Source organism: Alphaproteobacteria bacterium RIFCSPHIGHO2_01_FULL_41_14 (assembly GCA_001767855.1).
Classification (GTDB): Bacteria; Pseudomonadota; Alphaproteobacteria; order UBA7879; family UBA5542; genus 2-01-FULL-41-14.
The window spans coordinates 57,672-173,014 of sequence record MEMF01000002.1; the positions used below are offsets into that span (position 1 = coordinate 57,672).

A 115,343-nucleotide genomic window follows, 5' to 3' on the forward strand; every position below is an offset into this window, starting at 1 on the left:
GGCAAAATTTCTTTTGTTCTGAGTGAACCTGCCCCAAACCTTTGTGCAGCCCTAAAACAGCCAAACTCCCTCCTCTTGGGCCATTTTACTAAAATTAAACTCAAAAAAAACTGTACTCAAAACTCTCTTGTTTTATCTTCCCCCCAGGCGCCAACCAAAAAGATAGGGTGTTATTATGAAGTCCCTACACCATGGGCCGAAAGCATTGACTATCCCCAACTATCTAAATGGGGCTTGATCTTGGTCTCTTCAAAAAACGTAATGTGCCCTCGTTTAACTTATAGTGATTTTGAAAATCTCACATTGAAAGGACGACGTCTCATTGATGACATCAAGTGGAGAACTCTCCAGGTTAATAAGGTTAAAAGACTTCTTAAAAAAAGTCAGAGAGTCCCTCCCACAGATTCTCCTGATTTTATCTCCCCTAAAGAAAGATTGGAGATTGATATATATCATTTACGTGGTTTTTCTATCCCTCTCATTCGACAAAAATTCCCTTTAATGTAATGTTTGAATAGGGTTGATTGTTTTAAGAGGGTTTTATACCATAAAAAGGAGGGGCTGACGTGATGGGTTATTTAAAAATTGGGTCTTTCTTATTTACTTTTCTCTACTCCTGCCATTTACTTTCTTTTCCCCCTTTCTCAGAAAATGAGTGCCCCACCCTAACCTCGTCTCAATTGTGTCAAATTTCCTCAGGAAAGAATCCGAGCTTAACACCAAATCACTCAAGCAAGAATCTGCTGAAAAACGCCTGCCATATACAATCTGAGACCGTTTTTGAAGGATCCCCGAAAGGTACTGTTTACGAGTGTGGATATGTAATGCCTCAAGAATGGGATCCTCCCCTTGCATCATCTGCTGCTCAGCTCACTATTTATACTCGCACTTTACATGCTGAAGAGCCAACCCAACAGGAAATGGGGTGCCCCAAGCTTTCTTTCAAAACTTATAATACCCTTGCAGCTGGCCATACTTTTGGGGATAGACGAGGAAATCTTTGGCGATCACAAAAACGTTCCGCTCTGCCAAAGCTTCCCAAAAACAAAGTAATCAAGCACCTCCCTCCGAACGGGCCTCTCTTCATAGAACATACCCGAAAAAAAACGTGGGTTGTCTGTCGCTATATATTCAATAATTTCCCCATCACAATTAAAAAAGAAAAAAGTTAGTCCCTCCAAGTTTGGAATAAATTTAAAAAATTTTTTATTAATATCATTTTTGGCATCTTATCATTGTGATTCCTAGAAAAATTCTTTATTATGAAAACCTAGTTGAGTCAATCAAAGGAAAACAAATGGCCGGAAGTATTAACAAAGTCATTCTCGTAGGCAACTTGGGCAAAGACCCAGAAATTCGACACTCTTCAGATGGCGCTAAAATTGCGAGCTTTTCTGTCGCGACTTCTGAGGTATGGAAAGATCGTACAACAGGCGAACGCAAAGATCGCACAGAATGGCATCGTGTAGTTGTGTTTAACGATAAACTGGCAGAAATTATTGAAAAATATACTAAAAAAGGATCAAAGGTTTACCTAGAAGGACAGCTTCAGACCCGTAAATGGACAGATACAAATGGGCAAGACCGGTATGTAACGGAAATTGTTTTGTCTAAATTCAAGGGGGAATTGACTCTCTTGGATACCAGAGGCTCTCAGGGGACTGAATCCATTTCTGTCTCCAGTAGCATAGAAAAAAATCAAGAACCAGAACATGCTCTAGCAGATCTGGACGATGATATCCCTTTTTAGCTGCTTATAACATAGACAATTATGTCAGAAAAAGAATTAGCGACTATTTCTCAGGTTAATCTCGAAGAAGAGATGAAACGATCTTATCTTGATTACGCGATGAGTGTTATCATAAGTCGAGCCTTGCCAGATGTGCGTGATGGTCTTAAACCTGTTCACAGACGTATTCTCTATTCTATGAAAGAAAGCGGGCTCGATTATAATCGGCCTTATCGTAAATCAGCTCGTGTGGTAGGGGATGTGATGGGAAAATATCACCCTCATGGAGATTTGGCCATCTATAATGCCATGGTGCGTATGGCCCAGGCTTTTTCTCTTCGTGTTCCGCTGGTAGATGGACAAGGAAACTTTGGATCCATGGACGGAGATCCTGCCGCTGCCATGAGGTATACCGAAGCTCGACTTTCCCATCCTGCTCATTATCTTATCGAAGACATCGATAAAGGCACCGTTGATTTCCAACCAAACTATGATGAAAGCACCGTCGAGCCTGTTGTGTTGCCAGCCCAGTTCCCAAACCTACTGGTAAACGGCGCCGGCGGAATTGCCGTTGGAATGGCCACCAATATCCCGCCCCATAACCTGGGAGAAGTGATTGATGGATGCTGTGCCTACGTTGATAATCCTGAGATTACGATCGAAGAACTTATCCAATATATTCCAGGTCCTGACTTTCCAACGGGCGCTCAAATCATTGGTCAAGAAGGCATTTACAAGGCGTATCAAACAGGGAATGGATCCATCCTGATGCGAGCTAAATCTCATTTTGAACAGGCCGGCAAAGATAAAGAAGCTATTATATTTACAGAAGTCCCCTATCAATCCAACAAATCACGGCTCATGGAGCGTATCGCTGAACTTGTGAACGACAAAACTATCGAAGGTATATCTGATTTGCGAGATGAATCAAACCGCGAAGGCGTCCGAATGGTGGTAGAGTTGAAGCGTGATGTGGATGCCAATGTTATCCTCAATCAACTCCATAAGTATACCCCTCTTCAGGATTCTTTCGGAGCCAACATGTTGGCTCTGGATGGAGGACGTCCTCTCTTGATGAACCTGAAGCAAATGATTGTCGCTTTCGTAAAATTCCGCGAAGAAGTGATTGTCCGTCGGGCTCGTTTTGATCTCGAAAAAGCACGGGAAAAAGGACATGTATTTGTGGGGCTTGCCTTGGCGGTTGCCAATATTGATGACATTATTGAATTAATCCGCCAAGCGAATGATCCCAACGTCGCAAAAGAAGCATTGATGTCCCGGGATTGGCCCGTGAAAACCATGGGACCTGTCATTCAATTGATAGAAGTCCCCAAAAAAGGGGAGGCCGAGAAAGCAACCTACCAGCTTTCAGAAAAACAAGCCAAATCTATTCTTGATCTACGCCTGCACCGCCTCACTGGATTAGAGCGCGATAAAATCATCGAAGAATTGTCTGAGCTTGTAAAAGAGATTGAACGCTATATTTTCATTCTCTCCAACCGGTCAGAAGTTCTCAGAATCCTTAAAGAAGAACTGTCGACTATTAAGCAAAAATTTGCAACCCCTCGTCGCTCTGAAATTATTGAAGGGGAAATCACCACAGACATTGAACATCTTATCCAGAAAGAAGATATGGTGGTAACCGTCAGTCATACGGGTTACATTAAGCGCGTTCCTCTTTCTACCTATCGTGCTCAAAAACGCGGGGGTCGAGGCCGATCTGGCATGCAAACTCGGGACGAGGATTTCGTGGAACAGCTTTTTGTTGCCAACACCCATACCCCTATTTTATTTTTCTCATCTCTTGGAAAAGCGTACGTCTTAAAAGTTTATCGCTTACCCATTGCAACAGCCACATCCAAGGGCAAAGCATTGATTAATATTCTGCCCCTTGAGAAGGATGAAAAAATTTCCACCATCATGCCCTTATCGGCCGATGAAGCCCAATGGGAAAACTTGCAAATCGTCTTTGCTACTTCGAAAGGCAACATACGGAAAAACAAGCTCAGTGACTTCTTGAACATTCGGGCCAATGGAAAAATTGCCATGAAGCTGGAAGAAGAAGGCGAATATCTTGTCTCTGTTGCTACGTGTGAGGCAAATCAAGATATCTTGCTATCCAGCTATTCCGGAAAGTGCATCCGCTTCCGCAGTACCAATGTGCGTGAGTTTGCAAGCCGAAACTCTACCGGAGTACGGGGTATTCGGTTACAGAAAAATGATTATGTGGTTTCCATGTGTATTTTAAATCATGGATCTTTCTCAACAGAAGAGCGAGATCTGTACATCCGCCAATCCAGAGCCTTGCGCCAGGAACTGGGAACGGATACGGATACTGCTGTTGAGGTCACTGCCTCCCTCTCTCACGACATTCGTCTCAGTGAAGAAAGATTCCAAGAGATGGCGGCCCAGGAAGAATTTTTACTCACCATTTCTGAAAAAGGAATGGGTAAACGCACCTCCTCTTATGAGTATCGTTTGACAGGACGGGGAGGCCAGGGTATCACCAACATGGATCTGACCGATAAGACAGGCATGATCGTGGCGTGTTTCCCTGTGACAGACACAGACCATCTGATGCTCATCACAGACAAAGGACAAATGATTCGCTCGCGCGTCTCAGAAATTCGAATCGCCGGTCGCCGTACCCAAGGGGTGAGGGTATTCCGTCTGGCAGGAGACGAAAAGGTAATCTCTACAGAGCGTATCTTTGATGAAGACGAAACGGACGCGTTGATCGACGAAGAAAATCCGGACATCATCTTTATCCCAGACGCGTAAAAATTCAACTAAAATTTGCCTTTTTTTCAAGCTGCCCTTATAAAAAGAGCGACGTTTTGTTTTTAAACCCCTGGACTCTATGACAGACAGTAAATATAAAGATACGGTTTTTCTTCCTCAAACTTCCTTTTCTATGCGGGCAAATCTGCCTGAACTAGAGAGATCTATTCTGGGAGAATGGGAAAAAACAAACATTTTTCAAAAAATTGAGAAGCAAAGCAAAGGACGAGATCTTTTTATCTTGCATGATGGACCTCCCTATGCCAATGGCCATCTTCATATGGGACATGCGCTCAACAAGATTCTTAAAGATATTGTGATGAAGTACAAACGGTTTCAAGGAAAGAGAGTTCCTTATATACCCGGCTGGGATTGTCATGGGCTTCCCATCGAATGGAAAGTGGAAGAATCCTACCGTGCCCAAAAGAAAGATAAAGATGTAGTTCCCGTTCTTGAGTTCCGTGAAGAATGTCGAACCTTTGCCCAAAAATGGGTCAACATCCAGAAAGAAGAATTTAAACGATTGGGCGTTCTGGGAGACTGGGATCATCCCTACTTGACTATGACGCACGAAGCGGAAGCAGAAATCGTAAAAGAACTTCACGCTGTCTTGATGAGTGGGTATCTTTATAAAGGCCTGAAACCTGTCCAATGGTCAGTGGTAGAAAAAACCGCCCTCGCGGAAGCAGAGATTGAATATAAAGACAAAACATCTTCTTCCCTTTATGTCCTATTTCCTCTGGTCTCCAATAAAATAACGGGCAGGGAAGACACTGTGTCTGCACTTATCTGGACAACAACCCCCTGGACATTGCCAGCAAACCGAGCCATTGCGTATCAAGAAGATGCAATCTATGCTCTTGTGCAAGCACCCAACACCCCTAAATTTCTAATGGCTCAGGAGCTTATCCCCCAACTCCAACAGGAAACAGGGCTTGAACTTTCGGTTTTAAGAACAATGAGAGGAACTGATCTTAAGGGCTTAGAAGCGTATCACCCCCTCCACAAGCAAGGGTATGATTTCAAAGTTCCTTTCTTGCCAGGTGAGCATGTCACTCTTAACCAAGGAACGGGTCTTGTGCACACGGCCCCAAGTCATGGTGTGGAAGACTTTGATCTAGGCAAACAGTATGCCCTAGAAGTTCCTGAATTAGTAGGGCCGGACGGCGTGTACTATGACCATGTTCCTCTCGTACATGGACAACATATTTTTAAGGCCAACGATATCATCATTGAAAGCCTGAAAAACGACAGCAATCTTTTATATGATACAAAAATTCTTCACAGCTACCCCCATTCATGGCGATCCAAAGCTCCCCTCATTTATCGGGCAACAGCCCAGTGGTTTATTTCCATGGACCACAACCAGTTCCGTGAAAAGGCTTTGGAGAGTATCAATCAAGTAAAATGGTATCCGTCTCAAGGGAAAAATCAGATTGAATCCATGGTAAAAAATCGTCCTGATTGGTGTCTCTCTCGTCAACGGAGCTGGGGCGTTCCCATCGCTGTTTTTGTTTCAAAAAAAACAGGGGCCCCTTTGAAAGATCCTGAAGTAAACGAACGGATCTACCAAGCCGTGCTTTCTCACGGAGCAGACATTTGGTTTGAGAGACCCGCCCAGGAATTTTTAGGGTCTAAGTATAATGCCAATGATTTCGAACAAGTCACCGATATCTTGGACGTTTGGTTTGAAAGCGGCACGTCTCATGCCTTTGTTCTTGGAAAGAGCTCTGACCTTAGATGGCCGGCAGATCTTTATTTAGAAGGCGTTGATCAACACCGTGGATGGTTCCAGTCCTCTCTTTTACATAGCGTTGCCACCAGAGGATCTGCTCCTTACAAAGCCGTATTGACACACGGATATTTATTGGATGAACAAGGATACAAATTTTCTAAATCCAAAGGAAACGCCGCCAATCTCGCTGACGTTGTGGAAAAAAATGGGGTAGATATTCTGCGTCTTTGGGTTGTAAACTCTGATTATTTTAATGATTTACGTATCGGGGATGATATCCTCAATCGACAAATGGATGTTTATCGCAAACTCAGAAACACGTTGCGCTTTTTATTAGGAAATCTCGTTGGGTTTTCAACTGAAAAAGCAGTGGATCATTCTCACCTTCCTGAGCTAGAGCAATGGGTGCTCCATCGCCTGAGCGAGCTTGATACTCAAATAACCCAAGATATTGAATGTTACGAGTTTCACGGCATCTTTACAAACCTCTATACCTTTTGTGTGAACGATCTTTCGGCCTTCTATTTTGATATTCGAAAAGATGTTCTTTATTGTGATGCCCTCACAGATCAAAGACGTTTATCGGTGCAAACCATTCTTCATTATACGTTCACACGTTTGTGCAAATGGCTTGCCCCTATTTTAACCTTCACCAGTGAAGAAGCATGGTCGACGTACTTTCCAGAAGACAGTGTTTTTCTACACACATTCGAATCCTTACCGACCGCATGGCATGCCCCTCATTTAGGAGCAAAATACAAGCTGATGAGAAACATACGACGCGTGGTTACTGGCGCTATTGAAGAAAAGAGAACCTCTGGCCAAGTAAGATCTAGTCTTCAAGCTGCCGTCACTATTTTTACAGAAGATACTGCTTTTTTTGATTTATTAAAAAGCACACCTTTGGCTGATTTTTGTATCACGTCTGTTGCAGACGTAAAAAAAGAAACCATTCCGGACCAGTCTTATACATTAGAAGATGTGGAAAATATTGGGGTTATTATTACAGAAGCCCTGGGTGAAAAATGTGTCCGCTGCTGGAAAGTCTTGCCTGAGGTCACAACAGAAGATAATCTCTCCTGTCTCTGTTATCGGTGCCGAGATGCTATAAAAGAAAGAGCTTCCTAATGTCACGTCTGCTCACCCTCTCCATTATCCTTTTCATTTGTGCCCTAGATCAACTGACAAAATATACCGTTTGTTCTCTTTCTTCTGCTTTGCCTTTCCAAATAACTTCTTTTTTCAACATCGTGTTCACTAAGAATAGGGGGATGAGTTTTGGCATGTTCAACCATACATCTGCTCTCCTATTTTATGCAATAACAGGAGTCGTGATTGTTCTCTGTGGTTATCTAGGTTATTGGATATGGAACGAAAAAAATAAAAATGTTATTTTTTCTTTAAGCTTGGTTCTAGGAGGTGCTTTAGGAAATCTATTTGATCGATTCTTTCGACAAGGTGTTGTAGATTTTCTAGATTTTCACCTTGAATCATATCATTGGCCCGCCTTTAATGTGGCAGATAGTTTTATTTTTTTGGGCGTTCTATTGTTATTGTGGAATAATATAAAAAGTAAGAGATAGAGGACATTGTGACAAAAAGAGTCGGAATTTTAACAAGCGGCGGTGACTGTGCAGGGCTAAATGCCACCATTCGAGCTGTCGTACATTGTGCAAAAATCAAGCATGGGTGGGATGTGATTGGCATCAAACGAGGAGGCCATGGTCTCTTGACCAATCCCCTTGAGTACCAAGAATTAGATGTTGAATTTCATGGAATTAATCATGTTCTCTTACGCCTAGGAGGAACCATTTTAGGCACAACCACGAAAGGAGATCCTCTTGCTTATGCAATGCCCGATGGAACGGTAATTGATCGCAGTCAAGAAATGATCAAAAATTATCATTCTCTCAATCTTGATGCACTGATTGTTACAGGTGGAGATGGTAGTTTCAAAATTATGCATGAAATTGCTGCCCGCGGTAAAATCAATCTGGTCGGCATTCCTAAAACAATTGACAATGATATTGGATTAACTGAAGCCCTCGGATTTGAGACCGCCGTGAGCGTGGCCACAGAAGCCCTCGACCGGTTACAGCCCACAGCCGCCAGCCATGATCGCGTCATGATTCTAGAAGTGATGGGACGAGACGCAGGCCATATTGCCCTGAACTCAGGAATTGCAGGAGGGGCAGATATTATCCTCATTCCCGAGATTCCCTTTGATTTTAAGGCAATTCGCAAAAAAGTAGAAGGTATTATGAAATCGGGCAGAGGGTTTGCCTTGATCGTTGTTTCTGAGGCCGCACGATCTCAAGATGGATCTCCTTTTATGATCAAGTACCAAGATGGCTCTAAACGCTATGGAGGCATTGGTACTCACTTGCTACAAGAAATAGATAGAACCATGGGCATTAATGCCCGGGTAACTGTTCTGGGCCATGTCCAACGAGGGGGGCAACCCATCGCTCAAGACCGACTTTTAGCCTCAGCTTTTGGTGTTCACGCCGTAGAATTGGTGGCTCAAGGAAAATTTAACAGAATGGTTGCTTGGCAAAATCGGCAAGTGATGGATGTGGATATTTTAGAAGCCATTAGTTCTTATCAAGGCGTAGATCTGAGCGGCACCATGATTAAAACTGCCCGAGGATTAGGGATTTGTTTGGGGGACTAATAGAAGAGTATTTGATCTCTTGTTGACACAATGTACTTCTTAAATCCAGCTGATAACGCTCTCTCACGCTAATATTTTCTGTTGTTGTCTTCAACTTAATCCCTCATAGTGAAAAGATGGTAAAGAAAGCACTTGAAAAGTTTATCCACTTGGAAGCTTGGCACGATCCAAGCAAAAAACCTTATATTTCTATTCAAGAAATTAGTAAGTCTTACCTAGGAATTCCAGCCCTGAATCAAATATCCCTGAATATTTATAAAGGAGAATTCTTCTCTCTATTAGGTCCCTCTGGATGTGGGAAAAGTACTCTCTTGCGTATTCTAGCAGGCCTTGAAACACCTGACTCAGGTGCGGTATTTATTAATGGTGTAGATGTTACACATCTCCCTGCTTATCAACGCCCTGTGAATATGATGTTCCAGTCTTATGCTCTTTTCCCCCATATGACAGTGGCAGAGAATATTGCCTTTGGTTTAAAACAAGAAAAACTATGCCGAAAAACAATAAAAACGCGCGTTGCTGAAATGTTGGAACTCGTTAAATTAGAAAAATATGCGGACCGTGGGCCTCATGAACTCTCGGGGGGACAACGCCAACGAACCGCTCTTGCCAGATGCATCATCAAAAAACCAAAACTTGTTCTTCTAGATGAGCCCCTTGCTGCTTTAGATAAAAAGCTGCGAGAACATACACAATTTGAGCTTGTTAATATTCAAGAAAAAATTGGAATCACCTTCATTATGGTAACCCATGATCAGGAAGAAGCCATGACCATGTCAACACGACTGGGGGTTATGGAAGAAGGACGCACGCGACAAGTGGGAACCCCTAATGAAATTTATGAATTTCCCAACAGCGAATATGTTGCGGACTTTATTGGATCCACAAATATTTTTAAAGGTATTATTATTGAAGAAAGCCATGAAGAAACTATCCTAAGAACAGACTCCTTTAAAACAAAAATCAGAATTAGTTACGGGGGAGGACTTGCTGTTGGGTCTCAAACGACCCTTGCGATCCGACCCGAAAAAATAAGTGTTCAAAAATCAAAACCCAAAGGAGATTTTAATTGGGCTCAGGGGATTGTCAGAAACATTGCGTATTTGGGAGATGTGTCCATTTACTATATTGAAATCCGTCCTTCCAAAAAAATTCTTTTGGTCACCATTCCAAATGTGAAGCGGCAAGAAACCTCTGGGATTACCTGGGATGAAAAAATATATGTTTCTTGGAAACCTAGTAACGTTATTATTTTAAGTACATAAGCAGATAGGCGCACAATGCACTGGAAGAAGCTCTCTAACCATTTTTCCCAGCTCCTTACCGAAAAAATGTGGGGCAGAAAAGTACTCATCGGATTTCCTTATGTGTGGCTTCTTCTTTTTTTCTTAGTCCCTCTTTTTATTATTTTCAACATCAGCCTTTCTGAGTCCGTATTGGGCGTTCCTCCCTATAAAAACATATGGGAATGGACTGATCATCTCAGTTTAAAGATTCATCTCCATTTTGAAAATTATAAAATTTTATTTGAAGATAGCTTATATCAATATGCGTTTATTCAATCTTTGAAATTTGCCTCAATTTCTACCGTTCTATGTCTATTGCTCGGATACCCTATGGCTTATACCATTGCACGCGCTGAACCAAGAACGCAAACTTTCCTTTTGTTTCTCGTGTTGCTGCCTTTTTGGACATCCTTTCTGCTCCGAGTCTATGCATGGATTGGTCTTTTATCCAGAGAAGGATTAATCAACAGCCTTCTAGTATGGCTTGGTCTTGTCGATACGCCTTTGACTCTTCTAGGCACAGGATTTTCAGTGTGTTTAGGAATGGTTTATTGTTATCTTCCTTTTATGATTTTGCCTCTCTATGCCGCCCTTAGTAAATTTGATATCTCTCTCTTAGAAGCAGCGGCTGATCTTGGATGCACTCCTTTAAAAGCTTTTCTCAAAATCACTCTCCCTCTCTCAAAAGGTGGAATTATTGCAGGATGTTTTTTGGTGTTTATCCCGTGCGTGGGAGAATTCGTCATTCCAGAACTTTTGGGAAGCTCGGAAAGTTACGTTCTTGGAAAAGTCATCTGGACCGAGTTTTTTAATAATCGAGATTGGCCTATGGCTGCCTCTGTGGCCATGCTTATGGTTTTGTTCATGGTTCTTCCCATCGTTTTAGTTCAAAAAATGAATGAACGGTACCGCGGATGAAAAAATCAAAACTAGGGTTTGTTTCTTTAATTTTAGGGTATGTTTTTCTCTATACCCCCATCGTCATCTTGATTGCCTTTTCTTTTAATTCTTCTAAACAAATCAGCATTTGGACGGGATTTTCCTTTAAATGGTATGCGCAACTTTTTTCTAACGAACAGATGTTGAAATCCACATGGATAAGCCTGCAGATCGCTTTTACCTGTGCCACCTTATCCACCATTCTCGGCACCATTTCTGCCTTAATTTTAGTGAAGTTCACACAGTTTAAAGGAAAATCTCTCTTTCAAATCCTGGTAACAGCTCCCCTGGTTATGCCAGAAATTATTATGGGTCTCGCTTTTTTACTGTTATTTTTTAATCTAGAATCTTTTATAGGTTGGCCCAGAGCGGGGACAATATCCACCATTACGCTTGCCCATACTACGATGGCGATTTCATATGTATGCGCTATCGTTCACGCCCAACTCCTCCATTTCGATCACTCTCTTGTGGACGCTGCCATGGATTTAGGTGCCCGACCTTTAAAAGCTTTTTTTAAAATTACTCTGCCTATTTTGGCACCGTCTCTTATTTCAGGATGGTTCTTGTCATTTGTCTTATCTATGGACGATCTCATTGTTTCTAGTTTTGTAGGAGGACCAGATGCAACCACGCTCCCCATGATTATTTATTCCAGTGTGAAATTTGGAATCTCTCCTCAAATTAATGCCTTGGCGACATTAATTGTTTTACTGGTTTTTCTCTCCTTAATTATTGTTTATCTTTTACACTCTCGGCAGAAAAAGGTCTTTGAACGCCCCCTTATTCGATAGTTTGTTTCTTCCAAATATTACTAAGATATCGCCATGTAAAGATAGCGAGCCCTGCTAAGGCATAGGGGACACCAAGTCCCCATAACAAAACAGGAGATCCTTTCTGCATAATAACAAAATAATAAGTTGGCAAAAAAGAAAAGAACACAATGTTAAAGGTGTTTGCCCTTAGAATAAATTTTGTATCTCCTGCAGCTGTTAAGATGCCACAAAAAACCCAATTCATACCGTCTAAGGCAAGAAACGCCCATACAAAAAAGAGAGACCAACGTATGGGTGTCATGAGACTCGCTGCCACATGGGGATCATGGACAAAAAGGGGAACGAGTTTATCTGAAAAAAGAACTAAGGGAATAAATATGATGCTGCTGGTAATGAGGTGCATCTTTAGCCCCGAACGCAATACTTTTGAAATTTTATCGCTTTGTTGAGCTCCAATTAGGTTAGAAGAAATAGCCATCACCGATTTTTGAAGACCTTCAACTAAAAACAAGAAAAGAACAAAAAAGCTGGAACTAATGGCACTAATGGTTATATAAGCAGATCCCAAAGCAGCAGCACAGTTTACAAGAATGCTCCATGAGGCAAACTCTACCGTATGACTCATGCCATTCGGAAGTCCTATTTTGATACAATCTAAAAAAAGTTTTTTATCCAATTTAAAATGGTGGGTACGATAATGCTTACGGAAAGAAGGTTTTAAAAACACGGTAAACAAAATACCAGCGTTCAGAACTTGCGCACAAATAGTGGCAAAAGCGGCACCTTTTGTCCCCATGGCCGGCACAAACCAAAACCCAAAAATAAATAACGTGGCCAACCCCCCATTCACAACGTTGGAAATAATGGCTGAAATTGTCAGCATTTTTACCTGACCTCGTCCAGCATAAAACCCGGACAGTGCCCCGATCATGGGCATAAGATAGGCCGTTCCCATCATCCATTGAAAATAAGCTGTTCCCTCTTCTTTATAATAAGGACAAATATGATCCGCACCAAAATAGGCGATTGGAATATAAAAAATGGCTAATGCCATGCTTAGCCATAACATTTGCCAAACAGGTTTGCCCATTTCTTTATAACGGCCAGCCCCATTAAATTGCCCAACAAAGACTTCTGAAATACTCGTAATGGATAGAGGAGCAAACTGAAAAACCGCCACAATGGAGTTAACAACAGAAACGGCATTCATTCCATCCAAAGAATATAAAGAGAGTAACCATCTATCTGTAAAGAACATGATGTTCCCTGACATGATGGAAATCATTAACGGCAAAGCTAAAGAAAAGACTTCTTTGACACTGCCAGATCGATATTTAGTTAAATATTCCGGATTCATGTTCTCTCTTTTAATGGGCACACTAGGCTATCGTGTTTGGGGGGGAGGAGTCAATTATAAAACCACTTAGTCATTGTGAATTATACAATATTTTGATACCGTCTCGAGAAAAGAAGAAATGATGCATTTACTCTATCCAGTCGAACCAGATCAAAATACATCCCGAATCCATTTCGCGGACGTTCAGCAGGGAACTCTTTACCTTGTCGCGACACCCATTGGAAACCTAGGAGACATTACCCTTAGGGCTCTGCATACCCTGAGGAATGTGGATGTGATTTTTTGCGAAGATACGCGCGTTTCCAATCATCTGTTAAAGGTGTATGGCATTCAGGCCTCTTTACATGCGTATCATGATCACAGCAATGCCTCCGAACGTCACCATATTTTGAAGAGATTAAAAGAAGGCCAATCTGTGGCGCTTCTCTCGGATGCTGGCACCCCTCTGATTTCAGACCCTGGGTACAAAGTGGTGGTAGACTGTTATGAAGAAAACATTCCTGTAACCCTGGTACCAGGAGCCTGCGCTCTCATTCACGGTCTGGTTATTTCAGGCCTTCCCCCTGACCAATTTTATTTTGGAGGTTTTTTACCCTTAAAAGATAAAGATCGGCGCGAAAAACTAAGGATGCTGTCCTGCCTTCCAGCCTCTCTCATTTTTTATGAGACAGGACCGAAGCTTCTGAAAACACTATTAGATTTAAATGAATTTTTTGAGGACCGACTTTTGGCGGTTACGCGTGAGCTTACCAAAAAGTTTGAAGCCGTTCATCGAGGAAAGGTAAGCGAGCTTCTCACCCACTATACTCAGAAAGGCCCCCCTAAAGGAGAACTTGTTTTAGTTCTCCAAGGCCAGACTGGGTCTCAAGAGCATCCTCCCCTAAATCGAGATCTTTGCAAAAAGATGTTAGAAAAAATGAGTGTGAAAGATACGGCTGATATTCTTTCTCACCTATTCGGACAATCCAAAAACAGTATTTATCAAGACCTGTTGAAGATCAAAAATGAAGACTGACAAGTCACAAAGGGGAACGTTATCTTACAAAAAAGGCCTATGGGCTGAAGAGTGGGGAGCCCTTGTTTTACGCCTTAAAGGCCATCGCATTTTAGAAAAACGATATAAAACCCCTGGCGGAGAAATTGACCTCATCACCGAAACTTTAGACCATATCGTTTTTGTAGAGGTCAAAGCCCGCGCCACTTTGTCAGAGGCAGCGTACGCCCTTACCCCTAAACAAAAGTCTCGGCTACACACGGCTGCGCTTTACTATCTTCAAAGAAATCCGTCTGTAAAAAAATGTCGTTTTGATGTTTTACTTGTCAAGCCAGGCTCCTTTCCGGTACATCTTAAAAACATCCTATGGAATGAATAAAACGTGCATAAAAAATATATCTATCCTTTCTGTCTTATTTTTTCTTTGTTTCTAAAAGGGTGCTCTCCTTTGTCCATGTTCTCCTCTGGGGTTGCGAGCTTGGATACAGCCTCTCAAGAAAGAGGGCTCGGAAACTACGTTACCGATCAAGAAATTAAAACGCGCATTAATGTTGTTCTTTTTGAACATGACCATCTCCTACACTACAAAGTAGATGTGAATGTGTATGAAGGTCGTGTTCTTTTAACAGGGCACGTAAAAAATAAGCGGATGCAAGAAGATGCCATTCGCCTCTCTTGGCAAGTACCTGGAGTTAAAACAGTGATGAATGAAATCACCATTGAAGACCCCCGCACCCTCCTAGAATATACACAAGACAAGTGGATCTCTACCAAATTGCATGCCCTGTTATTCTTCAATAAAGAAGTGGGGTCACGCAATTATGAAATTATTGTCTCAAGAGGGGTGGTTTATTTAACGGGGATCGCTAAGGATCAAAAAGAATTAAACGAAGTTATTTATACCGTCCGTACCACAAAGCATGTGAAAAAAGTGGTCAGTTATGTACGCCTTATGGATGCCTATGAGGTACGTCGACGTAAAATTTTTAATGAACGCAAAAACCCCTCTCCCTTAGCTGCCAAGCAAATAGAGCACAAAAAAATTATTCAATCAGAAAAACAAAATACCCTTTGGGCAACAACGGATCAAAAAAAAGAGGCTCCAAAAACAAAAGGTGACTAATGGTTTCTAAAATCTGGACGGTTTCTTTTCAGGGCATAGAAGTCATTGATATTGAAGTTCAGGTTCAAATGACCAATGGTCTTCCTGCCTTTTCCATTGTGGGACTTCCCGATAAAGCCGTGGCTGAATCTCGAGAACGAATTCGCAATGCGCTGCATGCCATGGGATTAGCTCTTCCGGCCCAAAAAATCACCGTCAATCTGGCGCCTGCTAGTGTTCAAAAAGAAGGTTCCCATTATGATCTCCCTATTGCCTTAGGCGTACTAGCAGCCATGAGAATTCTGAAAAAAGACGAACTCATGGAATACACCGCCGTGGGTGAAGTGTCGCTGGACGGAACCTTATTAGCGGTACCTGGAATTCTACCCGCTGCCTTTCAAAGCTATCTTAAAAAAAGACGATTTATTTGCCCAGCCATGTGTGGATCAGAGGCTGCTTGGATCACAAATCTAGATATCATTCCCGCCTCTTCTCTTTTGTCTCTTGTTAATTTTTTCAAGGGCAATCAAGTTATTGCCCCTCCAACCCCTAAAGTAGCGACTCCTTACCCAAAACTCATTGATTTTAAAGAAGTGAGAGGCCAACACACCGCTCGTCGCGCGCTAGAAATTGCCGCCGCAGGCGGGCACAATCTACTGATGTCAGGACCTCCCGGCGCAGGCAAATCCATGTTGGCTAATCGCTTGCCTACTATTTTGCCCGACTTAGAACCCGCTGAAGCGTTGGAACTCAGCATGATTTACAGTGTGGCCGGCCTGCTGCCTGAAGGTCGGCTATTGCAACAGCGCCCCTTCCGTGACCCTCATCACTCTGCCTCCCTCGCCTCTCTCGTCGGGGGAGGGCATAAAGCAAGACCTGGTGAAATTTCCCTGGCTCATAAGGGAGTCCTGTTCCTTGATGAACTACCAGAATTTTCTCGTAGCGCGCTTGAGTCTCTGCGTCAACCTCTCGAATCTGGAAAAGTAGTTGTGTCCCGAGTTAACGCTCACATTGCTTATCCCTCAGACATTCAACTGGTCGCTGCCATGAACCCGTGCCCTTGCGGATACTTGGGAGATATAGAGCGGGGATGCCGTCGCGCGCCTCTCTGCGGCAAAGATTATCAAAAGAAAATTTCGGGCCCTTTGTTGGATCGCATTGATCTTCATTTATCTCTGCCTGCTGTTCCTCCCCAAGAACTGGTGAAGCTCAGAGAGGGAGAGTCGAGTCACACGATCAAAGAACGAGTGGGAGAAGCCCGTCAGATTCAAAAGCATCGCAATAATGGTCTCTTAAATAGCCGCCTTTCCGGCACGCAACTGGAGGAAATGTGCCAACTGACGGCGGAAAGCAAAATATTGTTGGTGGCTGCAGCAGAAAAATTCAAACTCTCCGCCCGAAGTTATTACAGGATTTTAAAGGTTGCCCGTACCATTGCCGATTTAGCCCAGAATTCTCAGACAGAACGCCCCCATATGGCTGAGGCTTTATCGTACCGTCATCAATTTTAAGAGTCATTATTTTCCTTATTCCCCATAACTCTCTAGAAAAGCTGTTATGTTATTTATTGTGTTTTTACAGTTTGTATTCCATCATGAGATGATCTTTAATACAGGAGGTTACCATGCTAAATTTCAAGAAACTTCTATCTGTTGGTTTATTGTCAGCTTTTGCCTTAGGGACACTCTCAAGTTATGGGGCACCCGATGAGGGAGCAGCCATTCAGCCGGCCCTCGTTCGCCTGATTGTTTCCGAATCAGATATCGTCGCTGTTCAACCCTCCGCCGCTGCTGTTCAACCCTCCGCCGCTCCCACTCCCATCTCTTCTGTCACACACCCCACAGACGATGCTCCCCAAGCTGGATGTTGGGGTAAATTCCTTAGTTGTTGGAAAAAAACTAGTGAAGGAGTGAATGCCATTCTCCCCATTCTTCGGAATGACTTACTGCCTATCTTACAAATAGTGGCTCTCAACTTAGATCCAAATTCCAGCGAGGCTAAACAACTCCATCAGATTGCGAGTGGCATAGAAAAAGGGACAACTATAGCTGGCATGATATTTGATCCGAGCACTGGGCAACTTACTCTTCCCAGCGGTGTAACTATTGCCAATGCTCTCTGGTATCTCTGGAATGAAAAATCTTCCACGCTTACGGATGATTCCGTAGCACTCGGTGGTGTGATGATAAATCGGTGGATGAAGGACATTAATGGAGATACAAAAAAATACGGTATTATTACTGCTAAACTTGTCCAACTTACCCTTCTCCTCTCAAAGGCAGACGACCCTAAAACCCCTTATAATCCGGTATTTAATCCAACTACAGGGACTGTGTCTCTTAAAAGTGATCATAGCCCCCAGCTTCTTGTCAGTATTCCTCTTTTTGGGGAAGAGACTACCCCAGAGACGCATACATTTTTAAAAGGATGCTTTGCAGAATTTGTTCCAGCCTATGAGAGACGCACTAGCGAAGAAATATCCAATGGAGGGCGCAGAATCCCTGGGAGCTTCCTCCCAGCCACAGGTGTAATATTATCGGCTTACAATACATTAAGGGGAGAGAATCCTCTCTATAGAGCTATAGACCTAGCAATAACTGCTGCAGCTACAGTCACAGACGCTTAAGAGATAATTTCTCTCTCTTCTGTGAACACTGCTAACATTTCAAAAACTTGACGCCGACGTGGTTTTCACTTACCGTGTCGGTGTTTTGTTATGAACCCGGTGGGGGATAGTTTAGTGGTAGAACTCTCGACTCTGACTCGAGCAGCCAAGGTTCGAATCCTTGTCCCCCAGCCAATAGCCTTGGAGGTTGAAAATGTCTATTCTTGTTGAAAGATCCAACAAAAACCATGCTCTTGTTTATGCCACAAAAGTATTATTAGGCAGTTTCTTTATTGCCGCGAGCGCCCAGATTTCCATTCCTTTCTATCCTGTCCCCATGACTATGCAGCCTGCAGCTTTGATGATCATTGGTCTTCTTTGTTCCCCTCACATGACTGTCAGCATCGTCACAACCTATCTGATAGAAGCGGCTGTGGGCCTTCCTGTTCTCTCCAATTTCACGAGTGGGATCCCCCATCTTATCGGCACACGCGGAGGATACATCGTAGGCGGGTTTTTGCCCCTCGCTCTGATCACAAGTTTGATGAGACAAGCTTCAGGGCATCTCCTCTATCGAATTCTTGGGTGCCTTTCCGGGAACGTTTTTTTGTACACGGTAGGCATTGCTTGGCTCTCAACCTTCATCGGGTTTGAAAAAGCAATTCAATTTGGTTTGTATCCTTTTTTGTGGGAGATTCCGATTTATATTGCCTTTTCCATCCTAACGGCTAATCTTTCGGAACGATATCTGAAAGATAAGTTTTTATGAAAGAAGCTCAGGGCTATTGTTGGTTTTTTCTCGACATCAAACCCAAAGAGCGGTTCCAATAATGAAAATAAATAAATATATTATTTTATTGTTATGTGCCCTTTTTCTTGCAGTAAAAACTCAAGCAGAAAGTGTGGACGACATACCAAAAACCCAAGAAGAAATGGTGAATAATATTGGTGTCTTTGGAGGGATCGGAACGGATGATAATATCCAACAGATCATGGAAGGTAAAATACATTTTAAATCAGGCATGGTTGGGGTGTCTGCCCAAAAAGACTTAGTTAATATAACCCCCTCCACCCAATTCAATGTAGAGGGCCAACTTATCCAGCATTTCAAGGCACAAACGTGCCAAGAAATTACGATGGCTCTGCTCATCAAAGCATCCAACGTATTTAATGCTGAAAAAGTTCCTTTGAATTTTACGATAGGGGATGGTCTTTCTCTTTTGGTAGGGTCTGTTCCTAAACTAGAAAGCCATCAGGCAAAACCGCGACGTCTTTTAAACTATTTTTTCCTAGAAGCAGCCACTCCTTTGCCAAGGAAAGATACGGAAATTTTCTTCCGCTGGCATCATCGTTGTCACATGTTTGGCCTTATGGCCCCAAATGGAACAGGGTCGAATTTTTTCCTGCTTGGCGTTCGCTTTAAATTAGAGCCTTAAAGATTTTAAGGATATTTTTTTCTTGTTCAACATTTAGAACCCCTCTACTATGAAAAATTAATGAATGGAGATTTTTAATATGAAAAAACTTTTTGTGTCCCTCTTTGTAGCAACGCTTGGCCTGATCCCCTCTCTTTCAATGGCAGACCTGTACAGTGGAGATAATGTTCTTTTAATGAGTACAGATGGAACTTTTCAAGCAACAGAACTACAGTTAAGAACGGCATTAGAAGAATTGGGATGGTCGGATGAAAATATCAAACAACTACGAGCGCTAACGCCCGCAGAGCGTACCCCTTTTATCATCAACAACAATTTAAAGTCCGGAGAACCTAAAAAAAGTCTTGATACAATACTAGACTCAGACCTCTCAAATCCTAATTAAAAAAAGAAAAAGATTCATGAAAAAAGCCAGGAGAAGATCCTGGCTTTTTTGTTGAGCAGACTCAAGAGAACGGATTTAGAAGCCCATTCCCCCCATGCCGCCCATCCCACCCATGTCTGGCATGGCAGGCTTAGAACTCTGAGGTTCTGGTTTCTCAGCGACCATGGCTTCGGTGGTAATCAACAACCCTGCCACAGATGCAGCATCTTGCAACGCTGTACGCACCACTTTGGTGGGGTCAATGACGCCAAACTTGAACATGTCCCCAAATTCATTGGTTTGGGCATTGTATCCATAGTCAGGATTCTTTGATTCCAATATTTTACCCACAACAATGGAGGCTTCTTCCCCTGCATTATAAACAATCTGACGGGTTGGAGCCTGAATCGCACGGCGTACGATTTCTATACCTACCTTTTGGTCTTCATTCACAGGTTTTAATCCTGACAAAGCCGACGTTGACGCATGAAGCAATGCCACACCACCCCCTGCCACGATTCCTTCCAGAACAGCTGCTCGTGTAGCATTCAAAGCATCTTCCACACGGTCCTTGCGTTCTTTCACTTCAATCTCCGTTGCTCCACCCACACGAATCACGGCGACACCCCCTGAAAGTTTGGCAAGACGTTCTTGAAGTTTTTCACGGTCATAGTCGGACGTGGATTCATCAAGCTGTGATTTGATTTCTTTGCAACGCGCGTCGATTTCCTTCTTATTACCACCACCATTAACAAAGGTTGTATTTTCCTTTGTGATGACCACACGCTTAGCATTCCCTAGCATTTCAATGCTCACATTTTCAAGCTTGCTACCAATTTCCTCAGAGATCAATTGACCTCCTGTTAAGATCGCCAAATCTTCTAACATCGCCTTCCGACGATCACCAAATCCAGGCGCCTTAATGGCAGATACTTTCAAACCACCCCGCAACTTGTTCACCACAAGTGTGGCGAGAGCTTCTCCGTCAACCTCTTCAGCAACAATTAATAGGGCACGACCAGACTGGGCAACCCGTTCAAGAATAGGCAACATTGGCTGAAGACTAGAGATCTTTTTGTCATGAATCAGAATGAAAGGATCATCCAACTCACAGGTCATTTTTTCTGGGTTGGTTACAAAATAGGGAGACAAATAACCCCGATCAAACTGCATCCCTTCCACCACCTCAAGCTCTGTCTCCATAGACTTTGCTTCTTCAATAGTGATGACGCCTTCTTTCCCAACTCTATCCATAGCCTTGGCAATCATGCCACCAATCTCTTGTTCACCATTGGCAGAAATAGTCGCAACCTGCGCAATTTCTGCACTTGTTGTCACATTCTTCGAGCGTTTCTGGATACTTTCCACCACCGCCAAAACCGCCATGTCAACCCCGCGCTTCAAATCCATAGGATTCATGCCAGCGGTCACTGACTTAATGCCTTCCCGTGCAATGGCTTGAGCCAACACAGTCGCTGTGGTGGTACCATCCCCTGCCACATCATTTGTTTTGCTGGCGACTTCTTTAATCATCTGGGCACCCATGTTCTCGAATCTATCAGCCAATGTGATTTCTTTGGCAACAGAAACTCCATCTTTTGTAATGCGGGGCGCTCCAAACGATTTTTCCAAAATAACATTTCGTCCTTTAGGACCAAGAGTAACCTTTACAGCATCCGCCAAGGTATCAAGCCCCTTTAACAATTTATTCCGAGCTTCCGTAGAAAACTTTACTTCTTTCGCACTCATTCTATGATCTCCTTTATTAAAATTTACTTAAAAACTAACCAATGATCCCAAAAATATCCGACTCTTTCATGATTAATAGATCTTTTCCACCAATCTTTACTTCGGTTCCCGACCATTTTCCAAACAATACACGGTCACCTGCTTTAACAGACAAAGGATGTACAGATCCGCGATCATCCATAACGCCAGTACCAACTGACAATACTTTTCCTTCAATTGGCTTTTCTTTGACCGTATCGGGAATAATAATTCCTCCAGCTGTTTTTTCTTCTTGTTCAATTCGTTCAACAAGTACACGATCATGAAGGGGTTTAAACTGCATCGCACTTTCCTTTCTTAAACATTTTAAAACTTTATTTCTAATTTAGCACTCTAGTTAACTGAGTGCTATTTTCTTTAACATAGGGTCTGATGGGTGTCAAGAAGGAGACGATCAAGATAATTTTTTACGAAGCTTGAGAAGAAATTTTAGAAAGTTAATCTGTTTTTAAAGGCGATTTTTGGAAATGGACGATAACTAGAATAAGGAGCGTTATCAAACTCAATCCCATAAGTAAAAACCCTGGCGCTAAAAGAGAGTGAAATTCTTTCTGCAAGAACTGTGCCATTCTAGGAGTTGTCCCTCCTAAAATAGCACCCCCCATAGTTAAGCAAAAAGCAAGACCGGAATATCGACAGCGCGCAGGAAAAAGACTCCCAATATAAGGGGAAATACATCCACTAAGAATATTACCAAAAATATTAAGGATAGCTACAAATAAAAGGACTGAAGTTAGGGTAACAAATTCCAATGTTAGCAAGTAAAAAGAAGGCACTGCTACCACGGCAGTTGACGCTATTCCAAATGAAATTAACTCAAAAAAACCGATTTTATCGGATAGTCGACCAGCAACCATAATGACTCCCGCACATAAAATCATGGTGGACATATTTAAAACCATACTCTGAGACTTTGTATACCCGAGCACACTGATAAAAATAGAGTTTGCAAATACCGTTGTCAGGTAAAGAGGCATAAGAGAAAGCCCAAAAACAAAGAATCCTAAAAATAAAACTTTTTTATGATATTTAAGTAAAGCGACCCATAAAAATTCTTCCTCACTAGGGTTCTTATAATCTGTAAAATATATTTTTTTTAGAAATTTTCTCCTCAGTAAATAAACCGCGATAGAAGATAGGCCTCCAACAAAAAATAGGACTCTCCAGCTCCATTCGGGCATTCCCTCTAAATTTACAATCGCTGCCAAACCACTGGCCAAAACTGCCCCGAAAACACCCCAGGCAACCAAACTACCTGCATTTTTTCCCCTGTGCCTTTTCTCTAAATTTTCCATCATATAAAGATTGGCGCCCGTCAGTTCCCCTCCATAAAAGAAACCTTGAGCCAGTCGACACGCCACTAAGATAATCGGAGCTATGATCCCAATCGACGCATGTGAAGGGAGGCACCCAATAATAAGGGTGGGAATAGAGACAAGAACCATACTCAGAAGGAGGGGTTTATTTCTACCAATTCTATCCCCAATATAGCCAAAAAATAAAGCACCTAAAGGTCGCGCCAAAAATCCGGCAGAAAAAGCTCCAAAAGTTGCCATATTCTGCGCATACTCATCTATGTCAGGAAAAAAAATGGGAGCCAATTGAACGGCTAAGAATCCGTATAAAGTTACATCAAAGCATTCAACGATGTGACCTCCGATTATAGAAATACCCGTCTTAGTTTTCATGTTTATCGCGAAATATCTTTATACCAATTCTCTTGAAGTACTCTTCCATGAATTCACGAAAAAGATCCATGTGATTTTGTGCAGAAATATTATGCGTTTCTTTCATACAAAAGTAGCTCCGGATAACAGGACCTTTGATCTTAGGGAGCACATGAACAAGCTCTCCCTTATAAATATCGTTTGATTCTTGAGGGGCAGAAATAATGCCCAAACCTTCTTTCCCCGCATTATAAAGGGAAACTGTAGAATTTACCGTAATAGACGGAGTTAATCTAGGAATACCAAATTTCCCCTTAATATGCCAGTTAATATCATCGAAATGACTAAATTCATGCTCTCCATACGCTAAAACTTTATGTTTCAAAAGATCCTCTGGGATTTTAGGCAAACCATACTGCTCGATATACTTGGCACTAGCCAACAAAACATGGTGATAGGGGATATACCAAACCTTTCGAAATCCCTCTAGGTCATCTCTAACAGGTCTTAAAAGAATATCAGAGATTCTTTCTGTCTGCTTAGACAAAACATCATTTGCAATAATGTTCAATCTTAAATTTTGATGTTTTTCATAAAACTCTTTAAGACCGGGCATTAACCAACTAGAGGAAACAGCTGCTGTTGTGCTAATGACAATTTCCCCTTTCATTTCCTGAACATTTTGATTATGAGCGCTATGGACTCCTTCTAGATAAACATCTATAAGTTTCACAGCGTACGGAATGAAGGACTTGGCCTCTTCCGTTAAGGTAGTGGATTGTTTTTTTCGATTGACGAGCTTAACCCCTAACTCTTTTTCAAGCTCGTTAATATGAGCCCACATGGTAGATCTAGGAATCCCTAGGATCGTATGCCCGCCAAAATCACAGCCGGTATGTCCTAGAAATATGAGTGTTTTTAAGGCAATTATTCTCATTTCTGCTCTTCAAAATACCCCTAAATTGAAAGGTATTTCCTAACATCTCTGTCAAAGTCAACTTATTGTTATACATAGCCTTTTTTCTATTAGAAAAAATACTTTTATTTCTCTTCTAATTGAGATCTTGCTTCAGATACCCAATCAGGCTCTTGTTTTTTTTCAATAAATTCCGCAGGATCAAACAAAAGATCTTCCGTATTTCCACCACCCGCACTAGGTTGATCAACCGCCATGATTTCACCAACCTCCGGGACTAGTTGTGGAGAATTTATTTTAAAAGACATGGCTTTACTAGCTCCAACCACGCTTTTAAGTTCTACTCTTTTTTCCGCAAGTTTTTTTGTTTCTGCGTCTGTTGCCTTACGATTTGCTAAAATTAAGACAAAATCATACGTTCCATCCAAATTCGGGGTAGAAACAAGATCAATAGTATCTGTATTTTCTTTTAAATCCATCATAATAGTGGAAGAACCAGGAACAGATTCATCCACTGCATAAGATTGCACGCTACCGCTATCTATCACTTCTGTTTGCATTGAAGGCCAATTAATTTTAGGCAAATAAAGGTACAGTTTCCTGGTTTCTGGCACGATCTGAGATTCAAAAAAATCCTGTTTGTCTGAATTAATAAGAATCCAAGTTGTTCCGTCTTCTTTAGGCGTGATTATTAAGGCATTAATTTCATTTTTGGGAAGTTCTAACGTTTGTTGAATATTAACTGTGGTCGGCTGGGGAGGTTCCGGTGGCAAGGCATTTAATTCTGATTCTTGTTCTTCAGGCTCAGGCTCTGGTAAAGGAGGATCATCAGTTATAAGATCCAAGATATACGTTTTTCCTCTTAAGAAACTTCCCACAAGACGTGTGTAGGGTTCTAAAATCAAGTGACAGGCGCGACGCGATCCAAATCCCATAAGATCATATTGAATAAGAGCCCCCTGTTTTGCTTGCTTTTGTTCAGGTATCTTCCAAAAGGTGTCTTCCGGAGCCTTAACTAATAAAGAACCATCCTCTGAAGACTCTACATACAGAGAAATGGGATGACTTAAGACAAAAACAATCCGTGTTTTTTTTATTTCTGTCCCCACCTGAATGTCTTTCACCGTGAGGTTGGCGCGCGGGACACAAACACTGGCCCACAAAAGAAAAAAGAGAAAACTTTTTTTGCAAAACTGAATCATACACTTCCCTGCATCCTTTTCAGGATACAAGACTTTTTTTATTTTTGCATTATTTTTGAGCCCACTCAAAAAACTTAAGGACGTTTTTCTTTAGAATATCCGCTCTGAGCAATGGGAGAAGCCATCTTTATTCCATCTGAATGTGCCCGTGGATAAGAAGAAAAGACCTTATAAAATAAAAACAAAGTTACAATGACCAGACTTAAAATCAAGATTTTTTGAGAGTTATATAGTACAGAAAAAGGGCTGCTTAATTTATCTGACATGGAAATAAGTCTCAATTCTTCTCCACTAGGAACCTCTAGGGTTTCACTGGTATGAATATGATATGCTTTTTTAAAGGCATCAAGCGTTAAAAAAGGGTCCAAATCTAAAAACTGGGCATAAGATCTGACAAACCCAAGTGTGTACGTTTGTGACGGTAATTTGCCCAATTGTCCTGTTTCAATAGCCCGTAAAAACTCTTCTCTAATATTGAGAGACTCCACCACGTGATGGATTTTATATCCTTTTTTCATGCGAGCTTCTCTTAAGAGAACCGAAATATGCTTGCTATAGATATTATTTTTTTCTTTTTTATTCATTGTAGTGCGCTCCCTATTATTTATTGTACATAGAGAGCAATGGAATTCAAGAGATTTAGTCTTTCCAAAAAGAAGGGAGAAATAAAATTAAGATGGTGACTAATTCTAAACGGCCCAAAAGCATCCCCAACATCAAAATCCATTTAACGGAATCCCCAAGCTCAGTGTAGGTTTGGCTAGGCCCTATATGATTGCCCAGTCCAGGACCCAAGCTTGTCAACATAGATGCTGAAGCCGAAAGAGTTGTCACAATGTCTAATCCGAAGAGAGATAAACAAAAAGATAAAACAGCAAAACAAAAAATAAACAGAATGAAAAGAGCCGCAACAGAATCAAAAATAGATCCTGAAATTTGTTTTCCATTATATTTTGGCAAGAAAACACCATGAGGTCGACGAAGCTTTTGTAAATAAATAAAGGTGAATCGCCATAATACTTGAAAGCGGAACACCTTAATACCCCCTGCCGTCGATCCCGTGCAGCCTCCAATAAAGGGGGCAAAGAAAAAAACCATCAAAGCAACTCCCCCCCAAACATTATAGTCTCCAGAACAGAAGCCCGTTGTTGTGACCGCCGACACCACATTAAATATGGTCTGGGTAATAAGATCAAAAACATCTCCTCCTTTTTGAGTCATCAGATTCCATACAAGAACAATCCCGACAAAAAAGAGGGTAATCAATCCATAAGCCTTTATTTGATCATCTTTAAAGAAAAGCCTCCAATTTTTTGTGAACAGATGACCAAATAAAAGCTGGGTCACACCCCCCAAAAACATAAAAAGAACAAGCACATATTCCAGGGGTTTATTTTGAAAAAACCCAATGGATAGATCGTGCGTTGAAAATCCTCCCGTTGACACTGTGCTCAAGCTATGACACAGAGCATCAAACCAACTGAGCCGCAAGGCAAGTAAAGCCAAAAAACACAACAAAGTCAGGCTTAGATAAGTAATAAAGATAACTTTGGCGATCTGAGCAATCCGAGGCAAAAACTTCTCTGACCGATCTGACGATTCAGACTGGAATAACTCAAGCCCCCCCACGCGCATATCTGTTAAGAGGGTCAAAGCCATCACAATGATTCCGATACCCCCTAACCACTGCAACATAGCCCTCCAAAACAAAATGCCTTTGGGCATTGCGTCTAAATTTTTTAAAACAGTAGCACCCGTTGTCGTCAGGCCAGATACCGTTTCAAAAAACGCATCCGTATAACTCACATTAATAGAAGATAGGACAAAAGGAATGGATGAAAACCCAATCCCAACAAGCCAGGTAATTGCCGTTAGAATAAAAGAATCGCGTTTATCAAACTCAATTTCAGAAATAGACTTATTGGAGAAAACAAAAAGCACCCCAAAAAAAACCATAATGGCTTGAGAAAACAGGTAAACCTTATAATCTGGATTATTAGTAAAAAAATCAATTAAAACAGAAGGGATCATGGCAGCAGCCAGAATAAGAACAAGCCACCCAATTAGATAAAATATAGATCTAAAATGTACCATTCATTAGTGGAACTGATGGTGTTCGTAAGGGCTGTCTAAAGAAAAAGCAGGAATAGAAACTTTAAAGGGCTCTCCTTCTAAGCTTTCCATCTCATAATTTCCAAACATAATACCAGAGGGTGCGCTTAAAACAGCCCCACTTGTATAGCTAAAGGATTCCCCGGGCTTCACAACGGGCTCCATCCCAACGACACCATCTCCTTTGATTTCGTGTGTTAATCCGTTCGAATCAGTAATTTTCCAATGCCTCTTTCTAAGCTTTACAGCACGTTCGCTCTGATTTTTGATAGTGATTTTATAAGACCAAACAAATTGCTCAGAATAAGGTTCCGATTCTTCTTCTAAATAAACCGGTTCCGCAAAGACTTCAATTGGTTCTTTTTGTGTCATAGACATAAGTCTTCCCTTCGCATCTATTTATAGAGTATCTAAATTATAGTCCAAGTTCAATCGAATTTTTACATAATCTATTTAAGAAATACTCTGAGTTAAAGAGGTGACTATTTTATCTTGCAAATCCTCATAAACCTTTCCATCTTCAGAAAAATTTTGCATCATCATTACAAAAAGATATTTAGGCTTTTCGTCTTTTAGGATGTATCCTGCAAGGCTTCTAATGCTTGTTAAGCTTCCTGTTTTCGCCAACACTTTTACCCCTTTTGGTAAGTTCTTAAGTCGGAGCTTCAAAGTACCGTCCTCTCCCCCCACCGCTAGTGAGGCTAAGAAAGGTTCCTTTAAAGATTTATGACGAAACGCCTCCCAAAGAAGGTCTGCCATCTGATGAGCGGAAATCAAATTATGGTGGGAAAGCCCAGATCCATCCATAAACACGGCTCGAGATAAATCAACGGATAGGCAGTCCTGCAGAGTTTTTTTCATAAAAGTATCGAGATATTTGGGCTTCCTAAATTTATCAGGGTTTTCCAGCATAAAAGGGATTAGAACAGATTCCATAATCGTATCATCCGAGTCTTTTATTCCCTTTTTTAAAATATCATATAAGGGGTCCGAGAAATGTTGGACCAAAACATGGGGTTTTTCTTTAGGAAAGGGGCGGAAAAGAATTTTTCCCTTTAAGAAAACCCCCGCCCCTTCTAAAGCCGTATGAATACATTTTCGTATATATTCTTTAAAACGATGTTCTTTTACAGGGAGGCATATCTTAAAAGCAGGAGATCCATTCGGAATGCACCCCTTAATGGAAATCCTCTCTTCCAGATCTAAATCACATCGCTCAATATATTCTTCCTCTAAACAAGCGGTTGAGATAGATTGGTTATCAATCTTATAGGGGGGTTGATTCTTATCATAAATAAGGGTGGGCTTTCGTTTATCTGTTATCCCTGGAATCAATTTGAAACAAATCGTATTTTTGTTGACATTAAGTACGGAGATAGGAGCTCCATATAAAAAACGCGTTGCCTCAATTGACCACCCTTCCACGTGAGGAAATACGGGGACAGTCTCTTGGTTGATCATAATATCCCCTGCAATAGTGGATCCCTTTTTTTGCTTATAGGCTTTAAACAGAGCCGTTAAATCAACCAACGTAAACGTGGGGTCTCCTGCAAATCTTAAATAAACAGCATTCCCTTTTTTCAATAGGGAAGTTTCAAACTGATAAGTGGGCCCAAGCTGAGAAAGGGCAACCAAGGCTGTTGGGATTTTTTCCAAACTGGCTGGCCTCATCAAGAGATTCGGGTTCTTTTCGTAAATTATTTTTCCAGAATTCAGATCTCGAATTTCCATACCAACCATAGAATCGAGGGCTGTTTTCTGAATTAAGGAATCGATCGTCCCCGTAAGTGAAGAACCAAAAAAAGCTGAAGACATGTGACATCCAAAAATGGTTAAAAGAAAGAGTTTTTTCATGAGTTCAGTATGTGTGGAACGCTCTGGAAAATCAACCTCCGTTTATTGCGGATTCTTGAATAAATAGATAGTATACTAGCGACATGGTAAAGTTAACGAAGATTTATACACGAACAGGAGATAAGGGAACCACTTCATTAGGAGATGGAAAAAGAATTTCAAAAACCTCTTTACGTATTCAAGCTATCGGCTCCATAGATGAATTAAATGCCGCTTTAGGCGTGACCGGTCTTTTTTTGTCTGACCCCTCATTAAAAGAGATAAGACACATTCAGAATGACCTTTTTGATGTGGGGGCTGACCTATGTATTCCCGAGGAATCTCCTAAAAAATCCTTGCAGTTGAAAGACAATCAAGTGCAGTGGCTGGAAGAAAAAATTGACTCCTTTAATAAGAACTTAGCCCCTCTTTCTTCCTTTATCCTCCCCGGTGGATCTGCTGCCTCTGCCCATCTTCATCTCTCTCGAACTATTGCACGACGAGCGGAGAGAGATGTGATTGCCCTGTCTGAACAAGACAAAATTAATCCAGAGGTAGTCATGTACCTTAATCGTCTTTCAGACTACCTGTTTGTGTTAGGACGGGTTTTGAATAATAATGGAACAGAGGATGTTTTATGGATTCCTGCCAAAAGCCAGATGGAAAGAGCTTAAAATGAGTTTATTTTTATACCTATTTCTTTTAGGCACCTTGTTCGTTAGCTCTGGAAGTACAAAAAATCTGGGATATTGCCCAAAAGACCCTGCTAAAGCCTGTCAAGCCTCCCTATCTACCGCCCTAAACATACTCACCAACTGTGCCCTTGACAGACCCCGCATAAAGGAATGCGCAATGATTTTTATTGAGACGCTTTCTGAGGCGGATGACAAGGCCCCCTTTTACGAAGAATTCTATGAAAAGAATTTCGAAGTGGGCAATGTGGAGGCTTACAAAAAAGAGATAGAAAGCCTAAAACAGTATAGTCAGCGTGCATGGCTTGTTCTTCATAACTTATCAAAAGCTCTCATTCTAAATTATATAGATGTATCTAAATTAACAGCGGAACAAAAAAGAGAGATAGAAAACCTCATCCAACCCGTCTTCGAGATATCGGAAAACCGCAAGTTTGATATTAATGACGCCGTTCACAGAAAGCTTTTCATAGAAAAAGAATTAAGCCGCGCTCAAGCCATCGAATGGGGATCCCCTGACAAAAAAATAATTCTTTCCTAGCCCCTTTTTCTGCTGGCATTTTTTCTTGAGTTGTCTGAATGGAAATTGTAAGGTGAAGGGGAGAGACTCTTTTAGTATTTTATATTAAAAAGTCGTCTACCGGGGCAGGTATGGAAGAAAAATTTAGCTTTAAAATTCAAGATTTTGTTCAGTGGTATGAAGGGCAGCTTCTTTATCCTCATCACTATCAACAAATGCGGTATGAAATCCAACAATTAGCCCTATGTTATCTTTCCATCTCTACGCCGTGGTATTGGGGCATACGGTCCCTAGAAATAGACGAAGCCTTATTGCCAAGTGGTATCATCAGAATTAATTCGGTTTTAGCTGTTTTCCCAGATGGATCTGTCTTGGAAAAAGACAAGATCACCCCCCCCTTCTTAGAAATAGATATTTCCTCTCTCAAAGGAGAATTAGAGAATAAAGAAGCGACCATTTACTTAGCTGTTATCAAGCGTCAACCAGACAGCGCCAATACGACAGGTGATTTCCCTCGCTACATTTCCGCAGAATCAAATGCCATTGTAGATGAAAATACAGGAGAAAGTCCTCTTAACATAGCCAAACTTTCTTTAAGAGCGCTGCTCGTTACAGAAGAGAAGCTATCTGCTCGCCTCTCTGCTTTCCCTCTGATGAAAATTCTTGTCCAAAATGGAGCTTTTCGTAAAACTAACTTTATTCCGCCTACTCTTTCTTTTGGCACAGAGGGACCCATTGCAGAACCATTAAAAATTTTGATTACAAAACTAAGGCAACACATTTCTTATCTGTCTGTTCGTCTTCAAGGGCTTAAAACAAAAGATCTGATTTCAGTATTAGATTATTACAACACCGTTTATAACGTTTTAACCAGCCGCATTTTATCGCTAGAAGGTATTTATGAGTCAATCGACACTCATCCCTATGAGATGTATAAAGAGCTTAATATCGCTGCGGGTACTTATTGCGCTCTGAACCACAATAAACCTCCGCCTGTTTTTCCTCCTTATAATCATAGTGATCTAAACGCCACCTTCAGCCCGATAATGGATTTCATTAATGAAATCATAGAATCTATAAAAAGCGCCTCCATTTCTATTATTTTTGATCAAGACGGAAGCGTGTTCCAGCAACAAATAAAAGAACCGTATTTGGCTAATAAAATCCTTGTTATTGGTGTGCGTCTTGGAAAAAACATGAGCCGGGCCACAGGCATTAGCTGGATTAAGGGAGCTGTCATCTCTTGTGACTTTGCGATCAAAGATATAAAGGAAAAAAGAATTCTAGGGGCAGAAAGAGAGCTGGTAGAACAAATTCCCGAAATGGGTCTAGCTGCAGTTCAAGATCAAGTTTTCGTGAAGGTTACAGTAGATCCTGCCTTCATTCGAGCCGATGAATTCTTAAAAATATTTAACCCTTCTGACAGAGAAGATTCTCGTCCTGAAGATCTTTTTCTATACGTGGCAGGGTAGATGCACACAGATATCTATTTGAAATCTGCCATATTACAAGATTTTAGAACTTTCTATCGTGAGTTGCTTATCTTACAAGACATGGCTCTTGAGCATGGGATTTCTAAAAAAGAGACAAAAACACCCGATGAAACCGCGGTTGAATTGGCTCAGTCCCAAGACCAAACGCTCGGTCATCGTATCCGACAACGATTAGAAAACCTCTTTATGTCTCAATATTCTGAAGTGAGTAACCAAATCTATGTGGCGTCATATTATCGAGAAGCTCAATACATCATGGTCGCTCTGGCAGATGAGATTTTTATCAATTTAAATTGGCGCGGCAGTGAAGAGTGGAAGGATAACTTATTAGAATCTCTTATTTACAACACACAAGATTCGGGGGATAAATTTTTTGAAAATCTAGACCTTCTTCTAGGTGCTAAGAGTTCCCAATCAACAGATATGGCTGCCCTTTATTTGTTTGCTTTGGGTCTGGGCTTTAAGGGAAGATACCGGGGAACAAAAAACGAAGACGAACTTTTTGCTTATCGAAAAAAACTATACCGGTATATTACTGCTGACAATCTAGACTTATTGGAAAATAGATCCCCTCTTTTTCCTCAGGTGTATGAAAACATTATTGATGATCGGCAAAACATAATAATCCCAGATTCTCGCCCTTGGTGGATATCATTAGGAGTCATTCTGGTAGGTTTTATCGGCGTGTCTTCTCTCATTTGGTTAACGCATATGAATATTTTTTCTCCTCTTATTCGCACACTTGAAAAATGGTCAGGATTTTAGATGAGTGATATTTCTTCATTCCAGCTCATTCTCTCTATTCTCGGACTGGGAAGTCTTGTCTTTATGTTGGCCACTTATTTGTCGGGAATTGGTCTTAAGGAGCAATTCGAAAAAGTAGGCATCCGTACTCTTTCAATTTTTGGGGCCTTAAAAGATGTGTTGGGAGGAAAACGAGAGCTTAACTCTCTTTCCTTTAAACATTTTTTTCAAGATCTTTTTTATGGCATTCTAAATCTATTCGGCATTTATCCTCAGGGACCTTTTTATGAATCTATGCGACAAGTGGTTCGGGCTCTCGAGGAAAGAACGGGCTCTAAGAAAACTCTTTACGAACTTCCTTGGTTTATCATGGTTGGTACTGAAGGTGCAGGAAAATCATCTTTATTAGGAAACTTGACCTTATCAACCCCCATTTCCAGCCCAAATTTTGGCAACCCAGATGGCCATCCTCTCATCCAGTGGTGGTTCTATGAAAGGGGAATTGTTCTTGATATTAGCGGAAGAGTTCTGGACTCAAAACAACCCTCTCTGACAGAGTCTTGGGAAACTTTTTTGAAAGCACTCAGACGGTATCGCCCTCATCGTCCTCTGGATGGGATTATTTTTACTGTCCCCTCTACTCAATTTGCAGGCCCCGGGCAGCTGTCAAAACCTGAACTGGTAGAACAAGCACACCAGCTCTCTAACCAGTTGGTCAAAATTGAAAAAATATTAGGCCTGAAACTTCCTCTCTATGCTTTATTGACAAAATGCGATGAAGTTGGAGGGTTCCAAAGCTTTGTAAAATCTTTGCCTCAAAAGTCTCTGGGAGAACCATTTGGATGGTCCAACCCTTACGCCACCAATCTCTCTTTTGATCCAAAGTGGATCTCAGAAGCATTTCAAACCATGTATGCCTCAGTATACGAAATCATTATTCGAATTTTCGGGAATGAATCGACGGAAAACCCTGGTCGTAATGAAGTTGTTGCTTTCCCAGAAAGTTTTATTCAGCTCCAAGATTCAGTTCAAACCTATCTCAGCGTTTTATTTAAAACAGGAGACTATGACGATCACTTTATCTTTAGGGGCCTCTTTGTCACAGGAACTGGGGAAGAGAATGCATCGTTAAAAATACTAGCTCAACCTTTTTTATCTGATTTATTTACCAAAAAAATATTCTCTGAATTCGGGCTTGCGACCCCTATTAAAAAGTTTTTCCTCATTATGAGTAAAAAAATTAATTTACTGAGATTCTCTATCTCGGCAGCTTTTATTATCGCGATTTATGGGCTCTGTTGGACCAATCAATATTTGACAGATACCCTTTACCATATTCGGCCATTAATCAAACAAGTTCAGGAAGATCTGGAAACTAAAAACTGGGACAATAGTTTTAAAGAAAAGAAGGTGGATATTACCCAACACGAAGGGAAAGCAGTCCTCCAACTTTTAGACACTATTTATACTTATCGGTTACGCCACCTGTTGATTCCCATGTCATGGGTAAGCCCCACTGTTTACAAACTTGATCATGTCACAGCCGAACTTTATAACAAAATCATTGCAAGGAATATGGCCGCCTTTTTAGGAGCGAAAGCAGATCGCTTAACAACGGCTCCCCTCTCGATAACCCCGTCTCAAAAAGTATATCAGTCACCTCTTGAAACTTCAGAATTTTTGTTACTGGAAGGTTATGTAAAAGGTCTGGCTAACTTAGAGCGAGCAAGCCTTCTTTATGCAACTCTACAAGAAACTCAAGATCTCTTCCAATTAGCGGAAATTCTAAATTATCTTTATGGTTACTCCCTCAGCCCTGATTTCTTAAAATCCAGAGTTGCAAAAAGAATTCTTATTACACAGGCCTCTTACGAAACATTTGATATAAGCAGCTACCGCCTTTACGCCGAAAAACGACTTTATCTCCTCTATGATGTCTTCCTTAGAAAAATTCTAGACCCTGAGTATATTTATTCTTTAGCTGGTCGATTGCAAAATTCTCTTCAGCATGTGGAAGGAAGACGCCAGCCTGATCTGGAAATCCTGAAAAAAAGCATCTCCGACATTAAAGAGTTAGTAGGATTCTTAACTCAGGCTGGAGGAAGCTGGCTTTCGAACCCCCAATTCAACCCCGGCTCTCGTTATCAACAATTGATTGATCAAATCAAACATATTGGCTTGCTAGGAACGAATATTCCTCAAACTCTGTCTGAAACCTCTGGTAGAATGTATGAAAAAGCGGTTCGATATCTAAGAAGTTATGGATCTTCTATAACTGGTTATTTTTTAAGTGTTTCCCCCCAGACTCAGAAATTAGAGCCCTCTCCTGGCCTTATCAATCTTGAAAAGCAATTAGATACCTTCTTACAACAACCTTTTATGCAAAAAGCATCCGGATCTTTCTTTGTTGATAAAATTCCCCAAGGACAATTCTTACACTGGGATTCTCAGGCCGTACGCAATGCTGTTTCTCTCGTGGAGGCTTATAAATCTTTCGTAGGGACAGAGCTCACAAAATATCCTGCTAATTTGCAAGATACTCTTCGTCAAGCTGGTTTTTACCAAACTCAAAGAAATATAGAAGCCATGCTTGAGCAGGCCCAGACTTTCTATGAAGATCCTCAGCGTGATTGGTCAGAACAAGCTGAAGATGCGAGACGCGCCCAGTCTATGAACATTAATGAAGTGGGTCCTTTGTTCATCAAACTCATTAAGGATCTGGATGCGATGGGAGGAGGAGCAACTTATTTAAGGCTTAGAAATCTTTTGTTTGAACAAATGTATAAGAACCTAAAAAACCTCGACAAAACTTTAAGAGACAGCGCCTATTATCAACCCCCAGATCAAAGTTTTTCATCCTGGAAAGGAGAAACTGACGGTGTCCTTAAGGCCTTTAATATAACCGACGTCTCAGAGATGAAGGATTATTTTGCGAATCAGAGTGCCCGAATTTTAACTATGGTCATTAATAATGCCGAACCTGTTATCGAAATATTTAAAGCAGATTTGTTTGATACCAATATTGATCAAATTAAATTGATTAGTAAATGGAATGGTCTTGTGGAGCAGGCCATTTCCTACAAAAAATCTAAAGCCAGCGGCTCTATGAAGTCTCTTGAAAAATTCATGGAAGAGGACGGTAATAAAATTACTTATGCAACGTGTTTCACAGACTTGAAACCAGAGAAATTTGATCAACCCTCTAGTGATTATTTTACTGAGAAACAAAATGATCTCAAGCGGAGTATGTATAAACGTTGTCAGGAACTGGCAGCTGAGAAGGGGGCTCAACAATATAATAAACTGGAAAATACCTTTAACACTTATCTTGCAAACTCTTTCCCATTTACGAGACAGGTTCCCAACACCCCTCAACTCGAATCTGAAGCTTCTTGGCCACTCTTACAAGAACTCTTTACAGAGTTAGAAGTTTTAACACCTGGTGTGAGACAATCCTTAAAAGAGTCCAAAAAATACAGCAATGGATGGAAGAAAGTCGAAAAATTCATTTCTCAGCTTGATAGCGTCAAAAAATTCTTCGAGACTTATTTTTCTCCCCTAAAAAAAGACAGTGATCCTGGGATGACCTTTAACATTAAATTCCGAGACAATAGGGTTAAAGAATCCTTCGGAAACCAAATATCAGATTGGGCCATTATTTTTGGTGATAAATCTCTTAGTATTCGACAAAATGGTTCAGGGGTTTCCAATGGACGATGGGTGATGAGTAGCCCTGTTTCTTTCGGCTTTCAGTGGACCACTCCCTCTGTTCTCCTACCCTTAACAGAGACGAATATTCCCTCCCTCGTAAAGGTGAATGATCGATCCTTATTTGTTTATGAAGGCACTTGGAGTATCTTGCGTGCGATCATGCTGCACCTTGCAAAACCAGAAGAAGGAGGCTCCCTTACCAATGATGTCCTTTTAAAATTTGAAATCCCCCTTGGACCCCCTTCAGCCACCGCCCCAGTTTCCCTAGCTAAATTGTATCTGAGACTTATGCCTCAAACAGAGAAAGGCCAAAACGCTGTTAACTTCAAGATTCCAACTTTCCCGGTCCAAGCTCCCAAACTAATAGGAGAAATGTGAAAAGATCATGCCCCTTTATGAAACGCTAGATCCTCTTTTACAAGACATCCCCGGTCCAAATCCTCAAGGAAAAGACCTTAAATATAGCACAGAATATGATCAAATCAGAGAAGCCTCTCGAGAAGACTTAGATTTGCCCCAGGGTGTGTGGGTGCAAGATTTAAAATCTGCAAATTGGGGGGACGTTGAAAAACTATGCCTAAATATTTTACAAACACAATCGAAAGATTTGCAGGTTGTTGCTTGGCTCTTAGAAGCTTGGATGTCTCTTTATAGTATGAAAGGGCTCAAGCAAGGGTTTGATTTACTTTTACAGATGTCTCAGAAATATTGGGATACAGCATTCCCTCAACTTAATCCGCAAGATCCTGAGTTCAGAAGCGCGCCATATAATTGGATTAATGAAAGATTATCTAATCGGTTTAATAAGATTGAAGTAACAGCCCCTGATGATCCAGATCTTTTAACTTATTCCTATTCAACCTACCTTGATCTCCAAAAAGATGGGGGTATTGTTATTACGGGTTCTTCAGAAGAGCAAAACCTTTCTGAAAAGAGAACCGGATTTGCAAAAAGTCTCAAAAAAACCAAAGACGATTTTTTTGTTGGTCTTAAAGCTGATGGAGAAGAAACCCTAACTCTTATTAAAAATCTGCAGTCGTTTTTAGACAGTAAGTTCGGGGCTGACGGCCCCTCTCTTTATCACGCTCAAGATAAAATACAAGAATTTATTAACTTTTTCGAACAGACGCTAGCCGCTCGGCATCAGCCTCAAGAAAATGTTTCAGTCAAACTCGAGGCAGGAGAAGAGGAAGAAAACGCCTCTTCCTCAGAAAACACGCCCCCTGCTGCCAATACAAATGTGCATGTGGACATGGTGATGAACAGCCGTTCTGATGCCTATGCTCTTATCAATCAGGCCGCAGATTATTTAGAAAAACTTGATCCCCACAGCCCATCACCCCATCTTATTAAACGCGCGATTCGATGGAGTAATTTAGACTTAAAGAACTTGCTGCAAGAAATGATTAAAGATCCAAGTTCCCTTGAAGACCTCAAACATCTTCTCGGCATGGCCCAGGAGACAAATACCTCCGAAACAGGTGACGCTCTCTCCGGCCCACAATCAACCGATCCCTCTTCTTAATCCTTTATGGCCCCAGCAGTTTTTAAGAACTTGGATATCTTTTCCTAGTTGCACTCTCTGCATGATCATCGTATGGTTATTTCAAATGTATATGGGTTAACATGATTTTTATTTGGAAAATTTTATTCTTCTTTTCTATCTTCTGTTTTTCTTTTACAGCTATTTGTAAAAAAGAAGAAAAAGTTGTTCATGTTTATTTCTGGGCTGGCACGATTGATGAAAGCACCATAAAAAAATTCGAAAAAGAAACCGGTATCAAGATTAAATGTGACTATTATGACGGCGATGAAATTCTAGAAACGAAACTCCTAACAGGAAGCTCCCTTTATGATGTGGTGATGCCTTCTGCTGTGCCTTATTACAGCCGTCAGGTACGGCTTGGATTATATCGTCCCTTAGATCGCTCACAATTACCTAACTGGAAAAATCTAGATCCGCATATTGTGAAACTACTAGAGACGGTGGACCCAGGTAACAAATATGGAGTCCCTTATAGCTGGGGCACCACGGGGTTTCTTTATAATCCAGACACCCTTAAAAAATACTTGCCTCCTGATACGCCTCTGGATACATATCGTATTATCCTCGATGAAACAATTATGAGAAAATTATCTAAGTGCGGTGTTGGATTGATTGATCAACCTCAAGATGCATTGGAAGCTTTTCTCGCTTACCTAAAAATTAAACCTAACTATAAGGACTTATCCCAAATAGACACCGTGAAAAAAGTTGTGGAGAGAATTCGTCCTTATATAAAGTTTTTCGCTATTAGTTCGGATAAAATGATCACAAACGCAGTGAGTGGGGAAGCATGCCTTGTTCAAACATGGTCGGCAGAGGCATTTCACGCTCAAAGACTCGCTGAGAAAATCAAAAAGAAATTATTGTTTGTGATTCCTCGTGAGCACAGAGGAGCTTGGTGTGATTTACTAGCGATTCCCAAAAATGCGCCACACCCAGAAAATGCGCATAAATTCATTGACTTTATGATGCGCCCTGACATTGCTGCTGTTAATTTAGAGAACACATTCATGACCATTGCCAATGTTCCAGCCCAAAAATTAATACCGGCTTACTTAAAGAACAGTAAGATTATTTTTCCACCCAAAGAAGTTCTAGACAATTTGAAACTAAGCGAAACACTACCCCTCAATTACGAAAGAAAAACAACCCGAATGTGGGCTCATATTAAAGCAAGACAATAGATAGGATTTTTCCATGAAAATAAAGATATTTTTTAACAGTGTCTTCCTGTTGATGTTAACTTCTTGTTCCTCTTTTAAAGAAAAAATTGGCATTACTCATTATGCCCCCAATGAATTTGAAACGGTTCAAAATGAGCCTCTTGAGATTCCTCCTTCCTTGAACATAGAAAACCCCGAAGAAGGACCATACAAAAGAAAAAAATCAACAGCAGAGAAAGCACGGGGTCTTCTGATACCGGCTTCTAAGGCCCTTCCCGCTTCTTCTTCTGATCACAAAGCCGAGCAAATTCTTTTAGAAAAAATTGGATCAGACAAAAGAAACCCCAACATTCGACGCGCCATTGATCGTGATAACCATGCTGAACCTACCATGCAAGAAAAGATCCAACGCACCCTGGTGTTCTGGAAAAAACCAGAAAAAGGCACGATTATTGATCCCCGTAAAGAACAAGAAAAATTAGAGACTGAATCATCAGTTGAGGACAAATAAATGTATTTTCATCAAGAGATTAAAGGTTGTCTCAGTAAAACCATACATACTGAAGGGTTATCTGAAAATTTTTTGAAAGAGTATCTTCCGACTTTAAAAAAAACTCTTCAAAAATTAAAGAAGGCTCATGAAGAAGAAACACTCCCCCTCCTTAGATTGCCCTATTTAAGAACTGACATTGCGGCGCTTCGGGATCTTGTCTTAGAAATCCAAGATGATTTTACCGATACCGTTATTTTGGGTACAGGTGGATCGAGTTTGGGGGGGCAGGCTTTTTATGCTCTTGCCCATCGAGAAACATCGCATCGCCTCCATTTCATGGATAACATTGATCCACACACCTTTCAGTCCCTTTTCAAACAGCTTAGCTTTAAAAGCACCTTGTTTGTTGTGATTTCAAAATCTGGGAATACTGCTGAAACTCTTGTTCAGTTTATGACGTGTCTTCAAAAAGTACAAAAAGAGGTGGGCACGGATTCTGTGAGGGATCATTTCATCATCATCACGGAACCAAAACCATCTCCCCTCAGACAGCTTGCAGACTTTTACCATATTTCTCTTTTAGACCATGATCCTAAGATAGGGGGTCGTTTTTCTGCCCTGTCTATTGTTGGTCTGTTTCCTGCCATGATTGCGGGCGTTGATCCGGTCCTTATTAGGGAAGGGGCTGCCCGAGTATTTGATCGTCTTTTGTCTTTAGATGATCCTTCTAACTTTGGCCCGGCAGTAGGGGCTGCCCTCTCTCATGCTTTAGAAGTCAAAAAAGGAAAAACCATTTCTGTCCTGACTCCTTATGTGGATGATCTTCATTATTTTAGCCTATGGTATCGTCAACTGTGGGCAGAAAGTCTAGGGAAGAAAGGCCATGGAACAACACCCGTGAGTGGGCTAGGCACCGTCGACCAACACAGTCAATTACAGCTCTACTTAGACGGCCCCTCCGATAAATTCCATACAATCATTGTTTCTTCTATGGAGAATAAAGGGGAGTCCATTTCAGAAAACTTTTCTAAAATATCTGCTGATCTTAAATGTTTTTCATTCTCTACCATGGGAGATTTAATGGAAGCTGAGCAACGCGCCACCATCGATACCCTTATTAAAAATCAGCGTCCTACCCGTGTTTTAGAAATTCCCATTCTTTCTCCTGATTTTATGGGAACCTTAATGATGCACTTTATTCTAGAAACTATTTTTATGGCCGATCTGTATGGAGTCGACCCCTTTGATCAACCTGCCGTTGAAGAAGGAAAAGTGCTCGCCAAAAAATACTTGGAAAAAACCATAAAAGAACGGTTGCATCCCTAATGGCCACAACGATCCAACGCCTCTCTTCTAACCTCATTAATCAAATTGCTGCCGGTGAAGTTATTGAACGTCCAGCGTCCGTGGTGAAAGAGCTGACAGAAAATGCCATTGACGCAGGCGCCACTCAGATTGATGTGGTTCTTCGTGATGGCGGAAAAAGCTATATATCTGTCACAGACAATGGGTCTGGGATGGGTCTTGAAGATTTGCGCCTTTCCATCGAACGTCATGCCACCTCCAAACTGCTTCATCAAGACCTTTTTAATATTGCAACGCTTGGATTCCGCGGCGAAGCCCTTCCTTCCATCGGGGCCATTAGCCGGTTGACTCTCACCAGCATGACTGCGGAGACAAATCAAGGATGGTCTCTATCCGTGGAAGGAGGCACAATCCAAGAGTGCACCCCAGTGGCTGCCCATCTGGGTACTAAGATCGAAGTCCGTGATTTGTTCTTTGCGGTCCCTGCACGCCTTAAGTTTTTAAAAACAACGCCTGTTGAAACTCAGCATATAGAAGATCGTCTTCAGCGATTGGCTCTGGCTTATCCAGACCGATCCTTTTCTCTGATGGCTGACCAAAAACTTATTTTTTCATACGCGGCTCAGCAAAAATCTCAAGAAGGATTGCTAGCACGCATCAGCCAAGTGATGGGACATAAATTTGAAAATGATGCCCTTGCTGTAGACGCTCATCGTGATCACTATCTTTTATCTGGATTTATCGGCCTCCCCACTCTGAACCGCACCAATACCCAATTTCAGTTTTTATTTGTGAACGGACGCCCCGTAAAAGACAAACTCTTTTCCGTCTCTATCCGGGCCGCCTATCAAGATTTTTTAGCTCATGATCGCCACCCTCTCTTATGTCTTTACCTCACCGTCCCTTCTCGTTCTGTTGATGTGAATGTGCATCCTGCCAAAACAGAAGTACGCTTTGAAGATACCCAATTTGTCCGCAGCTTTCTTATCAGCACGTTAAAACAAGCCTTATCAGGAATGCAGCATCGATCCGCCACAAGTGTGGCCGACGACGCACTTAGTTCTTTTCGACCCAAAGAAGTTTTTCAACAACCTTTGTTAGGATCCTCATCTCCTTCTTCCTATGGCCCGTCTTTTTTTCAGCCCATGAAAAAACAGACTATGGCCTTTACATCGTATCAGCCTGTTTCCAGTAGCATTATGGAATCTGTTGCTGTCATGGATGCTCCCTCCGTTGATCCAACCCACTTTCCCTTAGGCGCTGCCTGTGCCCAGTTGCATGAAAATTATATTGTGGCCCAAACCCAAGATGGATTGGTGATTGTCGATCAGCATGCGGCCCATGAACGCATCGTGTATGAAAAATTAAAGCAGGACATGAGTCAGAATCAAGTAAAGCGCCAAATCCTACTCATCCCAGAAGTGGTAGAACTGACTAAGAAAGAATATGAGGCACTCATAAAAAACCAAGAAGATCTCGTTCAATTTGGGATTGTTCTTGAATCTTTCGGTACTAACTCTGTTCTCATCCGCGAGGTTCCCACTCTTTTGGGACAGACGGACATACGACCCCTGATCAAGGATTTATCGGAAGATCTCGCTTCAGAAGGAGAGGGCATGACAGTACAAAAAAAATTTCATGAGATTTGTTCTTCCCTTGCGTGCCACGGCAGCGTCCGTTCTGGCCGCCAATTGTCTTTGTCAGAAATGAACGACTTGCTGCGCCAGATGGAACAAACGCCCTATTCTGGCCAATGCAACCATGGCCGACCCACCCAAATTGAACTCAAGCTCAAAGATATTGAAAAACTTTTTGGTCGGCGCTAACGACTCTGTACACTCTATCTCTATTTGATAGGGGACCCTCTGAGTTAGAGCGCTCTTCTCGTGTAAAGAGGAGATGGGTTGTTGTCGGGAGCAGAAGTAAGGGAGGTGGACAACAGAGTGGCGAGTGCCATAAGAGTGATGGCAAGAGGCTTTGTGCAAATGTTTTTAAAGAAATGAATACGGCGTATCAGATTTTGACTCAAAATTCAATGAGATGTGACAAAAATATAACTCATATAATTCAGCTTCAAGCCACGGGCACCGCGTCTGCGAGAGCATCCAAACGCGTCAGAACAAAGTAAGTTCTCTGTGCCGCTTGAAAAGGTTCAGTAAATAGCCATTCGTAACTTGGATTCCCTTTTTCTATAGACATCCAAACGGAGTGATCTTCCCCTGGCTTGTATATTGTCACGTGATCTTTTATTGCTACTCCGTCTCCATCACCGAAGGACAGAAGAGGGGGATGGTCCTTCATTAAGCCCAAGAATTCCTCCGAATCTCCTTTTTCAGAAAGAGGAGAAAGATAAGGGTTTCGAAACATTTTAAAATCAAACTCGTCTTTCTCTGAGTTGAGATCTTTCTTCCTGAACTCATCAAAAGAAATAGAAATGCCTTCCAACATATGTTTTCGCATTTCTATGGTACCAACAAAGACAGACCTTGGTGGCAGAGCTTTTATCAAAATTCTTGCCATGCCAAACACAGGAGCATTCATCATAAAGCGCCTCTCAGGATTACGGCGTCGCATGACCTGAGCGCCAAAAGAATGAAGATCCATGGAAATTTGTGGAGGCCTCTTTTGAAAAGTGCTCTCTACAGAGTAGGAAATTCCCATATGGGAGGTTAATAGAGCTTCTTTAGATGATGCAATGGTAACAAACATCTTGATGCTCTGAGCAAAAGGAAATCCCTTTCCATTGGAATAATTTTTCATATAGTCCGGGATATGTTGAGGCGCTTCATCACTGGTGATGTAAGCCACCCATACCTCATTATGATTTAGAGAAATTTTGTCTGACTTACTGTCCTCTAACACCAATTCAAAATGATGGATTCCTGCCAGCGGAGGGAGTGGCGGAAGAACTTGGCCTGCTTCGTTTTTTCTTGTGGTTTTACGAGAGTCCTTTTCTGCAAATTGGTGCTGTATTCTTGCATATTGACACCATAAATCAAGATTTCTTCTTGTTACGCGCTCCATGACGAGGAACAAACCAGGATGTTTTGCCATGGGTGCCCAATAGAGTTCGTTGTCTACTTTATGAATACCAGGATAAAGATCTGCTCCAGGATCAGGAATTATGCTGGCCTGTACAAACGAACAAAAGCTAAGGAAAATAAATAATTTTTTAAGCACGTCACGATTTCCTGTTAAAGATCTTCTTTATACAAAATTTTAATCACTGTTGAAAGTAGTATTTTTTGCTCTTCAAGAAGATTTTAAAGTAGATTTTCTGGGGTGGTTTTGTATACACTGGTACCATTTGAAATCGGAAGCTTCATGATTCTTATGATTCCACATTACGCTCTTGACCATCATCATCGCCCGCTTACCTTTGGGGAAAAAATTGTTCATGGATTGGCAGTCTTTTTACGCATCTTGGCAGATCTCTTTTTCCGTGAGCGTTATGGCCATCGCGCCGTATTTATTGAAACCATTGCTGCCATTCCCGGCATGGTTGGCGGAGCGCTCTTACATTTTAGATGCCTTCGGAAAATAAAAGAGGATGAGGGGTGGATTAGACGTCTTTTAGAGGAGGCAGAAAACGAGCGTATGCACCTAATGGCCTTTATTCATATTGCCAAACCCACCTGGCTTGAACGGGTGTTGATTTATATGGTGCAGTTTCTCTTTATAGGTTCTTATTTCCTTTTGTATGTCCTATCCTCTCGGCTCGCCCACCGATTTGTAGGATATCTCGAAGAAGAAGCAATTCATAGCTATTCCCAGTATCTCAAAAAAGTTTTGATTGGTGCCATCGAGAATAGTCCCGCCCCTACTTTTGGCATCCAGTACTGGAACTTAAAAAAGAACGCTCGATTAAGCGATCTTATCATCTCTATTCGTGAAGATGAGAGAACTCACCGGGATGTGAATCATTATTTTTCTGATATTTTAAAAAAACAGTAGGGTATGCTACGGTCTGTCGAATGGAGTGAATCATGAGTTTATCCAAACTATGGGGATGCCTAACAGCGCTTTTTCTTTTTTTATCTCCTAACCCATCATTTCCTCTGGTTCAGATAAGTGTTGTTGAACCAAATTTAGAGATAACTTCTGTTCTGTCTTCCAAAAAACTTTTTTCTGTGCCTGCTCGAAAAGGAACGGTGGGAACGCTCCTGTTCTACGAAAAGAATGGAAAACTGTACATGCTTCTTGGCCGTGAGGATAAGGCAGGTACTTCCTCAAAGGCAGGTCAATATTGTGACCTTGGTGGTCGTTTAGAATTGGATGGCACTTCTGTCTTTGACAATTTGAAACGAGAATTGATGGAAGAAAGTGCAGGAGCATTTTATTTAACGCGCCAACATCTTTTATCCACCATCGTATTATACAAAGAAACGACTTCCCATCGCGATGTATATTATGTTCTCCGCCTTTTGCCTAAAACTGAATTTTTAAGTCAAAGAGACCTATACCGCAAACGAGAAGAGGCAAGAATTCAGGGAAAACCTCCATCGTACTTGGAAAAAGATAAGTTTTTATGGATAGAAGTAGAAAGTCTCCTAAAGGCTTTTCAAAAAACCCGCCGTTATTGGGTAACTGTTCGCGATATTCAAGGACAGACCCATCATATTCGGTTGAGAGAGTTTTTTGCAAACGATTGCCTATCCCACCCTGACTTTCAAAAAAGCATAGAGAAATTAAGACCGTCTTTGAAACAGGCTTATCAGTAACTTCAAAGCAGGATTTGTATCAATTTCATCTTTTTGTTGTGCCACCATCTCCCGCGCTAAAAAATAAGCCTCCTGCAGTAAATGCCCCTGGGTTTCAAGCGAGGCGATTTTAAAATCAGGCACCCCACTTTGTTTCGTTCCTAAAAGATCTCCCACTCCCCGTAATCTTAAATCTTCCTCGGCAATTAGGAATCCATCATCTGTGGCCCGCATGATTGCTAACCGTTTTTTGCCAATGGCAGAGAGTTGTTTCCCATAAAGCAAGAGACAGGTGGACGATTGATTCCCTCGTCCTACCCGACCTCTGAGCTGATGCAGTTGTGCCAATCCAAACCTCTCCGCATGCTCAATGATCATGATGGTAGCTTCCGGAATGTGGATGCCGACTTCGATCACCGTGGTGGACACCAAAACGGAACTGGGTCCATTTTTGAAATCTTGGATCGCTTTTTCTTTTTCTTCCGCAGACATACGTCCATGAATCCATGACACTTTGTCTGCCCCCAACAACCCTTTTAAAATTTCCAGACGTGCTTTGGTATGGCCCAAGTCTAACGCCTCTGATTCTTCAATTAAGGGGCAGACCCAATAAATCTTTTGTCCTTCTGAGACCGCTCTCTTCAGAGCTTCATGCACGTCTCTAAGACGCTCTAAGGACAGAACCTTCGTCTGAATGGGCAGTCTATTTTTGGGCTTTTCCTTTAAAAGAGAAATATCCAAATCACCGTAAAGCGTCAAAGCCAAAGAGCGGGGGATGGGTGTGGCTGACATAACAAGGACATTCACCCCTTCTCCTTTGTTGATAAGGCGCTGACGCTGCGCAACCCCAAATCGATGCTGCTCATCAATCACCACAAACCCCAAGCGATGAAAAACCATTTCCTCCTCAAGAAGGGTATGGGTCCCAATGGCAATCTGAATGGCGCCCGTCTCTAGGTCATGACGCAAAGATTCTTTTTCTTTTTTGGGAGCTCTTCCTAAAAATAATCCCAAAGTAACCCCTGTGCCCTTTAAAAAAGAACGAAGCGTTTCATAATGCTGCTGCGCCAAAATTTCTGTGGGTACCAATAAAGCGCACTGCCCCCCTGATTCCACCACTTGGAGCATAGCCAACAAGGCAACGATTGTTTTCCCACTTCCCACATCTCCTTGTAAAAGACGCATCATGGCAGTGGAATTTTTTAATTCCGCAGAAAGAGTTTTTAACACCTCTTCTTGATCATGGGTCAGCTGGAAAGGCAACCCTTGGTATACTTTTGAGGCTAGTTTCTTTGTTCCCTCAAACACTTGCCCTGGTTTCTTGAGGTAGGTCTTGCGAAATAAGGAAAGGCTAATCTGATAAGCCAACAACTCATCAAATGCCAACCGTTCACGATGTGGCGCACTGGGCAGCACATCGCTCTCTTCGGTGGGATGATGGCCTCTGAGCATTGCGTCTTTCCAAGCAGGCCATTGATGCTTGGTCAAAACAGAATCAGGTAACCACTCCGGTAAATCCGGCAATCGGCTGAGGGCACCCTTTAGAATTTTCCGATAACTGTTTTGAGAGATACCCGCCGTTAAGCTATAAATGGGAAACATGCCTTCCCACTCTGATCGCGCTTTTTTATCCCCCATATAGTCCGGATGAATGATCTGAAGACCTGCCGCCGTCCGATCCAATACCCCACAAATCAACCGAGATTCTCCCACAGGAAGTGCCTGCTGAAGGTAGGGTTTCTGGGCATGAAAAAAGACAAGAGATAACATCTGATTGTTTTGGTCACATAGGACACGGTACGGCTGCTGCCGTCTTTGAGGCGTCATATGGGCGACCACCCTTACTTCACAAGAGACGAGCCCTTTAGAGGGAGCATGGGTAAGGGTCTCATAAAATACTCTTGTTTCTAAATGGGTAGGAAAGGACCATAAAAGATCTAGAATCCGAGGCGTGCCAAATTTTTGCAATCGACTGGCGGTTTTTACTCCCACAAAAGGAAGACCTTCTACGGAGGCAAATAAGGGAGATAAAATTAAAGGACGCATTTCTCTATTTGTAAAAGTGTTCTCACAGAATAACAAGCCCCAGAAATAAGAAACCCGCCGTTCGGCGGGTTTCTCGTTTAGAATCCTTCGCGTTCCATGCGCTTTCTCAGAAGCTTTCGAAAACGGCGGCCTGCCTCCGCTTTCTCCCGCACCCGGCGTTCTGAAGGCTTTTCAAAACTACGGCGCATTTTCATCTCACGGAAAACACCTTCGCGTTGAAGTTTCTTCTTCAGAACACGCATAGCTTGTTCTAAATTGTTTTCATGAACAATAACTCGCAAAAAAATCACTTCCTTTCTGGTTAGTGTGCTCTATATATAGCGATCTTTGATGAAAATTTCAAATAAAACGAAAGCCTGAAGAGAAATGAATATCCTCAGGCTTCTAAAACTTTATTAGAGATTATTTAGGTTTTGCAATAATGGCTTTCCTGGCCGGAAAGAAGGCACATGGCGCGAATCTACATGAATGGAACTTCCATCCCTCGGATCAATCCCGACGCGCTCTTTTCTCTTCTTCACAGAAAAGGCCCCAAAACCACGAAGTTCTACCCGTTTTCCTTTTTCAAGGGCATGGGAAATCTCTTCGAAAATTACCGCTACGATTTTCTCGATTTCCCGCGGAGAAGAATGTGGCATTCTTTCTGTTAGTCTCACTGCAAGTTCTGATCTAGTCATGCTATACTCCCTTTTCTGCTTGTTATGATTTTCTCATAATGATCTTGTTTTTTTTGTATGTCAACAAATTGGATTTTTTTATTGAATTATTTATTAAGTTCTTACTACATCTTAGAAACAGGCATAATACCTAAAAGATTCAATATTGTATTAAGCGTTTTTGACACTTGCTCACACAAGAATAATCGCGTTTCTTTTTTGGTCTTATCTTCCTCGTGCAAAATGGGGCAAGCTTGGTAAAAACGGCTGAAAGTTTGAGCCAACTCAAAAGCATAATCACAGAGAATATGAGGAGATAAGTTTTTATACGCCCGATCAATGACCTCTTCGGCTTGCAGGGTTTTTAACAAGGTGTCTCGCTCTTGAGATAAAAGAACCTCTCCTTTAAGGCTCGGCGTTTTAATATCTGATTTTTCCAAAATAGACATAACGCGCACCAACGCATAAAGAAGATAAGGGCCTGTTTTCCCTTCAAAACTCATAAATTTTTTTAAATCAAATTGGTAGTTCTGAACAGGATTATGCTGTAAATCTGCAAATTTAAGGGCGGCAATACCTATTTTTTCTGCAATTTCTTCCCGTTCATCTTCTGAAAAATTATCCTTCTCGCTCGTTTCAGACATTTTTCTGAGGGCTTCTTCTTTAAGACTGTCTATCAAATCTTCCAACCGCATCGTCCCCCCTAAACGGGTTTTGAAAGGTTTATTGTCAGCACCATTCATCGTACCGAACCCAATAAAATCTGTTTTGACAGTATATCCTAATTTTTTGGCAGCACGGAAAACCTGTTCGAAATGAAGGCTTTGCCGACCATCCACCACATAAATAATGTGATCGGCTTTAAATGTGTGGACGCGCTCATCCAAAGTTGCCAAGTCAGTGGTTGAGTACAAAAATCCCCCGTCTGATTTCTTTAAAATGAGGGGTGGCATTTCTTTTTTATCCTCTTCTTCCACCAGGGAGATAACCAGAGCACCTTGGCTTTCTTGGACAACCCCCTTCCTTTCAAAAGATTGTATTAACTCTGGGATTCTTTGTTGATACCGACTTTCTCCAAACCATTGGTCAAAGGAAACTCCTAATCGACCAAAGTTTTTCTTCATATCTTCCATAGAAATGGTCACAAAGTGCTGCCATAGCGCTCTGTATCCAGGACGGCCCTGTTGCAATTCGTAAGTCGCCTCTCGCGCCTCAGCTGCTAAAGACTCATTAGCCGCGCAAGCAGCCGAAATCTCAGGGTAAATTTCTTGAAGACCCTCTAAGGAGACCGGAGATTTTTCAGGATAAGGCCCCTGAAACGAAGAGTCAAAGTAGGGTAAGTCAGGGTGTTTATGCTTTAAGGCAATGATAAGCATTCCCATCTGCGTACCCCAATCCCCCAAATGAATGTCAGCAATAACGGGATGGCCTTTATAGCGATAAAGACGCTTCAAACACTCCCCAATAATACCGGACCTTAAATGCCCCACATGCAGAGGCTTGGCTACATTCGGACCTCCATAATCAAAAATTACCGTTTCCAAAGGAACCTTTGGAATCTTAGAAGATCTTTTAAGAGCGTTCCTTAAAAATTGATCTGATAACTTAAAATTTAAAAACCCAGGCCCTGCCACAAATATTTTGACATCCGGCAAGGCACCTGAGAGGTGTTTTTGAAGATCGATAGCGATTTCTTGAGGATTTTGACCAATCTTTTTCCCAATAGATAAGGCCGCGTTACACTGATAATCAGATAAATCAGGTCTGTCGGAAGCTTTCACAGTTGCTGCAGCTCGTTGGTCTTGAAACCCCAAAGCTTGAAAAGCGGAATAGACTTTTTGTGTTAATTGCGTTTCTATTGAAACCATTGCTTATCAATCATCAGCGGATAGACCAGAAATTCTCTATCTCTCATCCCCTAGATTATTAATCTGATTATCGAGAATAAAACTCGATAACCAAATTAGGCTCCATTTGAACGGGGTACGGAACATCTGCAAGGGTAGGAACTCGAAGGAACTTTCCTTTCATCCCCTTGGAGTCTGATTCGATATAAGTTGGAACTTCTCGTTCTCCCGCTTTAAGGGATTCAAGAACCATCGGAATCTCACGAGACTTTTCTTTAAGCTCAACCACATCCCCCTCTTGTACATGATAGGAAGGGATATTAATACGGCGACCATTTACACGAATATGGCCATGACTCACAAACTGACGAGCCGCAAACACCGTTGGGACAAACCCCAGACGATACACAACAGCATCCAAACGACGCTCTAGCAATCCAATTAAGTTCTCGCCTGTATCTCCTCGCGCAGAAGCTGCCTTTTCGAAAAGACGGCGGAACTGTTTTTCGCCAATGTTGCCATAATAGCCTTTTAATTTTTGCTTAGCAGTTAGCTGAACTCCATAATCCGTTGGCTTCTTTTTACGACCCATTTGACCGTGTTGACCTGGCCCATAGGTGCGCACATTAACAGGGCTTTTAGGTCTTCCCCACAAGTTCAACCCCAACCGACGGTTTATCTTATATTTTGTCTCTAAACGCTTACTCATTCTAATCTGTTCCTAAAAATCTAAATTAAAGAAATCCATACATCGTTCAATGCTGCTTCTTAAACGAACGGCTATGTCTAACCCAATTCTAGAAAAATGTCAAATATTTATTAGGGTTTCTGGTTAAGTTTTCTCACCATCTATCAGTTTTGAGGGTGGCCCTGAAGTGAACCCATTCCTCAATCTTTACACTTCATTTTTTTTGTCCTATACTCGTATCAAATAAGTATTTTAATAGAGGTAAAATTATGTATAAAGCTTTGTCTGCTCTTTCTCTTATCCTTCTGCTTGCGTCTTGTAAGTGTTTCAAAGAAGGATGCGACTCTTCTAGTATGAACGATAAAACTTATAATGACTGCCGGGATCGACTCAGCCAAAATGGTGTATTAACTGACAAGGATGGTCGCATATTGGTGTCCGACCGCACATTTTTTGCGTACGATCGTTATGACTTAACTGCAAGCGACAAAAAAACGCTAAAAGGACAGGCTGCATGGATGATGTCTCACCCAGATGCTAATATCACAATGACAGGACACTGTGACGAACGCGGCACAAGGGAATACAACATTGGGCTCGGCGAACGACGTGCAGCAGCAGCGCGGGACTATCTCGTTGCTCAAGGAGTAAGCCCTAATCGTATTACTGTTATTAGCAAAGGAAAAGATGATCCTATTGTTGCTGGATCATCCGAAGAAGCATGGGCTCAAAATCGTGTTGCCATTCTAGCTTCGAATTCTTAAATAATATTCTTAAATTGCGGCCGTGGGCTTAAAAACCTGCGGCTGTATGCTTTTTTCCTTCCCCCACAATAACCCCATCCTTCCTTAGAATAACTGAATAATTAGAAAAAAGAGTTTTTTTAAACTTTGTTAACCGTTCTATTGAGATTAGGTTCACAGTCAGGAGACACGGGTAAATGGCTTTTATATCTCAAAAAAACCAGGAAAGACGGCAAGCAAGCCTCAGCGGGACAGTGCCCGGTCTTCCTTCAAATAGGGGCTTTATGCCCTCTTTAACGAAAACTGAATTTACTCTTTTTCTAGAAATAAACAAAGGTGTTGAATGATTTAGGTCTATTTGATAGTTTGTTCTATATTTGTTCTATAATTAAAGAGGGAAGTACGGAGGAAAGATTATGAAAAAAAATACAGTTCCAGAGCCGCATCCTGTTGATGTTTTTATTGGCGCACGCATTCGTGAACGGCGGCAAAAATTGGAATGGATTTTAATAGACCTGGCACGAAAACTGAAGGTATCCCATCAACAAATACAAAAATACGAATTGGGAACCACGCGTGTTTCGGCTGGTATTCTTTTCGAGTTATCTGAAATTCTAGGCGTCTCTGTTAATTATTTTTATGATGGATATGAAGAACCTTCTGATTTACAAAAAGATGCCACGATCATGGCAACGCGCACCTCTCCTCTTCGAATTGCATTGGTAGAAGATGATCCCTCAGATGAAATGCTTATTAGAGAAGCCATCTCGGATTCTCACAAATCAGCCAGCATCCATATTTTCCACAATGGGGAACAAATTCTTAATTTTTTAAAAAATAAAACGGGTGCCAATAGGTTTCCAAGGCCAGATGTGATTTTCATGGACCTTAGTTTGCCCCGGTTAAATGGGCTATCTGTGTTGCGTACAATTAAAAGGGATCGATCCTTACAAGATATTCCTATTATTATTCTCTCAAGCAGCATTAACAAAAAAGATATGCTCGAATCCTACAAAAACTTTGCCAGCGGATATATTAAAAAATCTTTTGATTTTAAAGAATTTCGGGAACAAATCAGAGATTCGATCAACTATTGGTCAACTATTTGCTTACCCCACATGTAAAAAACTTGGATAGGAAAGAATGGCAAGAAACCCGAAATTTATGTTAAATTTTTCCAAAAATGGGGTACTTCAAATTTACCGTAATTGTTTTTTGCTCGGTAAAGACTTTTTTATCCTTTGGCATCTCTTCCGTATTAACCAAAGCAAACCCTTCCTTTTCTCCTTGGTATAAACTAACAACTCTACCGATCTCTGTCCCGCTGGGATGAAAAAGCAAATCTTTTCGAGAAAGAGGTTCGGGGGATAAAAAAGAGAGCAGTTTTTTTCGAACTGTTCCCACATGTTTAGTCCGTGCCGTTAATTCTTGTCCTAAAAAGCATCCCTTATCCCAACTGATGGCCATTAACTCATCCATCCAGTTTTCCAATGGAATGCTTTTTTCTGATTCTAAGTCCAAGGGGCCTTCAGGAATTCCTAGAGCTAATCGATGCGCCTCATAAGGTTGTTGATCGTGGGTGACTTTTATTAGTTCCTCTTGAGGCCCTACAAATACCATTCCCAACTCCTCTCTGCGGGGATCTTGAAAGACGATCCCCTTTTGTGGAACAACTGGTTTTTTTTGCAAGGCAACTGCAACGATCCAATCTGTACGAGAAGAGAGCTGCACATCGCTGCGGAGTTTATAAAAAAACAATTTTTTTTGGAGGCTCTCTAACCAGCCAATTCCCGGGGTTAAAAAAACAGAATCCCCCTTTAATACGACGAAAAAATCACAGAAAAACCGTCCTGTGTTTGTTAAAAAAAGACTATAAAGAGGTCTCTCAGGCGTGAGCTTCGTCACGTCTTGCGTGATAAGTCCTTGCAAGAAAGAAAGTTTGTCTGCCCCTTTTATTTCTAAAACGGAACGATAATCTAAAATGATCCACATTGACGATGCTCGGCGATTCTGTATGATGGCGTGATGCGTATTTTATTCATTACTTCAACTTATCTCGGAGACGCTATTCTCTCAACTGGTATTTTAGAAAGCCTCCAAAAAAAATATCCTCAAGCGAAATTTTATATTGCCTGTGGATCAGCTCCAGCCCCCTTGTTCGACGCTCTCCCAAATCGTGTGGAAACATATATCATCCGAAAAAAACCTCTTTCCCTTCATTGGGTATGCCTATGGATAAGATGTGTATTTAAAACCTGGCATTTGGTCGTCGATGTGCGTGGCACAGGACTTTCCTACGCTCTTTTTGCACGTCATCGTAAAATTTGGTATCCCCGCTCCACCCAAACCCTACGAGTTCACCAACTTGCAAAATGGTTTGGGCTTTCAAAAACCCCTCTCAATAAAATTTGGATGACCGCCAAAAACAAAAAAGAGGCGGAACACTTTTTACCAAAGGGGCCTACCTATATCGCTTTTTCTCCCACAGCAAATTGGGATAAAAAGTGCTGGCCGCTTGCCTCTTTTATTGAACTGGGCAAGCTTCTTTTAAAAGACAAAAAATTTCCTAACGCAAAAATTATTGTTTTAGGCACAGCTGATCAAAAACAACGGGTAGCGCTTTTGTTTCAAACGTTTCGAGAGACAGAAATTCTTGATTTAATGGGAAAACCCTCCTTGCCAACTCTCTCTGCGTGCCTTTCTCTCTGTAAGCTATTTGTTGGCAATGATTCAGGGCTGATGCATTTGGCTGCCGCCTCAGACACACCAACGGTTGGTCTTTTTGGTCCTAGCCCTTCTTGTATTTATGGGCCCTGGGGTAAAAATACAACTTTTATTTCTTTGCCTGAATCTCAGGAGGTCATTTTCCACCGCCTTAAAAAAGGAGAAAATGTCATGAACGACATCAAAGTTGGGGAAGTTCAGAAAGCCATCTCAACCGTAATGGGATAAATCTCTTTATCCTTCCCCCCTTAAGGGACGATTTAAAAGATCTTCAATCGCCTGATCGATCTTAACGTTTTTGTACAAGATTTGGTACACCATCGTACAAAGAGGCATGGGAAGATTTAGTTCTTGAATGATAGTTTGTAAAGCTTCTGCTGTATAAAATCCTTCCACTGTTATATGATTCAAACTTTCGATGTTAACAGAATCTTGTTGGGCCAAGTCAAATCCAAATTTAGAATTTCTAGATTGAGCTCCCATGCAAGTAAGCATGACATCTCCGACTCCGGATAAACCTAGAAATGTGGATTCTCTACCGCCCTTGACCGCCCCAAATAACCTCATTTCATGAATTCCTCGTGTAACCAAAGAAGCCACTGCATTTTCTCCCAACCCTCTGGCACGTGCAATGCCACAAGCGATGGCCAACACATTTTTCACAGCCCCCCCAATCTGCACCCCAATCACATCTGTATTTAAGTAGGGTCGAAAATTTTTATGCGCTAATGCTTGGCTAATTCTATGGCCAATTGACGGGTTAGTACATCCAATCGTGGTAGCAGCAGGTTTGTTCCTCATAATCTCTGAAGCAAAATTAGGACCAGATAAAATAGCAATGGGATTAACCAAAACTTCTTCTGCGACTTGTCCCATCAAATACCCAGTCGACTGTTCAATACCCTTTGAAGCAATGACGAGGGGAGTTTTGGAGGGAAAATTTGGCAAACTTTCTAAACAGGTGCGCAATAACTGGGCAGGAACCGCACACACAACAATATCTGCGGTCTCCAAAGAAGAATGAGCAGAATCAATCCGAATGTCTGAAGGAAAGGGGTTATCTGGGAAGGCGACGATGCTGCCTGTTTTTTGTACATGTTGCACTTCAGATGGCAAACCAATCATGGTCACAGAAGATCCTGCTCGATGGGCTGTCACACCTAAAGCAGATCCCCAAGCACCCAAACCTATTACTGAAACATTTAACATTTAACTTCTCTTTCTATTTTCGGCTGAGTATACTGAAAACATCGTTTTTTATGAATAAAAAAGTACAATAAAATGACTTTTCTGCTCTGGGTTTCTTCTTCGATAGCTGTTTTGCTATTTTTAACCTCCTCTTTTTTCGCTGCCGCTGAAACAGCTTTGACTGCTTTTTCCAGACCTCGCATTCATCGTTTAGCCAAACGAGGAAATGCAAAAGCCAAGCGCGTAGAAGCCCTATCAAAACAAATGAACAGCGCTGTGGGTTCCATCCTTATTGGAAAAAATGTTATGGATATTCTCGGAACTTCTCTTATTACCGCCGTATTTATGCAGCTATTTGATGACACAGGGGTTATCGTCTGCACCATTATTTTAACGTTTGTGGTAATTGTGTTTCTAGAAGTCCTCCCGAAAATGTATGCCATCACCTATCCAGAAACTTTATCTTTAGCGATTGCGTGGTTAATTCAAAAGTGTGTGGTCATTTTGAGCCCCCTGATGTATGTAGTTCAGATTATTTCGGAAAAAACGCTTTCTCTCATGGGAATGAGTATTTCTCGTACAGAATCTTGGCCTTCCGCCGTAGAAGAGTTGCGAAGTGCCATCGATCTCCATGGCAAAGAACGTCTTAAGAATGAAACACATATGCTCCATAGTGTTTTAGATTTGGCCTCCTTAACGGTGGAAGAAATCATGGTACACCGATCTGATGTGGAAATGATTGATATGGATCAACCCCTGCAACTCATTCATGATCAAATTTTAAAGAGCCCCTATACACGTCTTCCTGTTTGGAAGCATTCTCCTGAAAACATTCAGGGAATTTTAAATGTGAAAACTTTTCTCAATGAATATTTGAAAACCCAATCCAGAAAAAAAGAAGAATTTGATCTTAAAAACACCTTTATGAAACCTTGGTTCATCCCAGAAACAACGCCTCTTTTGCAGCAAATGCATACTTTTCGTTCTAAACGAATCCATTTAGCCATCGTGATTGATGAATATGGATCTTTTTCAGGCATTGTTACCCTCGAAGATATTTTAGAAGAAATTGTAGGAGAGATTGATGACGAACATGACATCAAGAATGTGAACATTCGCTCCACAAAAGATGGGGCCTATTTGATGGAAGGGATTGTGACTCTCCGCGACATCAACAAACAATTTGATCTGGAACTTCCAGATGAAGAAACCTCTACCCTAGGAGGTCTCCTGATCCATGAAAGCCGATCTATCCCTGAAGTAGGGCAACGATTTTATTTTTATGGGTTAACATTTACAGTCATTCGTCGAGAAGAAAATCAAATCACTCTTGTTCGCGTGGAAATTCCCGAAAAAAAATGAGAGCACTCTTGAATCTTGTCTTCCCTCCCCTCTGTCCAGTATGTCGGAAGATTGTACCTGAAAAAAACACAGTCTGTTCTTCTTGCTGGCAACAATTGAATTTTATTTCTACCCCCTTTTGTGCACAATGCAGCCTTCCATTTGGAACATCAGATCTTGAAGAAGACACCTCTTTTTTAAAGTGTGGCACTTGCCTTATGTCTCCTCCCTCTTTTTCGGCCACACGCTCTGTTTATGTTTACGATGATCTCTCAAAAAAAATGATCTTATCTCTTAAGCATGGAAGCGCTCTTCATCTCGCCCCTTTCTTGGCACAAGGTCTGTGGCAGGCGGGAAAAGAGCTGGTCAATGCCGCAGACCTGATTGTCCCTGTGCCATTACACTGGCGACGACTTTATAGCCGTGGTTTTAATCAGTCCGCCCTTTTAGCCCAGCATTTACACAAAATCTCTCATAAACCAGTCAGCCTTAATGTCTTAAAAAAGATCCGTCATACACCGTCTCAGGGAGGCCTCTCTCTGGAAGAAAGAATAAGCAATGTAGCTCACTGTTTTAAAGTCTCACACCCCCTCAAGATTAAAGATAAATCCATTGTTTTAGTAGACGATGTCATGACCACAGGGGCAACCTTGAATGCCTGCGCCAACACTCTTCTCAAAGCAGGAGCAAAAGAAGTAACCGTTCTCTGTGTGGCTCGCGTAAAAACAGGGGAATAGAAAAGACATCTCTTTTCGGATTTCCATTTTTTTGGTCAATTGAGTGTGATATAAAAAAGCATCTTTCCATAAGTATAAGGTATGCCCATGAGAAAAGTCGTTATTTATACCACTGACTATTGTCCTTATTGCGTCAAAGCAAAGCGCCTTTTAGATCTTAAAAAAGTTTCTTACGAAGAAATTGATGTGACACACAATCAAGCCTTACGAGATGAAATGATGAAAAAAGCCGAAGGGAGACGAACTGTTCCTCAAATTTTTATTGATGACCAACCCATCGGGGGTTGTGATGATTTACATGCTTTAGAAGCCTCAGGAAAGCTGGACTTTCTTTTAAAATAAAATCGCGATCTCTTTGCCCTATAGGGACTTACCTGACCTCTTCTTGACAAAAGAAAGAGGACTCCTTAGACTCCCTTCAGTAAGGTAGTACCATCATGTTTTTTATTGTTTCTGTTTTTTTGTTGATCTTTTTTGGATTGATTTTGATTTTTAGTAGTATTTTTATCGTTCAACAACAGAAAATAGCTGTGGTGGAACGTCTCGGTCGTTTTAAGAGGCTGGCTATGCCAGGTCTAAATCTTCGCGTTCCTTTCGTTGATCAGGTGGTTGCCCATGTGAACCTCCGCATCCAACAATTTGATGTACACATTGAAACCAAAACCCAGGACAATGTGTTTGTGAACATCATGGTTTCAGTGCAATACCATGTCATCCCCGATAAAGTTTTTGAAGCCTATTATCGCTTAGAAAACCCTATTCATCAGATCCAGGCTTTTATTTTTGACGTCGTTCGGGCAAAAGTACCAAACATTCCTTTGGATGATTTGTTTTCCAAAAAAGATGAAATTGCCATTGATGTGAAAAAAGAGTTGCACGAGACCATGGCTGGGCTTGGATACGATATTCTCAAAACGTTAGTTACCGACATTCAACCAGACCAAAATGTTAAAAATGCCATGAATGAGATCAATACGGCTCAACGTCTGCGCGAAGCTGCCCAAGAAAAAGCTGAAGCTGAAAAAATCATGCGCGTAAAGCAAGCCGAGGGAGAAGCTGAAGCTAGTATTCTGCATGGTAAAGGCGTTGCTGGTCAGCGACAAGCTATCATCGAAGGGCTCGGTCAGTCTGTTGAAGACTTACAAAAAACATCCCCCAAATTAAAAAGTGCAGAAATTATGGAAATGGTTTTGGTTATTCAATATCTGGACATGTTGCGTGAGGTGGGAGGGTCTTCTAAGACCAATACTATTTTTATGAACCATAGCCCCAAAAGTGTTCAAGATATTGGGCATCAGTTGCGAGAAACCATTTTTGCCGCTAAAAACTTAGATTAATTAAGAGCTGTTTCTTAAATCTTCCAGCGATTATGGAACCATAACCATTGGTCGGGCTTTTCTTTAATCCATTCCTCAAAGATTTGATTAATCTTTAAGGAAGTTTTAAGGGAATCTTTTTCTACTTTTAAAGGAAAATGATACGTGATGCGGAAATGGATGGTTTTAAGGCGTTCCACTTGAACAGGGATTATGAGAGCATTGAATTTTTCTGCTAGCCGTGCCGGCCCTGTGGGTGTATAAGCCTCCTGCCCAAAGAACGAGAGCTTCTCACCTTCAGAAAGGCGCTGATCCAATAAAATTCCTAAGTTTCCTTTTGCTTGAAAAACACGCAATAAATCTTTTGACCCTTCACTTCCTTTTAAAATAATGGAGACCAAAGGATCATGGCGCACCCACTCAAAAAACTTTCGTGTGAGCCAATTATTAGGAGGGCGTGACAACAGGCTGATGCTGAGATGCTTCACCGTTAAAACCACATGAGGAACTTCCCAATTAGCCATGTGAGCTGAGAAAAAAACAACGGGGACATCTTTTTTTTGACTCTCATTAATGCCACAACGATCCACAATTTCAACAAAAGACCGTGCAATTGTTTTTAAATGAGGAAATTCTCCCATGACACGACCGAGATTTTCCCACGCTCCTTGTAGAAGAGCCTCGCGTTCCTCTGTCGATTTCCTGGGAAAAGCTTGAGCGATATTTCTTTGACCAATTTTATGAACCGGCAACCAGGGTCCAACCAAGCACGCCAAAGTCCCACCTATGGCTGAAGACAATCGAACCGGCAAGATTTTAAAAATGCCATAACTAAGGAGAACCGGCAAAAATTCAAAAGGGTCCCACAAAAATTTTCGCATCCATTTCATCATTTAGGAATCTTCTGTGTTATTAATTTTTCCATCTTTGCCCACTCTTTCCATTTTAAGGTTAGGGGCACAGGAAGTATATCTTTCTGATCTTGTTTACTAAGACGAACCCAATCTTTCTCCGTTGTCACTAAATCAACGTGGTGAGAAAGGGCCATTTTTTTGAGAGATTTTAAATCAGAGCCTCTGTACCGGTAGTGATCGGGGAAAGATTTTCTCTCTACAATTTCTATGCCGGCCTCTTCTAAAGACGTGAAAAATTTATCAGGATTTCCGATACCACAAAAAGCCATCACCTTTCGAAAAGGAAGGGAATCTTTCTTAATAATGATGTTTGCTTCAGTCACAATGCCTTCGTAAGCGACCAAATCTTTTTTTAAGGCATGCGAAGGAGAACGAACGATCACCACACCCTCTGCTCGAGATAACCCAAAATGTAAGGGCTCACGAAGAGGTCCCAAAGGAAAGACTTCTTTATTCCCAAATCCTTGAACCCCATCCACAACGACTAAACTCACATCTTTATATAGAAAAGGATTTTGATGTCCATCATCCATAATGATGATATCAATTCCTTTTCTAACCATTTCTCTTGCCCCCAAAACTCGATCTCGCGCCACCCAGGTAGGCGCCACACGTGCCAATAAAAGGGGTTCATCTCCCACTTCTTTAGCTGTATGGTGTGTATTCACCCGAAGAGGTCCCCTTGATTTTCCTTTATATCCTCGTGTTAAAAACCCGACTTTCTTTCCTTTTTTCAGAAAATAAGTTGCCAGAAAAAGAGAGACAGGGGTTTTCCCTGTTCCCCCCAAGGTTAAGTTGCCCACACAAATCACCGGAACAGGAACTTTCGTGGGTACGATGTTTTTTAATCGGTGCTGAATCACCCATCCATAGATCATACTTACCCAGGCCCATGGCCTCCAGTAAAAAGGAAGGGGGTTCTCCCAAAATTGAGGGGGCCTAATCATGTAAGTATTTTTTTATTTCGATTAAAATAGGTTGGAGAATATTTACATTTTTTAAAATCTCCGCCGCATTCCGAGCTTGTTTTCTTGTGCCTTCTCGATCCTTTAGAAGATCAAATATTGTCTTTTCCAATTGTTTAGGTGTTTTCACTTGGATCGCAGCTTTGTTTGTCAGTAACAAATCAGCCATCCCTTTATTATTTTCCATATAAGGACCAAACACAGGAAGGACTCCCAATCGGGCAGGCTCTAAAACATTGTGCCCCCCAATACCAGGCAATAAGGAACCTCCCATAAAAACAAAGTTTGAAAGACTGTAAAAAACGCCAAGTTCTCCCAATGTATCAACAACAAAGACATCAACTGAGTCTGTTATTTTTTTTCCCTCCGATCTCTTTATATAAGAATATCCATAATCATGAACGAGATCTTCAACCGATGTCCATCGATGGGGATGTCTTGGAATTAAAATAAGAAGCAAATTCTGGCTGATTGTTTCTTGTAGTTTTTTATGAACGTCTAAAACAATTTTTTCTTCCCCTTCATGCGTATTGGAGGCAATCCACAAAGGCCTCTTTCGAATCTCCTTTTGTAGCTCGTGGACTTTGTCTAAAGAAATCCTTAGCTTTTCTCCTTCGTATTTTAAATTTCCTACCATTTTTAGATGAGAAATTCCTAAGCTTTTAAATCTTTTAAAATCATCAAAACTTTGCGGAAAAATAACAGAAAAAGCTTTTAATACTTGCACAATCAAGGGCGTCAAGATCGACCATCTTCGGGCACTCCTGAGAGAAAGCCGTCCATTCAAGAGAAAGAGCGGGAAAGAGCGGGAAGCCTTGATGATCAGATTAGGCCAAAAATCAGATTCTGTCCAAAAACAAGCATCAGGTTTCCAATGGGACAGAAACCGATTTACAAACAGAGGGTGATCTAGGGGCACATACTGATGAATACATTTTTTAGAAAGTCTTTTTTCTAAGAGATCTGCGGAGGCGCGTGTCCCACTGGTGATTAAAAAGGAATAGGTAGGATGGTGTTTTTCAAAATAATTCAACACTGGAAAAAAACTGAGACACTCTCCGATACTGGCGCCATGAAACCAGTAGACTTTTCCCTTCGGACGCCTTTTTAAGGATTGCCCATATCGCTCCCCCACTCGGCAGGGATCTTCTTTTCCCTTTGAAAGCCGATAAGCCATCCATCCTTTCAAAAAAGGAAAACTTAAAAAGGCAAGAGAGAGATAAAAAAAGTAAAACATTTAACGATTCACTTGTGCATCTGCTTTTTGGTTTAAATTATCAAGGGCCATTTTTAATTTTTTTCTGACGTCGACAATTTGATCTTTTGTTTTTGGATACGCAATGGGCTCGCCCCACATAACGATCCCCCGAGAAAAAGGAGAGGGTAAAAAGAAATGATCCCATGTTTGTAATACTTTATGATGTTTCACAGAATAGGTTACCGGAATTAAATCTGCTTTAGAAAAATAAGCTGCCATTACCGCGCCTTCACTGACTTGAAATCGAGGACCCCTCGGCCCATCTGGTGTAATGCCCACTGTTTTCCCTTGTTTGCTTAATCGGACCATTTCTCTCAAAGCTCCCATTCCCCCTCTTTGGGTGGATCCAGCGATTGTTTCAATACCAAAATGTTTCACTGTTTTACTAATAATTCGGCCATCTTTGTGCGCAGAAATCAACATAAAAAAAGTGTTTTTCTTCCCTGGCCAAGCATAGGGTAAAAGAAGAAGTCGAGAATGCCAAAAACAAGTAATGAATGGTTTTTGGTTCTGAAGATAGGCCAGGGGAATGTCGAATCTAAATCGTGCCCAGCAGCTTGTCCAAAACACGAAGCGCATATAAAGGGATGCTAGAAAAGCGATCATGTCTTGGGCTAAATTTGATTTTAAACCACGCTTTATCAATTATGATCCTGCCAATTGCCACTGACATAGTCCGGCATAAACAGAGTCTTTTTTCTTAAGAAGATGGTCATGTGTTCCGGATTCCACAATCTTTCCCTTTTCTAAAACAAAAATTTTGTCTGCTTGACGCACCGTAGAAAGACGATGGGCAATAATGACGCTCGTGCGTCCTTTCATGAGGCGATCTAAGGCTTTTTGGACTTGATGTTCTGATTCTGTATCTAAGGATGACGTGGCTTCATCCAAAAGAAGAATCGGTGCATCTTTTAAAATAGCGCGAGCAATGGAAAGGCGTTGACGTTGTCCTCCTGAGAGCCTCACCCCAGATTCTCCGATAGAAGTATCATACCCTTTAGGCAGGGCCTGAATAAAGTGGTGAGCGGCGGCTTTCTTTGCGGCAATAATAACCTCCTCCATAGAGGCATTCTTGCGACCATAGAGAATATTGGCCTTAACTGTATCATCAAACAGAATGATCTCTTGACTAACAAGCGCCATGCCTTCTCGTAAGGCTTTAAATGTCATTTTATCAATGGCACGGCCATCAATTAAAATACTGCCATGGCTTGGTTCATAAAATCTGAGAAGCAGATTCATCAAGGTTGATTTTCCGGCTCCACTTTGGCCCACCAAGGCCACTTGTTCTCCCTGTTTAATGGTTAGAGATACATTTTTTAGAACCTCTTTTCCGGTATCATAAGAAAAAGAAACGTTGCTAAAAACAATGTCTCCATTTTTAATGTGTCCTTTTTCTGCTTTTTTCTCCGCACAGTCTTGAATCTTTGGTTTTTGATCTAACACTGAAAAAATACGCTGAGTTGCAGCTAATCCTTCTTGTAAGGTTGCATTCAAATTTACCAATCTTTTCATGGGTTCATAGGCAAGGAGTAGGGCAGAAATAAAAGAGAAGAAGGCCCCTGCCGTATTGTGTCCTGAAATAACCTGATAGCCACCATATGAGATCACCACCACAATGGCAATGCCTCCAAGGGTTTCCATAATGGGAGACCCCAAAGATTTAATGCGGTTTGATTTAATGGATAAACGAAACAAGTCTTCGATCGTTTTATTAGCACGACCAATCTCATAGGCTTCCATTCCATAGGCTTTGACCAGTCGAGCCCCTTGAAAAATCTCTTTCAATAGAGACAGAAAAAATCCCGTTTCCTTTTGGGTGGAGATGGAAACTTTTCTCATGCGTTTCCCGATTCTAGCGATGGGAAGAACGGCCACTGGAAACACAAAAAAAGAAAGAGCAGCCAGGAAAAAATCTTGGTAAAACATTAATGCCACCAAAAAAACAACGGTCAGAATGTCTTTCCCAAAACTGGTGATGGTATTTGAGACCGCTCCCTTCATAAGATTGACGTCGTTGGTACAGCGCGAGATCAGAACCCCAGTTGATTGAGAATGGAAATAGCTGAGATCTGCATGGACGAGATGGGCAAAAAGATCTTTTTGGATATTAGAGATAATTCTCTGTCCCACAAAATTCATTAAAAGAGATTCTGCATAGGCGGCGACACCTTTTATGATAAATAACCCCAAAACAAAAATCCCAACTACTTTTAACATGTGGATATTTTCTGATTTAAAGACATCATCAATGATGGATTCCATCATCTTCGCTAACCCAGCTGTGGACGCCGCTGAAAGCCCCATAACCAATACGGCTAGCAAGATTTTATAGCGATAAGACCGGATATATGAAACCCAGAGTCGTTTTAAAAGTCTATAACTTGTGTCTGTTTTCATGGGTCTCTCGACCTAAAGGATAAGGTTATTTTTTTCGGAAATGATCCAACGAAACCACAGTTCCAGAGGGTTTATTATCAGTGGGTATAGTGCTCTGTTTTTGATCAGGGGTTGACTCTCCAAACTGGAAATGGCGCACATTGCCAATCTTGGGGTTAAACTCAAGCTCAAAATTCACAGCCGGATCGCTGACGTGTGAAACAGCCTGAAAAGGCACTTCTACGGTCTCCACACGATCATCAAATTTTACATCCACAGAAATTTTGTCTGATTCTACCTTTAGGTTCCAGAATTCATGTTGCAACACAACGGTAATTTCTTCAGGATACGCTTGACGAATATCTTCAGGCAATCCCACTCCCGGATATTGGGTGAGAAAGCTTAAATAGAAATGGTGATCTCCCTTTAACCCTTCTTTTTCAATTTGGCGCAAAGCATCTCGCACAACAGACAACAACGCCGCATCGATCATTTGTTCGTAATTTAAGTAAGACATTCAGTCACCTTTAAAATAAAGCGGGGGCTTCTGTTGCCCGGTGCCCCCAAACCGCGCTTACCTAAATTAGGCAGCGATTGCAATGCGAGAGTTGCGGTTAGCAGCTACACGCACTTTTTTGTTTTTGTTTGCATTTATAACAAACAGCCCGATAACGGTGGTACAATGCCGAGCAAAAAACTTATCTTTAGACGCGCGTCGATCCTAGGTCACCCCCCTAAAACGAGTCTACCAGCAAGTGGTGGAGGTGCCGGGAACTGCCCCCGGGTCCGCTTCATTTATTACATAAGCCGTTTATTGCCATAGATAGCCAAAGCTATCACCTGGTAATATAAGACTTTTTTTCTAATTTTTAAAGGATTTTGTGTTTTTATATGCGTCCTAACCCCACGAGGCTTCCCTTGTGGAGCGTTCATTCCTCCTTCAGGCCTCTAACAGCTTTTCTTCAAGAGCAGCGTCTTCGATATCTATTTGATCCAAAGATAGTGTTTTATAAATTTTAACTGATTTATAAGGATCTAATTCTTTTTTTAAAAGACCTAACATTTTCGGCTCACAAACTAAAATAATTTCTCCCCCCTCTGGAAGATATTTAACCACTTTTTTAGAAATTTCATGGGCAAAGGCTTCTTTTTCTATTTCTTTAAATTGAGTGTGAGGCGGGAAAAAGTGAGAATCCGCTAGCCCCTTGTCATGGCCCCGTCGATGATGAGAAAGGGGCAAGATGTGTTCTTCTGCTCGATTGGACAAACATAAAACGGTCTCATGAATCTTAACCCCTTTGGACAAAACGAATCGTGCTCGCCGATGATTCGCCAAAACAACCAATCGTTTCTTTGTGTGTCTATGTTCGGGCATCATTCCTCCTAAATTTTTCCAGCTTACTATCGTCCATTCTACCTCAATATTCAATCTTTCCTATTAGAAACTACTGTCAAATTTTTATAGTTTTGTCTTGACAAAAACAGTGTGCTGCTCTTGCTCGTCTTGAGAGGCGGGGAAGTCTCGCGGGGCTCGGAACGGACGATTCTGATAATGAAAAGCGAGATCGGAGGAAACGACAAGAGAAGAAGCGGCTTTTTCTTCCTTTTTTTCTTTTACCAACCCAAGCCCACGTTGACGACCCCCACAAAGCTCAAGATAAACGGACGCTAACAACTCACAATCAACAAGAGCCCCGTGAAGTCTTCGATTACTAGTATCCACCTTAAACCGCCGACACAAAGCATCGAGACTCGCCGGGGACCCAGGAAAGAGACCTCGGGCAACCTTTAAAGTATCCACAACAGGGTTTGTAAGAGAGGGAACCAAAGCCTTATTGAGCTCAAAGTTAAGAAATTTTAAATCAAACTCAGCATTATGAATGACCAAGGGAGTGTCTCGAATAAAATCCAAAAACTTTTCATGAAGAGAGCTAAAAAGAGGAAAGTCCTTTAGAAATTCTTGTGTTAACCCATGAACCTTTGTTGCTTCAACAGGAACTTCGCGCTCAGGATTTATGTACGCATGAAAAAAAGCCCCTGTTGGGATACAGTTCATGATCTCAAGACACCCTATTTCCACCAATCGATGACCAGAAAAAGGATCTAATCCAGTGGTTTCTGTATCTAAAATAATCTCTCTCATGTTCTCTCTTTCAAACAAGAATTAATCACAAAGTTATCCACACATCCTTTAAAGACAAAAGTAGAACTATTTTTATTTCCTTAGGAAATCCGCCAGTTTATAAAAATATTTTTGTTTTTTGTTCCATGTGAAAAAAAAAGAGAGGACTTATGCACACCCCTCTTTTAAGGCGTTATGGTATTCAATTTTGCCAATAAATCATCCAAACTTTCCCGAGAAGACAAATGAAAAACGACATCTGTAGAATCTTCGTTCACATGAATGCCCACACGATACCCGATGCGCTCAGAAAGAAATTTCTCGATCCGCCCAATTTCATCTCTTTCTTCTAAGGAAAGAGAGCTCTCTTCTTTGATGTCCTGGCGTTGACGAGACAAAGGACTTTCTTTTCTTTTTGTTATTCCAACCGGCTCAATGTTATCTATCCCTTCTCCGCCCTTTTTCAATCTTTGAATAAACTTTTCTGTTTGACGGACGCTCATCTTTTTTTGCACCAGAATCACCGCCAACTCTTCTGCCCCCTCAACACCAACTAAAACCCGCGCATGTCCGGAAGACAACTCTCCGGTCTCTATTAGTTTTTGAACGCTTAAGGGTAACTGCAACAACCGACACACATTAGCGACATGAGAACGACTTTTCCCCACAAGACCTGAGAGCTCCTCTTGAGTAATCTCCTTCTTTTTCAGAATTCGATCATATCCATACGCCTCTTCCAAAGGGTTCAGGTTCTCTCGTTGAAGATTTTCTACCAAAGCAACAATCATAACCTCTTCATCTGACATGTCTCGAACAAGCACGGGCAACCGATCAAGACCAATCTTCTTTGCAGCTCTCCATCGACGCTCTCCTGCCACAATCTCATAAGATTGGTCTGCAGTTTTTCTGACCAAAATGGGCTGCAAAACACCATTTTGCTGTATGGACTGACCCAGAGACTCAATTTCTGCATCATCAAAAATACGGCGGGGCTGGTTTTGACTAGGGAACATTTGGCTTGTATAAACCTCTTTTAGGCCCTCTTGCCCAGTTTTTGGCAATGCCTCTGATCCCAGCAAAGAAGATAGCCCCTGACCCAGCCCTCTTTTTTTCATACAACAACCCTTTCTTTTTCTTCTTTTTTCAAAATTTCGGACGCCAAGTGAATATATGCCTGCGCGCCCGCACACCTAAAATCGTAAATCATGACTGGCTTTCCGAAGGAAGGCGCCTCTGATACGCGAACATTTCTAGGGATAACGGTTTCATAAACCTTATTTCCCAAATGTTCCCGAACATCTTGAGCCACCTGTAAGCTGAGTCGATTTCTGTTATCAAACATAGTTAAAACCACGCCCTCCAAAACAAGGAGGGGGTTAAGACTTCTTTGAACAATCTCTATGGTTCTTAATAGCTGACTTAATCCCTCTAAAGCATAATACTCACACTGCAGAGGCACCAAAACACCCTGGGACGCCACCAAAGAATTAACGGTCAGCAACCCCAAAGCGGGAGGACAATCAATATAAACAAAATCAAACTCATGAGATTGGAGCGCTTTTTTCAAGATCTGCTCTCGCTCACTCTCTGACACCAACTCTACCTCTGCTCCCGGTAAACTTTCAGAGGAAGGTAACAAGAATAAACCAGGAATAAGGGTGTGATGAAGGCACTCTTCTAAGGGCCTTCCTCGACGCAGGACATCATAAACACCTAAATTATTTGGGTTTTTTTTATATCCCACCCCAGTCCCCGCATTACCTTGAGGGTCAAGATCAATCAATAAAACTTTCTTCTTGGTCGCCGCCATAGCGGTTGCCAAATTAACAGCTGTGGTGGTTTTTCCAACCCCCCCTTTTTGATTCGCGATCGAAATTATTTTTCCCATATCTTTTTGTACCGCGCCGTCCAAAAAAAAACAACGCTCTTTCAAAAAAATATATTTTGGAGGCGCACGATTCGTCCCTCGGGATTGGTAAGACTTGGGTACATCTCAACATCGAAAGAAAAAGACTTTCTAGCCTCCTCAATTTCTACGTCGACCGTTTTCCCCTTCAAAAAAATCCATTGTGTGGCGGGAGAGCAAATTTTTTGAGTCCACCCCAGCGACGTTCCAATGGGCGCCAAGGCTCGAGACACGATTTTCTCAAAGGCCCTTCCCCTCAACTCCTCCACGCGCACATTCAAAACGGAAAATTCTGCCCCGGTTTCACGTGAAACATTTTCTAAAAAAGAACACTTTTTGCGAGAGGCCTCTACCAAACACCCTCCCTGAGCCCCCAAAAGGCTCAAGACAACCCCTGGAAAGCCTGCTCCAGACCCCACATCCAAAAACCCCAACGACCCCTGTTTCACAAAAGGCAGAAGTTGGGCACTATCCAGCACATGCCGATCCCAAAGGCGATCAATCTCTCCAGGCCCCACCAAATTATATTTTTTGTTTTCTTTTTCCAAAAAAGAAAGATAGGTCTCCAACTTTAAAAAAGTTTCACGTGAAACACTTTCTCCCGCTATAGATTTTATTTTTTCTTGGATGTCTGGCGGGCAAGGGGTCACAAAACTAACTATTCATTGACTCAAAAAAGTCTTTATTTGTCTTGGTTTCTCGCAGCTTTCCTATGAGGAACTCCATGGCCTCCACTGTTCCCATGGGGGAAAGAACCCTGCGCAACACCCACATCTTGGTAAGGGTTGCCTTATCAATCAACAAGTCTTCCTTTCGAGTTCCAGATTTCGCGATATCAATGGCAGGGAAAAGACGCTTGTCAGCCAATCTGCGATCAAGAACGATCTCAGAATTTCCTGTTCCCTTGAACTCTTCAAAGATCACCTCATCCATGCGCGAGCCTGTATCAATAAGGGCTGTCGCTAAAATGGTGAGAGATCCCCCAAACTCTATGTTTCGAGCCGCCCCAAAAAATCTCTTTGGGCGTTGCAGCGCATTTGCATCAACGCCTCCGGTCAACACCTTTCCGGAAGAAGGAATGACCGTGTTATAGGCGCGCGCAAGGCGCGTAATGTTGTCAAGAAGAATGACCACATCTCTTTTTTGCTCAACCAAACGTTTTGCCTTTTCAATAACCATTTCCGCTACCTGAATGTGTCGCTGTGCTGGCTCGTCGAAAGTAGAACTCACGACCTCCCCCTTTACACAGCGCGCCATATCCGTGACCTCTTCTGGCCGCTCGTCAATCAGAAGAACGATTAAATAGACATCCGGCTGATTCCGTGTAATGGCATGAGCGATGGACTGCAACATCATAGTTTTTCCGGATCTAGGAGGCGCCACAATCAGGGCGCGCTGCCCCTTTCCAAGGGGAGCCACCAAATCAATGACGCGCGTTGTCAGCGCCTCTGTTGGATCACTCAGATCAAGAACGAGCTTTTCCTCTGGATACAGGGGCACCAGATTGTCGAAATTGATGCGCTGCTTAAGCTTTTCTGGGGGTTCAAAGTTAATCGTATTTACTTTTACTAAAGCGAAATAACGCTCTCCTTCTTTTGGAGCGCGAATTTCCCCCTCGATTGTGTCTCCTGTGCGCACGCCAAAACGACGCACCTGACTGGGAGAAATATAAATATCATCTGGTCCTGGTAAATAGTTGGATTGGGGAGACCTTAAAAAGGCAAACCCATCGGGTAATGTTTCCACAACGCCGCCTCCATAAATAGCGGTCTTGTTGTCCGCCGTCTTTTTTAAGATAGCGTAAATTAAATCTTGTTTCTTTAGAGTGCTTGCGTTTTCCACCCCCAATTGTTCTGCCTGCTCTAAAAGCCGCTGAGGGGTTTGAGTTTTCAAATCACTTAAATTCATTCATTGTTCCTTTGTGTTAATGGGGGAGATCCTGGAAAGAGGATTTGCACTCTTGTGCGATATATTGTCATTTTATGAAAAAAACAGAATACTAATATTAAGTATATATTCTTGTTGTATATTATTGTCCCCACTCTTGTAAAGATAAAAATTCATTCACAAATTCTTCCGGAAACTTTCTTTTCTTAACCCCCTATAAAATAAGGATTAAATGTTTTTTCCACAGGGACTTAAAAACACCATCCACAACCACAAACCTTGTGTATAAAAATGGAGAGAAAAAGGATAACTTTCCTTTTCTTCTTAAATTGAAGACTTATCCTCAGGTCGGCTCAAAGACCTCAACACCCCAAACAATGTATTAATATCGTCAGAGGAAAGAGGACGTCGAAGGAAAATGTCCCTTAAGTTTTGTTTCATCTTTTCTTTCTTTTCTGTGGGGAAGAAAAAGCCTTCTGCTTCTAGGCGCGACTCTAAAAAAAAGAGAAAGGACAAAACTTTCTCCTGAGAGGCTGGAGGTGGGGTGTTGACTAAAAAAGACGCTCTCTGAGAAAACTCATAAACACACAACAATACCGCATGAGCAAGATTTAGGGAGGAGAGAGAGGGGTGGGTGAGAATCGAAAGGGCTCCGTGGCACAGAGAAACCTCCTCATTGGTGAGCCCTGTTTGTTCTGGGCCAAAAACAATCCCTATCTTTTGGGACGAAAGAGTTTTTACAAAATCCATTCCCTTTTTAAGGTCGTAAACTTCTTTCTTAATGTATCGATGACGCGCTGTGGTGCAGAAAACCCACTGAAGATCTCTCATCGCCTTTTCCAGCGAGCTAAACACGGTTGCCGTCTCTATAATGGATCGTGCCCCAACACTTGCGTTTTGGGCGAGAGGGTTTGGCCACGGATCTCTGGGAGAGACCAATCGTAAATCTGTTATTCCAAAATTGCCCATGGCTCGAGCTGTGAGCCCAATATTGTCTCCAAGCTGTGGGCGTACCAAGATGATGGAGAGAGAGGGGATCATGAGAAAGAAGAAAAAGAAGCACGCTTAAGTCGATCATTAATAGCAGCTCCAATTCCTGTATTGGGAATGGGGGCAACAGAAATGCCAGAATAGCGGGCAGGATTATCAAGAATATGTAAAAATGAAAATAAAAAATGAGCTGCTTCCTCCAAGGATCCTGAAGCGCTTAAATTAAGTGTGGTGGTTTTTTCTGTTTTTCCAAATCCTAAAAAGGCCTCTTTTTCGGCGGGATCAACCACGTTCATTCGTAGGGGGAGGGACGGCGCATAATGGTGAAGGGTTTGTCCAGGGGAAGAAATTTTTTTATGATGTTCCCTAAAAAGGGTTGGAAAAAGAGACTTGCGCTCAATCTCTTCTCTGGCAATAGCCCCTGCTCTTAAAATGGAGACGATCCCCTCCTCTACACGGACGATTGTCGACTCTATGCCTTGTTGGGTCGCACCACCTTCCAATACAAGGACGGAAGGCAAAGATTTTTGAACATGTGCTGTTGTCGTTGAAGTGAGAAGTCCGGACGGGTTGGCGCTGGGGGCCACCAAAGGTTCTCCCACGAGTCGTAAAAGGCTTAACAAAAGGGGATGGCTCGAAAAACGAAGGGCAACCGTTTCTAGGCCGGCTGTGGCAAAAGAAGAAAGCGCTGCTTTTGGGTGTCGGGGAACGATTACTGTGAGGGGGCCGGGCCAAAAAAGGGAAACAATCTTTTCTGTTGGTTCATCAAAAACCCCCACTTCTTTTGCCTGAGAGAGAGAGTCGACGTGAACGATGAGAGGATTATGGAGGGGCCGCCCTTTTGTTTCGTAAATTTTTAAAACAGCCTTGTCCGAACGAGCCAGCCCTCCCAAACCATAAACGGTTTCTGTGGGAAAGGCCACAATGTCTTCCTTCTTTAAAAGGGAGGCGGCGGTTTGAAGGTTATTTGGGGTTGGAAGCGCTATCATTAATCTTAAGTGACAAGGGGTATGGTGCCCAAGGGCGGAATCGAACCGCCGACACACGGATTTTCAGTCCGTTGCTCTACCGACTGAGCTACCTGGGCTTAAAAATAAAACTGTTTCCTTGTATAATGGAAAAAAATCTGTCTGTCTATTCTCTAATTCCTTGCCCTTCGATGCAAAAAAAGAATAATTAATCGAAGGGGATAAGAATCAGGAAAGGGAGAGATGGAATTTGCCAGGCCCTTGCCAAGTGTATTGAAGAGGTCATGAGAATTTATAAGAAAAAAACCTTTCTTAATTTACGCTCCCCTAAAAAAATCGTATAGTGTGGTATCTTTTTAGGGAGATACTAATTCCTAAAAGAGCTTTTTATTAGTCATAAGGAACAATTTTGAGACAAAGTTTAAAAACAATTATTCATGAAGAAGGGTATTTTTTTGCCTTTATTTTTTTAGGGATTTCTGTGCTTTTGTGGCATTTTCACCCCTTTTTAGGAAAGATAGGACTTCTTTTAACGGCGTGGTGTCTTTATTTTTTTAGAGATCCCAATCGAGTGGTGCCCCTAAAAAAGGGATTGATCATCAGTCCGGCGGATGGGATCGTTCAAATGATCCAAAGAGTAAAGCCGCCGAAAGAACTGGGGCTGGGAATGACGACGTTAACCCGAATCAGTGTTTTTATGAATGTGTTTAATGTGCATGTAAACCGCATTCCCATCGAAGGAACCATTAGAAAAATCCATTACCATGAGGGAAAATTTTTTAATGCAGAGCTTGATAAAGCGAGTGAGCATAACGAACGGCAACTCTTTTGTGTTGAAACAAAAGATGGACATAAGGTCGGATTTATCCAAATTGCAGGCTTGATTGCGCGGCGCATTCGGTGTGATGTTAAAGAAGGGAAAAAGGTTAAAACCGGAGAACGATTTGGGCTTATTCGTTTTGGAAGTCGAGTCGATGTCTTTTTGCCCGAAGGGGTTTTTCCTCTTGTGATTGTGGGACAAAAAACAATTGCTGGAGAAACGGTTCTTGGGGATATAAACTCGAAAGAAGCAGCGCGCACAGGGGAGATCATTTAAGGATGAAGAAGACCAAAAAAACTGTTCTTGGCCGACGATTAAGCCACCCGTTTTCCCCCTCCCTAAAAGAATTCCCTTTCCATAAATTTATTCCCAACCTGTTAACCTTAACTGCTCTTTCTGCAGGGTTAACGGCTATTCGTTTTGCTCTTATGCATAAATGGGAAACGGCGGTGGCGCTTGTTTTTATTGCTATGATATTGGATGGTATGGATGGGCGCGTAGCACGTCTTTTAAAAAGTACCAGCAAGTTTGGCGCCGAACTAGATTCTTTGTCCGACTTTTGCAATTTTGGAGTTGTTCCTGGTATCTTAGTCTATCTTTTTTCCTTACAGGATTTGGGAAAGTTCGGATGGCCAGTTGTTCTTTTTTATACCATTTGTATGGTGCTCAGGTTGGCACGATTTAATACTTTGCTAGATCAGCCGGTGGGCAACTATTTTACAGGGGTGAATGCCCCTTTTGGAGCTCTGTTGGCATTAACTCCCATCATGATTTCCTTTCAGTTTGACGTATTGATTTGCGCAAAGCTTTATGGAGTTTGGTTATTTATTGTTTCTTGCTTACTTGTAAGCCGCTTTCCTACTTTCTCTCTAAAAAAGGGAAAAATTCCTCGTCCTTGGATTTTGCCGCTCTTTATTGGGGTTGGTCTGGCTGTGGCTTTGTTTTTGTCCGCCCCTTGGTTAATGTTGTCAATCGGAAGCTTTTTATATCTACTCTCTATTCCTTTTAGTGTTTATTGTGCGAGAGAGGAGAAACAGAAGGCAAGCGGGGCTTTAATTTCTTAAAGTAAGCGCACCAAGAAGAAACAGGGCAGAGATTACACAAGGGATTTCGAGCCTTACAGATATAGCGTCCGTGCAAAATAATCCAATGATGAGCCTTTTTTCGATAGGGGTCTGGAACTACTTTTTCTAGTTTATGTTCCACAGTTTTGGGATCTTTTCCTGGGGCCAATCCTGTTCTGTTGCAGACACGAAATACATGGGTATCCACCGGAAAAGTTGCCTGATGGAAAGCGACATTTAGAACCACATTGGCTGTTTTGGGCCCCACACCAGGAAGAGACTCAAGGTCTTTTTTAATAGAGGGAACCTTGCTGTTAAAGTGTTCAATCAAGAGATGGCTTGCTCTTATAATATTTTTTGCTTTTGTCTTATAAAGACCGATTGTTTTGATGTAAGGGAGTAGCCCCTTTTCCCCAAGATGTATCATGTCTTCTGGTGTTTTAATGACCTTAAAAAGGGCTTCAGTTGCTTTATTCACCCCAGCATCTGTTGCTTGAGCAGACAAGATGACCGCGATTAATAGGGTGTAGGCGTTTGTGTAATGAAGTTCGCTTTCAGGATGGGGATTAAGGGAAGAAAGTGTTTTAAAAAAAGAAAGAATGTCTTTTTTGGTCATCAATGGAAGGCATTAAAATAATAAAGCACAAAAAGGCCCAGAAAAATACGATAAAGGCCCCAGATCAACAAAGTTCTTTTTTTTAACCACCACATAAAGAAGTAAAGTGTCGCAAAGCCTGTGACAAAACAAACAGTGCTGATAATAAAAAAATCAAACCCTATTTGGAAAAACGAGTCTTGAAAAATATCTCTGGCTAATAATACAAGGGCGCCGATCCCTGTGGGGATAGAAGTTAAGAAAGAAAACTTGGCGGCATCAACAGATTTATATCCTAAGATGCGCGACATCGTGAGGGACATGCCAAGCCGACTGGCTCCTGGAATAAAGGAAAAGGTTTGGGCACATCCGATGAGCAAAGCATCTTTATAAGAGAGGTGTTGATAGGTTCGAGAAAGAGAGCCCAGCCTATCTGCCAAAATCATCAGAGTCCCAAAAAAAATAGAGCCCCATCCAAATAAAGAGAAAGAATGAGTGAGATGATCAAGATAGGTGTGCACAAGAAAGCCAACGACAATGACGGGAAAGGTAGCCATACAAATTTTAAGCCCTTGATGAAATTTCACTGAAAATTTCCCGCAAAGGGCCTTAAGAAAAGCCAAGAAAAGATCTTTCATCTCTTCTCTAAAATATAAAAAAACAACGAGAAGGGTAGCAAAGTTTAAAATCACTTCTGTGGAACGCCCTAAAGGTTGTAAAGAAAAAAGAGAAGAAGCAATAAAGAGGTGTCCGGAAGAGCTGATGGGCAAAAATTCAGAAATTCCCTGAATGAAGGAAAGCCAAAGGATATCAATCATCTTTTCACCCTTTTAATTATTTGTTATCAAAAACTTTCTAGGTATAGTAACAAAAAAGAGACAGAAGACAAAACAATTTGTCGGAAAAGACGCGGATCCTGAGAAAATAAGAACGTAGCCAGAACAAAGGGGTAAGAAAGGAGGGTGATTTAAGGATTGAATCTCTTAGAGGATTCTTTACACTAAACCCCAGACAATAACGGGAGGGAGATTATGAATCATCACCGATGTGAAAAGTTGAGGGGGGGGGGGTAGACTTCTTCTTGGAAGTCTTTGTGGCCTGTTGTTCTTTCTAGGAACAGGGGGAATGTCTCTGGCGGCGCCAGACCACAATACGTTTCGTCCTTATGGGGGCCTAGGGCTGAATGCAGACTTTGTTAATCCCCATTTCAAAACAACCGTTTATAATACGGCTCATGCTCCTGTTGATGATATAAATGCGTATTATTTTCTGTCTTCTCCTCGCTTGTTTTTGGGGGCAGAAAACCCTACTTTTTTTGGGTCTTTTGGAGGTGTGCGGGTTCAAGGGGATCTGTTCCTTCATAATTTTTCTATTCAGGAAGATTCCATGCATGGCGGACATGCTACATTCGCGATCCTAAAAATAAATTTTGAGTCTACGGTCAGTCTCGCGGGGCAGGTGACTAAAAAGATCTCCGATCAGATGGAGGGCTATCTGGGGGTTCGCTTTTTAGGTACGTGGATGACTTCTCTATATGTGGCGAGTAACGTGCTAAGAGCCCCCGTTCTTAGTGAAGACCAGTTATTGCCGGGGATTTCTCCTCATGTAGGGCTCATTTATAGTGTATCGGACAAATTGTTTTGTTATTTAGAGGGATACATAAGTTATTATCGGACAATTGAAAGGTTAGGATCTGAGAGTGCTGCTGTCACTTCTCCTGGTGCAACTACCATAAGAATAACCCCAACTTGGGCAGGGGTGGGTGTCGGGGTAGGATGGCGGTTTTAAGACTGTTTGTGTTTTTTCAGCACATCCTCAATAGAGCCGACCATATAAAAATCAGATTCAGAAATATGGTCGTATTTGCCGTCAACAATCCCTTTAAACCCCCGAATGGTTTCTTCTAAGGGAACAAGCGCTCCTTTGATCCCTGTGAACACTTCGGCCACATGAAAAGGTTGGGAAAAAAACCGTTGAATTTTTCGAGCCCGGGCGACTGTTAATTTGTCTTCTTCAGAAAGCTCATCCATTCCTAAAATGGCAATAATGTCTTGCAGAGACTTATAGGTTTGTAAAATGGCTTGAACTTGACGGGCTAGGGCGTAGTGTTCTTCTCCCACAATGCGGGGGTCCAGAATTCTAGACGTTGAGTCTAGGGGGTCAACAGCTGGGTAGATTCCCAATTCAGCTATCTTACGGCTTAAAACAGTCGTGGCATCAAGATGGGCAAAGGAGGCCGCAGGAGCTGGATCGGTTAAATCATCAGCGGGCACGTAAACAGCCTGAACGCTTGTGATGGAGCCTTGGTCTGTAGACGTAATCCGTTCTTGCAATTCTCCCATTTCAGTTCCGAGGGTGGGCTGATATCCAACGGCGGAAGGGATGCGTCCGAGAAGAGCAGAAATCTCAGCGCCGGCCTGGGTAAAGCGGAAAATATTATCAATAAAAAGCAACACATCTTGGTGGGCGACATCTCTAAAGTATTCAGCAACCGTTAATCCTGTTAAAGCAACGCGTGCCCGAGCGCCAGGAGATTCGTTCATTTGTCCATAGACGAGGCTTGCTTTTGATCCACTCCCGTTCACATTGATAACCCCAGACGTAATCATCTCATTATAAAGATCATTTCCTTCCCGGGTTCTTTCTCCAACGCCGGCAAAAACAGAGTAACCCCCATGAGCTTTGGCCACATTGTTAATCAGTTCCATAATCAAAACTGTTTTTCCGACCCCTGCCCCTCCAAAAAGGCCAATCTTTCCTCCTCGTGGATAAGGGGATAAAAGATCTAAGACCTTAATCCCTGTGACCAAAACTTCTGTTTTGGTGGATTGTTCAGAAAAAGCAGGAGCTGGGCGGTGGATAGGAAGTCGTGTCTTAGCTTTAATCTCTCCGCGCTCGTCGATAGGATCTCCTAACACATTCATAATCCGTCCCAATGTTGCATCTCCTACGGGGACACAAATAGGTTCTCCTGTATCAATTACTTTTTGCCCTCTGAAAAGCCCTTCCGTAGGCCCCATAGAAATAGTTCTGACTTTTCCATCCCCAATATGAAGGGTCGTCTCCAGAATAATTTTCTTACCGGTGGTTTCTATTTCTAAAGCATTTAAAATATCGGGTAAGTTTTTAGAAAACTGGACGTCAACCACAGGACCTATGATTTGGGTAATAACACCCGTGTTTTTTGATGAAGCCATTTAAACGCTCTCTGCTCCTGCAATAATTTCTACAAGTTCTCTCGTGATCGTTGCTTGACGATTGCGGTTATAGGAAAGGTTTAATTTCCTCAACATTTCTTCAGAGTTTTTTGTTGCTCCGTCCATGGCGATCATTCTTGCACTTTGCTCACTTGTTTGTGTTTCCAGCATAGAAAAATAAAGCTGGGATTTCAAGTTTGCAAGTGCAGATTTTCTTAAAACAGCTCCAAAACTAGGTTCTACCTCAAACAATAGGGGAATCTTTTCAGAGGTGGCTGGCACACGCAATTTTTTATTGTTGTTGATAACGTCTTCTTTGTAAGGAATTAAAGAATGAGACTTTACCTCAGACACGAGTAAAGAATGAAATGATGCATAAATTACCGAACAAGTATCAATTTCTTTGTTTATAAGCCAAAGATTAATTTCGTCACAAAGATTAGAAACAGTGATCCACGAGTCTTTATCATGAGGACGCAGATCTTTAGATACATAGGATTTGTGGATCATTTCTAAACTGGACAGAGCCTTTGCTCCGATACAAATAATCTTAACGTTCTTTCCTTCTTTAATAAGTTGTCGGATTTCCATGTTTGCTCGACGGCCGATGTTAAGATTAAATCCCCCACAAAGGCCCCTTGTTCCAGCCATGACAATCAAAAGGTGGGTAGACCCCTTCCCCCCTCGAAGGAGAGGAAATTCTGTCACTTTCTTCCAATAAAGAACAGAGTCTACAAATTGGGCTAGACCGGATGTATAAGGGACAGCAGCATAAAGACGCTTTTCTGCTTTCTTAAAATAAGAAGAAGAAACAAGCTTCATGGCTGAAGTAATTTTTTTGGTCGATTCGATGCTATGAATACGTTTTTTTAAACTTTTTAAATTTGACACAAGCGATTAAACCTCTAGCCTTTTGTCTAGGTAATCCTCTATCTTACCAAGAAGAAGAGATAGTTTCCCTGTGTAAAAATGATCGGCGCCCTCTACTTTTTCGAAATCTACCCGAACCCCTTTTTGGTTGGATAATTTTTTTGACAAATGTTCTACCGTATCAATGGGGACGATTTCATCTGAGGCACCTTGAATCATAAGCCCTGAAACAGGACAGGGGGCTAAAAAATTAAAGTCATACATATTGGCAGGAGGAGAGACGGCGACAAATCCTTCAATTTCAGGGCGGCGCATCAAGAGTTGCATAGCGATCCAAGCCCCGAAAGAAAAGCCACACACCCAAAAGGACGATGCATTTCTATTTTCTCCCTGAAGCCAATCTAAAGCTGCGGCAGCATCGCTTAATTCGCCTTCTCCATTATCGAATGTTCCTTGAGATTTGCCTACTCCACGGAAATTAAAGCGCAACACATTAAATCCTTTTTGAGCAAAGGCTTGATATGTTGTATAAGTCACCTTGTTATTCATCGTTCCACCATGAAGGGGATGCGGATGTAGAATAAGAGCAACGGGAGCGTCCTTTTTATAGCTTTTATGATACTTCGCTTCGATGCGACCTTCAGGCCCAGAAAGAACGATTTCTGCCATTTAATCTCCTAAAGAATAACTCTTAATAACTAATTTAATATCCAAAATCTATATTTACCATTTATTTTAGAAAGAAAATCGCTTAATTTTTGATGGATTTTTAAATAAACTATGCAACGAAAATATACCAACAGTATACTTACGATACATAAATATCATAGCGATATAAATAAAGATATGTTTAAACATATTATAGTAATTTTTCTTTTCTAAAACAAGGAAGACAGACAATGAGAATAGGAACAAAAGGCCATTATGCCGTGGCAGCAATGGTAGAATTAGCAAAGAAAATGCCCCTTAATCGACCCATTCCTTTAAATATTCTTGCTGAGGATCAAAATATTTCTGTGAATTATTTGGAACTTCTTTTTGTGAAACTCAAAAAGGAGGGGATTGTGAAAAGTATAAGGGGTGCGCAGGGCGGGTATCTCTTAGTAAGGCCTGCGTCAGAGATTACCATTTGGCAAATAGTCACCGCTGTTGGAGAAGGAATGAGGGTGAATCGTTGCCAGAATTCTTTCGCTTCTTATTGTTTTGAACAAAAAATGAAGTGCACGATGCATGCGATGTGGGAAGGATTGGGACAGAGGATACAGGATTATTTAAATCATATTTCTTTACAAGATCTGGTGGAGAGGAGTTCTCTTGGAGAGAAACACTCCTTGAAGATGCTTGATGAATACCCCACATATACTATGAATAAAGTAAAACTATCCTAAAAGGCTATCTTCTAACAAATTGTAGGGGTTTATGAAAAAAAACAAAAATTATATTTATTTAGATCACAATGCGACAAGTGTCGTACGGCCCGAGGTCTGTGCCGCCATGGCCTCTTGTTATGAGAGGCCGTACAATGCATCTGCTATTCATTCGTTGGGACGGGAGGCAAAATCTTTTTTAGGGGAGATGCGCACCCTTGTGTCTCATCATATTGATTGTAAAGCGGACAGCGTTTTTTTTACCAGTGGAGGAACAGAAAGCAATAATATAGTGTTGCAATCTGCGAGATGGGAACAGATTTTGTGTTCCTCTACTGAGCATGATTCTGTTTATAAGGGACCTATCAATCAAGTCCTTCCTGTTTTGTCTTCGGGTCTTTTAGATTTAGACGCTCTTCATGAGTCTTTAAAAAATGGAGATCACAAAAAAACATTGATTTCAATCCATTGGGCGAATAACGAAACAGGCGTAATTCAACCCATTCAACAAATCGCAGAAATTGTCCATCATTATGGAGCCTGGATTCATGTGGATGGCGTACAAATTTTAGGGAAAATTCCCTTTTCTTTTCAAGTGTCAGGTATAGATTTTCTTTCCCTTTCCGCCCACAAAATGGGAGGACCTCAAGGAGTAGGGGCTCTCATCGTAAAAAAAGAAAACACCTTATCCCCCTTATTCTTTGGAGGGGGACAGGAACGTTCTTTAAGAGCGGGGACTGAGAATGTGGCTGGTATTGTGGGGTTTGGGCAAGCTGTGCGTCAGATTGATTTTTCCGTTTTTAGCCACCTTCGAAGGCAACATGAGGGATTAGAAGAAGAGCTTTTAGAGTTTTCCGAAAAGCACAAGAGACCTCTTTTTATTATTGGAAAAGGCACGGAGCGCCTTCCTAACACAACTTGTTTCTCAATGCCTGGAGTGTCTAATCAATCCCAACTAATTTACTTTGATTTAGAGGGGGTTGGTGTTAGTATCGGATCGGCCTGTTCTTCTAGCACGGTGAAGCCTTCTCGCGTATTAACAAATATGGGGCTTCCCAACGAGATAGTGGGATCGGCTGTGCGAATTAGCTCTGGTTGGAATACAACGGAGTCCGATTTTTTGCGGTTTAAGAAAGTTTGGAAAGCTTTATTTTTGAAGCATAGCGAATAGATCTAAAATTATGACAGAAAAACTGATTTATCTAGACCATCAAGCCACGACCCCTTGTGACCCTCGGGTTTTTCAAGAAATGATACCTTTTTTCTGTGAAAAATTTGGAAACCCTCATTCTCGCAATCATGCTTTAGGGTGGGAAGCAGAAGCAGCCATTGAAAAAGCACGTCTACAGGTTGCAACTCTGCTGGGAGCCAATCCCAAGGAAATTATTTTTACCTCAGGGGCAACGGAATCAAATAATCTCGCCCTTAAAGGGGCATCTGAATTTTATCAAGATCAAAAAAACCATATTATTACGTGTGTCACTGAACACAAATGTGTCTTGGATACGTGCCGACATCTGGAACAAAAAGGGATAAAGGTAACCTATCTTCCTGTACAGAAGAATGGATTGATCGATTTGAACCAGTTAAAAGAAGCAATGACGGATCAGACTTTGTTGGTGTCTATTATGGCTGTGAATAATGAGGTTGGTGTTATTCAACCCCTTAAAGAAATTGGGAAAATTTGCCGAGAAAGAGGCGTGTTCTTTCATACAGATGCTGCCCAAGCGGTGGGGAAAATCCCCCTTGATGTGGAAGCAATGAATATTGATTTGATGAGTGTATCCGGACATAAACTATATGGTCCCAAAGGGATTGGTGCTCTTTTTGTCAGACGACGTCCCAGAGTGCGGATAACAGCCCAAATTAATGGGGGGGGGCAAGAAAGAGCCATGAGATCCGGAACTCTATCCCCGGCTCTTTGTGTAGGATTGGGAACGGCTTGTGCGATTGCACAGATGGAAATGGGTGAAGATGAAGCAAGGTTAAGAAAGTTAACAGATTTGTTCTATGAAAAAATTATGAACAATTTGCCGGAAGTATATTTAAATGGAGATTTAGTTCAAAGAGCCCCTGGAATTCTTAATCTCAGCTTTGCCTATGTAGAGGGTGAAGGATTGATGATGGGCATTAAGGATTTGTGTGTATCTTCTGGGTCGGCTTGCACTTCTGCTTCGTTAGAGCCTTCCTATGTATTGCGTGCGTTAGGCGTTGGAGAAGATTTGGCTCATACTTCCTTACGTATTGGGATGGGACGATTTACCACGGAAGAAGAGATTCAAATAGCAGCAGACAAAATCATTAAGGCGGTACGTCGATTAAGAGAAATGAGCCCTCTATGGGAAATGTCTCAATCAGGGGTTGATGTGTCTTCGGTAGAATGGGCTGCACACTAAGGAGAAATATTATGGCATATGGTAAAAAAGTAATCGATCATTACGAGAACCCTCGGAATGTGGGCTCTTTTGGATCAAATGAAAAAAACGTGGGGACTGGTTTGGTAGGGGCCCCTGCTTGTGGGGATGTGATGAAATTGCAGATCAAGGTGAATGCCCACGATGTTATTGAGGATGTAAAATTTAAAACATTTGGATGTGGTACCGCCATCGCAGCTAGTTCTTTTGTAACGGAAATGCTAAAAGGAAAAACCTTGCAAGAAGCACAAAATATCCGCAACACTCAAATCGTTAATGAGCTTGAGTTGCCCCCCGTTAAAATTCATTGTTCTGTCTTAGCAGAAGATGCTATTAAAGCGGCTATTGAGGATTTAAAGAAAAAGATATCTCAAAAATGAATCAGTTTCCTTTAACAGTCACACCGGCAGCTTTAAGTCACATTAAAGTGCTCTTACGACAACGAGAAAAACCATCCGTCGGGATCCGAATTGGGATCCGTACGCGAGGGTGCTCGGGACATGCCTATACGTTGGAATTTTTGGATACAGAAAACCCACAAGATGAGAGAGTGACGTATGAAGATGTAAGAATATTCGTAGATCCAAAAGCCACTCTTTTTGTGTTGGGGACAGAGATGGACTATGTGGAGAAAAATTTTGAATCTGGTTTTGTCTTTAAAAATCCCAATGAAAAAGGCCGATGTGGGTGCGGTGAATCCTTCCACGTTTAAATCTATGTGTACGTGTCAGGCTCCTCTAGAAAATATAGCTTTTTGTTCACAATGTGGAGCATTAAATTCGATTGAACCAACATCCCCTTTTCAGGTGTTTGGATTGCAAGAGAGCTTTTTTATAGACCGTTCTTTTTTGAATAAAATTTATTTTGATCTTCAGAATAAATTACATCCTGATCGTTTCTCTTCTCATGATGAAGAACGGGCTCTTGCAGAACACTATTCGAGCTACCTTAACTGGGCCTATCAGGTATTAAAGGATCCCTTTAAACGCGCCGAAATTCTTTTAAAAGATTTTCCCTCTTCTGTCTCACAAATCGACTTGATGGAACAGATGGAAAAGCACGAGTATTTGGAGTCACTTTCTTCACGAGACACTCTTTCTGCCTTTGAGAGCAGAATTATGGAAGAAAAAAACAAAATAGAAAATGAAATGGTGGATTTTTTTAAAGAAAAAAATCACGAAAAAGCAAAGTATTGTCTGGCTCGATTCAAGTATTTTGATCGCCTCCTCAGAGAAGTTTTAGTTAAGAAAGAAGGGCTATAATCCTATGTTGCTTCAAATTCATGAGCCAGGAAAAACACCCGATCTTTCTAAAAAAAATGGCCTGGTCGTTGGCATTGATTTTGGGACCACAAATTCGGTGGTGGCCATCTCTCACCAAGGAAAAGCAGAGATTGTTCCTCTTGAAGGAGACAGGCTGGTTCCTTCCGTCATAGGTTATAAAGATGGTACTGCTTGGGTGGGACGAAAGGCCCAACAAGAGCGGGGACTGAACGTTATTCGTTCCATTAAACGATCTATGGAACCTCAATCTCTTCAACCAAAGCATGATAAAAATTCAATAGAGATTTCTGCCGATATTTTGCGATATCTTAAAACGGAAGCCGAAAAGTCCTTGAAAGAAACAATTACTGGTGCTGTCCTTACTGTGCCAGCTTATTACAGTGAGGTGGCACGAGAAGCCACCCGTGCAGCGGCTCATCTGGCCGGAATTCCCATCCTTCGGCTCATCAATGAACCGACAGCTGCAGCCTTAGCATACCATTTAGACGAGCAAGAAGAAGGTGTGTCTTTAATATATGACTTGGGAGGCGGCACTTTTGATGTTTCCGTTCTGCAGCTTCACAAGGGTATTTTCCAGGTATTAGCCGTGCGAGGAGACATGGTTTTAGGGGGAGATGATCTAGATAAATCTTTATTTAAATTTCTCGTCTTGACTGTGGGAGAAATATTAGAATCCGAAGGCTTATTATTAGCCCGTCAGATAAAAGAACACCTCACAACAGACCTCGTTTGGGAAGGGGAAATTCGGGGGAAAAAAGTTCAAATAACTCGAGATATATTAAATCAACTCGTCTCTCCTTTTATTGAAAAAACCCTTCATCTCTGTGGTCAAGCCCTTCAAGAGGCGGGCGTAATAAAGCAGGAGCTCAAATTTGTCGTTTTGGTCGGTGGGTCTACGCGCCTACCCATTGTTCGAGACCAGATAGAACAGTTTTTTGGGAAGAAGCCCCTCTCTTACGTGAATCCTGATGAGGTCGTTTCCTTAGGGGCCGCCCTTCATGCTGAATCCCTGAGAGATGGGAAAGGGAAACTTTTGTTAGATGTGACCCCATTTGCTTTAGGAATTGAAACTCTGGGAAATACAGTGGAAATTATTATTCCTCCCAACTCTCCTCTCCCCTGTTCTGTTTCTCAATTATTTACCACTGCGCAGGATGGGCAAACAAAAATAAAAATCCATATCGTTCAAGGAACCCGCAAAACGCTGGAGAATTGTTCTTCTTTAGCAACTTTTGTATTGGCAAATATCCCACCCTCTCCTGCCGGCTATCCTCAACTTAAAGTCATTTTTACGCTAGATGCGGATGGGATCTTGTCTGTCTTTGCAGAAGAACAGAGAAGTCATACACGTCACATGGTTCAAGCTAAGCCGACTTACAAATTTTAAATCCAAAACACCTTATTAGAGGATTCAGATTAAAAATCTTTTCTGGCTTTTAAGAGTGGCTTTCTTTACAGTTTTTTCATGACTCACAGAATCTTTTTTTTAGTTTGTTGTATGGTGTCTTGTGCATTAGCGGATATGCGTATAATACAAACGTTAGAGCACAGCTTAAATGAGCTTTCTTCTCTACAGGCACGTTTTTCACACAAGGATAGTTCGGGCAAGTCTTACCAGGGGACTTTTTTTCTAAAACGTCCTTGGAAGTTGAGGATGCAGTATGATGTCCCTAGCCCTTTTTTAATCGTTTCTGATGGCCAATCTCTTATTTATGAGGACCAAACAACACATGAAGCCGTTTATCTGCCCCTTGAGTCATTTCCTTTGGCGTTTTTATTCGATAAGAAGACAGATCTTGAAAAAGCTTTGGAAATAGATACCGTTCAAGAAAACGATGATACCATCAGTTTTTTGTGCAGAGAGAAGAAAAATTATTTCACGCTTGTGATCTCCTTTTCTAAGAATGAAAAAAGCATCACGGGATGGACTTCCAAGGATGCTCAAGGGAATGAGGTAAAAATAATTTTATCTTCTATTCAAAAAAACATACCTCTCCAGGATGGATTATTCCACTTTCAACAAAAACCACGGTGGAAAACCAAACCTAAAGAGCGCAAATAAATTATCTTTATGCTTCTTCTTCGCGATAGGTTCTTTCCTTAAGTTCGTGACGCTCTTGTGCCGTAATGCTGAGGGTCGCAATAGGACGAGCATCTAAGCGTCTAACACCAATGGGTTCTCCGGTCTCTTCACAGTATCCATAGGTCCCAGCATCAATGCGTCTTAAGGCAGATTCAATTTTATTGAGAAGTTTTCTTTCGCGGTCTCTGGTTCTTAATTCCAAGGACAAATCAAGCTCTACTGACGCACGGTCATTCAAGTCAGATTCCAACCCTGTGTCTTCTTTTAGATGAAACAGCGTTTCTTCCGAACCTTGAAAAATTTCATCTTTCCATTTCAGAATTTTCTGCCGAAAATATTCCTTCTGAAGAGGGCTCATAAAAACCTCATCCTCTGATGGCCTATACCCGTCAGGTAACAAAACCTTGTCCTTCATCATCTTCCTCCGCTGTTATAAGAGTGTTTTTTTCTTTAAATACTACGCTCAAAATTTATGAAGAACAAGTGTTTTTTCCTAATAAAAAAACCCCTGGAAAACCAAGGGTTTTAAAAAGGTTTCTTAGGTTTTTATTTTTGGCCTAATAATTTATGGAACACCACAGCAAGAGCAGCTCCTACCATTGGCATGACAAAGAAGAACCAAACTTGTTGAAGGGCCATTCCACCTTCAAAAATAGCAGGGCCGAAGCTACGTGCTGGATTTAAAGACCCATTGGTAAAAGGGGTTGCTAGGAAATAGGCAACAGATAGAGTCAAGCCAAGCATAAGGCTGGAACAAGCACAGCTCCCTTTTGCCTCTTTTACCATACAGAAAGTAAGGATAAAGAAGCTGGAAAGGATGACTTCAATAACACCGGCTTCCATAAGACCTGAGCCATTTGGAGAGGATATACCAAATCCATTGGAAAAGAACATATGATTAAAGTCAGTTTTTCCCATGAGAACAAAATAAAGGACCGCGATTCCCGCAGTAGCTCCTAGTAATTGTGCCGCCACATAGAAAAGGAAGTCTTTTAGTTCCATCTTTTTGCAAAGCCACGATGCGAAACTAATAGCAGGATTTAGGTGCCCCCCAGAAATGGGAGATGTTATATAGTGTGCTGCTGCGAAGGCAAGGCCAAACGCAAGACATACACCAAGACCAGCTAAAGATGTGGTAGTAATAGCAACGCCACAACCAATGAGCACAAAAAACATTGTGCCCAAAAATTCGGCGGTTAGTTTATGAGTTGTTGAATTTTTCATTTTTACCTCTCTGTTAGATTTAAGTTTGTTTGAATTTTAACAAAAATTAAAAAAGAAGGTCAAGAATTTATATTATAAAAAATATAATGAATTAGAATATCCCCATGTATTGGGAGAAAATAACATTTGTATTTCCATATTTTTTTTCCTTTAATATTTCAAAAGAATTGACGATATCCATTTTTTCTTGACTTGATGTTTCAATTATTATATAACTCCCTTTCTTAAGATAACGAGAAGAGATAAGATTTTTCAAAGTAAGAGGAACCAGATTTTTCCTATAGGGAGGATCTAAAAAGACCACATCAAAAGGGGAGTAAGGATTGGGCTTTAAGTGAGTTGCTTCTTCTTTCCACAGGGCAACATGAGAAAAAAGAGCGGCATTCTTCTTAATTATGTCAATAGCTTGGGGATGGTGATCGATAAATAAACAAAAAGCAGATCCTCTTGATAAAGCTTCAATCCCTAAGGCCCCTGTTCCTGCATAAAGATCTAGGACATGAAGTCCTTCCCATTTAATGGATAGACCATGCTCTAGCACATTAAAAATAGATTCACGCACCCGATTAGACGTAGGGCGGGTATGTTTGTCTTGAGGGGTGTCTAGATGTCGCCCCCGAAATTTACCACTAATAATTCTCATAATTATGTTTCATTTTTAATTCTTCGCGGGTAATAGCATAACTGCATATCAAAATCAGCAAGGCCCCATAAAAAGTGACACTTTCCAGATGTTCTTTGAAAAACAAAAATCCAATAAGGCTGGCAAATAGAAATTTTAAATAATCAAAACCGGCTAAAAAGTTTAGGCGCTCTTTTCGGTAGGCCTGAACATAGCTAAATTGTCCTAATAATGAAAGGATTCCCATTAACAGAAAAATCCACCAGTCCTTTCTTTGAAGGGGTGTCCATTTGGGAAGTTCATCGTTGAGAGGAAAGAAACGATCACTCACAAAATAAATGCCGAGCAAAATTGAGGTTGCTACACTAGAATAAAAAACAACGACCAAGCTTTCATCTGTTTTAGTTATATGCTTCACAAAGATGCTGGAGGCCGCCAGTAAGATGACCCCTGATAAAGTTATGAATTCTCCTAGTTCAAACCTTTCAAAGACGGGGTCAATAATGACAAAGATGCCCACATATCCTAAAATCAAAAAACTCCAACGTTGGAGAGAAATTTTTTCTCTTAAGAAAAGAGCTGCAAACAAAGGTACCATCAGGGCGTAAGAAAAATTAATGGCACTTGCCTTGCCAAGGGACAGCACTCGATATCCATAAAAGAAACAGATCATGGACGTCGTAGAAAAAGCTACACGAATCATTTGAAATAGGGGCTGTTTTGTTTTTAAAGATCTTGTTCCCTTTGTGACCACAAGATAGGGCGTGACAATAGATAAGACTAAAAAGCCACGAATAAAATTAAGTTGAAGAGGAGAATAGTCTTGTAAAAATTTGCAAAGAGCCATCACAGACACAAAGGTAAACTTTGAAGTTAAGATCCACAAAATGCTTTGTATTTTAATGTTTTTAAACATCACAGGATTCACTTGTTTTTTCCTTTAATTTGTAAAGAATTTCTAACGCTTCTCGGGGAGACAAAACGTTAGGATCAATGGTGTTAAGTAAAGAAACTATAGGGAGATTTTCTGATGTTTTATGAGGGAAAGATAATTCTTTTTGAACTGAGTCTTTTTTTGATTCTAAGGTTTTTAAGATAGCTTGGGCTCGATACACCACTGATTTTGGCATGCCTGCTAAGTCTGCCACATGAATCCCATAAGATTGATTAGCTTTCCCTGGCATAATGGTGTGCAGAAAAACAATCGTGCCTTCCCATTCTTTAACAGAAATAGTATAGCATTTGAGATGCGATAAGGACTCTTCCAAAACCGTCATTTCATGATAGTGTGTAGCAAATAAAGTGCGACATTTATTGGTGTTGTGTAGGTGCTCAGCTGTGGCTTGCGCAATGGAGACACCATCGTAAGTAGAGGTGCCTCTACCAATTTCATCTAGGATAACAAAAGATTTCTTTGTGGCTTGATTAAGAATAGACGCTGTTTCTATCATTTCCATCATGAAAGTAGATCGTCCCTTGGTAAGATCATCCCCGGCACCTACGCGACTAAATAATCGGTCTACAATACCAATGTGGGCTTTCTCAGCTGGCACATAGCATCCCATTTGAGCCAATATAACAATCAAGGCATTTTGTCGAAGATAGGTACTTTTTCCTGCCATATTGGGTCCTGTCAATAGAAGGAGGTATTGGGACGCGTCTATGTCACAATCATTTGAAATAAAGGGGAGATTTTTTTCTTTCAGAATAGATTCAATGGTTGGATGACGTCCCTTTTTTATCTTGAGAATCAGATCATTACTTAAAAGGGGACGAGTATATTGATGAAGATTGGAAAGAATGGCAAAAGAAGAGATTAAATCAAGGGTAGAGATGGCTTGAATGATCTGACACAAGGCTTCTTGCTGATGCAGAACATCTTGTACGAGTTCTTGAAAAAGATGCAACTCGAGGGTAAGCGCTTTTTCCGAGGCGCCCATTAATTTTTCTTGAATCTCAATTAATTCTGAAGTGGAAAACCGCATATTGTTAACAAGGGTTTGCCGATGAATAAAACTATCAGGGACCTTGTCTTTATGGAGGGATGTGATTTCAATATAATATCCTAGGATATTATTGTGTTTGATTTTAAGGGTTTGAATGCGTGTTTCTGCAGCATATTTTGTTTGCAAACCCGCAATCATTTTTTGACTCTCATCACGGAAAAATCTTAATTCGTCCAATTCTTGCAAATATCCAGACAAAACAAAACCCCCGTCTCTGGCCAAAAAAGGAGCAGAAGGATTTAAGGCTTTTTCAAGCCTTTCTTTTAAGGGAAAAACGGAAAGGAGAGCAGAAAAAGGGATAGAAAAGGGTATAGTCTGGTTTTTAAAGATATCAAATAATAGCTGAGCAGAGCTTAATAAGTTTTTAACAGCTAATAGATCTCGAGGACCACCTCTATTTGAAGACAGTCTTGCTAATACGCGTTCTCCGTCTGGCAGCCCATTCAGTGCGTTTTTCAAAGTTTCATGAAGGGAGTTATGGTTAAGAAACCACTCAGTCTGATCAAGACGCTTGTTAATTGATTCCATGGAAACTAAAGGAAAAGAAAGAGTGTGAAAAAGAAGACGTCTTCCCCCTGCTGTTAACGTTTTATCAATCGTTGAAAAAAAACTACCTTTTCGGTCTCCACTTAAGGTTGAGTCTAGCTCGAGGCTACGTCTGGTTGTTGCATCAATATGTAGAAAGTTCTGCGAGAGTACTTTTTTGGGGGGATTCAACCGAGGCAAAGACTCTTTTTGGGTTAAGTAAACATATTCAAGGGCACCTCCAGCTGCGGCTATTTCTGCTTCTGAAAAATCTCCAAAGGGAGTAAGGGTGGTGGTTTTGAAAAAACGACACAATCTATTGTATCCATTTTCATAATCAAATCGACTGTCATTTTGGCGTGTTATTTTATTTTTGTAAGTTTGGAAACATTCATACAAAGAAGGAAGCTGAAGCGTGCTCTCAGACACCAAAATCTCTTTGGGGTTAAATCGTGACAAAGTAGAGTCTAGGGCGGCTTGAGAAATTTCTTCCATTAAGAATTCTCCGGTAGAAATATCAACGGCAGCGACTCCCATGGATTTTTTATAGGGGTGAACAGAGACTAGGAAATTGTTTTGATCTGAGTCTAGAAAGTTTTCTTCCACTAAGGTGCCAGGAGTAATAATACGAATAACGTCTCTTTGAACAATCGCCTTATACCCTCGCTTCTTAGCTTCTTCTGGGGTCTCCAATTGCTCACAAATGGCCACTTTAAACCCTTGACGGATAAGTCGGCCAATGTAAATTTCGGCGCTGTGGAAAGGAATCCCACACATAGGCATGGCATCCTCTTCTTTACCTCGTTTGGTGAGAACAATATCTAAGGCTGAGGATGCGAGATGAGCGTCTTCATAAAAAAGCTCATAGAAATCACCCAGTCGAAAAAACAAAAGACAGTCTTTATGCTTTTCCTTTAAAGCTAAATATTGACGGACCATGGGAGTAGAGAATAGATCCATTGTCATTATTATAATCCGGTTGATCCGAACCCAGAAATGTCTCTCTCGGTTGGATAATCCTCCAGACTGGGGACGAGATTCCAAGAGGTTTGTGTGTAAGGCGCAATAATCAATTGTGCAATGCGCATCCCGGGCTGGACGGAGAAAGAATCTTGTCCTAAATTAATGAGAACGACCCTGATTTCTCCTCGATGATCTGAATCAATGGTAGCTGGTGCGTTCAGGACAATGACTCCATGTTTAACGGAAAGACCAGAACGAGATCTGATTTGGGCTTCATAGCCATTTGGTAAAGCGAAAGCAATGCCCGTTGGAATAAGGTGGCGGTGTCCGGGCTCTAAAATTATTTCCTCAGAAATAGCGGCATGAAGATCCATACCCGCGCTTTGTGATGTTTGATACGTGGGCAAGGGATTGGTTTGACCATGGGGTAAAACACAAATAGGCAAGTTTAAAGAAACTGTCATTTCCATCCTCTATGTATGGCTGTAATTCCTTTTGTTAAAGGTGTGTAAGATACAGAATTAAATCCTTTTTCTTCTATCATATTTTTTAGTTCTTCGACACCTGGAAATTTTCGAATACTCTCTACTAAATATTCATAGGCTGCCTCATTGCCTGCAAGCAACTTTCCAGCTTTGGGAATGAACATTGAAATATAGAGGTCATAAAGAGAGGCAATACTAGGATCCGGCCTGCTAAATTCAAGACACAGGAAAACACCTTTTGGTTTTAAAACTCGATAAATTTCACCAAGAGCCTGCTCTTTGTTTTCAAAGTTTCTTAACCCAAAGGCGACTGTACAGACATCAAACGTGCAATCTCCAAAAGGAAGAGATTCGGCCCTTCCTTCTTGCCAAGTCAAGTTTCCTTTTAGGTTTTTATTAATAGCTTCATCTTTAGATCGCTGAATCATCTCAGGACTTAAATCAACAAGTGTAATTTTGGGATCCAAAGAATGAGATTTTTTTAGATATCCAAAGGCAATATCCCCTGTTCCTGAAGCTAGATCCAGTAAACTTAAACCAGGAATCTGGGGGATTAGATCAATAAAGTTTTTTTTCCAATGATGATGTAGTCCAAAACTCATAACATTGTTCATTAAATCGTACTTGCCACTAATGCCATCAAAGAGAGATTTTATGGAAAAAGAAGCGCGAGAATTTGCAGAAAGAGGGGCCATTTGTTACTCTTTAGTATATGAAAAAAAAGATACCATAAATCAGGGAAATAAAAAATGATTCGATCTCCTTTGTTCTTATTATTAATAAGTTTAGCTTTGAATCTATTCGCTGCAAAAGACCAAGATATGGGCCCTGTTTCTCCCACGTTCCAAACAAGAAGAGAAAGTTGGAGCACCCCTGATACACACCCTGAGATACAATTAGGTAATGGTGTTGATCTTATTTACGCAACTTTATTTCAAAATTTGTCTTTCTTAGATGCGGTAGGGTTAGGAGGATTTAAACAAGAAATATATGCCCAGTCTCTATTCTTACGACGTCTTTATCTGGTTTTTGGATTGGGAGGTGTGGAATATAAAGCCATGGATGGAAGTTCGGGGTATTGGCCCTTTCCTTTGGCGTCTATGTTGACTCAAGGACAGCGTGTACTAGTAGTTCTCACAGGCATTTCCTATGAAGAATTTTTAAATTTTTTGACCAATGGTAATCTTGACCTCTTTTACAAGCGAAAATATTCTTCACATGGTGTAAAAATATGTGAAAAAACAGACACTTTAGAGGAAGTTAAAATTAAAAATCCTCTTCGTAGTTTTGAATCTACAGAAATTGTTTTGGGGCTAGATTTTCCGTTCGGGGGTGTGGGAACAGTTTTACCCAATGGAGGATGTGTAGGGCCCCGTGGATGGGAGATAAAAAAAGGGAAATTGAAAAAAAATAAACAAATAGGCCATTTGCATCTTTATGCCCGATCTTTCCCAAGTTCGAACAGAACTGCTATTCTTATAGGGATTGAAAGTTGTGCACCAGGTAGTCAGAATCAATTGGGGTGTGACCATAATTTACTGTCGGGCATACGAAATCAAACTATAAATCGTTCAGTTTCTGGGGGTTCAAAGTGGGCCCAGTTGAATGTTTCTGTTGCTCGTCCAGCAGAGTATGCTGGGAAAAAAGTCCATCTTTCTCTGCGAAAGTTTCGAGATATAAAGAAAAGAATTGAAGAGATTCTGGCTTTAGAAGAAAAAAGTCAAGAAGGGATTTTTAGAAAGATATTGCCAGAAGATTCTTTCTTCGCTACAGGGTTCTTGTGGACATATTCTGAGGAGAGAAAAAAATGAAACTTTTTAATTGGTTGTTGGGAGTATCTTTTTGTTTCTTGAATAGTTATGGAGAGAAAATGTCCTATGTCCCGGGAACAGAGGACATCCCTTTGATGGAGGGGACGTCTCACATAACAGAAGAACCAAACGTATTTGATGCATCGCAAGGAAGGGTATCCATCTCAAAAGTTATCAGTTCTTCACAAATTCGTGAAATAGAAAGTTTCTATGAAAATAGTTTGGTTAACTTAGGATGGAAAGGACTTTCAAAAAACAAGTATCAGAGGGGAAACCAACTTCTTGATATAAAGATCGATCCCATGGGAGAAAAAACGCTCATTACCTTTGAACTAAAGGAATCACGTTAAAAGGGAAAATTTCCCCCCTTTGGGAGAAAGTAGTGAAAAATTTAACAATCGGCTTATTTTCTTTCTACCTCAGAAAATATATGATATTTTTATAGATGAAAATTAAAATATTTCAAAGTGTACAGGGGTGATCAAACATTTTGTTATCAGTATATTTACTATAGGTCTTCTGGTTCAGACTGGAGTGGCAAAGGATGCTTATAACCCTTATCCTACAGTTCCCTATAAAACTTTTATTTTTGGGGTGAATGATAAAAATATTGTAGATGCTATATCTAAAAATTCTACTCTTATTACGAAAGAGAACACTCCTCCTGAGTCAATTGCTATTCTGAAAAAAAGAGCGGAACAAGACCTGATCAATATCCAAAAAGTTATTGCCTCATTTGGCTATTATGATGCGGATTTTGATTATTTTGTAGATGTTCGTACAAATCCTGTAACAGTATATATAAAAGTTCAACTAAATACCCAGTATAAGATTGGAGCTTTTAAGCTTAAATCTGATCCTCCCAATAACAATCTTGTTGATGTGTTAGGTCAGGACATCAAAAAAATCGGTATTTCTTTAGAAATGCCTGCCTTAAAGGAAACAATTCAACAAGCCACTATTGATACAATTAACTATTTGCAAAAACACGGCTATCCTTTTGCAAGTCTCAAAGAAGATCGAATTATCATTGATCGTTCTAAGAAACAGATGCAGGTAGCTTTATTGATAAATCCAGGCCCATTAACACGTTTTGGAAATACTATTTTAGAAGAAAACGGGGAAGTAACAGGAGAGTTTATCAAAGCTCATCTGCGATGGAAAAAGGGAGAAGTTTATAGTGAGCAAAAGGTTTTGGATACAATTCAAAGCTTAAATAATACCAGGCTCTTTAGTGAGATTAAAATAACACACGATGATCGAATTGATGAAAATGGGTTCATGAATATATATTTGAAATTGGAATCTGCAGGAAAAAATACACTATCTCCAGAAACGGATTATATTGCTGGTCTTGGTCTAGAGTTTGGCGGTTCTTGGGAACGTCGCAATCTCGCTGGTACAAACAATATTCTGAAATCAACGGTTCGGGCGGGTAAACATAGACAGAAATTAGGTCTCAATCTCACGACACCAGATGCTGGGTTATTAAACTTAAATCTAAACACAGCTTTATCTGGCTTTAAAGAGAAGTTGCGTCCTTATAATAAAAAAGGAGGTTCCTTGAGGGCGATATGGGACTATCCTGGAGAAGAACATTGGCATTTTTATGGTGGACTTGAAGGAGAGATCTATCGTTTAGAAGTTGCTGAAGTAGCAAAAGATGATCGCTTTTTAAGTATTCCAGTGGGTGTCATTGTTGATTATACAGATAATGTTTTAAGACCTAGAAAGGGGACGAAGGTGAAATTTGATTTCACTCCCTATGCTACATTATTCAGAAAATTTCAGCTGTTTTCTCATGTCAGATTAAAACCGGAAGTTTTCTTGCCTCTTTTAGAAAATCAGAGCACATTTGTGAGAGGATGGGCAAATTTAGGGTTTTCTCCAGGAGCAGGCAAAGATATTTTACCTCGAGATAAAAAGTTTTATGCTGGGGATGGTACTTCTGACCCCGTTCGAGGATATGCCTTCCAGATGGCTGGCCCTCTTACCGGTAATATTCCAAATGGGGGCCGTGCGGTCCTTAGTTTTGGAGGAGAACTTTACTATGATTTCACAGAAGATTGGTCAGTTCTTACGTTTGCGGATTTTGGCACGACTTATGATCGTCAATTTCCTGATTTCCGGACAAAACTTCTGTGGGGTGTCGGTGCCGGTATGAGGTGTCGCACGAAATATGGAACCTTCTATCTTGATGTTGCGTCCCCAGTGGAACGACGGGGAGGGATTGATAATCCTGTAGAGATTTCTGCTGGCGTTAAACAACCAACATGAAACAAAATTGATCATCTTGTTACATAATGATCTAAGAATCTTTTTTGTAATTGTTGGTCAAAAATCGTTAACTTTTCATACACTTTCCTGAAAACAGTGGGAGCGGCTTTTTTTTCTTCAAAATCTAAGTGACCACTTTCCATTCCTGTTAAGATTTCAACCGCTTCAAATACTTCTGAGATAGCCCAAATATGGAATTTTTCCTGCTTTACAGCTTCTGAAACCTCAGGTAAAAGAACAAGATCTGTTACATTGCTTTTGGGAATAATGACGCCCTGTGTTCCTGTAAGCCCTTGTTTTTTGCAGGTATAATAGAAACCTTCTATTTTTTCATTCACCCCTCCAATGGGTTGGACATTGCCCATTTGATTCATGGACCCAGTGATTGCAATGTCTTGCCGGAGAGAAATGTTGGAAAGAGAAGAAAGGATGGCCATTAATTCGGCAATGGAAGCACTATCTCCCTCTACGCCCGCATAATTTTGCTCAAAGGTAATTGTACAGGAAAAAGAAATGGGAATATGTTGTCCAAAGATCCCTCTCAAAAATCCTTCTAAAGATAAAACCCCCTTGTGTTGAATGGGGCCACTTAAATCAACCATGTGCTCTATATTGATAACCCCATTTCGCCCCATATAAGTACGGGCTGTTATTTTAATGGGGCTTCCAAAGGTCTCAACACCCACTGTTTGGACGGTTAGCCCATTGACTTGACCAATAGCTTTATTTTTCGTTTGAATAAGGATCAAATCTTCTTGCAAGCACTCCTGTTCTAAATCTTGAAAATGAGAATTCCTATAGTGACGAGCATCAATGGCTTTCTCCACATGGTATTGTTTGATAGTTTTGCTTTTTTTTTGTTTTGCGAAGACAGAGGCTTCTTTCAAAATATCCATGAGCATATCAATTTGAACAGATATTTTTTTTCGATTCCCAGCAAGCCTGCATCCGTACCCCATGACGTACGAAAGGGCTGTGCGATCACATCTCATTTCTAATTTTCGTTGACAGGATTCTTGGAGATATAGAGAGATAACGTCAATATTTTTCAAAGTTAGAGGAATGCTATCATCCATGTCCGCCTTGATTTTAAAATAGTTTTGGAAATCTTCATCGTTATAAAAGAAAGAACAATACCAATGGGAGGACCCCACCAAAATAATTTGAATATCTAAAGGAATTGGGGTCGGCGCTGGAGCTGCAAGAATGGGAACGCCTGAAACACGATGCATTTCTTCGATACGAATTTCTCGATCCCTAAGGGCTGCTTTTAAAAACCTCCAGGAATGTTCATGGTTTACTAGGTCTTCTGCTCGGATGATTAAAACTCCTCCGTTTGCTCGGTGCAAAGCGCCGGCCTCAATCATTGTGAAATCTGTTTCAAAGCCACCCATCGATGTTGTGTAATATTTGATGGATCCAAATAGATTCTCGTAACTGGGATTAGATTCCACAATAACACGAGGGCCTTTGGATGGGTCGTTAGAGACCAAAACATTTGCTGCATATCGTCGTTCTAAAAAAGATTGAGTAATCTCCTTGTATTCTGGGTTTAGATTAGTAAGTACCCCTAGATTCTCTAAAATATCTTTCCGTAATTCTTGAAGCCATTCTTTAATACCTGGAATTTTTCCAAAAGATTTTTCTAACCGTTTAATAAAAGGGGAGACGCAAGACAAAGCCCTTCCCCTTTTCATGATTTCTAACCGATCCATCAGCTTTTCTTCTTCAATAATGGCTTCTTCATTAAGATTTAAAAGACTTCTTTGGATATGCCTTAAAATAGGGGATAGTTTCTTTGTCTCTTCTAAGGGAAGGTCGTCAACCGATTGATTTACACCATTTTTGGTAGATAAAATAATAATGGTTCCGTCATCTGTTTGATGCAAATCAAGCTTTTCTTGTTGCGCAATTTTTCTGACACCTTCTAGGTTTTTTCTGATGAATTCATTAATCGTCTTTTCTTCCTTTTTAATGGCTTTTGAGAAAGATTCTCCCGTAAAAACCGTTAAAAGCGAGATCTGTATTTTTTGTACACAGGAACAAAGTTTGTTTTGAAATTCTTTTCCTGTGCCTGCAGGGAATCGATAATATCTCGGTTTGTTTTTTTGTTGAAAATTATTTAGGTAGATCCAATCAGCAGGAGAAGGCAGCTGATCAAGATACGTTTGAACATATTGGCAGGTTCCCAGAATTCTTCGAGTGCGGCTTTTCCCAATGATAAAAATATTAAAATCCGGAGCTCGCATTTTCATTCCTAAATCGATTGCTTCTCTGGCTCGGTTATGGGACGACAAATCGAAAGGCGTGACACGTTTTTGAGATTTAAGTTTTTTAAGCGAAACGGGTAGTTCAGGAATACCACATTCTTTAATTTTTGTTTCTTTTAACATGCTTTGCCTCCCCTTCTAGGGTCGGTCTAAATCTATGCAATGTCAAGAAAATCGCTAAGAGTTTGGGTGAAATGATTAATTAATATTTTCCCTTCAAAGCCTTAAGTTGTGCTTGAATAAATTTGAGATGCGTCAAGAAATCTTGATACTGAGCACCGGCCAGATTTCGTTGGGAAGGCATCTGAATTTTATGAGGATTAACTTGCTTGCCTTTATAGTGGATTTCGTAATGAAGGTGAGGACCAGTGGCACGCCCAGTCCTACCAATGTAACCAATAATCTGCCCCTGTATTACGCGAGACCCCGCTCCCAATCCTTTTGCGAAACGGCTCATATGAGCATAGGCTGATCCATAATCCTTATTATGCTGAATGAGGATGTAGTTTCCATAAGACCCTAAATATCCTCTCTTCTTTATATATCCGTTACCGGCTGCCAAAATGGGGGTACCCATAGGGGCTGAGAAATCTATACCTTTATGCATTTTAGTATACCCCAGGATGGGATGATGTCTCATACTGAACGTAGAAGAAAGTCTGGCTCCTCGAACGGGTGTTTTAAGAAGTGATTTTCTCACCCCTTGACCATGGTCATTGAAATACTCTATTTGAGTATCTTTTAAAGCATAGCGATAAATTCTTTGGGGCCCAAATTTTGTATTTAAGCTGGCATAAAGAACGCTACCAGGATCGATAAATCCAGTTTCTTTATCATAGGCACGCTCTACAAGAACTTCAAAGGCATCCCCGTGACGAAGCGCGCGTTGCATATCGATGGAGTAACTAAATTGTTGGTTCAGACTATTGATCGTTCCTTTTGATAGTCCCGCTTTCAATCCATCTATATACAAGCTGTCTCGAATATGGCCGCGTATGTACTGTAATTTTTTTGGTAAAATATCAGGCTTTTTTTCAATAACAAGTTCCCCTTTTCTTTGGACAAGAGAGATTTTCTTTCCAGGGGGAAGTAAGAAAATAACTTTTTTAATTTGAACGGCATTATGATTCTCTTTTTCAATGCTGATGTAAAAACGCTGTCCCCTTCTTAAGAAGCTATCTTTATAATAAGGAAGCAGCGCTTTTTGAATTTTTTTTGCATCTGTCGTGGTTAATCCGTGATGCCTTAATAAGGGAATAAAAGATTCTGATTTTCTAATAATAATTTCTTTAAGAGTAGTCTTTGGCTTAAAAGCAGTTAAGAAAATATTTTTGTCTATTTTAACTTGCTCTAATGAAGGATCTTTCCGCTGTTGAATAACAACGCTGATTTTGTCGGACTCTTCTGATGACGTGTTTTGAAAAAAATCATAAATAATAAGTGCCAATCCACCTATAAAACAAACCAGACCAACAATGAGTTCAAACCGTCTTAATCTCATTAATTATTTCCCCGGAATCCCCTGGGTGGTTGAATATTGAAAATGAAAAACCTCTCCCGGATATATAATGGATCTTATTTCATGAGCAGCGGATGCGGCTTCTGAAAAACCAGTTAAAATAAGTTTTTGTTTTGTGGGGTAGGTTGCCACATCCCCGATAGCAAAAATACCGCGTGCAGACGTTTGGTATGTGCCTATATCAACAGTAATGTGAGATTTTTCAAGTCCAAGCCCCCATTCTGCTAAAGGCCCGAGGTTCATAGAAAGGCCAAAAAGAGCGAGCAGAGCATCAGCTTCCACTCTTTTTTCTTGTCCTTCTAGTGTTTTAAGCCCGATGGCATGAAGAACCTCATCTCCATGCAAGGAGTCTAACTGATAAGGAATAGCCAGGTCTATCCGACCCTCTTTAGAAAGCTCATATAGTTTGGAAACGTTCTCCATAGCAGCACGGAATTTGGGACGACGATGAACCACCGTAATATGTTTTGCAATATCGACGAGATTCAAAGCCCAGTCGACAGCAGAGTCACCCCCGCCAGCAATGACTAATTTTTTATTTCTAAAAATCTCTTTATTCTTAACAAAATAAAAAACATTTTTATTCTCATATTTTTCGATGTTGTCCAAAGGGGGTCGATTGGGACCAAAAGCACCCGCACCAGCTGCGATAATGACTGCTTTGCATTCAATAGATGTATTTTTTGAGGTGCGAATTTTCCAACCAGAATTTCTTTTTTCGAGGTGAGTAACTTGTTGATCCAAATGATAAACTGGATCGAAAGGTTCGGCTTGTTTTTTCAAATTCTCAATCAAGTCTACCGCTAGAATTTTTGGATGTCCGGGAATATCGTAAATAGGCTTTTCTGGATAAAGGGCAATGCATTGCCCGCCAACTTCGGTTAAGGTGTCAATCACATGGGTTTTGAGCTTCATCATGCCACACTCAAAAATAGAAAATAATCCAACAGGACCTGCTCCGATAATAACAACATCCGTTGTAAGTTGTGATTGAGAACCTTTCATTTTCCTTGTCCAAAATAAAATGATATAACTGTTAAGTTAATAAACCATAACGTGACTATAATATGCCGGGATTTTGTAAAACATACCCTCTTGCCACAGAGAACCATACCAAATTATTGGCAGAGTCCCTAGCTAAAATAGCAAAAAAAGGAGATATTTTTCTCTTAAAGGGAGACCTTGGGGCTGGGAAAACCATGTTTGTTCGTTGCTTTATTCGGTTTTTTTTAGGGGAAAGACAAGAAGTTCCTAGTCCCACATTTACGATGGTTCAAATGTATCCTACCAAAGACTTTATGATTTGGCACTTAGATCTTTATAGACTGAAGAGCCCGAATGAATTGGATGAAATTGGAATAGAAGATGCCTTTTATAGAGGTGTTTCTTTAGTGGAGTGGCCAGAAAGGCTAGAGAATTATAAACCAAAAAAATTTCTTTTTCTTTTGTTTGAAAATGAAAATAATGGAAGAAAAGTAACAGTAACCTCAAGTGAGGATTGGGAAAAAAGACTAAATGATTTCTGAAAGATATACTGATTTTCTAAAACAACACGGATGGGCGGGAAAGCCTTGCGTTTTTCTAGCAGGAGATTGTTCTGATAGAAAGTATTATCGTTTGGGATCTGAGGCAACAGGTTTCGTTCTTTTGATGGATGCCCCCCCTCCCGGAGAAAAATTAGAAGACTTTATTAGAATAGGATCTATTCTTTCGGGCTTAGGATTGTCTGTACCAGAAGTTATTGCTTACGATTCAGAAAAAGGCTTGGCATTAATTGAAGATCTAGGAGACACAACATACTCTAACTGTCTTTTAACAAAGAGCGTTCCTCTGGAAGATCTCTATGAATTGGCAACAAGGGTATTGATTCATTTACATACAAAGTTTGATATTCGTCGAGAAGAGATTACTTTGCCCCTTTATTCTCTAGATCTTTATATGAAAGAGCTCAACTTGTGTTTGGAATGGTATTATCCAAGCGTTTACTCTAAGCCATTGTCCTTGGAAGCAGTGAAAGAATGGGAGACTATTTGGGCGCTTCTTTTGCAATCTCAGGTAAAGTCCGAAACTCTTGTATTAAAAGATTTTATGGTAGATAATCTGGTCTATCTCAGAAAAAGACAAGGGGTGCAACGGTGTGGCTTGTTAGACTTTCAAGATGCTGTTTATGGTTCACGGGCGTATGATTTAGTGTCTTTATTAGAAGATGCTCGATACGACGTGCCTCAAGAAATACAGAGCAAAATGATTGACAGATATCTTGAAGCTTTTCCCTATGTAGATAGGGCTTTATTTTTAGAAAGCTACCATATATTAGGGGTGCAGCGGAGTGCCAAGATCTTAGGGGTCTTCACTCGAATGTACAAAAGATACAATAAATCAAAATATTTGGCTCATTTGCCTCGTGTTTTAAAATGGATCGAGCAAGATCTGAACCACCCTTCTCTTAAAAGACTAAAGGAGTGGTTTGATCTTTATATGCCAAGTACTGAAAGGAAGGTATTAAATGCGGATTAAAACAGCCATGATTTTGGCGGCAGGAAAAGGGGAAAGAATGCGTCCTCTAACAGATGCATGCCCAAAGCCCATGATCGTTGTCGCTGGCAAACCCATGTTGGATTACGCCGTTGATCAGTTAGAAAAAGAAAAAGTAAAAAAGGTGGTGGTAAACGTCTGTCATCATGGTGCGATGATCGTCGAACATCTTAAAAAACGCAAACACCCGAAGATCGTATTTTCTCACGAATCGGAACGTCTGGAAACAGGAGGCGGGGTTTTTAAAGCGCTTCCTGAATTGGGAAAAGATCCTTTTTTTGTCATCAATGGCGATATCTTGTGGTCAAATAAAAATGGGAATACTCTCAAAATGTTGCAAGATGCCTGGACCAATGAAATGGATGCTTTGTTGTTGGTTGTTCCTTTAAAGGCAGCGCGTGGATATGAGGGGGCAGGAGACTATAATCTAACACCTTCTCATCTCCTCAAGAGGCGCACAGGAGAAAAAGCCAAATATGTCTACGGGGGAGTTCAAATTTTGCATCCCCGTTTATTTGAGGGCGAAGAACCTGGCGCTTTTTCTTTAAATAAGCTATATGATAGGGCGGAAGAAAAAGGGACATTGCATGGATTTGAGCATAAAAGTCTTTGGTTTCATGTGGGCACTCCTGAAGCTTTGATGGAAACGCGGGCTTGGTTTGAAGAGCATTCGTTGATTGAAGCGTAGGTTTGGCTGTTGTATTTTCAGGTATAACGGATGATTTACTCAGTTCCATTTTCCGTTTCCTTTCTAGAAGCTATTGCCGATCACCTTTTAGCCCAACAATCTTCTTTTTCTTTATCGGAGTGGGTAATTTATTTGCCAACTCGCCGGGCTTGCCGCGTTCTTGAGTCTTCTTTGTTTGAAAAGGCACAGAAAAAAGCCCTCATTTTACCTCGCATCATTCCTTTAGGAGATGTGGATCCCGAAGAAATTTCTTTGGTATCCCAGGAAGGAGCTGAACAAGTGGCTCAGCTACCTCCCGTGATTAGTACATATAGACGAAGACTCCTATTAGCCTCCTTAATAGAAAAATTTCAATACAATGAGCAGGCTGTATCTTTTGACCAGGCCTTGGTGTGGTCTGAGAACTTAATGGCGTTTCTAGATGAGATAAGGACCGAAGGCATTTCCTTAACAACCCTGAAAAATTTTTCATCTGTCGCTGGGCAAGCCGAACATTGGGAGAAAATTCAAAAATTTCTAACATTGGTTAGTGATCACTGGGATGCCATTTTAAAAGATGAAAAGTGTGTCGAACCTGTCACTTGGCAAAGAAGGTTTATGGACATACAAGCTGATTTATTAGAAAGAGATAGAACAAAGGCACCCATCATGATTGCGGGGTCACTAGGAACCATCCCTAGTACGGCCAGACTCATAAAGGTAATTTCTACGCTGAAGAATGGGGTGGTTATTTTGCCTGGTCTGCAACGAGAGCAAAAAAAAGAGTTTTTGTCTTCTCGACATCCCCAGTTTTTTTTACATCGTCTCCTCAAAAAACTAAACAGCGCTCCGGAAGGCGTGCGGGAGTTACCTTCAAAGGAGTGGAACAATGCATCGTTGTTTTTGGAAAAAATATTTGACTCTAGATTTACTGGGCCATGGATTCTACCACCCTCTATGGAAAACATTCAGTACATAGAAACTTCAGATCAAGGAGAAGAGGCTCGTATTATTTGCATCTCAATTCGAAAAGCATTGGAAGAGGGAAAAAAGAAAATTTTATGTATTTCCTCCGACCCAAAACTTCTTCATCGTGTTTCAGCAGAACTAGGGTTTTGGTCTCTATCTGTATCTGTGCAGAAAAAATCTCTTCTAGACACTCAAATCGGCTCTTTTTTGCATCTTGCTACACTCTGGTTTTCGTCTCCCTTTCCCACAGTTGTTATGGCCTCTACTTTTAAGCATTCTTTCGTTAAAAAGAAAAAAGATGTATGGAATCTTTTCGAAAAATATATTTTGCGTACATGGGTTGGGAACGCCTCTTTATTGGCCATAGAACATCTATTAGAGCGAGAATCTGCAGAGCTGGAACCTGACGTATGTGATCGTTTAAAAACTTTTTATGAAACTCTTAAAAATCATCTCGTTTTCGTTCAAGAAGCGCAACCCTTGGGATTTTATTTGGATAAACTAGAATCCCTTATTGCTTGGCTTCTTGGATCTGAGACGGATCTTGAAAATTTATTTCTTGAGCTCGCCCCTGAAGAAGGGGTCGTATTTCAACAGTTATGGCAGGATCTAAAGAAAAGTTCTGCGCTGATCATGACCCACCCTAAAATGCTCTCTGAGATTTTGTTTTCTTTGCTTCAAGATCACCAGATTCCAAATGTTTCTAAAGGCAACAACGAAAGTATTTTTTTAATGTCTCCTGCAGAAGCACGTTTTATGGAGGCAGATTTTAAAATCTTAGCAGGTCTTAATGAGGGAACGTGGCCGGCTGAGTTGAGAGTTGACCCTTTCTTTAGCTCGTCCATGAGAGAAACTTTGGGTCTCCCTTCCTTAGAGACCAGATTCAGCCAGAGCGCCCATGATTTTTTGTCAGCCATTTGTATACCGGTTCCTGTGTTGATTACACGTTCCTTGCGAGTGGGAGGAGTGCCCTCTGTTCCCTCTCGGTTCTTATCTTACTTAGAGATGCGGATGGGCGCATACAATTTGACGTTTTCTCAAAATAAAGATTTAAAAGTTTGGGCAAGAAATCTAAACTCTGTGTCTCAGAAGACGGACCTACAAGCTCCGAGACCATTACCGCCAGTATCTCAAAGACCAAAAAGACTGTCTGTTACAGATGTCTCGATTCTTCTAAGAGATCCTTACAGTATTTACGCAAAACATATTTTAAAGTTAACCCGACTAGAGCCTTTTATCCCGGAAGAAAAATCACGTTTGTTCGGCCTTTTTGTTCATAATTTTCTGCACAGATGGGCCCCCACCTCTGAGACTCCTATGGATGTTCTTTTAAGCGGACGCGCCAAATTTTTGTTTGAACTTTATTTAGGGCCTGTTGAACAATCGCGATTTTTGTGGGAAAAGTTTTCAATTTTGTTTGAATGGGTTAAACAACAAAAAAAACTAGCCAATACATCAACTGAAATTAAGGGAGAATTTAGCTTTGCTGTAGAAGACCATCTTTTTACTCTTTTTGGAAAGGCAGATAGAGTTGATTGGGATCAAGAGGGAGCGATTTTAATTGATTACAAAACAGGGAGCATTCCCCCTCTTTCCCATGTTAAAGAAGGAAAAGCGTCCCAGATAACCTTGGAAGCTCTTATTTTTCTGAGGGGGGGGTTTTCTGATCTTCCTCCTCGTCTTCCTTTAAGGGACCTTCAATATTGGGGATTATTGTCTGAAGAGATTCTTTCTATCAAAGAGGATCTCTCTCTGTTGACTGCCCAAACACAACAAAATTTAGAGCAGCTAATCTCTTCTTTTTACAAAGAAACCACCCCGTATCTTTCCCATCCTAAAGGATTTATAAAAGAAGGGGAATATGATCACCTTGCTCGACTGCAAGAATGGTCAGTGAGGTAAATTAACCCATGAAACTTTCTGTTGTTCAAAAACAAGCGCTTGATCCCAGATTTTCCTGTTGGGTGGAGGCTTCTGCTGGGACAGGCAAAACCAAAGTCTTAATAGATCGTATTTTAAGTCTACTTTTGTCTGGATCAAAAGCTTCTGACATTTTGTGTTTAACCTTTACCAAGGCCGCTGGGGCAGAAATGGCGAATCGACTTCGATATCGTCTCAATCAATGGGTAAATTTGGATGATCGTACGTTAAAAGTCGAGCTTGAGGATTTCTTAGGCGATTCATTTTCAGAAGAATTTTTAGATAAAGCACGACAATTGTTAGGCTCAGTTTTAGACAGCTCATATGGGGTACGCATTCAAACTATCCATGGATTTTGCCAATCCCTATTAAGGATGTTTCCCTTAGAAGCAAGACTTCTTCCCCATTTTAAAATTATGGATGATACAGAAAAACAACAGGTGATCGAAGAGAGCTATAGCGAGTTATGGAAAGAATTAGAAGACAGTGAAATTGCTCTCATCGTTCATCACCTTTCCGAACCCCAATTCCATCAATTTTTAAATTTTTTCTTAAGTCATAAAGACGTCTTATCTAAGACCCCCCTTAAAGAGCTTGTGAATAATTTGACCGTGTTTCTTGACCTCAAGATGGAAAAATCAAACCTCTTAAAAGAATTCTTTCAGAGATCTTCCGGAATAGATGAGAGCGTTCTTTCTTTTGAAAAGGCCACAGTTTCTGATCTTAAATTATGTCAATCTTTAATAGATTTTGATCAGGCCTCTCTAGAAGAAAAGGAAACCCGCTTTTATGATTATAAATCTCTTTTTCTCACAACGACGGGTAGTATTCGGAAAAGATTTTTTTCCAAACCATTTGGGGGAAAATTTCCTGGAATCTCTGCTGTCTTAGAAGAAGAGGCAGATAGAGTTTTTCGTTTTCATCAATCGAGTTTGAAACAAAAAATCTGTGAACGGTCTACTCTTCTGATGCGGGTAGCCACTAAGTTTATAAAAATCTATGAAGCTGTTAAGTCTCAAAAGGCTTGGATTGACTATGATGACCTGATTTTAAGGACACGAAACCTACTCAGAGACAGTTCTATGAAACCATGGATTTTAGAGAAGCTTGATCACAAACTTAACCATATTCTCGTGGATGAAGCTCAGGATACAAGCCAGATTCAATGGGATCTCATTTTAACGTTGATAGAAGAATTTTATACAGATAATGCACAAAATACATCCCGCACTTTTTTTGTGGTGGGCGATCTAAAGCAGTCCATTTATAGTTTCCAAGGCGCGTGTCCACAGGCTTTTGAGAAAGCAAAAGAGTCTTTTCAAAAATTGCCGTTGAGTCGAACAATTGATCTAGAAACCTCTTACCGTTCTACACCAGCCATTCTTCAGTTTGTAGATCAAACTTTTAAATCCATGATTTTTCATCAGTCAAAGAACTCTCCTTCTGTTCATCAGGTGTCACGACATGAGGCTCCGGGGATTGTTGAAATGTGGCCGCTGATCTCTCAAGAAAAACAAACAAATCTTCAGCAGTGGAAAATGGTAGAAACCCAGTCTTCGGAAGAAAGTGTACGTCGTCTTTTGGCAAAAAAAATCGCCTTTCAGCTTGAGGCATGGTTTAAAAACGGAGAATCATTACACTCTCAAAATAGGCTTTTAGAACCCAGAGATATTATGATTTTAGTTCGCAGACGTGATGCCTTCATGGAAGAATTAGTGAAAGCCTTAAAAGCGAGAGCCATCCCTGTGACTGGGTTAGATCGAATGGTTTTAACGGATCAACTCGTTGTGAAAGATTTATTATGCCTTTGTGATGTTTTGCTACTTCCAGAAGATGATTTAAGTTTCGCAACTCTTCTGAAAAGTCCTCTTTTTGGAATAGGTGAAGATGAAATTTTTCAGCTCTGTCAGCAGAGACAAAATCAAAGCTTGTGGGCCTACCTACAAATGAATACTTCTTACGAAAAAATCACTACCCAAGTATTGAAATTACAAGAAATAGCGGCCAGCACATCTCCCTATTCTTTCTTCAATTTTATTTTGGGCGCTTGGGGGGGGAAGCAACGTCTTTTAGAGAGATTGGGAACAGAAATAGAAGATGTCTTAGAAGAGTTTTTGTCCGTATGCCAAGAATATGAACTTTCTTATGGGGTTAATCTTCAACTGTTTGTGTGTTGGATTCGGCAACAAAACATAGAGGTCAAGCGTAGTTTGGAACAAACGGAGGAAAACAAGGTGCGTGTTATCACAGTGCACGGGGCAAAAGGTTTGCAAGCTCCTGTTGTATTTTTGCCAGACACAACTCAATTACCTGCGTCTAAATCATCTTTGCATTGGAATGAGAATCCTGCTTTTTTGTTATGGGCTGATCGAGAGTCTCGTCAAGTACCAGAGTTAGATATTTTATTTGAAAAAGACCGAGAACTTCAAGAATATTATAGGCTCCTTTATGTAGCCCTAACCCGTGCGGAAGATCGTCTTTATATTTGTGGATGGGAATCACAAAAGGGTGTGGATCCTCAGTCTTGGTATTCTCTTTTGGAATCAACCTTGCAGCAAATGGGAAATTCTATGGATATTGAAGGAATAGGACAAGGCAGAAGATATGGCACCCTTCCTGAAATACGGAAAGAAACGGAAAAACCTACACCTTCTGAAGCCTTATGCGTGATGCCTGAATGGCTCAAAAAACCATGGACCTCAGAAAAATACTTTCCCTTCTCTTCGTCGAATGTAGAAACAAAACCAGCTGTTAATTTCTTGTCGTCATCTCTTCTTTCTGTTCAAAGGGAAAAAGGAATCCTTATTCATAAAATTTTACAATGGGTGGTTCGAGCAGAAGAAACATATCGTGCCTCTCTCGTGAAAAAATATGTCTCCGCTCTTTCCCTTTCTGCGAAAGAAAAAACACAAATTCAGATGGCTATAGAGACAGTGTTATTACATCCAGATTTTCCTATCTTTTTTAATAAGAAGACGCAGGTCGAGGTTCCTATTCAGGGATATGTGGAGTGCCGTCCTATTCGAGTGATTTTAGATGTTTTGACGGTGGATAATCAGGGGAAAAAGGTACACATCTTAGATTATAAAACAGGTGCCTTTTTAGAAAGCTATCGGCTTAAGCCGCCCCTGGAGTATGTACAACAAATGTCCACATATAAAAAGTTAGTTCAAGACATTTATCCCGAGTATGAGGTAGTCTCATTCTTATTGTGGACAGAAATTGGATGGATACAAAATATTTAAAGATTCTTCTTTTGGGATTCTGTCTTTGCGCTGACGTTTTAGCTCAAGAATGGACCGAGTCCCCAGCTTTATCTGCCTATCTTAAACTTCATCAGGTTTTTTCCATTACTCCGTTGGTTGGGGGAGAGAGCAATGATCGTCTTTTCAAATTACGAACAGGAGGAGGGGTTTGGGTCGTGAGAGCGTTGGATCAAAGACGGTCTTTGAAAAAAAGACGTCTTGTTTGTGAGGCAACCAAACTGATGGGAGAGAAAAACCTGGGCCCAAAAGTAATTTGGCATGATGACTCTTATGAATTTCTAATCACAGAATTTATTGAAGGACGCCCCCTTACTCCAGAAGATATTCAAGATCCAAAAATATTTCAAAAACTCATTTTTTTGGTGAAAGAAGCTCATGTCGCTCTAGGTCAGTTAACGTCTTCTCTGGAGACGTATTCACTTAAAGATCGTGTGCTACAAAGATTAAAAGAGATAGCCTCTTATGTCGTTGATTTAAGAGAACTCACAAATGTAAGATCAGTGGTGGAAAAAATTACCATTATAAATCCCTATAATTTTTCTCATGGTGATATTAAGGGAGAGAATATCTTAAAAACCCAAACAGGCTTATTTCTCATTGATTGGGGAGATGTAGGATTTTCTTCTATTTATGATGATTTGGCTAGTATTTCTTTTCATTTTTCATTAGACGAAGACCGCGAGAACAGGCTCTTAAATTTATATTTCGGACATCCCCCTGGAGAAGAGGCTCTTAAAATTCTTAAACTTCATAAGTGGTTGGCTGAGCTACAATATCGCTTGTGGTGCATGCGTAAAAAACAGGAAGAAGCTCGAAAGCCTGCCATTTATGTCTAATATTAATTAGTGAAAATATCTAGACATTTTCTATAGATGTTTGTAAGATCCGCCCACTGTTTGTTTATATAATCTAGGAGTTCTTAATATGTCAGATAACTTGGTTCAACAACCCAGAAAAAAGACCCATTTTTCTGGGGAGCCCTACATCTCTGCTTCTAAAAATTTACCAGAAATTACGGTTAAAGCGTTTATATTAAGTATTATTTTGACCGTTATTATGTCGGCAGCAAACGCCTATCTAGGACTTAAGGTGGGCATGACAGTGGCGGCAACTATCCCCGCAGCCGTTATTTCAATGGCTGTTTTGAAGCTGTTTCGCCATTCTAATATTTTAGAGAATAACATTGTACAGACAACAGTATCAGCTGGAGAAGGATTGGCAGCAGCCGCCGTCTTTACCTTGCCAGCTTTGATCATGATGAAATTTTGGACCCATTTTCCCTTTTGGCATGTGGCGGCTCTTATGGCGCTGGGGGGCGTCATGGGCATCTTGTTTTCTATCCCGTTGCGGCGCGTGTTCCTCATAGAAGGAGATCTGAAGTTTCCAGAAGGTCTAGCGGCAGCCGAAGTTTTAAAAGCAGGGGATGGAGCCTCGAAAGCAGGATTAAGAGATCTCATTGTGGGGACGATTTTATCGGCTTGTCTTAAATTCGGGCAATCGGGAATGTCTATTTTCGAGGAGGGTATTAATTATTGGAAACGGGTTGGCGGATCTGTTTTTGGGGCTGGCACAGGCCTTTGTGGTATTTTAGTGGGTGCCGGATATATCGTTGGCGTCCAAGTAGCGGTGAGTATCATTTTAGGCTCGGTTGTGGCATGGGGTATCTGTGTGCCCATTTATGCGGCGATTGGAGGATATCCGGCCGATTTGGAGCCTTATGCATTGGTAATGCAGATTTGGAAAGAGAAACTGCGCATTATCGGTGTGGGCTGCATGGTGACGGGGGGGATTTGGACCACGATCACCCTTCTGGGATCCATGAAGTCAGCCATTATTGAGTCTCTTGAAGTGATCAAAAAGACAAAACTGAATAAAAAGCTGGGTATTTTGTCCCTGCGCACCGAACGGGATATCCCTATTCATTGGGTGGGTTTTGGACTTGTTTTAGTGATCATATCATTAGTGGGGATAGTGGCTTGCCTGCTCTCTGAAACAGGACTTGGCCAGTTTTCAGGGCTTTATTGGACGACCATTGGCGTTATGGTGGCCCTCTGCTTGATTCTTGGGCTTGTGGCGGCTATTATTAGTGCTTATATTGCGGGGATTATTGGATCATCTAATTCTCCTCTGTCAGGTCTTGCTATTATGGCGATTCTGTCCATTTCTCTTATTCTATTGGCCCTTGTTTCTCCAGTGATAGGATCTGGGGTGGTCATGCTGGCGATGGCGGCGGTGGCTGTTCTGCTGGGGTCGTTGATTACGGGGACGGCTGTTATTAGTTTGGACAACATGCAGGATCTGAAAGCCGGTCAGATTGTTGGGGCTACTCCTTGGAAGCAACAAGCTATGTTGATCGTTGGGGTGTTCGTTTCCGCGTGTATCATGGCGCCTGTTTTGAACGTACTGTTTGAAGCCTACGGCATTGGGGATGTGTTTCCGCGGGAAGGTATGGATGTGGCCCAGTCTTTGACAGCGCCTAAGGCGGCATTGATGGCGGGACTCGCACAGAGTGTCTTTGATCTTTCTTTGGATTGGAGCCTCATGTCTGTGGGGGTGGGGATTGGGATCTTGTTCATTGGTCTTGATGAGATTTTAAAGAGAACAAGCACATGGCGTATTCCCATATTGGCAGTGGCTGTAGGTATTTACATGCCTCTTGAAATTACGGTGCCTATTCTTATCGGCGGATTGATCTCTTATTTTTCAGAGAGAAAAGTGAACCAATCTAAAAAGGTGCTGGGGAAAGATTTTGAAACGAAAGCACTGCGGGCGGGACAACGGGGCCTGTTGATGGCATCGGGCATTGTCGCTGGAGAAGCGCTGACCGGTCTTCTGATTGCGGTGCTTATTGTCTTTTTCCCTTCGGTTAAAGAAGCCATCTCAGGTCTTGTCGTTTCTGAGGGATTAAAGATGATGATGGGCATGGGGCTTTTTGCCTTTTTATGTTTTTACCTCTTCAAAGTGTCGAGTTCGATGCAAGGTGAGAAGTAATCATGAGCTCAAAGAAGCATCAACCGCCTAGCCAGAGAGGACTTAAGGTTTCTGAAGAAATCAGGCGGGTTTTGTCCAGCGTTTTTCGTGAAAGTATCTTTTGGGAAGAGGGATTAGAGGCTGTCTCGTTGGCCATTACCGAAGTGAGAATTAGCCCCGATCTGCGCAATGCGCGGGTTTTTATTCTTCCCCTTAGTGGAAGTAAAGTGAAAGCTTCTCTGATTAAAGACTTAACAAAAGCAACACCTAAAATTCGCAAGGCCTTAGGGCAAAAATTACAGCTTCGATTGGTTCCTGATCTTACCTTTCAGATCGATAATGCGTTTGAAAATTTTAGCCAAATTGATTCTTTGCTCAATAATCCCAAGGTTTTAAAAGATATTGAAAAACCAGACACAGAATAAATACCACGGATGGCTTATTGTGAATAAGTCCTATGGAATTTCTTCTAACACCGCTTTGCAAAAGGTTAGGCATGTTTTTAATAAAACAAAAGCTGGGCACGTGGGGACATTGGATCCGTTGGCTACAGGTGTGCTGCCGATTGCTTTGGGAGAGGCGACAAAGCTTATTCCTTTTATGGAAAAAACCACTAAAGTATATGACTTTGAGGTCACTTGGGGAGAGCGACGAACCACAGATGATTTAGAGGGAGATATCATTGCTGTTTCTGAAAAAAGGCCAATTCGATCAGATATAGAAGCCTCTCTTTCTCGCTTTTTAGGAGAAATCGATCAGATTCCCCCTGTGTATTCAGCAGTGAAAGTTCGGGGAAAAGCAGCCTATGCTTATGCGCGACAACACCGAGATGTTTCTCTTAGATCGAGGAAGGTTTTCATCGAAGAGCTTGTGTTAACCGAGATTGTTTCCGTAGATAAAGCTAGATTTCGCTTGGTTTGTGGAAGTGGTGTGTATGTGAGAAGCTTGGGTCGAGATTTGGCCATTCTTTTGGGGACAGAGGGGTATATCTCTTCTTTGCATCGTGTGCAAGTCGGGTGTTTCAATGATGCGCAAGCTGTCCCTTTGCAAAAAATACTTGAAATGCAAGCACATTCTGAGCTACAACGAGTGGTGCATTCTATGGATGTTGTGCTGGACGACATCCTGGTAGTAGTTTTTGAGGAAGAGATTTGTGACCGTTTTTACAAAGGTCAATCCTTATCTTTTCACCTGTCAACTCTACCAACATCTATAGAAAGCGTCGTTTTGTGCAAAAGTGCTTCTGGCGATCTATGTGGGATTCTTTCCTATAAAGATGGCTTGTTGGCGCCGAAGCGCATGTTTAACCTTTAACGCTAAGGAGATAAAGATGTCGATTATAGAAAAAACAAAGCAAAGCATCATCAAAGAGTTTAAAACCTCTGAGAAAGATACAGGGTCACCAGAAGTGCAGGTAGCTCTTTTGACCAACCGAATCAGCTCGCTGAGCGATCATATGAAAAAGAATCCAAAGGATAAGCACTCCGAAAGAGGATTGCTTATCATGGTAGGACATCGTCGCCGATTATTGGACTACTTACGATCCAACTCAACGGAAAGATACAAAACGCTTATTCAGACTCTTGGATTGCGTCGTTAATTTATTTAGGAATTTTAATTAAATGGGAACAGTTTTTACTAAAACGATGAACTGGGGGGGGCGTCCTCTTGTTTTGGAAACCGGACATATGGCGCGACATGCAAATGGTGCGGTTTTGGCAAAGTATGGGGATACAGTTGTTTTGTGCACAGTTGTTGCCCACAAAGAGGCCTCTGCAGACGCAAGTTTCTTTCCACTGGGAGTTCACTATCAAGAAAAGTACTATGCTGCTGGCCGGATCCCTGGTGGATTTCTAAAGCGTGAAGGACGACCGTCGGAAAGAGAGACCTTGGTTTCCCGGCTTATTGATCGGCCTATCCGTCCTTTGTTCCCAGAAGGTTTTAAAAATGAAACCCAAGTTATCTGTACAGTTCTAAGTCATGATTTAGAAAACAGTCCAGACATAGTCGCTTTGATTGGAGCTTCTGCTGCTTTAACCCTTTCTGGTATCCCCTTTTTGGGCCCTATTGGAGGGGCTCGTGTAGGATATATCAACGGTGAATATGTGCTTAACCCTTTATTGGATGATATGTCCACCTCTCGATTAGATTTGATAGTTGCAGGGACCCATGAGGGCGTTCTTATGGTGGAATCTGAAGCTCAAGAACTTCCCGAAGAGATTATGTTGGGAGCTGTAGAGTTTGGTCACAAGGCTTTTTTGCCCGTGATTGATCTTATTATCGAGCTGGCAGAAGAGGCCGCAAAAGAGCCGTGGGCATTGATTGAAATGTCTGATTCGGAAAAAGAGCTGCGAGAGAAAGTAAAAAAACTTTCAGAAAAATCTTTTGAGAAGGCTTACAAGATTAAAGAAAAGAATGTGAGAAAAGATGAAATTGACCGTATTCGGACAGACATTCTGAACCAGCTTGAGGATGAAGAGCATTCTGCCATAACCATAGGTGATGCCTTAAAGGCGACGGAACACACAGTAATGCGTTCGATGGTGCTTGATACCAAGAAGCGTATTGATGGTCGTGATACTGTTACAGTACGCCCCATTTCTTGTGGAATTGGTGTATTGCCCAGGGCACATGGAAGCGCTCTTTTTACACGAGGAGAAACACAGGTCTTGTCTGTGAGCACCTTGGGGACTGGTGAAGACGAACAACTGATCGACCTTATTGAAGGAGAGATCAAGGAACCGTTTATGCTCCATTATAACTTTCCGCCTTTTTCAGTAGGAGAGACTGGTCGTATAGGTTCCCCGGGTCGTCGTGAAGTGGGACATGGTAAATTGGCGTGGCGTGCGATTCATCCGTTATTGCCTTCCAAAGATGACTTTCCTTACACCCTAAGAGCAGTGGCTGAAGTTTTGGAATCCAATGGTTCGTCTTCTATGGCAACAGTTTGTGCCACCTCTCTGGCGTTGATGGATGCTGGGGTGCCTTTAAAGGGACACATTGCTGGTATCGCGATGGGGCTTATAAAAGAAGGCAAAAATTATGCTGTTCTCACCGATATTTTGGGCGATGAAGATGCGCTTGGAGATATGGATTTTAAGGTTGCAGGAACACGCTCTGGGATTACTGCACTTCAAATGGACATCAAGATTACCAGTATTACACATGAGATTATGAACATTGCGCTTCGACAAGCGTTAGAGGCGCGTCTTCATATTATTGCGATCATGGAACAAGCCATTAGTGGGTCGAGATCCACTGTTAATGACAATGCTCCCCAGAT

109 protein-coding genes, 2 tRNA genes and 1 other RNA gene (2 of these 112 cut by a window edge) are annotated in these 115,343 nt (G+C 41.3%); 63 read left to right on the forward strand and 49 right to left on the reverse strand.

Features of this window, described 5'->3' with window-relative positions; all coding sequences use genetic code 11:
* The 10 genes from A2621_00300 to A2621_00345 form a co-directional block, all read left to right on the forward strand.
* Nucleotides 1–507, forward strand: partial view of a hypothetical protein gene (locus A2621_00300; GenBank protein ID OFW89365.1) — the 3' portion only. The gene continues 42 nt to the left of window position 1, outside the view; 507 of the gene's 549 nt are visible here — the last part of the coding sequence; the start codon falls outside the window, past its left edge; the stop codon is at nt 505–507.
* 62 nt (nt 508–569) lie between these two features.
* Nucleotides 570–1,172 (forward strand): hypothetical protein, encoded by a 603-nt coding sequence (locus A2621_00305; protein ID OFW89366.1) that lies wholly within the window; start codon nt 570–572, stop codon nt 1,170–1,172.
* 125 nt (nt 1,173–1,297) lie between these two features.
* Entirely contained in the window at nt 1,298–1,750 is a 453-nt protein-coding gene (locus A2621_00310) for a single-stranded DNA-binding protein (protein ID OFW89367.1), read from the forward strand.
* Nucleotides 1,751–1,771: 21 nt separating this feature from the next.
* A complete protein-coding gene (locus tag A2621_00315) occupies nt 1,772–4,510 on the forward strand; it encodes a DNA gyrase subunit A (protein ID OFW89368.1) in 2,739 nt (912 codons plus the stop codon).
* A gap of 79 nt (nt 4,511–4,589) precedes the next feature.
* Complete coding sequence (locus A2621_00320) at nt 4,590–7,373, forward strand: isoleucine--tRNA ligase (GenBank protein ID OFW89369.1); 2,784 nt, start codon at nt 4,590–4,592, stop codon at nt 7,371–7,373.
* Entirely contained in the window at nt 7,373–7,828 is a 456-nt protein-coding gene (locus tag A2621_00325) for a signal peptidase II (GenBank protein ID OFW89370.1), read from the forward strand. Before A2621_00320 ends, A2621_00325 begins: the two co-directional genes overlap by 1 nt.
* A 5-nt stretch (nt 7,829–7,833) precedes the next feature.
* Nucleotides 7,834–8,919: a 6-phosphofructokinase gene (locus A2621_00330; GenBank protein OFW89371.1), complete on the forward strand. Its 1,086-nt coding sequence runs from the start codon at nt 7,834–7,836 to the stop codon at nt 8,917–8,919.
* A gap of 116 nt (nt 8,920–9,035) precedes the next feature.
* Nucleotides 9,036–10,184, forward strand: coding sequence for an ABC transporter ATP-binding protein (locus A2621_00335; GenBank protein OFW89372.1), 1,149 nt, complete (start codon nt 9,036–9,038; stop codon nt 10,182–10,184).
* Nucleotides 10,185–10,199: 15 nt separating this feature from the next.
* Complete coding sequence (locus A2621_00340) at nt 10,200–11,123, forward strand: putrescine ABC transporter permease PotH (protein OFW89373.1); 924 nt, start codon at nt 10,200–10,202, stop codon at nt 11,121–11,123.
* Nucleotides 11,120–11,938, forward strand: a complete 819-nt coding sequence (locus tag A2621_00345) for a putrescine ABC transporter permease PotI (GenBank protein ID OFW89374.1) — start codon at nt 11,120–11,122, stop codon at nt 11,936–11,938. Before A2621_00340 ends, A2621_00345 begins: the two co-directional genes overlap by 4 nt.
* Here the strand turns inward: A2621_00345 and A2621_00350 are convergent.
* Nucleotides 11,928–13,178, reverse strand: coding sequence for a hypothetical protein (locus A2621_00350; protein OFW89375.1), 1,251 nt, complete (start codon nt 13,176–13,178; stop codon nt 11,928–11,930). The genes A2621_00345 and A2621_00350 overlap by 11 nt on opposite strands.
* 265 nt (nt 13,179–13,443) lie before the next feature.
* Here A2621_00350 and A2621_00355 point away from each other — a divergent pair, with 265 nt between their 5' ends.
* The 9 genes from A2621_00355 to A2621_00395 all read left to right on the forward strand — a co-directional run bounded on the left by A2621_00355 (nt 13,444) and on the right by A2621_00395 (nt 19,799).
* A complete protein-coding gene (locus A2621_00355) occupies nt 13,444–14,292 on the forward strand; it encodes a 16S rRNA (cytidine(1402)-2'-O)-methyltransferase (GenBank protein OFW90091.1) in 849 nt (282 codons plus the stop codon).
* A complete protein-coding gene (locus tag A2621_00360) occupies nt 14,282–14,650 on the forward strand; it encodes a hypothetical protein (protein ID OFW89376.1) in 369 nt (122 codons plus the stop codon). Before A2621_00355 ends, A2621_00360 begins: the two co-directional genes overlap by 11 nt.
* A 3-nt stretch (nt 14,651–14,653) precedes the next feature.
* Nucleotides 14,654–15,394 (forward strand): hypothetical protein, encoded by a 741-nt coding sequence (locus tag A2621_00365; protein OFW89377.1) that lies wholly within the window; start codon nt 14,654–14,656, stop codon nt 15,392–15,394.
* Complete coding sequence (locus tag A2621_00370) at nt 15,394–16,884, forward strand: AAA family ATPase (protein ID OFW89378.1); 1,491 nt, start codon at nt 15,394–15,396, stop codon at nt 16,882–16,884. The genes A2621_00365 and A2621_00370 overlap by 1 nt, the downstream gene beginning before the upstream one ends.
* Before the next feature lie 113 nt (nt 16,885–16,997).
* Nucleotides 16,998–17,999 carry a hypothetical protein gene (locus tag A2621_00375; protein OFW89379.1) on the forward strand — a complete coding sequence of 334 codons (1,002 nt, stop codon included), beginning with the start codon at nt 16,998–17,000 and terminating at the stop codon, nt 17,997–17,999.
* Nucleotides 18,000–18,099: 100 nt separating this feature from the next.
* Nucleotides 18,100–18,173: transfer RNA gene (locus A2621_00380), tRNA-Gln, on the forward strand.
* A gap of 19 nt (nt 18,174–18,192) precedes the next feature.
* Nucleotides 18,193–18,747, forward strand: coding sequence for a hypothetical protein (locus tag A2621_00385; protein ID OFW89380.1), 555 nt, complete (start codon nt 18,193–18,195; stop codon nt 18,745–18,747).
* Nucleotides 18,748–18,808: 61 nt separating this feature from the next.
* Nucleotides 18,809–19,414 carry a hypothetical protein gene (locus tag A2621_00390; GenBank protein OFW89381.1) on the forward strand — a complete coding sequence of 202 codons (606 nt, stop codon included), beginning with the start codon at nt 18,809–18,811 and terminating at the stop codon, nt 19,412–19,414.
* Between the two features lie 64 nt (nt 19,415–19,478).
* Nucleotides 19,479–19,799, forward strand: coding sequence for a hypothetical protein (locus A2621_00395; protein OFW89382.1), 321 nt, complete (start codon nt 19,479–19,481; stop codon nt 19,797–19,799).
* A 75-nt stretch (nt 19,800–19,874) separates the two neighbouring features.
* On the opposite strand, the gene A2621_00400 is transcribed toward A2621_00395, so the two are convergent.
* The 9 genes from A2621_00400 to A2621_00440 all read right to left on the reverse strand — a co-directional run bounded on the left by A2621_00400 (nt 19,875) and on the right by A2621_00440 (nt 29,317).
* Nucleotides 19,875–21,527 (reverse strand): chaperonin GroL, encoded by a 1,653-nt coding sequence (locus A2621_00400; protein OFW89383.1) that lies wholly within the window; start codon nt 21,525–21,527, stop codon nt 19,875–19,877.
* A 34-nt stretch (nt 21,528–21,561) separates the two neighbouring features.
* Complete coding sequence (locus A2621_00405; GenBank protein ID OFW89384.1) at nt 21,562–21,849, reverse strand: co-chaperone GroES; 288 nt, start codon at nt 21,847–21,849, stop codon at nt 21,562–21,564.
* A 154-nt stretch (nt 21,850–22,003) separates the two neighbouring features.
* Nucleotides 22,004–23,254, reverse strand: a complete 1,251-nt coding sequence (locus A2621_00410; protein OFW89385.1) for a hypothetical protein — start codon at nt 23,252–23,254, stop codon at nt 22,004–22,006.
* The gene (locus A2621_00415) at nt 23,244–24,170 is read right to left on the reverse strand and encodes a hypothetical protein (protein ID OFW89386.1); all 927 of its coding nucleotides are present in this window, start codon (nt 24,168–24,170) and stop codon (nt 23,244–23,246) included. Before A2621_00415 ends, A2621_00410 begins: the two co-directional genes overlap by 11 nt.
* 104 nt (nt 24,171–24,274) lie before the next feature.
* Nucleotides 24,275–25,420, reverse strand: a complete 1,146-nt coding sequence (locus A2621_00420; GenBank protein ID OFW89387.1) for a hypothetical protein — start codon at nt 25,418–25,420, stop codon at nt 24,275–24,277.
* Nucleotides 25,421–25,425: 5 nt separating this feature from the next.
* Entirely contained in the window at nt 25,426–25,935 is a 510-nt protein-coding gene (locus A2621_00425) for a hypothetical protein (protein OFW89388.1), read from the reverse strand.
* Between the two features lie 55 nt (nt 25,936–25,990).
* Nucleotides 25,991–27,445: a hypothetical protein gene (locus tag A2621_00430; protein OFW89389.1), complete on the reverse strand. Its 1,455-nt coding sequence runs from the start codon at nt 27,443–27,445 to the stop codon at nt 25,991–25,993.
* A 3-nt stretch (nt 27,446–27,448) separates the two neighbouring features.
* The gene (locus A2621_00435) at nt 27,449–27,841 is read right to left on the reverse strand and encodes a Co2+/Mg2+ efflux protein ApaG (GenBank protein OFW89390.1); all 393 of its coding nucleotides are present in this window, start codon (nt 27,839–27,841) and stop codon (nt 27,449–27,451) included.
* A 75-nt stretch (nt 27,842–27,916) separates the two neighbouring features.
* Nucleotides 27,917–29,317 (reverse strand): D-alanyl-D-alanine carboxypeptidase/D-alanyl-D-alanine-endopeptidase, encoded by a 1,401-nt coding sequence (locus A2621_00440; GenBank protein OFW89391.1) that lies wholly within the window; start codon nt 29,315–29,317, stop codon nt 27,917–27,919.
* A gap of 83 nt (nt 29,318–29,400) precedes the next feature.
* Between A2621_00440 and A2621_00445 the strand changes: the two genes are divergently transcribed.
* From A2621_00445 to A2621_00490, 10 genes are all read left to right on the forward strand, one after another.
* A complete protein-coding gene (locus tag A2621_00445) occupies nt 29,401–29,970 on the forward strand; it encodes an ATP:cob(I)alamin adenosyltransferase (GenBank protein OFW89392.1) in 570 nt (189 codons plus the stop codon).
* A gap of 1 nt (nt 29,971) precedes the next feature.
* Nucleotides 29,972–30,529 (forward strand): hypothetical protein, encoded by a 558-nt coding sequence (locus tag A2621_00450; protein OFW89393.1) that lies wholly within the window; start codon nt 29,972–29,974, stop codon nt 30,527–30,529.
* Between the two features lie 110 nt (nt 30,530–30,639).
* On the forward strand, nt 30,640–31,980 hold the full coding sequence (locus tag A2621_00455) for a hypothetical protein (protein ID OFW89394.1): 1,341 nt from the start codon (nt 30,640–30,642) through the stop codon (nt 31,978–31,980).
* Nucleotides 31,981–32,766, forward strand: a complete 786-nt coding sequence (locus A2621_00460; protein ID OFW89395.1) for a hypothetical protein — start codon at nt 31,981–31,983, stop codon at nt 32,764–32,766.
* Complete coding sequence (locus A2621_00465; protein ID OFW89396.1) at nt 32,767–36,834, forward strand: hypothetical protein; 4,068 nt, start codon at nt 32,767–32,769, stop codon at nt 36,832–36,834.
* A 7-nt stretch (nt 36,835–36,841) separates the two neighbouring features.
* Nucleotides 36,842–37,981, forward strand: a complete 1,140-nt coding sequence (locus A2621_00470; GenBank protein OFW89397.1) for a hypothetical protein — start codon at nt 36,842–36,844, stop codon at nt 37,979–37,981.
* A 101-nt stretch (nt 37,982–38,082) separates the two neighbouring features.
* On the forward strand, nt 38,083–39,186 hold the full coding sequence (locus tag A2621_00475) for a hypothetical protein (GenBank protein OFW89398.1): 1,104 nt from the start codon (nt 38,083–38,085) through the stop codon (nt 39,184–39,186).
* Nucleotides 39,187–39,238: 52 nt separating this feature from the next.
* On the forward strand, nt 39,239–39,676 hold the full coding sequence (locus tag A2621_00480; GenBank protein OFW89399.1) for a hypothetical protein: 438 nt from the start codon (nt 39,239–39,241) through the stop codon (nt 39,674–39,676).
* A complete protein-coding gene (locus A2621_00485; GenBank protein ID OFW89400.1) occupies nt 39,677–40,984 on the forward strand; it encodes a hypothetical protein in 1,308 nt (435 codons plus the stop codon).
* Complete coding sequence (locus A2621_00490; protein OFW89401.1) at nt 40,984–42,789, forward strand: DNA mismatch repair protein MutL; 1,806 nt, start codon at nt 40,984–40,986, stop codon at nt 42,787–42,789. Before A2621_00485 ends, A2621_00490 begins: the two co-directional genes overlap by 1 nt.
* Before the next feature lie 247 nt (nt 42,790–43,036).
* On the opposite strand, the gene A2621_00495 is transcribed toward A2621_00490, so the two are convergent.
* Nucleotides 43,037–44,143 carry a hypothetical protein gene (locus tag A2621_00495; protein OFW89402.1) on the reverse strand — a complete coding sequence of 369 codons (1,107 nt, stop codon included), beginning with the start codon at nt 44,141–44,143 and terminating at the stop codon, nt 43,037–43,039.
* Between the two features lie 153 nt (nt 44,144–44,296).
* Between A2621_00495 and A2621_00500 the strand changes: the two genes are divergently transcribed.
* Together A2621_00500 and A2621_00505 are read left to right on the forward strand one after the other, a co-directional pair.
* A complete protein-coding gene (locus A2621_00500) occupies nt 44,297–44,917 on the forward strand; it encodes an oxidase (protein OFW90092.1) in 621 nt (206 codons plus the stop codon).
* Nucleotides 44,918–44,949: 32 nt separating this feature from the next.
* Nucleotides 44,950–45,684 (forward strand): hypothetical protein, encoded by a 735-nt coding sequence (locus tag A2621_00505; GenBank protein OFW89403.1) that lies wholly within the window; start codon nt 44,950–44,952, stop codon nt 45,682–45,684.
* On the opposite strand, the gene A2621_00510 is transcribed toward A2621_00505, so the two are convergent.
* From A2621_00510 to A2621_00530, 5 genes are all read right to left on the reverse strand, one after another.
* Nucleotides 45,652–47,709: an ATP-dependent DNA helicase RecG gene (locus A2621_00510; GenBank protein OFW89404.1), complete on the reverse strand. Its 2,058-nt coding sequence runs from the start codon at nt 47,707–47,709 to the stop codon at nt 45,652–45,654. The two genes, A2621_00505 and A2621_00510, sit on opposite strands and share 33 nt — an antisense overlap.
* Before the next feature lie 77 nt (nt 47,710–47,786).
* Nucleotides 47,787–47,990: a 30S ribosomal protein S21 gene (locus A2621_00515; GenBank protein OFW90093.1), complete on the reverse strand. Its 204-nt coding sequence runs from the start codon at nt 47,988–47,990 to the stop codon at nt 47,787–47,789.
* Nucleotides 47,991–48,104: 114 nt separating this feature from the next.
* A complete protein-coding gene (locus tag A2621_00520; protein OFW89405.1) occupies nt 48,105–48,386 on the reverse strand; it encodes an integration host factor subunit beta in 282 nt (93 codons plus the stop codon).
* Between the two features lie 104 nt (nt 48,387–48,490).
* A complete protein-coding gene (locus tag A2621_00525; protein OFW89406.1) occupies nt 48,491–50,233 on the reverse strand; it encodes an arginine--tRNA ligase in 1,743 nt (580 codons plus the stop codon).
* A gap of 67 nt (nt 50,234–50,300) precedes the next feature.
* On the reverse strand, nt 50,301–50,921 hold the full coding sequence (locus A2621_00530; GenBank protein OFW89407.1) for a 30S ribosomal protein S4: 621 nt from the start codon (nt 50,919–50,921) through the stop codon (nt 50,301–50,303).
* Between the two features lie 248 nt (nt 50,922–51,169).
* Between A2621_00530 and A2621_00535 the strand changes: the two genes are divergently transcribed.
* Nucleotides 51,170–51,664, forward strand: coding sequence for a hypothetical protein (locus A2621_00535; GenBank protein OFW89408.1), 495 nt, complete (start codon nt 51,170–51,172; stop codon nt 51,662–51,664).
* 665 nt (nt 51,665–52,329) lie between these two features.
* Nucleotides 52,330–52,767 (forward strand): hypothetical protein, encoded by a 438-nt coding sequence (locus A2621_00540; GenBank protein OFW90094.1) that lies wholly within the window; start codon nt 52,330–52,332, stop codon nt 52,765–52,767.
* A gap of 43 nt (nt 52,768–52,810) precedes the next feature.
* Here A2621_00540 and A2621_00545 read toward each other — a convergent pair whose 3' ends face one another.
* The gene (locus A2621_00545) at nt 52,811–53,635 is read right to left on the reverse strand and encodes a hypothetical protein (protein ID OFW89409.1); all 825 of its coding nucleotides are present in this window, start codon (nt 53,633–53,635) and stop codon (nt 52,811–52,813) included.
* A gap of 33 nt (nt 53,636–53,668) precedes the next feature.
* On the opposite strand from A2621_00545, the gene A2621_00550 reads away from it, so the two are divergent.
* On the forward strand, nt 53,669–54,595 hold the full coding sequence (locus A2621_00550) for a hypothetical protein (protein ID OFW89410.1): 927 nt from the start codon (nt 53,669–53,671) through the stop codon (nt 54,593–54,595).
* 6 nt (nt 54,596–54,601) lie between these two features.
* On the opposite strand, the gene A2621_00555 is transcribed toward A2621_00550, so the two are convergent.
* Nucleotides 54,602–55,576, reverse strand: a complete 975-nt coding sequence (locus tag A2621_00555; GenBank protein ID OFW89411.1) for a hypothetical protein — start codon at nt 55,574–55,576, stop codon at nt 54,602–54,604.
* 72 nt (nt 55,577–55,648) lie between these two features.
* Between A2621_00555 and A2621_00560 the strand changes: the two genes are divergently transcribed.
* The 4 genes from A2621_00560 (at nt 55,649) to A2621_00575 (ending at nt 58,970) form a co-directional block, all read left to right on the forward strand.
* Nucleotides 55,649–56,917, forward strand: coding sequence for a hypothetical protein (locus A2621_00560; GenBank protein ID OFW89412.1), 1,269 nt, complete (start codon nt 55,649–55,651; stop codon nt 56,915–56,917).
* A complete protein-coding gene (locus A2621_00565) occupies nt 56,914–57,633 on the forward strand; it encodes a hypothetical protein (protein ID OFW89413.1) in 720 nt (239 codons plus the stop codon). Before A2621_00560 ends, A2621_00565 begins: the two co-directional genes overlap by 4 nt.
* An 87-nt stretch (nt 57,634–57,720) precedes the next feature.
* Nucleotides 57,721–57,975, forward strand: coding sequence for a glutaredoxin 3 (locus tag A2621_00570; protein ID OFW90095.1), 255 nt, complete (start codon nt 57,721–57,723; stop codon nt 57,973–57,975).
* Nucleotides 57,976–58,070: 95 nt separating this feature from the next.
* Nucleotides 58,071–58,970 carry a protease gene (locus A2621_00575; GenBank protein ID OFW89414.1) on the forward strand — a complete coding sequence of 300 codons (900 nt, stop codon included), beginning with the start codon at nt 58,071–58,073 and terminating at the stop codon, nt 58,968–58,970.
* Nucleotides 58,971–58,984: 14 nt separating this feature from the next.
* Here the strand turns inward: A2621_00575 and A2621_00580 are convergent, their stop codons facing one another.
* The 16 genes from A2621_00580 to A2621_00655 form a co-directional block, all read right to left on the reverse strand.
* The gene (locus tag A2621_00580) at nt 58,985–59,842 is read right to left on the reverse strand and encodes a hypothetical protein (GenBank protein OFW89415.1); all 858 of its coding nucleotides are present in this window, start codon (nt 59,840–59,842) and stop codon (nt 58,985–58,987) included.
* The gene (locus tag A2621_00585) at nt 59,839–60,810 is read right to left on the reverse strand and encodes a tetraacyldisaccharide 4'-kinase (protein ID OFW89416.1); all 972 of its coding nucleotides are present in this window, start codon (nt 60,808–60,810) and stop codon (nt 59,839–59,841) included. The genes A2621_00580 and A2621_00585 overlap by 4 nt, the downstream gene beginning before the upstream one ends.
* A complete protein-coding gene (locus tag A2621_00590) occupies nt 60,803–62,065 on the reverse strand; it encodes a hypothetical protein (GenBank protein OFW89417.1) in 1,263 nt (420 codons plus the stop codon). The genes A2621_00585 and A2621_00590 overlap by 8 nt, the downstream gene beginning before the upstream one ends.
* Nucleotides 62,066–62,692 carry a hypothetical protein gene (locus A2621_00595; GenBank protein OFW90096.1) on the reverse strand — a complete coding sequence of 209 codons (627 nt, stop codon included), beginning with the start codon at nt 62,690–62,692 and terminating at the stop codon, nt 62,066–62,068.
* Nucleotides 62,693–62,731: 39 nt separating this feature from the next.
* Complete coding sequence (locus A2621_00600; protein ID OFW89418.1) at nt 62,732–64,486, reverse strand: ABC transporter permease; 1,755 nt, start codon at nt 64,484–64,486, stop codon at nt 62,732–62,734.
* A 25-nt stretch (nt 64,487–64,511) separates the two neighbouring features.
* A complete protein-coding gene (locus tag A2621_00605; protein ID OFW89419.1) occupies nt 64,512–64,982 on the reverse strand; it encodes a hypothetical protein in 471 nt (156 codons plus the stop codon).
* Between the two features lie 19 nt (nt 64,983–65,001).
* Nucleotides 65,002–65,343, reverse strand: a transfer-messenger RNA (tmRNA) gene (gene ssrA, locus A2621_00610).
* A gap of 62 nt (nt 65,344–65,405) precedes the next feature.
* Nucleotides 65,406–65,840 carry a hypothetical protein gene (locus A2621_00615; protein OFW89420.1) on the reverse strand — a complete coding sequence of 145 codons (435 nt, stop codon included), beginning with the start codon at nt 65,838–65,840 and terminating at the stop codon, nt 65,406–65,408.
* Between the two features lie 84 nt (nt 65,841–65,924).
* Nucleotides 65,925–66,608: a DNA polymerase III subunit epsilon gene (locus tag A2621_00620; protein ID OFW89421.1), complete on the reverse strand. Its 684-nt coding sequence runs from the start codon at nt 66,606–66,608 to the stop codon at nt 65,925–65,927.
* Nucleotides 66,609–66,772: 164 nt separating this feature from the next.
* Nucleotides 66,773–67,702, reverse strand: coding sequence for a hypothetical protein (locus A2621_00625; GenBank protein OFW89422.1), 930 nt, complete (start codon nt 67,700–67,702; stop codon nt 66,773–66,775).
* Nucleotides 67,699–68,475: a chromosome partitioning protein ParA gene (locus A2621_00630; protein OFW90097.1), complete on the reverse strand. Its 777-nt coding sequence runs from the start codon at nt 68,473–68,475 to the stop codon at nt 67,699–67,701. Before A2621_00630 ends, A2621_00625 begins: the two co-directional genes overlap by 4 nt.
* A gap of 41 nt (nt 68,476–68,516) precedes the next feature.
* Entirely contained in the window at nt 68,517–69,110 is a 594-nt protein-coding gene (locus A2621_00635; GenBank protein OFW90098.1) for a 16S rRNA (guanine(527)-N(7))-methyltransferase RsmG, read from the reverse strand.
* 37 nt (nt 69,111–69,147) lie between these two features.
* The gene (locus A2621_00640) at nt 69,148–70,401 is read right to left on the reverse strand and encodes a transcription termination factor Rho (protein ID OFW89423.1); all 1,254 of its coding nucleotides are present in this window, start codon (nt 70,399–70,401) and stop codon (nt 69,148–69,150) included.
* Between the two features lie 303 nt (nt 70,402–70,704).
* Nucleotides 70,705–71,421, reverse strand: a complete 717-nt coding sequence (locus A2621_00645) for a hypothetical protein (protein ID OFW89424.1) — start codon at nt 71,419–71,421, stop codon at nt 70,705–70,707.
* Complete coding sequence (locus tag A2621_00650; protein OFW89425.1) at nt 71,418–72,359, reverse strand: threonylcarbamoyl-AMP synthase; 942 nt, start codon at nt 72,357–72,359, stop codon at nt 71,418–71,420. The genes A2621_00645 and A2621_00650 overlap by 4 nt, the downstream gene beginning before the upstream one ends.
* Before the next feature lie 22 nt (nt 72,360–72,381).
* Nucleotides 72,382–72,457: transfer RNA gene (locus A2621_00655), tRNA-Phe, on the reverse strand.
* 290 nt (nt 72,458–72,747) lie between these two features.
* On the opposite strand from A2621_00655, the gene A2621_00660 reads away from it, so the two are divergent.
* Both A2621_00660 and A2621_00665 read left to right on the forward strand, forming a co-directional pair.
* The gene (locus tag A2621_00660) at nt 72,748–73,434 is read left to right on the forward strand and encodes a phosphatidylserine decarboxylase (GenBank protein ID OFW89426.1); all 687 of its coding nucleotides are present in this window, start codon (nt 72,748–72,750) and stop codon (nt 73,432–73,434) included.
* A gap of 2 nt (nt 73,435–73,436) precedes the next feature.
* Nucleotides 73,437–74,222 (forward strand): CDP-diacylglycerol--serine O-phosphatidyltransferase, encoded by a 786-nt coding sequence (locus tag A2621_00665; GenBank protein ID OFW89427.1) that lies wholly within the window; start codon nt 73,437–73,439, stop codon nt 74,220–74,222.
* On the opposite strand, the gene A2621_00670 is transcribed toward A2621_00665, so the two are convergent.
* Nucleotides 74,164–74,838 (reverse strand): endonuclease III, encoded by a 675-nt coding sequence (locus A2621_00670; protein ID OFW89428.1) that lies wholly within the window; start codon nt 74,836–74,838, stop codon nt 74,164–74,166. The genes A2621_00665 and A2621_00670 overlap by 59 nt on opposite strands.
* A complete protein-coding gene (locus A2621_00675) occupies nt 74,838–75,635 on the reverse strand; it encodes a hypothetical protein (GenBank protein ID OFW89429.1) in 798 nt (265 codons plus the stop codon). The genes A2621_00670 and A2621_00675 overlap by 1 nt, the downstream gene beginning before the upstream one ends.
* 307 nt (nt 75,636–75,942) lie before the next feature.
* Here A2621_00675 and A2621_00680 point away from each other — a divergent pair, with 307 nt between their 5' ends.
* A complete protein-coding gene (locus A2621_00680) occupies nt 75,943–76,605 on the forward strand; it encodes a hypothetical protein (protein ID OFW89430.1) in 663 nt (220 codons plus the stop codon).
* Here A2621_00680 and A2621_00685 read toward each other — a convergent pair.
* From A2621_00685 to A2621_00695, 3 genes are read right to left on the reverse strand one after another with little or no spacing between them, the layout of a single operon-like run.
* On the reverse strand, nt 76,602–78,014 hold the full coding sequence (locus tag A2621_00685) for a F0F1 ATP synthase subunit beta (GenBank protein ID OFW89431.1): 1,413 nt from the start codon (nt 78,012–78,014) through the stop codon (nt 76,602–76,604). The genes A2621_00680 and A2621_00685 overlap by 4 nt on opposite strands.
* Nucleotides 78,015–78,905: an ATP synthase F1 subunit gamma gene (locus tag A2621_00690; GenBank protein OFW89432.1), complete on the reverse strand. Its 891-nt coding sequence runs from the start codon at nt 78,903–78,905 to the stop codon at nt 78,015–78,017.
* A gap of 6 nt (nt 78,906–78,911) precedes the next feature.
* On the reverse strand, nt 78,912–79,553 hold the full coding sequence (locus A2621_00695) for an alpha/beta hydrolase (protein OFW89433.1): 642 nt from the start codon (nt 79,551–79,553) through the stop codon (nt 78,912–78,914).
* Nucleotides 79,554–79,783: 230 nt separating this feature from the next.
* On the opposite strand from A2621_00695, the gene A2621_00700 reads away from it, so the two are divergent.
* The 8 genes from A2621_00700 to A2621_00735 all read left to right on the forward strand — a co-directional run bounded on the left by A2621_00700 (nt 79,784) and on the right by A2621_00735 (nt 86,010).
* Nucleotides 79,784–80,272 (forward strand): hypothetical protein, encoded by a 489-nt coding sequence (locus tag A2621_00700; protein OFW89434.1) that lies wholly within the window; start codon nt 79,784–79,786, stop codon nt 80,270–80,272.
* A 31-nt stretch (nt 80,273–80,303) separates the two neighbouring features.
* Nucleotides 80,304–81,422 (forward strand): hypothetical protein, encoded by a 1,119-nt coding sequence (locus A2621_00705; protein ID OFW89435.1) that lies wholly within the window; start codon nt 80,304–80,306, stop codon nt 81,420–81,422.
* Nucleotides 81,423–81,432: 10 nt separating this feature from the next.
* Nucleotides 81,433–82,647, forward strand: a complete 1,215-nt coding sequence (locus tag A2621_00710) for an IscS subfamily cysteine desulfurase (GenBank protein ID OFW89436.1) — start codon at nt 81,433–81,435, stop codon at nt 82,645–82,647.
* 11 nt (nt 82,648–82,658) lie between these two features.
* Nucleotides 82,659–83,045 (forward strand): Fe-S cluster assembly scaffold IscU, encoded by a 387-nt coding sequence (locus tag A2621_00715; GenBank protein OFW89437.1) that lies wholly within the window; start codon nt 82,659–82,661, stop codon nt 83,043–83,045.
* Nucleotides 83,042–83,377 (forward strand): Fe-S cluster assembly scaffold SufA, encoded by a 336-nt coding sequence (locus A2621_00720; GenBank protein ID OFW89438.1) that lies wholly within the window; start codon nt 83,042–83,044, stop codon nt 83,375–83,377. Before A2621_00715 ends, A2621_00720 begins: the two co-directional genes overlap by 4 nt.
* Nucleotides 83,334–83,927, forward strand: a complete 594-nt coding sequence (locus A2621_00725) for a Fe-S protein assembly co-chaperone HscB (protein OFW89439.1) — start codon at nt 83,334–83,336, stop codon at nt 83,925–83,927. The genes A2621_00720 and A2621_00725 overlap by 44 nt, the downstream gene beginning before the upstream one ends.
* 4 nt (nt 83,928–83,931) lie before the next feature.
* On the forward strand, nt 83,932–85,335 hold the full coding sequence (locus A2621_00730; protein ID OFW89440.1) for a hypothetical protein: 1,404 nt from the start codon (nt 83,932–83,934) through the stop codon (nt 85,333–85,335).
* Between the two features lie 267 nt (nt 85,336–85,602).
* Nucleotides 85,603–86,010 (forward strand): hypothetical protein, encoded by a 408-nt coding sequence (locus A2621_00735; protein ID OFW89441.1) that lies wholly within the window; start codon nt 85,603–85,605, stop codon nt 86,008–86,010.
* Between the two features lie 7 nt (nt 86,011–86,017).
* Here A2621_00735 and A2621_00740 read toward each other — a convergent pair whose 3' ends face one another.
* The 7 genes from A2621_00740 to A2621_00770 form a co-directional block, all read right to left on the reverse strand.
* Nucleotides 86,018–86,446 carry an RNA polymerase-binding protein DksA gene (locus tag A2621_00740; GenBank protein OFW89442.1) on the reverse strand — a complete coding sequence of 143 codons (429 nt, stop codon included), beginning with the start codon at nt 86,444–86,446 and terminating at the stop codon, nt 86,018–86,020.
* 131 nt (nt 86,447–86,577) lie between these two features.
* Complete coding sequence (locus A2621_00745) at nt 86,578–87,255, reverse strand: hypothetical protein (GenBank protein ID OFW89443.1); 678 nt, start codon at nt 87,253–87,255, stop codon at nt 86,578–86,580.
* Between the two features lie 91 nt (nt 87,256–87,346).
* The gene (locus A2621_00750; protein ID OFW89444.1) at nt 87,347–87,898 is read right to left on the reverse strand and encodes a 16S rRNA (guanine(966)-N(2))-methyltransferase RsmD; all 552 of its coding nucleotides are present in this window, start codon (nt 87,896–87,898) and stop codon (nt 87,347–87,349) included.
* Nucleotides 87,885–88,793: a hypothetical protein gene (locus A2621_00755; GenBank protein ID OFW89445.1), complete on the reverse strand. Its 909-nt coding sequence runs from the start codon at nt 88,791–88,793 to the stop codon at nt 87,885–87,887. Before A2621_00755 ends, A2621_00750 begins: the two co-directional genes overlap by 14 nt.
* A complete protein-coding gene (locus A2621_00760) occupies nt 88,786–91,347 on the reverse strand; it encodes a DNA mismatch repair protein MutS (protein ID OFW90099.1) in 2,562 nt (853 codons plus the stop codon). The genes A2621_00755 and A2621_00760 overlap by 8 nt, the downstream gene beginning before the upstream one ends.
* A 29-nt stretch (nt 91,348–91,376) precedes the next feature.
* Nucleotides 91,377–91,835, reverse strand: a complete 459-nt coding sequence (locus A2621_00765; GenBank protein OFW89446.1) for a deoxyuridine 5'-triphosphate nucleotidohydrolase — start codon at nt 91,833–91,835, stop codon at nt 91,377–91,379.
* Nucleotides 91,832–92,551, reverse strand: a complete 720-nt coding sequence (locus A2621_00770; GenBank protein ID OFW89447.1) for a hypothetical protein — start codon at nt 92,549–92,551, stop codon at nt 91,832–91,834. Before A2621_00770 ends, A2621_00765 begins: the two co-directional genes overlap by 4 nt.
* Nucleotides 92,552–92,605: 54 nt before the next feature.
* Here A2621_00770 and A2621_00775 point away from each other — a divergent pair, with 54 nt between their 5' ends.
* The 3 genes from A2621_00775 to A2621_00785 all read left to right on the forward strand — a co-directional run bounded on the left by A2621_00775 (nt 92,606) and on the right by A2621_00785 (nt 95,944).
* Entirely contained in the window at nt 92,606–93,667 is a 1,062-nt protein-coding gene (locus A2621_00775; protein OFW89448.1) for a hypothetical protein, read from the forward strand.
* Entirely contained in the window at nt 93,664–94,017 is a 354-nt protein-coding gene (locus tag A2621_00780) for a hypothetical protein (protein OFW89449.1), read from the forward strand. Before A2621_00775 ends, A2621_00780 begins: the two co-directional genes overlap by 4 nt.
* Nucleotides 94,018–94,144: 127 nt before the next feature.
* Entirely contained in the window at nt 94,145–95,944 is a 1,800-nt protein-coding gene (locus A2621_00785) for a hypothetical protein (protein ID OFW89450.1), read from the forward strand.
* Between the two features lie 11 nt (nt 95,945–95,955).
* On the opposite strand, the gene A2621_00790 is transcribed toward A2621_00785, so the two are convergent.
* The 3 genes from A2621_00790 to A2621_00800 form a co-directional block, all read right to left on the reverse strand.
* On the reverse strand, nt 95,956–98,199 hold the full coding sequence (locus tag A2621_00790) for a hypothetical protein (GenBank protein OFW90100.1): 2,244 nt from the start codon (nt 98,197–98,199) through the stop codon (nt 95,956–95,958).
* Between the two features lie 217 nt (nt 98,200–98,416).
* Entirely contained in the window at nt 98,417–99,715 is a 1,299-nt protein-coding gene (locus A2621_00795; GenBank protein ID OFW89451.1) for a hypothetical protein, read from the reverse strand.
* Nucleotides 99,716–99,718: 3 nt separating this feature from the next.
* Nucleotides 99,719–100,738: a ferredoxin--NADP(+) reductase gene (locus A2621_00800; GenBank protein OFW89452.1), complete on the reverse strand. Its 1,020-nt coding sequence runs from the start codon at nt 100,736–100,738 to the stop codon at nt 99,719–99,721.
* Nucleotides 100,739–100,800: 62 nt separating this feature from the next.
* On the opposite strand from A2621_00800, the gene A2621_00805 reads away from it, so the two are divergent.
* The 11 genes from A2621_00805 to A2621_00855 all read left to right on the forward strand — a co-directional run.
* On the forward strand, nt 100,801–101,259 hold the full coding sequence (locus tag A2621_00805; GenBank protein OFW89453.1) for a tRNA (adenosine(37)-N6)-threonylcarbamoyltransferase complex ATPase subunit type 1 TsaE: 459 nt from the start codon (nt 100,801–100,803) through the stop codon (nt 101,257–101,259).
* On the forward strand, nt 101,252–102,250 hold the full coding sequence (locus A2621_00810) for a hypothetical protein (GenBank protein ID OFW90101.1): 999 nt from the start codon (nt 101,252–101,254) through the stop codon (nt 102,248–102,250). The genes A2621_00805 and A2621_00810 overlap by 8 nt, the downstream gene beginning before the upstream one ends.
* A complete protein-coding gene (locus A2621_00815; GenBank protein OFW89454.1) occupies nt 102,240–102,956 on the forward strand; it encodes a hypothetical protein in 717 nt (238 codons plus the stop codon). The genes A2621_00810 and A2621_00815 overlap by 11 nt, the downstream gene beginning before the upstream one ends.
* A 30-nt stretch (nt 102,957–102,986) precedes the next feature.
* The gene (locus A2621_00820; GenBank protein OFW89455.1) at nt 102,987–105,806 is read left to right on the forward strand and encodes a double-strand break repair protein AddB; all 2,820 of its coding nucleotides are present in this window, start codon (nt 102,987–102,989) and stop codon (nt 105,804–105,806) included.
* An 8-nt stretch (nt 105,807–105,814) separates the two neighbouring features.
* Nucleotides 105,815–109,069, forward strand: a complete 3,255-nt coding sequence (locus tag A2621_00825) for a double-strand break repair helicase AddA (protein ID OFW89456.1) — start codon at nt 105,815–105,817, stop codon at nt 109,067–109,069.
* A complete protein-coding gene (locus A2621_00830; GenBank protein OFW89457.1) occupies nt 109,051–109,926 on the forward strand; it encodes a hypothetical protein in 876 nt (291 codons plus the stop codon). Before A2621_00825 ends, A2621_00830 begins: the two co-directional genes overlap by 19 nt.
* Before the next feature lie 88 nt (nt 109,927–110,014).
* On the forward strand, nt 110,015–112,081 hold the full coding sequence (locus A2621_00835; protein ID OFW89458.1) for an oligopeptide transporter, OPT family: 2,067 nt from the start codon (nt 110,015–110,017) through the stop codon (nt 112,079–112,081).
* Between the two features lie 2 nt (nt 112,082–112,083).
* On the forward strand, nt 112,084–112,485 hold the full coding sequence (locus A2621_00840; GenBank protein ID OFW89459.1) for a ribosome-binding factor A: 402 nt from the start codon (nt 112,084–112,086) through the stop codon (nt 112,483–112,485).
* Complete coding sequence (locus A2621_00845) at nt 112,460–113,374, forward strand: tRNA pseudouridine(55) synthase TruB (GenBank protein OFW89460.1); 915 nt, start codon at nt 112,460–112,462, stop codon at nt 113,372–113,374. The genes A2621_00840 and A2621_00845 overlap by 26 nt, the downstream gene beginning before the upstream one ends.
* Nucleotides 113,375–113,390: 16 nt before the next feature.
* Entirely contained in the window at nt 113,391–113,660 is a 270-nt protein-coding gene (locus A2621_00850; GenBank protein ID OFW89461.1) for a 30S ribosomal protein S15, read from the forward strand.
* Between the two features lie 22 nt (nt 113,661–113,682).
* Nucleotides 113,683–115,343: the 5' portion of a polyribonucleotide nucleotidyltransferase gene (locus tag A2621_00855; protein ID OFW89462.1), read on the forward strand. The gene runs 436 nt beyond the window's last position; the window shows 1,661 of its 2,097 coding nt (coding positions 1–1,661); it begins with the start codon at nt 113,683–113,685; its stop codon lies beyond the right edge, outside the window.

What these genes read in the sequence shown, in the direction of transcription:
- A2621_00475 (OFW89398.1), top strand. Translation starts at nt 38,083, where the DNA reads ATGATTTTTATTTGGAAAATTTTATTCTTCTTTTCTATCTTCTGTTTT.
- A2621_00640 (OFW89423.1), bottom strand. Translation starts at nt 70,401, where the DNA reads ATGAATTTAAGTGATTTGAAAACTCAAACCCCTCAGCGGCTTTTAGAG.
- A2621_00525 (OFW89406.1), bottom strand. Translation starts at nt 50,233, where the DNA reads ATGGTTTCAATAGAAACGCAATTAACACAAAAAGTCTATTCCGCTTTT.
- A2621_00645 (OFW89424.1), bottom strand. Translation starts at nt 71,421, where the DNA reads ATGATCCCCTCTCTCTCCATCATCTTGGTACGCCCACAGCTTGGAGAC.
- A2621_00575 (OFW89414.1), top strand. Translation starts at nt 58,071, where the DNA reads ATGTTTTTTATTGTTTCTGTTTTTTTGTTGATCTTTTTTGGATTGATT.
- A2621_00735 (OFW89441.1), top strand. Translation starts at nt 85,603, where the DNA reads ATGCAGTATGATGTCCCTAGCCCTTTTTTAATCGTTTCTGATGGCCAA.
- A2621_00715 (OFW89437.1), top strand. Translation starts at nt 82,659, where the DNA reads ATGGCATATGGTAAAAAAGTAATCGATCATTACGAGAACCCTCGGAAT.
- A2621_00345 (OFW89374.1), top strand. Translation starts at nt 11,120, where the DNA reads ATGAAAAAATCAAAACTAGGGTTTGTTTCTTTAATTTTAGGGTATGTT.
- A2621_00720 (OFW89438.1), top strand. Translation starts at nt 83,042, where the DNA reads ATGAATCAGTTTCCTTTAACAGTCACACCGGCAGCTTTAAGTCACATT.
- A2621_00835 (OFW89458.1), top strand. Translation starts at nt 110,015, where the DNA reads ATGTCAGATAACTTGGTTCAACAACCCAGAAAAAAGACCCATTTTTCT.
- A2621_00510 (OFW89404.1), bottom strand. Translation starts at nt 47,709, where the DNA reads ATGCGTCCTTTAATTTTATCTCCCTTATTTGCCTCCGTAGAAGGTCTT.
- A2621_00405 (OFW89384.1), bottom strand. Translation starts at nt 21,849, where the DNA reads ATGCAGTTTAAACCCCTTCATGATCGTGTACTTGTTGAACGAATTGAA.
- A2621_00780 (OFW89449.1), top strand. Translation starts at nt 93,664, where the DNA reads ATGAAACTTTTTAATTGGTTGTTGGGAGTATCTTTTTGTTTCTTGAAT.
- A2621_00360 (OFW89376.1), top strand. Translation starts at nt 14,282, where the DNA reads ATGAAGACTGACAAGTCACAAAGGGGAACGTTATCTTACAAAAAAGGC.
- A2621_00340 (OFW89373.1), top strand. Translation starts at nt 10,200, where the DNA reads ATGCACTGGAAGAAGCTCTCTAACCATTTTTCCCAGCTCCTTACCGAA.
- A2621_00480 (OFW89399.1), top strand. Translation starts at nt 39,239, where the DNA reads ATGTTAACTTCTTGTTCCTCTTTTAAAGAAAAAATTGGCATTACTCAT.
- A2621_00630 (OFW90097.1), bottom strand. Translation starts at nt 68,475, where the DNA reads ATGGGAAAAATAATTTCGATCGCGAATCAAAAAGGGGGGGTTGGAAAA.
- A2621_00450 (OFW89393.1), top strand. Translation starts at nt 29,972, where the DNA reads ATGAGTTTATTTTTATACCTATTTCTTTTAGGCACCTTGTTCGTTAGC.
- A2621_00370 (OFW89378.1), top strand. Translation starts at nt 15,394, where the DNA reads ATGGTTTCTAAAATCTGGACGGTTTCTTTTCAGGGCATAGAAGTCATT.
- A2621_00415 (OFW89386.1), bottom strand. Translation starts at nt 24,170, where the DNA reads ATGAGAATAATTGCCTTAAAAACACTCATATTTCTAGGACATACCGGC.
- A2621_00400 (OFW89383.1), bottom strand. Translation starts at nt 21,527, where the DNA reads ATGAGTGCGAAAGAAGTAAAGTTTTCTACGGAAGCTCGGAATAAATTG.
- A2621_00440 (OFW89391.1), bottom strand. Translation starts at nt 29,317, where the DNA reads ATGAAAAAACTCTTTCTTTTAACCATTTTTGGATGTCACATGTCTTCA.
- A2621_00350 (OFW89375.1), bottom strand. Translation starts at nt 13,178, where the DNA reads ATGTTCTTTACAGATAGATGGTTACTCTCTTTATATTCTTTGGATGGA.
- A2621_00305 (OFW89366.1), top strand. Translation starts at nt 570, where the DNA reads ATGGGTTATTTAAAAATTGGGTCTTTCTTATTTACTTTTCTCTACTCC.
- A2621_00820 (OFW89455.1), top strand. Translation starts at nt 102,987, where the DNA reads ATGATTTACTCAGTTCCATTTTCCGTTTCCTTTCTAGAAGCTATTGCC.
- A2621_00460 (OFW89395.1), top strand. Translation starts at nt 31,981, where the DNA reads ATGCACACAGATATCTATTTGAAATCTGCCATATTACAAGATTTTAGA.
- A2621_00825 (OFW89456.1), top strand. Translation starts at nt 105,815, where the DNA reads ATGAAACTTTCTGTTGTTCAAAAACAAGCGCTTGATCCCAGATTTTCC.
- A2621_00840 (OFW89459.1), top strand. Translation starts at nt 112,084, where the DNA reads ATGAGCTCAAAGAAGCATCAACCGCCTAGCCAGAGAGGACTTAAGGTT.
- A2621_00310 (OFW89367.1), top strand. Translation starts at nt 1,298, where the DNA reads ATGGCCGGAAGTATTAACAAAGTCATTCTCGTAGGCAACTTGGGCAAA.
- A2621_00815 (OFW89454.1), top strand. Translation starts at nt 102,240, where the DNA reads ATGCGGATTAAAACAGCCATGATTTTGGCGGCAGGAAAAGGGGAAAGA.
- A2621_00540 (OFW90094.1), top strand. Translation starts at nt 52,330, where the DNA reads ATGGCAACGCGCACCTCTCCTCTTCGAATTGCATTGGTAGAAGATGAT.
- A2621_00555 (OFW89411.1), bottom strand. Translation starts at nt 55,576, where the DNA reads ATGTTAAATGTTTCAGTAATAGGTTTGGGTGCTTGGGGATCTGCTTTA.
- A2621_00650 (OFW89425.1), bottom strand. Translation starts at nt 72,359, where the DNA reads ATGATAGCGCTTCCAACCCCAAATAACCTTCAAACCGCCGCCTCCCTT.
- A2621_00530 (OFW89407.1), bottom strand. Translation starts at nt 50,921, where the DNA reads ATGAGTAAGCGTTTAGAGACAAAATATAAGATAAACCGTCGGTTGGGG.
- A2621_00445 (OFW89392.1), top strand. Translation starts at nt 29,401, where the DNA reads ATGGTAAAGTTAACGAAGATTTATACACGAACAGGAGATAAGGGAACC.
- A2621_00700 (OFW89434.1), top strand. Translation starts at nt 79,784, where the DNA reads ATGAGAATAGGAACAAAAGGCCATTATGCCGTGGCAGCAATGGTAGAA.
- A2621_00805 (OFW89453.1), top strand. Translation starts at nt 100,801, where the DNA reads ATGCCGGGATTTTGTAAAACATACCCTCTTGCCACAGAGAACCATACC.
- A2621_00795 (OFW89451.1), bottom strand. Translation starts at nt 99,715, where the DNA reads ATGAGATTAAGACGGTTTGAACTCATTGTTGGTCTGGTTTGTTTTATA.
- A2621_00580 (OFW89415.1), bottom strand. Translation starts at nt 59,842, where the DNA reads ATGATGAAATGGATGCGAAAATTTTTGTGGGACCCTTTTGAATTTTTG.
- A2621_00695 (OFW89433.1), bottom strand. Translation starts at nt 79,553, where the DNA reads ATGGCAGAAATCGTTCTTTCTGGGCCTGAAGGTCGCATCGAAGCGAAG.
- A2621_00470 (OFW89397.1), top strand. Translation starts at nt 36,842, where the DNA reads ATGCCCCTTTATGAAACGCTAGATCCTCTTTTACAAGACATCCCCGGT.
- A2621_00615 (OFW89420.1), bottom strand. Translation starts at nt 65,840, where the DNA reads ATGCCCGAACATAGACACACAAAGAAACGATTGGTTGTTTTGGCGAAT.
- A2621_00725 (OFW89439.1), top strand. Translation starts at nt 83,334, where the DNA reads ATGAAAAAGGCCGATGTGGGTGCGGTGAATCCTTCCACGTTTAAATCT.
- A2621_00490 (OFW89401.1), top strand. Translation starts at nt 40,984, where the DNA reads ATGGCCACAACGATCCAACGCCTCTCTTCTAACCTCATTAATCAAATT.
- A2621_00680 (OFW89430.1), top strand. Translation starts at nt 75,943, where the DNA reads ATGTCTCTGGCGGCGCCAGACCACAATACGTTTCGTCCTTATGGGGGC.
- A2621_00755 (OFW89445.1), bottom strand. Translation starts at nt 88,793, where the DNA reads ATGTTTAAAAACATTAAAATACAAAGCATTTTGTGGATCTTAACTTCA.
- A2621_00385 (OFW89380.1), top strand. Translation starts at nt 18,193, where the DNA reads ATGTCTATTCTTGTTGAAAGATCCAACAAAAACCATGCTCTTGTTTAT.
- A2621_00790 (OFW90100.1), bottom strand. Translation starts at nt 98,199, where the DNA reads ATGAAAATGCGAGCTCCGGATTTTAATATTTTTATCATTGGGAAAAGC.
- A2621_00335 (OFW89372.1), top strand. Translation starts at nt 9,036, where the DNA reads ATGGTAAAGAAAGCACTTGAAAAGTTTATCCACTTGGAAGCTTGGCAC.
- A2621_00570 (OFW90095.1), top strand. Translation starts at nt 57,721, where the DNA reads ATGAGAAAAGTCGTTATTTATACCACTGACTATTGTCCTTATTGCGTC.
- A2621_00585 (OFW89416.1), bottom strand. Translation starts at nt 60,810, where the DNA reads ATGATTAGGCCCCCTCAATTTTGGGAGAACCCCCTTCCTTTTTACTGG.
- A2621_00600 (OFW89418.1), bottom strand. Translation starts at nt 64,486, where the DNA reads ATGAAAACAGACACAAGTTATAGACTTTTAAAACGACTCTGGGTTTCA.
- A2621_00325 (OFW89370.1), top strand. Translation starts at nt 7,373, where the DNA reads ATGTCACGTCTGCTCACCCTCTCCATTATCCTTTTCATTTGTGCCCTA.
- A2621_00770 (OFW89447.1), bottom strand. Translation starts at nt 92,551, where the DNA reads ATGGCCCCTCTTTCTGCAAATTCTCGCGCTTCTTTTTCCATAAAATCT.
- A2621_00675 (OFW89429.1), bottom strand. Translation starts at nt 75,635, where the DNA reads ATGATTGATATCCTTTGGCTTTCCTTCATTCAGGGAATTTCTGAATTT.
- A2621_00740 (OFW89442.1), bottom strand. Translation starts at nt 86,446, where the DNA reads ATGAAGGACAAGGTTTTGTTACCTGACGGGTATAGGCCATCAGAGGAT.
- A2621_00605 (OFW89419.1), bottom strand. Translation starts at nt 64,982, where the DNA reads ATGTCTTACTTAAATTACGAACAAATGATCGATGCGGCGTTGTTGTCT.
- A2621_00830 (OFW89457.1), top strand. Translation starts at nt 109,051, where the DNA reads ATGGATACAAAATATTTAAAGATTCTTCTTTTGGGATTCTGTCTTTGC.
- A2621_00425 (OFW89388.1), bottom strand. Translation starts at nt 25,935, where the DNA reads ATGAATAAAAAAGAAAAAAATAATATCTATAGCAAGCATATTTCGGTT.
- A2621_00455 (OFW89394.1), top strand. Translation starts at nt 30,640, where the DNA reads ATGGAAGAAAAATTTAGCTTTAAAATTCAAGATTTTGTTCAGTGGTAT.
- A2621_00670 (OFW89428.1), bottom strand. Translation starts at nt 74,838, where the DNA reads ATGACCAAAAAAGACATTCTTTCTTTTTTTAAAACACTTTCTTCCCTT.
- A2621_00390 (OFW89381.1), top strand. Translation starts at nt 18,809, where the DNA reads ATGAAAATAAATAAATATATTATTTTATTGTTATGTGCCCTTTTTCTT.
- A2621_00730 (OFW89440.1), top strand. Translation starts at nt 83,932, where the DNA reads ATGTTGCTTCAAATTCATGAGCCAGGAAAAACACCCGATCTTTCTAAA.
- A2621_00750 (OFW89444.1), bottom strand. Translation starts at nt 87,898, where the DNA reads ATGAGAATTATTAGTGGTAAATTTCGGGGGCGACATCTAGACACCCCT.
- A2621_00760 (OFW90099.1), bottom strand. Translation starts at nt 91,347, where the DNA reads ATGGTCCGTCAATATTTAGCTTTAAAGGAAAAGCATAAAGACTGTCTT.
- A2621_00850 (OFW89461.1), top strand. Translation starts at nt 113,391, where the DNA reads ATGTCGATTATAGAAAAAACAAAGCAAAGCATCATCAAAGAGTTTAAA.
- A2621_00590 (OFW89417.1), bottom strand. Translation starts at nt 62,065, where the DNA reads ATGTTTTACTTTTTTTATCTCTCTCTTGCCTTTTTAAGTTTTCCTTTT.
- A2621_00665 (OFW89427.1), top strand. Translation starts at nt 73,437, where the DNA reads ATGAAGAAGACCAAAAAAACTGTTCTTGGCCGACGATTAAGCCACCCG.
- A2621_00775 (OFW89448.1), top strand. Translation starts at nt 92,606, where the DNA reads ATGATTCGATCTCCTTTGTTCTTATTATTAATAAGTTTAGCTTTGAAT.
- A2621_00800 (OFW89452.1), bottom strand. Translation starts at nt 100,738, where the DNA reads ATGAAAGGTTCTCAATCACAACTTACAACGGATGTTGTTATTATCGGA.
- A2621_00430 (OFW89389.1), bottom strand. Translation starts at nt 27,445, where the DNA reads ATGGTACATTTTAGATCTATATTTTATCTAATTGGGTGGCTTGTTCTT.
- A2621_00465 (OFW89396.1), top strand. Translation starts at nt 32,767, where the DNA reads ATGAGTGATATTTCTTCATTCCAGCTCATTCTCTCTATTCTCGGACTG.
- A2621_00625 (OFW89422.1), bottom strand. Translation starts at nt 67,702, where the DNA reads ATGAAAAAAAGAGGGCTGGGTCAGGGGCTATCTTCTTTGCTGGGATCA.
- A2621_00315 (OFW89368.1), top strand. Translation starts at nt 1,772, where the DNA reads ATGTCAGAAAAAGAATTAGCGACTATTTCTCAGGTTAATCTCGAAGAA.
- A2621_00375 (OFW89379.1), top strand. Translation starts at nt 16,998, where the DNA reads ATGCTAAATTTCAAGAAACTTCTATCTGTTGGTTTATTGTCAGCTTTT.
- A2621_00520 (OFW89405.1), bottom strand. Translation starts at nt 48,386, where the DNA reads ATGACTAGATCAGAACTTGCAGTGAGACTAACAGAAAGAATGCCACAT.
- A2621_00435 (OFW89390.1), bottom strand. Translation starts at nt 27,841, where the DNA reads ATGTCTATGACACAAAAAGAACCAATTGAAGTCTTTGCGGAACCGGTT.
- A2621_00705 (OFW89435.1), top strand. Translation starts at nt 80,304, where the DNA reads ATGAAAAAAAACAAAAATTATATTTATTTAGATCACAATGCGACAAGT.
- A2621_00545 (OFW89409.1), bottom strand. Translation starts at nt 53,635, where the DNA reads ATGTGGATCATTTTAGATTATCGTTCCGTTTTAGAAATAAAAGGGGCA.
- A2621_00745 (OFW89443.1), bottom strand. Translation starts at nt 87,255, where the DNA reads ATGAAAAATTCAACAACTCATAAACTAACCGCCGAATTTTTGGGCACA.
- A2621_00535 (OFW89408.1), top strand. Translation starts at nt 51,170, where the DNA reads ATGTATAAAGCTTTGTCTGCTCTTTCTCTTATCCTTCTGCTTGCGTCT.
- A2621_00550 (OFW89410.1), top strand. Translation starts at nt 53,669, where the DNA reads ATGCGTATTTTATTCATTACTTCAACTTATCTCGGAGACGCTATTCTC.
- A2621_00485 (OFW89400.1), top strand. Translation starts at nt 39,677, where the DNA reads ATGTATTTTCATCAAGAGATTAAAGGTTGTCTCAGTAAAACCATACAT.
- A2621_00560 (OFW89412.1), top strand. Translation starts at nt 55,649, where the DNA reads ATGACTTTTCTGCTCTGGGTTTCTTCTTCGATAGCTGTTTTGCTATTT.
- A2621_00765 (OFW89446.1), bottom strand. Translation starts at nt 91,835, where the DNA reads ATGACAGTTTCTTTAAACTTGCCTATTTGTGTTTTACCCCATGGTCAA.
- A2621_00320 (OFW89369.1), top strand. Translation starts at nt 4,590, where the DNA reads ATGACAGACAGTAAATATAAAGATACGGTTTTTCTTCCTCAAACTTCC.
- A2621_00565 (OFW89413.1), top strand. Translation starts at nt 56,914, where the DNA reads ATGAGAGCACTCTTGAATCTTGTCTTCCCTCCCCTCTGTCCAGTATGT.
- A2621_00710 (OFW89436.1), top strand. Translation starts at nt 81,433, where the DNA reads ATGACAGAAAAACTGATTTATCTAGACCATCAAGCCACGACCCCTTGT.
- A2621_00505 (OFW89403.1), top strand. Translation starts at nt 44,950, where the DNA reads ATGAGTTTATCCAAACTATGGGGATGCCTAACAGCGCTTTTTCTTTTT.
- A2621_00685 (OFW89431.1), bottom strand. Translation starts at nt 78,014, where the DNA reads ATGGCTTCATCAAAAAACACGGGTGTTATTACCCAAATCATAGGTCCT.
- A2621_00500 (OFW90092.1), top strand. Translation starts at nt 44,297, where the DNA reads ATGATTCCACATTACGCTCTTGACCATCATCATCGCCCGCTTACCTTT.
- A2621_00410 (OFW89385.1), bottom strand. Translation starts at nt 23,254, where the DNA reads ATGAAAACTAAGACGGGTATTTCTATAATCGGAGGTCACATCGTTGAA.
- A2621_00395 (OFW89382.1), top strand. Translation starts at nt 19,479, where the DNA reads ATGGAGATTTTTAATATGAAAAAACTTTTTGTGTCCCTCTTTGTAGCA.
- A2621_00595 (OFW90096.1), bottom strand. Translation starts at nt 62,692, where the DNA reads ATGATCGCTTTTCTAGCATCCCTTTATATGCGCTTCGTGTTTTGGACA.
- A2621_00620 (OFW89421.1), bottom strand. Translation starts at nt 66,608, where the DNA reads ATGAGAGAGATTATTTTAGATACAGAAACCACTGGATTAGATCCTTTT.